The organism is Nocardia colli (genome assembly GCF_008704205.1).
In the GTDB taxonomy this organism is placed as follows: Bacteria; Actinomycetota; Actinomycetes; order Mycobacteriales; family Mycobacteriaceae; genus Nocardia; species Nocardia colli.
On record NZ_VXLC01000008.1, the window covers coordinates 56,456 to 171,798 of the forward strand.

92 protein-coding genes and 2 pseudogenes (2 of these 94 running past the window's edge) are annotated in these 115,343 nt (G+C 66.3%); 46 read left to right on the forward strand and 48 right to left on the reverse strand.

Translation table 11 applies throughout. From position 1 onward, the window contains the following. Window positions 1-440 carry the end of a LysR family transcriptional regulator gene (locus F3087_RS19255; RefSeq protein WP_150403389.1) on the forward strand. It extends 463 nt beyond the left edge of the window, so 440 of the gene's 903 nt are visible here — the last part of the coding sequence; the start codon falls outside the window, past its left edge; it ends in the stop codon at window positions 438-440. Window positions 441-587: 147 nt separating this feature from the next. On the opposite strand, the gene F3087_RS19260 is transcribed toward F3087_RS19255, so the two are convergent. Together F3087_RS19260 and F3087_RS19265 are read right to left on the reverse strand one after the other, a co-directional pair. Beyond that, window positions 588-1,457 (reverse strand): oxygenase MpaB family protein, encoded by an 870-nt coding sequence (locus F3087_RS19260; RefSeq protein ID WP_191094049.1) that lies wholly within the window; start codon window positions 1,455-1,457, stop codon window positions 588-590. 95 nt (window positions 1,458-1,552) lie between these two features. Then, on the reverse strand, window positions 1,553-2,977 hold the full coding sequence (locus F3087_RS19265; protein WP_150403391.1) for a glycosyltransferase 87 family protein: 1,425 nt from the start codon (window positions 2,975-2,977) through the stop codon (window positions 1,553-1,555). Window positions 2,978-3,333: 356 nt separating this feature from the next. Between F3087_RS19265 and F3087_RS19270 the strand changes: the two genes are divergently transcribed. Beyond that, on the forward strand, window positions 3,334-4,665 hold the full coding sequence (locus F3087_RS19270; protein WP_150403392.1) for a lipase family protein: 1,332 nt from the start codon (window positions 3,334-3,336) through the stop codon (window positions 4,663-4,665). A 16-nt stretch (window positions 4,666-4,681) separates the two neighbouring features. On the opposite strand, the gene F3087_RS19275 is transcribed toward F3087_RS19270, so the two are convergent. The 5 genes from F3087_RS19275 to pcaB all read right to left on the reverse strand — a co-directional run bounded on the left by F3087_RS19275 (window position 4,682) and on the right by pcaB (window position 9,580). Then, window positions 4,682-5,410: a TetR/AcrR family transcriptional regulator gene (locus F3087_RS19275; protein WP_150403393.1), complete on the reverse strand. Its 729-nt coding sequence runs from the start codon at window positions 5,408-5,410 to the stop codon at window positions 4,682-4,684. A 117-nt stretch (window positions 5,411-5,527) separates the two neighbouring features. Next, on the reverse strand, window positions 5,528-6,172 hold the full coding sequence (locus F3087_RS19280) for a DJ-1/PfpI family protein (RefSeq protein WP_150403394.1): 645 nt from the start codon (window positions 6,170-6,172) through the stop codon (window positions 5,528-5,530). Then, the gene (locus F3087_RS19285; RefSeq protein WP_191094050.1) at window positions 6,169-7,158 is read right to left on the reverse strand and encodes a GlxA family transcriptional regulator; all 990 of its coding nucleotides are present in this window, start codon (window positions 7,156-7,158) and stop codon (window positions 6,169-6,171) included. Before F3087_RS19285 ends, F3087_RS19280 begins: the two co-directional genes overlap by 4 nt. A gap of 70 nt (window positions 7,159-7,228) precedes the next feature. Further along, on the reverse strand, window positions 7,229-8,164 hold the full coding sequence (locus F3087_RS19290; RefSeq protein WP_150403395.1) for an alpha/beta hydrolase: 936 nt from the start codon (window positions 8,162-8,164) through the stop codon (window positions 7,229-7,231). A 66-nt stretch (window positions 8,165-8,230) separates the two neighbouring features. Then, window positions 8,231-9,580: a 3-carboxy-cis,cis-muconate cycloisomerase gene (gene pcaB, locus F3087_RS19295; protein WP_150403396.1), complete on the reverse strand. Its 1,350-nt coding sequence runs from the start codon at window positions 9,578-9,580 to the stop codon at window positions 8,231-8,233. Between the two features lie 163 nt (window positions 9,581-9,743). Here pcaB and F3087_RS19300 point away from each other — a divergent pair, with 163 nt between their 5' ends. Beyond that, on the forward strand, window positions 9,744-10,646 hold the full coding sequence (locus tag F3087_RS19300) for a LysR family transcriptional regulator (RefSeq protein ID WP_150403397.1): 903 nt from the start codon (window positions 9,744-9,746) through the stop codon (window positions 10,644-10,646). Between the two features lie 59 nt (window positions 10,647-10,705). Continuing rightward, window positions 10,706-11,173, forward strand: a complete 468-nt coding sequence (locus F3087_RS19305; protein ID WP_150403398.1) for a winged helix-turn-helix transcriptional regulator — start codon at window positions 10,706-10,708, stop codon at window positions 11,171-11,173. Between the two features lie 27 nt (window positions 11,174-11,200). Here the strand turns inward: F3087_RS19305 and F3087_RS19310 are convergent. Both F3087_RS19310 and F3087_RS19315 read right to left on the reverse strand, forming a co-directional pair. Beyond that, window positions 11,201-21,925: pseudogene (locus F3087_RS19310) on the reverse strand (amino acid adenylation domain-containing protein); the annotation flags it as partial. Between the two features lie 181 nt (window positions 21,926-22,106). Further along, entirely contained in the window at window positions 22,107-22,946 is an 840-nt protein-coding gene (locus tag F3087_RS19315) for an alpha/beta fold hydrolase (protein WP_223885199.1), read from the reverse strand. Window positions 22,947-23,083: 137 nt separating this feature from the next. Here F3087_RS19315 and F3087_RS19320 point away from each other — a divergent pair, with 137 nt between their 5' ends. After that, entirely contained in the window at window positions 23,084-23,752 is a 669-nt protein-coding gene (locus tag F3087_RS19320) for a lysophospholipid acyltransferase family protein (RefSeq protein ID WP_150403401.1), read from the forward strand. 20 nt (window positions 23,753-23,772) lie between these two features. Here the strand turns inward: F3087_RS19320 and F3087_RS46645 are convergent, their stop codons facing one another. After that, window positions 23,773-24,675 carry an HTH domain-containing protein gene (locus F3087_RS46645; protein WP_223885200.1) on the reverse strand — a complete coding sequence of 301 codons (903 nt, stop codon included), beginning with the start codon at window positions 24,673-24,675 and terminating at the stop codon, window positions 23,773-23,775. Window positions 24,676-24,799: 124 nt separating this feature from the next. Between F3087_RS46645 and F3087_RS19330 the strand changes: the two genes are divergently transcribed. Both F3087_RS19330 and dxs read left to right on the forward strand, forming a co-directional pair. Beyond that, on the forward strand, window positions 24,800-25,744 hold the full coding sequence (locus tag F3087_RS19330) for an inositol monophosphatase family protein (protein ID WP_150403402.1): 945 nt from the start codon (window positions 24,800-24,802) through the stop codon (window positions 25,742-25,744). Between the two features lie 22 nt (window positions 25,745-25,766). Next, window positions 25,767-27,689 (forward strand): 1-deoxy-D-xylulose-5-phosphate synthase, encoded by a 1,923-nt coding sequence (dxs, locus tag F3087_RS19335; protein WP_150403403.1) that lies wholly within the window; start codon window positions 25,767-25,769, stop codon window positions 27,687-27,689. Window positions 27,690-27,697: 8 nt separating this feature from the next. Here dxs and F3087_RS19340 read toward each other — a convergent pair whose 3' ends face one another. After that, window positions 27,698-34,393, reverse strand: a complete 6,696-nt coding sequence (locus F3087_RS19340; RefSeq protein ID WP_191094051.1) for a non-ribosomal peptide synthetase — start codon at window positions 34,391-34,393, stop codon at window positions 27,698-27,700. Between the two features lie 975 nt (window positions 34,394-35,368). Between F3087_RS19340 and F3087_RS19345 the strand changes: the two genes are divergently transcribed. Further along, window positions 35,369-36,388 (forward strand): alpha/beta hydrolase, encoded by a 1,020-nt coding sequence (locus F3087_RS19345; protein WP_150403405.1) that lies wholly within the window; start codon window positions 35,369-35,371, stop codon window positions 36,386-36,388. Between the two features lie 108 nt (window positions 36,389-36,496). Here F3087_RS19345 and F3087_RS19350 read toward each other — a convergent pair whose 3' ends face one another. Further along, a complete protein-coding gene (locus F3087_RS19350; RefSeq protein ID WP_150403406.1) occupies window positions 36,497-36,925 on the reverse strand; it encodes a contact-dependent growth inhibition system immunity protein in 429 nt (142 codons plus the stop codon). 125 nt (window positions 36,926-37,050) lie between these two features. Between F3087_RS19350 and F3087_RS19355 the strand changes: the two genes are divergently transcribed. Then, entirely contained in the window at window positions 37,051-37,767 is a 717-nt protein-coding gene (locus F3087_RS19355) for a polyamine aminopropyltransferase (RefSeq protein ID WP_150403407.1), read from the forward strand. Between the two features lie 3 nt (window positions 37,768-37,770). On the opposite strand, the gene F3087_RS19360 is transcribed toward F3087_RS19355, so the two are convergent. The 4 genes from F3087_RS19360 to F3087_RS19375 form a co-directional block, all read right to left on the reverse strand. Next, window positions 37,771-38,274, reverse strand: a complete 504-nt coding sequence (locus F3087_RS19360; RefSeq protein ID WP_150403408.1) for a metallophosphoesterase family protein — start codon at window positions 38,272-38,274, stop codon at window positions 37,771-37,773. Window positions 38,275-38,287: 13 nt separating this feature from the next. Further along, window positions 38,288-41,203 carry an RND family transporter gene (locus tag F3087_RS19365; protein ID WP_396897567.1) on the reverse strand — a complete coding sequence of 972 codons (2,916 nt, stop codon included), beginning with the start codon at window positions 41,201-41,203 and terminating at the stop codon, window positions 38,288-38,290. After that, the gene (locus tag F3087_RS19370) at window positions 41,200-41,613 is read right to left on the reverse strand and encodes an MmpS family transport accessory protein (RefSeq protein ID WP_150403409.1); all 414 of its coding nucleotides are present in this window, start codon (window positions 41,611-41,613) and stop codon (window positions 41,200-41,202) included. Before F3087_RS19370 ends, F3087_RS19365 begins: the two co-directional genes overlap by 4 nt. Window positions 41,614-41,754: 141 nt before the next feature. Further along, window positions 41,755-43,665: a sensor histidine kinase gene (locus tag F3087_RS19375; protein WP_223885201.1), complete on the reverse strand. Its 1,911-nt coding sequence runs from the start codon at window positions 43,663-43,665 to the stop codon at window positions 41,755-41,757. A 463-nt stretch (window positions 43,666-44,128) separates the two neighbouring features. Between F3087_RS19375 and F3087_RS19380 the strand changes: the two genes are divergently transcribed. From F3087_RS19380 to F3087_RS19400, 5 genes are all read left to right on the forward strand, one after another. Then, window positions 44,129-44,506, forward strand: coding sequence for a type II toxin-antitoxin system RelE/ParE family toxin (locus tag F3087_RS19380; protein ID WP_150403410.1), 378 nt, complete (start codon window positions 44,129-44,131; stop codon window positions 44,504-44,506). An 89-nt stretch (window positions 44,507-44,595) separates the two neighbouring features. Then, window positions 44,596-44,832: a helix-turn-helix domain-containing protein gene (locus F3087_RS19385; RefSeq protein ID WP_223885202.1), complete on the forward strand. Its 237-nt coding sequence runs from the start codon at window positions 44,596-44,598 to the stop codon at window positions 44,830-44,832. A gap of 122 nt (window positions 44,833-44,954) precedes the next feature. After that, on the forward strand, window positions 44,955-46,985 hold the full coding sequence (locus F3087_RS19390) for a M3 family metallopeptidase (protein ID WP_150403412.1): 2,031 nt from the start codon (window positions 44,955-44,957) through the stop codon (window positions 46,983-46,985). Further along, a complete protein-coding gene (locus tag F3087_RS19395; protein ID WP_150403413.1) occupies window positions 46,985-47,845 on the forward strand; it encodes an alpha/beta fold hydrolase in 861 nt (286 codons plus the stop codon). Before F3087_RS19390 ends, F3087_RS19395 begins: the two co-directional genes overlap by 1 nt. A gap of 106 nt (window positions 47,846-47,951) precedes the next feature. Beyond that, window positions 47,952-48,608, forward strand: a complete 657-nt coding sequence (locus F3087_RS19400; RefSeq protein WP_150403414.1) for a chymotrypsin family serine protease — start codon at window positions 47,952-47,954, stop codon at window positions 48,606-48,608. Between the two features lie 3 nt (window positions 48,609-48,611). On the opposite strand, the gene F3087_RS19405 is transcribed toward F3087_RS19400, so the two are convergent. Both F3087_RS19405 and F3087_RS19410 read right to left on the reverse strand, forming a co-directional pair. After that, complete coding sequence (locus F3087_RS19405) at window positions 48,612-49,208, reverse strand: TerD family protein (protein ID WP_317983930.1); 597 nt, start codon at window positions 49,206-49,208, stop codon at window positions 48,612-48,614. A 134-nt stretch (window positions 49,209-49,342) separates the two neighbouring features. After that, on the reverse strand, window positions 49,343-49,894 hold the full coding sequence (locus tag F3087_RS19410; protein ID WP_150403416.1) for a C40 family peptidase: 552 nt from the start codon (window positions 49,892-49,894) through the stop codon (window positions 49,343-49,345). A 246-nt stretch (window positions 49,895-50,140) separates the two neighbouring features. Here F3087_RS19410 and F3087_RS19415 point away from each other — a divergent pair, with 246 nt between their 5' ends. Continuing rightward, window positions 50,141-50,614: an NUDIX hydrolase gene (locus F3087_RS19415; protein ID WP_150403417.1), complete on the forward strand. Its 474-nt coding sequence runs from the start codon at window positions 50,141-50,143 to the stop codon at window positions 50,612-50,614. Window positions 50,615-50,634: 20 nt separating this feature from the next. On the opposite strand, the gene F3087_RS19420 is transcribed toward F3087_RS19415, so the two are convergent. Together F3087_RS19420 and F3087_RS19425 are read right to left on the reverse strand one after the other, a co-directional pair. After that, window positions 50,635-51,894, reverse strand: a complete 1,260-nt coding sequence (locus F3087_RS19420; protein ID WP_150403418.1) for a hypothetical protein — start codon at window positions 51,892-51,894, stop codon at window positions 50,635-50,637. Window positions 51,895-52,102: 208 nt separating this feature from the next. After that, on the reverse strand, window positions 52,103-52,282 hold the full coding sequence (locus F3087_RS19425) for an RNA polymerase sigma factor region1.1 domain-containing protein (RefSeq protein WP_150403419.1): 180 nt from the start codon (window positions 52,280-52,282) through the stop codon (window positions 52,103-52,105). Between the two features lie 327 nt (window positions 52,283-52,609). On the opposite strand from F3087_RS19425, the gene F3087_RS19430 reads away from it, so the two are divergent. Next, a complete protein-coding gene (locus F3087_RS19430; RefSeq protein ID WP_150403420.1) occupies window positions 52,610-53,839 on the forward strand; it encodes an exo-alpha-sialidase in 1,230 nt (409 codons plus the stop codon). A gap of 4 nt (window positions 53,840-53,843) precedes the next feature. Here F3087_RS19430 and F3087_RS19435 read toward each other — a convergent pair whose 3' ends face one another. Continuing rightward, window positions 53,844-55,184: a G1 family glutamic endopeptidase gene (locus F3087_RS19435; protein WP_150403421.1), complete on the reverse strand. Its 1,341-nt coding sequence runs from the start codon at window positions 55,182-55,184 to the stop codon at window positions 53,844-53,846. Window positions 55,185-55,230: 46 nt separating this feature from the next. On the opposite strand from F3087_RS19435, the gene F3087_RS19440 reads away from it, so the two are divergent. Next, entirely contained in the window at window positions 55,231-55,689 is a 459-nt protein-coding gene (locus F3087_RS19440; protein WP_150403422.1) for an aggregation-promoting factor C-terminal-like domain-containing protein, read from the forward strand. Window positions 55,690-55,694: 5 nt separating this feature from the next. Here the strand turns inward: F3087_RS19440 and F3087_RS19445 are convergent, their stop codons facing one another. The 3 genes from F3087_RS19445 to F3087_RS19455 form a co-directional block, all read right to left on the reverse strand. Continuing rightward, entirely contained in the window at window positions 55,695-56,504 is an 810-nt protein-coding gene (locus F3087_RS19445; protein WP_150403423.1) for a SigB/SigF/SigG family RNA polymerase sigma factor, read from the reverse strand. Between the two features lie 201 nt (window positions 56,505-56,705). After that, entirely contained in the window at window positions 56,706-57,479 is a 774-nt protein-coding gene (locus F3087_RS19450; RefSeq protein ID WP_150403424.1) for an SDR family NAD(P)-dependent oxidoreductase, read from the reverse strand. Continuing rightward, window positions 57,476-58,957, reverse strand: coding sequence for a cytochrome P450 (locus tag F3087_RS19455; protein WP_150403425.1), 1,482 nt, complete (start codon window positions 58,955-58,957; stop codon window positions 57,476-57,478). Before F3087_RS19455 ends, F3087_RS19450 begins: the two co-directional genes overlap by 4 nt. A 126-nt stretch (window positions 58,958-59,083) precedes the next feature. Between F3087_RS19455 and F3087_RS19460 the strand changes: the two genes are divergently transcribed. Then, a complete protein-coding gene (locus F3087_RS19460) occupies window positions 59,084-59,713 on the forward strand; it encodes a TetR/AcrR family transcriptional regulator (RefSeq protein WP_223885203.1) in 630 nt (209 codons plus the stop codon). Between the two features lie 24 nt (window positions 59,714-59,737). Then, complete coding sequence (locus tag F3087_RS19465) at window positions 59,738-60,205, forward strand: DUF4352 domain-containing protein (protein ID WP_150403426.1); 468 nt, start codon at window positions 59,738-59,740, stop codon at window positions 60,203-60,205. A 62-nt stretch (window positions 60,206-60,267) separates the two neighbouring features. Here F3087_RS19465 and F3087_RS19470 read toward each other — a convergent pair whose 3' ends face one another. From F3087_RS19470 to F3087_RS19495, 6 genes are read right to left on the reverse strand one after another with little or no spacing between them, the layout of a single operon-like run. Beyond that, on the reverse strand, window positions 60,268-61,863 hold the full coding sequence (locus F3087_RS19470; RefSeq protein WP_150403427.1) for a carboxylesterase/lipase family protein: 1,596 nt from the start codon (window positions 61,861-61,863) through the stop codon (window positions 60,268-60,270). A gap of 29 nt (window positions 61,864-61,892) precedes the next feature. Next, entirely contained in the window at window positions 61,893-62,786 is an 894-nt protein-coding gene (locus tag F3087_RS19475) for a GntR family transcriptional regulator (RefSeq protein WP_150403428.1), read from the reverse strand. Then, a complete protein-coding gene (locus F3087_RS19480) occupies window positions 62,783-64,363 on the reverse strand; it encodes a flavin-containing monooxygenase (protein WP_223885204.1) in 1,581 nt (526 codons plus the stop codon). Before F3087_RS19480 ends, F3087_RS19475 begins: the two co-directional genes overlap by 4 nt. Further along, window positions 64,360-65,247, reverse strand: a complete 888-nt coding sequence (locus F3087_RS19485) for an SDR family NAD(P)-dependent oxidoreductase (RefSeq protein ID WP_191094052.1) — start codon at window positions 65,245-65,247, stop codon at window positions 64,360-64,362. The genes F3087_RS19480 and F3087_RS19485 overlap by 4 nt, the downstream gene beginning before the upstream one ends. Continuing rightward, a complete protein-coding gene (locus F3087_RS19490) occupies window positions 65,244-66,200 on the reverse strand; it encodes an SDR family NAD(P)-dependent oxidoreductase (RefSeq protein ID WP_191094053.1) in 957 nt (318 codons plus the stop codon). The genes F3087_RS19485 and F3087_RS19490 overlap by 4 nt, the downstream gene beginning before the upstream one ends. Window positions 66,201-66,225: 25 nt before the next feature. Beyond that, window positions 66,226-67,299 (reverse strand): alpha/beta hydrolase, encoded by a 1,074-nt coding sequence (locus tag F3087_RS19495; RefSeq protein WP_150403673.1) that lies wholly within the window; start codon window positions 67,297-67,299, stop codon window positions 66,226-66,228. Window positions 67,300-67,407: 108 nt separating this feature from the next. Between F3087_RS19495 and F3087_RS19500 the strand changes: the two genes are divergently transcribed. Then, window positions 67,408-68,310: an SDR family NAD(P)-dependent oxidoreductase gene (locus tag F3087_RS19500; protein ID WP_150403431.1), complete on the forward strand. Its 903-nt coding sequence runs from the start codon at window positions 67,408-67,410 to the stop codon at window positions 68,308-68,310. A 47-nt stretch (window positions 68,311-68,357) separates the two neighbouring features. After that, a complete protein-coding gene (locus F3087_RS19505; RefSeq protein WP_150403432.1) occupies window positions 68,358-69,920 on the forward strand; it encodes a flavin-containing monooxygenase in 1,563 nt (520 codons plus the stop codon). A gap of 3 nt (window positions 69,921-69,923) precedes the next feature. Here F3087_RS19505 and F3087_RS19510 read toward each other — a convergent pair whose 3' ends face one another. Next, the gene (locus tag F3087_RS19510; RefSeq protein WP_150403433.1) at window positions 69,924-70,346 is read right to left on the reverse strand and encodes a hypothetical protein; all 423 of its coding nucleotides are present in this window, start codon (window positions 70,344-70,346) and stop codon (window positions 69,924-69,926) included. A gap of 306 nt (window positions 70,347-70,652) precedes the next feature. Between F3087_RS19510 and F3087_RS19515 the strand changes: the two genes are divergently transcribed. From F3087_RS19515 to F3087_RS19530, 4 genes are all read left to right on the forward strand, one after another. Beyond that, window positions 70,653-71,297, forward strand: a complete 645-nt coding sequence (locus tag F3087_RS19515; protein ID WP_150403434.1) for a TetR/AcrR family transcriptional regulator — start codon at window positions 70,653-70,655, stop codon at window positions 71,295-71,297. Between the two features lie 302 nt (window positions 71,298-71,599). Then, window positions 71,600-71,854 carry an STAS domain-containing protein gene (locus F3087_RS19520; RefSeq protein ID WP_223885205.1) on the forward strand — a complete coding sequence of 85 codons (255 nt, stop codon included), beginning with the start codon at window positions 71,600-71,602 and terminating at the stop codon, window positions 71,852-71,854. Continuing rightward, window positions 71,851-72,798: a sensor histidine kinase gene (locus F3087_RS19525; RefSeq protein ID WP_150403435.1), complete on the forward strand. Its 948-nt coding sequence runs from the start codon at window positions 71,851-71,853 to the stop codon at window positions 72,796-72,798. The genes F3087_RS19520 and F3087_RS19525 overlap by 4 nt, the downstream gene beginning before the upstream one ends. 47 nt (window positions 72,799-72,845) lie before the next feature. After that, window positions 72,846-73,619, forward strand: coding sequence for a cyclase family protein (locus tag F3087_RS19530; RefSeq protein ID WP_150403436.1), 774 nt, complete (start codon window positions 72,846-72,848; stop codon window positions 73,617-73,619). 25 nt (window positions 73,620-73,644) lie between these two features. Here the strand turns inward: F3087_RS19530 and F3087_RS47455 are convergent. From F3087_RS47455 to F3087_RS19545, 3 genes and pseudogenes are all read right to left on the reverse strand, one after another. Further along, a pseudogene (locus tag F3087_RS47455) lies at window positions 73,645-74,103 on the reverse strand (enoyl-CoA hydratase-related protein); the annotation flags it as partial. Then, on the reverse strand, window positions 74,104-74,712 hold the full coding sequence (locus tag F3087_RS19540) for a TetR/AcrR family transcriptional regulator (protein ID WP_150403437.1): 609 nt from the start codon (window positions 74,710-74,712) through the stop codon (window positions 74,104-74,106). Continuing rightward, window positions 74,709-76,454, reverse strand: coding sequence for an N-acyl-D-amino-acid deacylase family protein (locus F3087_RS19545; RefSeq protein ID WP_150403438.1), 1,746 nt, complete (start codon window positions 76,452-76,454; stop codon window positions 74,709-74,711). Before F3087_RS19545 ends, F3087_RS19540 begins: the two co-directional genes overlap by 4 nt. Before the next feature lie 251 nt (window positions 76,455-76,705). Here F3087_RS19545 and F3087_RS19550 point away from each other — a divergent pair, with 251 nt between their 5' ends. The 5 genes from F3087_RS19550 to F3087_RS19570 all read left to right on the forward strand — a co-directional run bounded on the left by F3087_RS19550 (window position 76,706) and on the right by F3087_RS19570 (window position 89,458). Beyond that, window positions 76,706-78,649 carry a primary-amine oxidase gene (locus F3087_RS19550; protein ID WP_150403439.1) on the forward strand — a complete coding sequence of 648 codons (1,944 nt, stop codon included), beginning with the start codon at window positions 76,706-76,708 and terminating at the stop codon, window positions 78,647-78,649. 207 nt (window positions 78,650-78,856) lie between these two features. Then, window positions 78,857-80,260, forward strand: a complete 1,404-nt coding sequence (locus tag F3087_RS19555) for an AIM24 family protein (protein WP_223885207.1) — start codon at window positions 78,857-78,859, stop codon at window positions 80,258-80,260. Window positions 80,261-80,431: 171 nt separating this feature from the next. After that, window positions 80,432-80,953 carry a L,D-transpeptidase gene (locus F3087_RS19560; protein WP_150403440.1) on the forward strand — a complete coding sequence of 174 codons (522 nt, stop codon included), beginning with the start codon at window positions 80,432-80,434 and terminating at the stop codon, window positions 80,951-80,953. 186 nt (window positions 80,954-81,139) lie between these two features. Continuing rightward, complete coding sequence (locus F3087_RS19565) at window positions 81,140-88,978, forward strand: SpvB/TcaC N-terminal domain-containing protein (protein WP_150403441.1); 7,839 nt, start codon at window positions 81,140-81,142, stop codon at window positions 88,976-88,978. A 111-nt stretch (window positions 88,979-89,089) separates the two neighbouring features. After that, window positions 89,090-89,458 (forward strand): DUF1304 domain-containing protein, encoded by a 369-nt coding sequence (locus F3087_RS19570; protein ID WP_150403442.1) that lies wholly within the window; start codon window positions 89,090-89,092, stop codon window positions 89,456-89,458. Between the two features lie 5 nt (window positions 89,459-89,463). Here F3087_RS19570 and F3087_RS19575 read toward each other — a convergent pair whose 3' ends face one another. The 3 genes from F3087_RS19575 to F3087_RS19585 form a co-directional block, all read right to left on the reverse strand. Beyond that, window positions 89,464-90,915: a family 1 glycosylhydrolase gene (locus F3087_RS19575; RefSeq protein ID WP_150403443.1), complete on the reverse strand. Its 1,452-nt coding sequence runs from the start codon at window positions 90,913-90,915 to the stop codon at window positions 89,464-89,466. A gap of 79 nt (window positions 90,916-90,994) precedes the next feature. Beyond that, window positions 90,995-91,495 (reverse strand): hypothetical protein, encoded by a 501-nt coding sequence (locus F3087_RS19580; RefSeq protein WP_150403444.1) that lies wholly within the window; start codon window positions 91,493-91,495, stop codon window positions 90,995-90,997. Beyond that, a complete protein-coding gene (locus tag F3087_RS19585; protein ID WP_150403445.1) occupies window positions 91,489-91,671 on the reverse strand; it encodes a hypothetical protein in 183 nt (60 codons plus the stop codon). The genes F3087_RS19580 and F3087_RS19585 overlap by 7 nt, the downstream gene beginning before the upstream one ends. 811 nt (window positions 91,672-92,482) lie before the next feature. Here F3087_RS19585 and F3087_RS19590 point away from each other — a divergent pair. Then, window positions 92,483-94,249, forward strand: coding sequence for a cutinase family protein (locus F3087_RS19590; protein WP_150403446.1), 1,767 nt, complete (start codon window positions 92,483-92,485; stop codon window positions 94,247-94,249). A gap of 78 nt (window positions 94,250-94,327) precedes the next feature. Here F3087_RS19590 and F3087_RS19595 read toward each other — a convergent pair whose 3' ends face one another. Then, window positions 94,328-94,753, reverse strand: coding sequence for a hypothetical protein (locus F3087_RS19595; RefSeq protein ID WP_150403447.1), 426 nt, complete (start codon window positions 94,751-94,753; stop codon window positions 94,328-94,330). A 540-nt stretch (window positions 94,754-95,293) separates the two neighbouring features. Beyond that, window positions 95,294-95,752 carry a hypothetical protein gene (locus tag F3087_RS19600; RefSeq protein ID WP_150403448.1) on the reverse strand — a complete coding sequence of 153 codons (459 nt, stop codon included), beginning with the start codon at window positions 95,750-95,752 and terminating at the stop codon, window positions 95,294-95,296. 360 nt (window positions 95,753-96,112) lie between these two features. Here F3087_RS19600 and F3087_RS19605 point away from each other — a divergent pair, with 360 nt between their 5' ends. After that, the gene (locus tag F3087_RS19605; RefSeq protein WP_150403449.1) at window positions 96,113-97,066 is read left to right on the forward strand and encodes a glycoside hydrolase family protein; all 954 of its coding nucleotides are present in this window, start codon (window positions 96,113-96,115) and stop codon (window positions 97,064-97,066) included. 22 nt (window positions 97,067-97,088) lie between these two features. On the opposite strand, the gene F3087_RS19610 is transcribed toward F3087_RS19605, so the two are convergent. Next, window positions 97,089-97,916: an SGNH/GDSL hydrolase family protein gene (locus F3087_RS19610; RefSeq protein ID WP_150403450.1), complete on the reverse strand. Its 828-nt coding sequence runs from the start codon at window positions 97,914-97,916 to the stop codon at window positions 97,089-97,091. Between the two features lie 286 nt (window positions 97,917-98,202). Beyond that, a complete protein-coding gene (locus tag F3087_RS19615) occupies window positions 98,203-99,006 on the reverse strand; it encodes a HEAT repeat domain-containing protein (protein WP_150403451.1) in 804 nt (267 codons plus the stop codon). A 160-nt stretch (window positions 99,007-99,166) separates the two neighbouring features. On the opposite strand from F3087_RS19615, the gene F3087_RS19620 reads away from it, so the two are divergent. The 7 genes from F3087_RS19620 (at window position 99,167) to F3087_RS19645 (ending at window position 104,429) form a co-directional block, all read left to right on the forward strand. Then, complete coding sequence (locus F3087_RS19620; RefSeq protein WP_150403452.1) at window positions 99,167-99,577, forward strand: nuclear transport factor 2 family protein; 411 nt, start codon at window positions 99,167-99,169, stop codon at window positions 99,575-99,577. A 90-nt stretch (window positions 99,578-99,667) separates the two neighbouring features. After that, window positions 99,668-101,110, forward strand: coding sequence for a carboxylesterase/lipase family protein (locus tag F3087_RS19625; RefSeq protein ID WP_223885208.1), 1,443 nt, complete (start codon window positions 99,668-99,670; stop codon window positions 101,108-101,110). Window positions 101,111-101,283: 173 nt separating this feature from the next. After that, window positions 101,284-101,406 (forward strand): hypothetical protein, encoded by a 123-nt coding sequence (locus F3087_RS47150; protein WP_263407220.1) that lies wholly within the window; start codon window positions 101,284-101,286, stop codon window positions 101,404-101,406. Between the two features lie 284 nt (window positions 101,407-101,690). Further along, on the forward strand, window positions 101,691-102,752 hold the full coding sequence (locus tag F3087_RS19630) for an alpha/beta hydrolase family protein (RefSeq protein ID WP_150403454.1): 1,062 nt from the start codon (window positions 101,691-101,693) through the stop codon (window positions 102,750-102,752). 82 nt (window positions 102,753-102,834) lie between these two features. Next, the gene (locus F3087_RS19635) at window positions 102,835-103,248 is read left to right on the forward strand and encodes a nuclear transport factor 2 family protein (protein ID WP_150403455.1); all 414 of its coding nucleotides are present in this window, start codon (window positions 102,835-102,837) and stop codon (window positions 103,246-103,248) included. A 158-nt stretch (window positions 103,249-103,406) separates the two neighbouring features. Continuing rightward, the gene (gene arfB, locus F3087_RS19640) at window positions 103,407-103,835 is read left to right on the forward strand and encodes an alternative ribosome rescue aminoacyl-tRNA hydrolase ArfB (RefSeq protein WP_150403456.1); all 429 of its coding nucleotides are present in this window, start codon (window positions 103,407-103,409) and stop codon (window positions 103,833-103,835) included. Window positions 103,836-103,913: 78 nt separating this feature from the next. Further along, window positions 103,914-104,429, forward strand: coding sequence for a YybH family protein (locus F3087_RS19645; protein WP_223885209.1), 516 nt, complete (start codon window positions 103,914-103,916; stop codon window positions 104,427-104,429). 14 nt (window positions 104,430-104,443) lie between these two features. Here F3087_RS19645 and F3087_RS19650 read toward each other — a convergent pair whose 3' ends face one another. Continuing rightward, the gene (locus F3087_RS19650; protein ID WP_223885210.1) at window positions 104,444-104,899 is read right to left on the reverse strand and encodes a MarR family winged helix-turn-helix transcriptional regulator; all 456 of its coding nucleotides are present in this window, start codon (window positions 104,897-104,899) and stop codon (window positions 104,444-104,446) included. Window positions 104,900-104,994: 95 nt separating this feature from the next. On the opposite strand from F3087_RS19650, the gene F3087_RS19655 reads away from it, so the two are divergent. The 5 genes from F3087_RS19655 (at window position 104,995) to F3087_RS19670 (ending at window position 108,217) form a co-directional block, all read left to right on the forward strand. Next, window positions 104,995-106,266, forward strand: coding sequence for an alpha/beta hydrolase (locus tag F3087_RS19655; protein WP_150403457.1), 1,272 nt, complete (start codon window positions 104,995-104,997; stop codon window positions 106,264-106,266). Between the two features lie 15 nt (window positions 106,267-106,281). Then, window positions 106,282-106,452 carry a hypothetical protein gene (locus F3087_RS45990; RefSeq protein ID WP_191094054.1) on the forward strand — a complete coding sequence of 57 codons (171 nt, stop codon included), beginning with the start codon at window positions 106,282-106,284 and terminating at the stop codon, window positions 106,450-106,452. 40 nt (window positions 106,453-106,492) lie between these two features. Continuing rightward, the gene (locus F3087_RS19660) at window positions 106,493-106,882 is read left to right on the forward strand and encodes a hypothetical protein (protein ID WP_150403458.1); all 390 of its coding nucleotides are present in this window, start codon (window positions 106,493-106,495) and stop codon (window positions 106,880-106,882) included. Between the two features lie 105 nt (window positions 106,883-106,987). Further along, on the forward strand, window positions 106,988-107,809 hold the full coding sequence (locus F3087_RS19665; RefSeq protein ID WP_191094055.1) for a MarR family winged helix-turn-helix transcriptional regulator: 822 nt from the start codon (window positions 106,988-106,990) through the stop codon (window positions 107,807-107,809). Window positions 107,810-107,896: 87 nt separating this feature from the next. Next, on the forward strand, window positions 107,897-108,217 hold the full coding sequence (locus tag F3087_RS19670; RefSeq protein ID WP_150403459.1) for a hypothetical protein: 321 nt from the start codon (window positions 107,897-107,899) through the stop codon (window positions 108,215-108,217). A 256-nt stretch (window positions 108,218-108,473) separates the two neighbouring features. Here F3087_RS19670 and F3087_RS19675 read toward each other — a convergent pair whose 3' ends face one another. The 4 genes from F3087_RS19675 to F3087_RS19690 form a co-directional block, all read right to left on the reverse strand. Continuing rightward, window positions 108,474-108,752, reverse strand: coding sequence for a hypothetical protein (locus F3087_RS19675; RefSeq protein ID WP_150403460.1), 279 nt, complete (start codon window positions 108,750-108,752; stop codon window positions 108,474-108,476). Between the two features lie 29 nt (window positions 108,753-108,781). Then, window positions 108,782-109,015: a hypothetical protein gene (locus tag F3087_RS19680; protein ID WP_150403461.1), complete on the reverse strand. Its 234-nt coding sequence runs from the start codon at window positions 109,013-109,015 to the stop codon at window positions 108,782-108,784. A gap of 366 nt (window positions 109,016-109,381) precedes the next feature. Beyond that, window positions 109,382-110,017, reverse strand: a complete 636-nt coding sequence (locus F3087_RS19685; protein ID WP_150403462.1) for a hypothetical protein — start codon at window positions 110,015-110,017, stop codon at window positions 109,382-109,384. Between the two features lie 229 nt (window positions 110,018-110,246). After that, entirely contained in the window at window positions 110,247-110,963 is a 717-nt protein-coding gene (locus F3087_RS19690; protein WP_150403463.1) for an alpha/beta fold hydrolase, read from the reverse strand. A 92-nt stretch (window positions 110,964-111,055) separates the two neighbouring features. Between F3087_RS19690 and F3087_RS19695 the strand changes: the two genes are divergently transcribed. Then, window positions 111,056-111,637 (forward strand): TetR/AcrR family transcriptional regulator, encoded by a 582-nt coding sequence (locus tag F3087_RS19695; protein WP_150403464.1) that lies wholly within the window; start codon window positions 111,056-111,058, stop codon window positions 111,635-111,637. Window positions 111,638-111,661: 24 nt separating this feature from the next. Here F3087_RS19695 and F3087_RS19700 read toward each other — a convergent pair whose 3' ends face one another. Together F3087_RS19700 and F3087_RS19705 are read right to left on the reverse strand one after the other, a co-directional pair. Beyond that, window positions 111,662-113,632: a S9 family peptidase gene (locus tag F3087_RS19700; RefSeq protein ID WP_150403465.1), complete on the reverse strand. Its 1,971-nt coding sequence runs from the start codon at window positions 113,630-113,632 to the stop codon at window positions 111,662-111,664. Between the two features lie 45 nt (window positions 113,633-113,677). Continuing rightward, window positions 113,678-114,889 carry an FAD-dependent monooxygenase gene (locus F3087_RS19705; protein ID WP_191094056.1) on the reverse strand — a complete coding sequence of 404 codons (1,212 nt, stop codon included), beginning with the start codon at window positions 114,887-114,889 and terminating at the stop codon, window positions 113,678-113,680. A gap of 289 nt (window positions 114,890-115,178) precedes the next feature. On the opposite strand from F3087_RS19705, the gene F3087_RS45995 reads away from it, so the two are divergent. Beyond that, window positions 115,179-115,343 carry the 5' portion of an EthD domain-containing protein gene (locus F3087_RS45995; RefSeq protein ID WP_191094057.1) on the forward strand. Its footprint extends 180 nt past the window's final position, so only the first 165 of its 345 coding nucleotides appear in the window; it begins with the start codon at window positions 115,179-115,181; its stop codon lies off the right edge, out of view.

Consider the following 115,343-nt stretch of genomic DNA (forward strand, 5'->3'; position numbering starts at 1 on the left):
GTGGCGTGCGCCGGTTCCCGCTGCGGCGGGTGCGCGCCGGAGTCCAACTGGCACAGCACCATCCGCTGGCCGAGCACCCGGAGATCGAGATCGCCGATGCGGCCGCGTATCCGCTGCGACTCCCCGACCGTACGGCCAATCCCGTGATCCACGATCAGCTGTCCGCACTGTTCCGCGACACTCGGCTCAATCCCCAATTTCACACGCCCGCAGTCTCTTACGACATGTCTCAACCGGACCTACGCGACGGACTAACCCTCGCCCCGGCCGGAGAAACCGCGCTCGCGGTCGCACCGGCCGGTCTCACGTGGCGACCGCTGCGGGGCGCACCCACCTTGACGATCCACCTGGTTCTCCCACGCGAGCAGTCACCTCTACACCGCCGCATCCGTACCGTCGCCAAATCCCTTGCACACGAACTGCACTGGCTGCCGGACTGACGCACAGCAGATCACGCGATACGGACGTCGGCGAGGCCGACCCCGTACCGCCAACGCTGCGCGGTCGCCCGGCAGGAGTCGCGCCCATACGCGCGAACTGCTGCCTCGCAGAAGTCCCAGCATTTTCTTGATATCGCCATCCGCCTCCTAGATAGGCGGGCGCGCACCGTTCTCCGTGCGCAGCGCCGCCGCGGCGAGCCCGCTGTGCCGAACCCGAGCGGGCAATGCCGCATTGACGGTGCGGATGCCGGTCCCGACCCGGTTGAGGCGTCGCTGGTCTTTGTACGTCCAGGTCAGCTCGAACGACTCCCGTGCGCTGGGCCGGAGCAGGCCGACCGCGAACAGCCGCACCAACGACCCGGCCGGCGGCCGCAGCCGATTCCAGACACGGTCGGGCAGGTGCGGTACCGGCGAGGCCGTCATGTAGTTGAGGACCAGCGATTTGAACATTGTGTGGAACACGCGGCCGGTCTGCAGCCGCTCGGCGATCATCGTTTCGTAGTACACCTCGAACTCGGCGAGGTCGGCCGGCATATGCGTCGGCCGCAGCCCCAGCACCCCACCTAGTTGGCGCCAATCCTGATACAACTGCTCCCGATCGGATTCGGGGATCGGCGCATTTATCGCCACGCGATAGCGGCACAACCCGTCGAACAAGGTTGCCAGCACCCACGCGTAAGCCTCCGGACGCAGTGCGTGGTATCGGTTCCCGTCGGCGTCGATACCTTTCATCGCCTTGTGCATCTCGAACAGTCGTTGCGATTCGTCCAGGGCGCCCTGCCCGCCGTAGATGAGCCGCCAGATCGAGTCGATGGTCCGGTTCAACCGGCCGACCAAATCGGCGCGGGGTGTCGAATGGTCGAAAACCGCCGCGGCGATGATCGGATGCGCGGTCTGCATCAGCAGACTCGCCGCACCTTGCAGGACCACGGTCCGATCGGCCGCCAACTCCCAGGCCATACACCCCGGACCGAGCGGTTCGGCGGCAATCGCGCCATGCCTCGCGACAGCGTCCATTCCTGCCTCCATCTGATCGTCGTCATCTTGCCGATCGAGCCAAGACCGATAATTCGATGGTGCGTCTCACAGTGAACACAACTGGCGACGACAATTCAACCGGCACGCGAGCAACCGGTCAGCGAGTCGGGCTGCATCTCCGTTGCCGCAATTCGCCGAGGTCGGTAACTTTCTGTTCCATTGCTCGGCATTCGACCACGGTCGGCGCAGATCACGTATACGGCGGCGGCAAGGAAAAGCAACGGGTAGCAGCCCGCGTAGTACGGCACGGCGATATTCGCCCACCAGGCCGGAAGGTCGTCCCGGGGCAGCATGAACAGCCCGATGCCGATCGGATGTGGCGCATCCGCGATCGGCGGGCGGCCCGGGTAATTCCACCACCAGCAGAAGCTGGTGAGCAGCACGGCCAGGCACGGCAACCAGCGGTATCTGGTGGCCGCGACGCACCCGTGGTGCAGCGCGAGAACGAACAGCGGTACGAACCAGACCCAGTGGTGCCCCCAGGAGAACGGTGACGCGCACGCCGAGGTCAGGCCCGCCATGGTGACCGCCAGCAGCGTCCGCTGCGACCGGTCGGCCAGCACCGCGGCGGCGAGGCCGAGGACGACGAACAGAGCGGCGACGGCGAGCCACATCCAGGTGGGCGCGACGTACACCGTCGACTCGGAATTGTGCACGGCGAAGCGGCGCACGTCGTAGAACCGCAGCAATTGTGCCAAGAACCCGTTGACCGACTGATTGGCCGGCGAATCGACCGGTCCGACCCGCGCCGAAGCGCTGAACTGTTGCCCCCAATATGTCGTGGCGTCGCCGGGCCGCACCAGGAAACCGATCGCGATTGTCGCCGCGAAGGAGCCCGTCGCGATCCAGAACGCCCGCCACTGCCGGGTGCAGGCGAGGTATATGAGAAAGAACGCGGGCGTGAGTTTGATGCCGGCCGCGATACCGACGAAGAGTCCACGCAATCGTGCGGTACGCGGGCGGGTGAGATCCCAGACCACCATCAGCACCAGGAACACGTTGATCTGTCCGAGCCAGATCGTGGACCGCACCGGCTCGAACGCGGTACACACCACCGCGAGCGCAGCCGCGAACAACCATGTACGTGGGGAATTGGGATAGCGCAGGGCGCGCAGGCAGACCATGACGAGCGCCACCAGCGCGGCCATGATCGCCGCCCACCAGAGCACTTTCATGGTCAACGGCCCGAGCACCGTCAACGTGACGAAGACCAGTGCGGCGAACGGGGTATAGGTGAATTCCATATCGAAGAAGACCGGCCCGCTGTACAGGCCCGCCCTGGCGCGAACGGCCGCGCCGCCCGCCTGATAAACGTAGAGATCCACACCATTGCCGAAAAGGCCGTAGTACGGATTCCCGAGCGGGATGGCATAGACATGCCACACGAGAACCGCGAGCGCGGCGAATATCCCGGTGCCTACCAAGGCATTCGAGACGTCGGCCGCCGATTCTCGATCGGCTACCAAAGGCTTCGTGTCCGGGAATGCTGCTGTCGTCATATAGGCGCCTTAGCTCGGTACGTCGGTGCGGAGATCAACGGTCGATCGGCGGAGCGGATTCGACGCGCGCGCTCATAGGCGGGCAACACGGTCGAAACGGACACTGGCCTGCGCGCGGCCCACGAACTGTCCGTCCAGCTATCTGAGAGCACAGTCGGTACAGCAGGTTACGCAGTGCCGTGACGATCAGAGCTCGAGACTCAACATTCCGGACCCGGACCGTGCATGTGCACAATGCCGATCGGACAATGATCAGCGGTATGCCGATAGCAAATCGCTGTCATTTGCGCTGAGCTGATTCAGGACCGCCGACCCGCATGGTCGGCGTGACCGAGCAATGATGCTGGAGGATCGAGATGGGGAAATCCGCGATGCGGCGGCTCGGCGTAACGGCGGTGTCGATGTGCCTTGCGCTGACTGCGATCGGGGCCGCCACGGCCGACCCCGGATACCCGGCGTTCCCGCCGGATCAGAATCAATTGCCGCAATTGCCGACCGAGCCCGGACTCTATGACCTGCTGCCGATTCCGGTGCCGGCCGAGGATCCCTGGTACGCCGATCCGCCGGAGCTGGAAACCTACGCGCCAGGGCAGATCGTGCGCTCCAGGGAGGTGCAGACCCGGTTGCTCGGCATTCCGTTCCCGGTCTACACCAAGCAATTGCTGTACCGCACCAACGATGTGCACGACAATCCGATCGTCACCGCGACAACCGTTGTCGTACCGGGAATTCCATGGCTGGGCAGTCCGCGGCCGGTGATCTCGTTCCAGGAGGCGATCGACTCGACCAACTCCGCCTGCAATCCGTCCTACACGATGCAGACCGGAACCATGAAAGAAGTTGCGCTCCTGCAATATTGGCTGGAGCAGGGATTCGCGATCAACATCCCCGATTTCGACGGCAAGTTCAACACGTTCAACACCTACGCCGAGGGCAAGATGGTGCTCGACAGCCTGCGCGCCATGAAGAACGATCCGGGGCTGGGATTCGCCGACTCCGGTATCGCGCTCTACGGATATTCCGGCGGCGGGTCCGGTTCCATTCGCGCGGCAGAACTGCGCGAAAGCTACGCCCCGGATGTCCGGCTGCTCGGCACCACCATCGGCGGCACCCCGGCGGATCTGGTCGGCATCGCCAAATACGCCACCCAACCCGAGCCGGGCCTGACCGGCACCAGCAACTTCACCATGTGGCTCGGCATGGCCAGCCTCGCCCGCGAATACCCCGACGTGTTCAAACCCGAGGAGCTGCTCAACGCCGAGGGCCAGCAGCTGCTGAAAGACTTCCAGGCCCGGTGCTACGCCACCATCGCGCTGTCCGGCTCGTACCGCCCGATCAGCGCCTACTATCAGCCGGGCAAGTCGATGGAGAACTCCCCGGAGATCGTCAAAGTGTTGCAGGACAACAGTCTCGGCAAGCACATCCCCGACACCCCGATCCTGTGGTGGCACGGTCTCTGGGACGAACTGATCCCGCCGTCGACCGTCATCCCCGCGATCAACTACTACTGGGAGCACGGAGCCGATCTGCGCTTCTACACCGTCCCGGTCCCGGAACACATCACCAACGCCGTGACCGGATGGTTCCCCGCGGTCGCCTGGACCAGCGCCGTCCTGCGCGGCCTGCCGCCCGGACCGAAATTCAAGGCCGACTTCCAGCCGCTACCGCCCGGATTCCCCGGCAGCTGAACCACGCGGCGACCGTTCAGTCCGCGGCAGGACCGGGCGCGAGGTTGTCGATGAGCAGACCGAGGGCGAAGTCGAAACGCTGGTGCCCGTTGCCCGAGGTCAACTCGGTCACGTACTTCCTGGTGTTCGGGAACGTGGCCTCGGGCAGGGCGCCGAAGCGGGCCGCCAGTTCCTCCGGGCTCAAAACCCAGGTCGCGTCCTCTGCCTTCTGCCGTTGCCGGACCAGGGAGTGCTCCAGGGCGTAGCCGGCGACGTAGAGCGACATGGCGTCCATACCCCAGGCCGCGGTCTGCGGCTCGATGCCCGCCGAGAGCAGGATCGCGAAAATCCCCTCGGCCACCCGCAGGGCCTCCAGGTTGGTCGGCACCATCGCGAGCGCGGCACGCGAGATGCCCGGGTACTTCAGATACTGGTCGCGCAGCTGGGCGTACACGTCGCGGATCTGCTCGCGCCACCGATCCGGATCGGGCTTCGGCAGCACGATCTGGGCGCACAGCCGGCCGACCAGCAGGTCGTCGATGTCGGCCTTGTTGACGATGTGGGCATAGAGCGAGGACGGTCCCGTGCCGAGCACGTTCGTCACGCTGCGGATCGTCAGCGCGTCGTATCCCTGCTCGGCCACGACCTGTAGCGCGGCCTCGGTGATCCGCTCGACCGTGATGGGCGGCTTACGCGCCGGCGGCGCGGCCACGGCATCAGGCTGGGCGTGCCGCGCCGCCCGGCGCTGCTTGGGGTCGCTTGCCATACCCCGACTATAGCTCGACACGATCAAAGTTCGTCATCCAGAACTTAGATCACCAAGCCGGTCAGTTGACTCCATAACACCGACCAGTGAAATCGTCTACGCGGAGCGACCTTTCGATCAGGAGGGCTGGGGTTGGGGGTGGCGGCTGGATTCGCGGAAGCGGGTGACGAGTTCGGCGGGGGCGGTGGCTGGGGAGCCCGCGTTGTACGGGGGTTGGGGGTCGTATTCGGCCATGAGTTGAATGGATTGGGCTACCTCGTCGCCGGCGATTATTCCGGCGAGGGTGAGGGCCATGTCGATGCCTGCGGAGACGCCGGCGCCGGTGACGTATTTGCCGTCGTGGACCACGCGTTCGCTGACAGCGGTCGCGCCCAATGCGGTCAGGTTGTCGAGGGCCAGCCAATGGGAGGTGGCGCGGCGGCCGGTGAGCAGTCCTGCGGCGGCGAGGATGAGGGAGCCGGTGCAGACCGATGTTGTCCAGGTGCTGGTTTCGTCGACCAATCGCAGCCACTGGTGCACGGGACCGTCCGACATATGCGCGGTCTGGCCGGGGCCGCCGGGAACGAGCACGATGTCGGGGTCGAGTACCTCGGTCAGCTCGGCGTCGACGACCAGCCGGAGGCTGCCTGCATCGTTGCGAACGGGGCCGACGGACTCCCCGACGAAGACGACCTCGGCGCCGGGCAGGCGACTGAGCACGTCATAGGGCCCGACGGCGTCCAGGGCGGTGAAACGATCGAACAGCAGGATCGCGATCTTCATGATTCTCCTAGGGACGGTACGAAACTCGGTTGGAAACGTCGCCGATATTCGGCAGGCGCGACGCCGACCACGCGCAGGAATGCGCGCCGCATCGCCTCCGTCGTGCCGTATCCGCAGTCGTCGGCGATTTCCTCGATGCTGTGATTGGTGTCCTCGAGCTGGCGACGCGCGGCCTCCAGGCGAATTCGATCCACATAACGTCCCGGGGGCATGCCCACCTCGGCCGAGAACGCCCGGGTGAACTGCCGCGGCGACAAACTCGCCCGCTGCGCGAGCGCCTCCACGGACAGGTCGGAATTCGGATGCTCGGCCACCCACTGCTGCACCTCGCGCACGGGTTCGCGCTGGGCCATCTGGGTGGCGAGCTGAACGCTGAATTGGGCCTGGCCACCGGGCCGCCGCAGAAACACCACCAGGTGCCGCGCGACGGCCAACGCCGTATCCCTGCCGAGGTGGTCCTCGACGATGGCCAACGCGAGGTCGATACCCGCGGTGACCCCGGCGGAGGTCGAAATCGCGCCGTCCTGAACGAAAATCGGCTCGGTCAGCACCTGAACGTCAGGAAAGCGCTCGGCCAGCGCGGCACAATGCGCCCAGTGCGTCGTCACCCGACGCCCCGCGAGCAGGCCCGCCTCGGCGAGCAGGAACGCACCCGTGCACACCGAGACGATCTGCCGCGCCCGCCCGGCGTTCTCCCGCACCCACGCCACCATCCGCGGGTCGTGCTGGGCACCGCCCAACCCGCCGGGGACTAACAGGACATCCGGATCCTCGACGCTGTCCAGGTCCGTGTCGGGAACGATCAGCAAACCGCTCGAGGTGCGCACCGGTTTCCCGCCGAGGCTAGCGGTAGTGATCGTGTAGGCAACTTCCTGCCCGAGCCAGGCCCGGGCGGTATTCGCCCCGGTGAACGCCTCGAGCGGCCCCGTCACGTCGAGGCTCTGCACGCCGTCGAAACAGACGATGAGCACCTTCCGAATGGCCATATCTCATCGTCGCCCCACCCCGCGATGACTGCAAGGCCAAATAACCCACCTTTTAGGACATCGAGAGGTGCTAGTTCTTCCGCAGGTACCGGTTCAGAAAGTTGATCAGCGTGCCGCGAATCTCGAATGGCGAGACCGCGCCGAGGAATACGTGATCGGCGTCGTATCCGTGCAGCTCGGTCGGCACACCCGCCGCGTCCAGCGCGGCCTGTAGCTCGAGGCTCTGCCCGAACGGGACAATGTGGTCGTGTGTGCCGTGCTGGAAGAGGGTCGGCGGATCGTCGGGGGTGACATAGCTGACCGGACTGGCATTGCGCGCGCGATCCGGGCAGGCCGAGGGTGCGCAGCCGCCGAGCAGCACGCCCTCGGGCGATGCCGCGGCATCGTGGGGCAGGCTCAACCCATCCTTGGGCGCTTGCTGATCCATCGTGAGCAGGTCCGTCGCACCGAACCAGCTGACGGCGGCCTGCACCCGGCTCGAGTACCCGGTCACCCCCTCATTGCCTTCCAACCCGGCGACGTCACCGGACGTGCCGAGCATCGCCGCCAGATGCCCACCGGCCGATTCGCCCAGGGCGGCAATCCGATCGGGGTCGAGCCCATAGGTCGCCGCATTGGCCCGCAGCCACCGCACCGACGACTTCACGTCATAGATCTGGGCAGGCCACGGAGCTTGCGTGGAGTACCGGTAGTCCACCGCGGCCACCGTGTAACCGGCCTTGGTCAAGTCCTCGAACTTGCTCGCCTGACCGAGGTCCCACGGCATCGGAACGCCGTAGTCGTCCCGCCGGCCCACCTGCCAGCCGCCACCGAATATGTAGACGACCACCGGCGCGGGCTCGGCGCCGGCCGCGGGCAAGTAGAGATCCAGCTTCAGATCCCGACCGTCGACGGACGCGTACGTGACGTTCGGAATGTCACGCGAACCCGGCGCCGCGGACGCGACCGGCCCGCTCAGCAGCACCATGACCATTGCCGCCGTCAGGCTCCATGCGGTCTTGACCATGGATCGAAACCCTTCAGTTGCCCCCGGCTGCGAGAGCTCTTGCAGCCGAGTCTCATTCGCGAATACCTATAACCGTGACTGCCAATCGCGCAGTGCGCGCCGGACGAATTCCGCCGCCGAACCGAGATAGCTTGCCGGATCGAGCAGCTCCTCGATCCGGTTGCGGTTCAAGAACTTTCCGATCGTGGAGTCCGCGGCCAGCAGCTCGGCGAGATCGCCCGACGAGGCCCGCAGGCAGCAGGCGGCGACCACATCGGTTGCCTCTTGCCTGCCCACCGCTCCCCCGGCGACCGACACCAACTCGATGGCGACATTCTCGACCACGAGCAGCCCACCCGTGCTTTCGAGGTTGTCACGCATACGAACCGGATCAACCTGAAGACGTTCCAGACATACACGCAACCAATGCACCGCCGAACCGGCACTACGCAGCAGCTCGGTGAGCGGCCGCCACTCGGCATGCCAAGCACCGGCCGCCCGCTGATGTTCGTGCCCACCCGCGGCCAGCAGGTCGGCGACCAGCCCGGGCCCCTGAGCGGCCGAGCCGGCGGCCAGGACGGCGGCGACGGGATTCTGCTTGTGCGGCATCGTCGAGGAACCGCCGCTGCCAGGCGGCCCTTGCTCGCGCACCTCGGCGATCTCGGTCTGCGCGAGCAACGTGATATCGCGAGCGATCTTCGCGACCGCCCCGCACGTCTGCCCGAGCACCCCGGCGACCTCCGCGATCCGGCTGCGCTCGGTATGCCAGGCCAACGACGGTTCGGCCAGCTCGAGCCGTCGCGCAAGCTCACTCAGCACGGGAATCCCGTTGCCACGCAAGGCCGCCAGCGTTCCGACCGCACCGCCGAACTGCACCGCGAGTCGTTCCCGGCGAACCAGATCTATCCGGTCCAGCGCCGCGATCACCCCGCCGAGCCAGCCGGCCGCGGTCAGCCCGAAGGTCACCGGCAGCGCCTGCTGGAGCAGGCTGCGTCCGACCGTCGCCGTGCCCGCGTGCTCCTCGGCCAGCTGCGCCAGCCGCGTTGCGCAGACGTGCAGGTCGGTGCGCAACGCGGCCAGCGCCCGCGCGCTCAACAGCATCGCGGCGGTATCGATGACATCCTGACTGGTCGCGCCCAGATGCACATAGGCGGCGGCCGCGGGCTCGACCCGCGCGGTCAGCGCGCGCACCAGCGGACCCGCCGGATTGCCGATCCGCACCGCGTCGGCGCCGAGCGCGGCGATATCGTAAATCTCGGCCCGGCAGCACTTTTCGATCGCGGTCGCGGCCTCCGCCGGAATAACACCCGACGCGGCCGAGGCAGCTGCCAGCGCCGCCTCGAAATCGAGCATCGCCTGCACCCAGGCCCGATCGCTGACCAACTCGGCGACGGGCCCCGCCGCCAGCACCCCGTCGAACAGCCCGCCCGTCGCCATCAGCGAACCCGCCGCAGGCGCGCCGAAAGCCCGGTTGACCAGGACAGCAGCAGGTTCATGGTGGCGTTCATTCCCGATGTGCGATGCGTGAGTGTCATCACGCTACGATCACCCACACCAGAAATCCAATAGATCTTTTGCGATCTGCGTATAGAGGAGATCTATGGGCGCCGAATTCGACCTGAACCTCATCCGGACCTTCGTCCTGCTCTACGAGACACGGAGCGTGACCGCGGCGGCCGATGTCCTCGGCGTCACCCAGCCGACGGTCAGCTACGGCCTCGGCAAGCTGCGCCGGCGGCTCGGCGACGAACTCTTCGTCCGCGGCCCCGGTGGCCTGGTGCCGAGCTCGGAAGCCGAGCGGCTCTATCCCCCGCTGCGCACCGCCATCGAACAACTCGACGTAACCATCGGCGCCGCAACCCAATTCGATGCCACGGGCCCGGTCAGCTTCTCGATCGGCCTGTCCGATCTCGGCGAGGTCAACTCGCTGCCGCTGATCCTCGCCGAGCTCGCCGTCCGCGCGCCTGCCGCGACCCTGCAGGTGCACGCGTTCGACATCGACACCGCGACAGACGAACTCACCCGCGGCCGGGTCGACGCGATCGTGGCCAGCCCCATCCTGGATTCGGTGCGGCTCAATCGAATACCGCTGTTCACCGAGGGTTACGCGGGCATGGCCGCCGCCCACCACCCCCGGTTGAGCGCCGGCACACCGACCGAGGCCGAACTGCGGGCCGAACGCTTGATTGTCGTCGACGGCACCACCGGCCACCCGGCACCCCGGCGTGCACTGAACACCCATGGGCTGGAAGGGAACATCGCGGTCCGGGTCACCCGCTTCGCCACGTTGCCGTATGTGGTGCAGGACAGCGAACTCGTCGCCATCGTCCCGCTGCGCATCGCCCGCGCGCTGGCCCGCACGCATCCCGTCCGCACCTTCGAGCTGCCCTGGCCCATCGAGCCGGCCGAGGTCGCCGCCTACACCCGCCGCACGCCGGGGCGCAGCGCCGCGCAGGCCTGGTTCCTCGACGTCATTCTCGCCGCGTTGCAGGACCTGCCCTGACGACTGTGTCGTACGCGACCAAAGTTCCCTAAGGGAACTCGAATGGCTAGACTGACTTCATGCAACGGACGAACTTCGGCGAGATGGCTTGCTCGATCGCACGCACCCTCGACATCGTCGGCGAGCCGTGGTCGCCGTTGATCCTGCGCGACGTGTGGGTCGGGTTCACCCGGTTCGAGCAGATCCAGGCCGACCTGGGTATCTCCCGCAAGGTGCTGACCGAGCGGTTGAACCATCTCGTCGAGCACGGCGTGCTGGAGCGCAAGGCCTACGACCAGCGGCCGCGCTACGAGTACGTGCTGACCGAGAAGGGCACCGAGCTGATCGATGTGCTCATGGTGATGGTCGGCTGGGGCGACAAGTGGCTCGCGGGCGCGGCCGGGCCGCCGGCGCTCTACCGCCATCACGCGTGCGGCGAGATCAGCCGGGTGGACCTGCGCTGCGCCCACTGCGGTGAGCCGATGCACGCGGGTGATGTCGACGTGCTGCCAGGTCCCGGCGCGGCGGTTCGCTCAGTGCCGATCTGACGTTCTCGGCTGATCCAGCCGCTTGCACAGGTTACGGACGGTCCGCTCGGTGAACACATCTCTGAGTTCGACTGTGGCACCGGTGGATTCCGCTATGCGGCGCGCGAGCCGGACCACCAGCAGTGAGTGCCCGCCCAGATCGAAGAACGAATCGTCGATGCCGACCTCCGCTACGCCGAGCACATCGGCAAACACGCTGCACAGCTGCTCTTCCCGGGGAGTCCTCGGCGCTCGATACGCGCCACCGGTAAAGACCGGCGCCGGTAGGGCTTTGCGGTCCACCTTGCCGGTCGGGCCCAGCGGCAACGCGTCGAGGACCACCAGCGCGGCGGGAATCATGTACTCCGGCAGGCGACTGGAGACGTACTCCCGGACCGCCGAAACATCCACTCCCGCTTCGACATCGGCCGGAACCAAGTAACCCGCCAGCTGCTGACCGGTATGACCGTCCCGAGCCACGACGACCGCCCTCGCCACCGATGGATGACCGCACAGTGCCGACTCGACTTCGCCCGGCTCGATGCGGAATCCACGTACCTTCACCTGGTCGTCGGCACGGCCGGCGAATACCAACTGTCCCTCGGCGTTCCAGCGCACCAGATCTCCGGTGCGGTACAAGCGGCCACCCGGCTCCGGCGCGAAGGGATCGGCGATGAACCGAGCCGCGGTGAGTCCGCCGCGACCCAGGTATCCGCGCGCCAAACCGGCGCCGGCCACGTACAACTCGCCCACCACGCCCCTGGGCACCGCGCGCAAGGCACGGTCGAGCACGAACACCCTCGTGTTGTCGACCGGCCGTCCGATGGGCACCGATACCGCACCGACGCCGTCAGCCACTGCCCAAGTGCTGTCCGCGCTCACCTCGGAAGATCCGTAGAAGTTCAGTAAACGGCTGTCCGGCAATACCTTCGAGAACGACTCGGCCACCGGCCCCGGCAACGGTTCACCGCTGCTGACCCACACTGCGCAGCCGGCGGCACGGCCGATTCGGTCGTCCGCCAGCATCGCCGACAACAGGCTCGGCACCAGCACGATCCGCCGGACCTGGTGCCGCTCGATCAGGGTGATCAGTTCGGCGACGTTGCGAACCTGCTCGCCGTCCGCGATCACCACGGTCCCACCGTTGGTCAGTGGACCTGCGATCTCGAACAGGGAGTCCAGGAAGCTCAATGATGTTTTCGCGCAAACAGTCTCGTTCGGCGTCCACGGAAAAACCTTGCGGTACCAAGCCAGACGATTCGTCAGGCCGGCGTGCGTACCGACAACGCCTTTCGGCGCACCGGTCGAACCCGACGTGTAGACGATGTACGCCGCGTTGCCTGGACCGACAACGGGTAGCGGCGTCTGCTCGGCATAACGCTGCGCCGCCGCCATGGCCGAGGTGTCGAGCACGGTCACCGGCCGGGAATCCGCCATCATGTACTGGATCCGGGACTCGGGGTATTCCAGATCCACCGGCAGGTATGCGGCTCCGGCTCTGAGCACGCCCAGTACGGCGATCACCATCTCCGCCGATCGCGGCAGGCACACCGCCACAACGTCTTCGGCACCGACGCCCTGCGCGATCAACCAGTGCGCCAGCTGGTCGACCCGGGCGGCGAGCTGGGCGTAGGTCAGCTCGACGGCACCGCGGATCACCGCGGTCGCGTTCGGCGTCGCGGCCGCCTGCGCGGCGAACAGCTCCGGCAAGGTCGCGTTCGGTACGGCGACGGTGGTGTCGTTCCACTCTTGCAACAGCTGCCGCTGCTCGACGGGCAGCAGTATCTCCAAGTCCGACAACGCCATTGCCGGGTCTGCGACGACGGCATCGAGCAGGCGCAGGAATCGGCCGGTAAGCAACTCGACCGTGTGCCGATCGAACAGGTCGGTCGAGTACTCGACCGTGCCCGTGTAGCCGCCCTGGTCCGCGCTCAGCTCCGTCAGCGCGAAGAACAGGTCGAACTTGGCGGTTCCCGTGCCGGCCGGCATCGGTGCGGTGTCGATGCCCGGGAAGTCGAACTCGTGAGACGTGTTGTTCTGCAACGAGAACATGACTTGGAACAACGGGTGATACGCGGTCGATCGCACCGGATTCAGCAACTCGATCAACCGCTCGAACGGCAGGTCCTGATTCTCGTAGGCGTGCAGCGCCTTTCCACGCACCTGGTCGAGGATGTCCGCGAACCGGACGCCGTCGGACACCTCGACTCGCAGTACCCAGGTGTTCACGAAGAACCCCACCAGATCGGCCAACGCCTCGTCGGTCCGGCCGGCGATCGGGCTGCCGATCGGAATATCCGCTCCCGCACCGAGTTTGTGCAACAGAACGGCGAAGGCCGATTGCAGGACCATCGACGCGGTCGCTCCCCGACTCTGCGCCAACCGCTCCACTGCCGATCGCAACTCAGTGCCGACGGCGAATTCGATCATCGCTCCTCGCGAACTCGCGACCTTCGGCCGTGGCCGATCGAACGGCAAGGTCAACTGCTCGGGGAGACTGGACAGCTCTTTGGACCAGTACTCGAACTGGAGTGATGACAAGCTCCCTGGATCCGCCGAGTCCCCCAGCAACTCCTGCTGCCACAACGCGTAGTCCGCGTACTGCACCGGCAGCATCGGCCAATCAGGTTCCTGCCCGGCGCATCTGGCCGCGTAAGCGGTGGAAAGATCGCGTGCCAACGGTCCCAGAGATCCGCCATCCGCGGCAATGTGATGGACCACCAGCACCAAGACGTGCTCATCAATACCCCCGCGGAACACACTGGCCCGCAACGGAATCTCCGCTGAAAGATCGAACGGACAACGCACTGCGGTCTCGATCGCCTCGTCCACATCCGCGATATCCGACACCGTCACCGGAACCTCGACCGCGTCGAGCACCTGCTGCACGGGCACGCCGTTCACCTCGGTGAAGACCGTCCGCAAGCTCTCATGCCTGCCCACCACGTCACCCACCGCCGACACCAGCGCCGCGACCTCGACCCGTCCGGTCAACCGCACCGCCAACGGCACGTTATACGTCGCCAACGCCCCCTCGAACCGGTCCAGGAACCACATCCGCTGCTGCGCAAACGACAGCGGAACCGCCCCCGAACCAGATCGTCCAACCAATACCGGCCGCAACGGCACCCCGATATCGAGACGAGCGGCCAACAATGCCGGAGTCGGCGCATCGAACACGGTCAGAATCGGCACCTCGATACCCATGACCACCCGAATCCGGCTGACCAGACGAGTAACCACCAGCGAGTGCCCACCCAGCTCGAAGAAGTCGTCATCGACCCCGACCCGGACCGCACCGAGAACCTCCGCGAATAGTTCGGCCAGGACCTTCTCCTGCGGTGTCGTGGGTTGGCGATAGCCCGAACGAGGCCTCTGCTGTTCCATTGCGACGGACGGCAATTGATCCAACGACTCCACCGGCGCGATCGCCATCGCCGGATCAGCCACTGCCCTCTCCAGAACACGCACGAACCGCTCGGCAAACGAACACACCGTGCCCTGATCGAACAGATCGGTCGAGTACTCGACCACACCCGCGTATCCAGGATCGCCGGAGTTCAGCTCCTCGAGCGCGAACAGCAAGTCGAACCGGGAGGTTCCGGTATAGACCGACATCGCCGACGCACTGACACCGGGGAGATCGAAGTCGTGAAACGTGTTGTTCTGCAACGTGAACATGACCTGGAACAGCGGATGGTATGCCGTCGACCGCACCGGGTTCAGTAGCTCGATCAGCCGCTCGAACGGCAGATCCTGATTCGCGTAGGCGCGCAATGCTTTTCCGCGCACCTGATCCAGCACATTCTCGAATCGAACCTGCCCCGACAAATCCACCCGCAGCACCCAGGTGTTCACGAAGAACCCCACCAGGTCGGCCAATGCCGCATCGGTCCGACCGGCGATCGGCGTCCCGATCGAAATATCCTCTCCCGCGCCGAGCTCATGTAATAGGACAGCGAACACCGTTTGCAAGACCATCGACGCGGTCGCGCCTCGGCTCCGGGCCAATCCCTCCACCGCCGAACGTAATCCGGCATCGATGGCGAACTCGACGACGTCTCCGCGGAAGCTCGACGCCTTCGGCCGCGGTCGGTCGAACGGCAGCATCGACCGATCGGGAAGACCCGCCAGCTCCTGGCGCCAATACTCGTACTGCACCGACGAAACACTTTGCGGGTCCGTCGGATCTCCGAGCAGCTTCCGCTGCCACGCGGCGTAGTCCGCGTACTGCACCGGCAATCCCGGCCAATCAGGTTGCCGCCCAGCACACCTGGCGGAGTATGCCTCCGAGAGGTCCCGAATCAACGGTCCCAACGACCCACCGTCCGCGGCAATGTGGTGAATCACGAGTACCAGTACGTGGTCATCGGCAGAGCGAAAAATATTGGCCCGCAACGGGATCTCTGCCGAGAGATCGAACGGATATCGTGCCGCACTCCGAACCGCACCATCCACATCCGCCGCATCGACCTCGGACACAGTGACCGGCACATCCACAACATCCAGCACCCGAGGCACCGGTACGCCCTCGGCCTCGGCGAAAACCGTCCGCAACGTCTGATGCCGGTCCATCACATCCCCGACCGCCGACACCAGCGCCGCGACATTCACCTGCCCGGTCAACCGCACTGCCAGCGGCACGTTGTACGTCGCGGACGGCCCGTGCGCCTGAGCCAAGAACCACATCCGTTGCTGCGCGAAGGACAACGAAACACGCACCGGATCAGCGCGCCGGATCAGGGCCGGACGGGTAGGCAAGTTCGCATCCAGCCGCGTCGCCAACTGTGCCGGAGTCGGCGCATCGAACACCGTCAGAATCGGCACCTCGATACCCATCACCACACGAATCCGGCTGACCAGCCGGGTAACCGCCAGCGAGTGCCCACCCAGCTCGAAGAAGTCGTCATCCGCGCCGGCCCGCACCACACCGAGCACTTCGGCGAACAGCTCGGTGAGCACCAACTCCGGCAACGACACCGGAGCCCGATACCCGGCCCGAGCGGCGAACCGCGGCGCAGGCAGTGCGCGCATGTCCAACTTGCCGTTGGCCGTCAACGGAAGCGCGTCGAGCACAGTAACCGTCGCCGGCACCATGTACGACGGCAACACCTCGATGAGATCGGCACGCACAGCGTCGATATCAATCGCAACGCCTGGCGCCGCAACCAGATAGGCGACGAGCTGCTCACCCAGATGATCGTCGGTACGGACCACCACGATGGCCTGCGCGACATCGTCCGAAGCGGTCAGCGCAGCTTCGATCTCACCGGGCTCGATCCGCATGCCCCGCAGCTTCACCTGGAAGTCCGTGCGGCCCAGGTACTCCAGCTCGCCGGCCACCGTCCACTTGACCCGGTCACCGGTGCGGTACATCCGTTCGCCCGGCACGAACGGATCCGCCACGAACCGATCGGCCGTCAGCTCCGCCCGCCCCACATAACCGCGCGCCAACTGTGCACCCGCCAAATACAACTCACCCGCTACACCCACCGGCACCAGGCCCAGCCCGGCATCCAATACATAGGTGCGCGTGTTGAACACCGGTCGACCGATCGGCACCGACACCACATCGGCCGCGGTCACCTCGTGGTAGGTGACATCTACAGCCGCCTCTGTCGGGCCGTAAAGGTTGTGCAATCGGGCACCGACCAGTTCCCGCAGTCGTTGGGCGGTTCCACCGGGCAGCGCCTCGCCCGACGCGAAAACATCACGCAGGCACTGACATTCGGCTGCCATCGGCTCGGCCACGAATGCCGCGAGCATCGACGGCACGAAATGCACCGTGGTGACACGCTCTTCGATGATGACCTGCGCCAGATACCGCGGATCGCGATGCCCGGCAGGCTTCGCGATCACCAGACGTGCGCCGACCGGCAACGGCCAGAACAACTCCCACACCGACACATCGAAGGTCGCCGGGGTCTTCTGCAACACCACGTCGTCGTGGCCCAGTCCATACTCCGACTGCATCCAGACGAGTCGGTTGACGATCGCGCCGTGCGAGACCGCAACACCTTTGGGCCGCCCGGTGGAGCCGGACGTGAAGATGACGTACGCGGTATTTCCGGTGCACAGTCGCCGGGGTCGATCGGCGTCGGTGAGTGGCGCAGCATCGAACGCTGACAGTTCGAGTTCGTCGATCCGCACCTGTCGCGCACGTCCGGTAGGCAAGTCGATGCCCGAGGTCAGCACGACAACCGGTCGTGCGGTGCCGAGAATGTAGTCGATGCGCCCAACCGGCTGGTCAGGATCCAACGGCACCCACCCGCCACCGGCCACCACCACCGCGTAGATGCCGACCACCAGATCGACAGAGCGAGACATCCCCACGCCTACCAACGAGTCCGGCCCCACGCCCAGCGAAATCAAGTACCGCGCAAGCCGATTCACCCGACCGGCGAACTCGCCGTAGGACAGGGTGGTCCCCTCGAACGTCACCGCCGGCGCCTGCGGCGTCCGTGCCACCTGCGCACCGAACAGCGACGCCAACGTCGCACCGCCGTCTAGGTCGCGAACGGACTCGTCCCACGCCGCGACAAGCAACGCTCGCTCACTCGGATCGAGCAGGTCGACGTCGCCGACCAGCACCGCCGGATCACTCACGACGGTTTCGAGTACGCGCAGGAACCGATCGATCAGCGTCCTGACAGTGTGCTGATCGAACAGATCTGTCGAGTACTCGACACGACCCACATAGCCGTCATCGTCTGCACCCAGTTCTTCGAGCGCAAAGAACATGTCGAACCTTGAAGTGCCGGTATCGACCTGCGTCGTGGCGGCATCCAGAAAGTCGAACTCGTGAAACATGTTGTTCTGCAACGCGAACATAACCTGGAACAGCGGATGATGCGCCGTCGACCGCACCGGATTCAGCAACTCGATCAACCGCTCGAACGGCAGATCCTGGTTCTCGTAGGCACGCAATGCCTTTCCGCGCACCTGGTCGAGGACATCGGCAAACCGGAGGCTCCGGGAGACTTCCACCCGCAGCACCCAGGTGTTCGCGAAGAACCCCACCAGATCGGCCGATGCCGCATCGGTCCGACCGGCGATCGGGCTGCCGATCGAGATGTCTGCTCCCGCACCGACCTTGTGCAGCAGGACCGCGAACGCAGACTGCAGAACCATCGATGCCGTCGCGCCCAGACTCCGCGCCAGTCGCTCCACCGCCATCCGGAGCCCGCCCTCGACGGCGAATTCGACTACCGCGCCCCGCGAACTCACCACCTTCGATGGCGGCCGATCGAACGGCAGCATCAACCGCTCGGGCACCCCGGCCAACTCCATCCGCCAGTACTCGAACTGCCGCGCCGACAGACTCCCTGAATCCGCTGGATCACCTAACAACTCCCGCTGCCACAGCGCGTAGTCCGCGTACTGCACCGGCAATGCCCGCCAATCCGGCTCCCGCCCTGCACATCTGGCTGCATAAGCGACCGACAGATCCCGCGCGAACACCGGCAGCGATCCACCATCGGTCGCGATGTGATGCATCACCACGACCAACACGCATTCATCGGCATCGCTGAACACGCTGACCCGCAATGGAATATCGACCGACAGATCGAACCGATATCGCGCCGCGGACCGCACCGCAGTATCGACATCCGCGACCTCGGACACCGCGACCGGCACCTCAATGTCCGAACTATCGAGTACCCGTTGCACCGCCGCACCCTCGACCTCGTCGAACACACTCCGCAGACTCTCGTGCCTACTCACCACATCCCGGAACGCCGCCCTGAGCGCATCGAGGTCGACACGCTCCGACAACCGCACGGCCAACGGCACGTTGTAGGTCGCCGACGCCCCATGGAGCCGATACAGGAACCACATCCGCTCCTGAGCGAACGACAGCGGAACGCGCTCCGGGCGGGCACGCGCGGTCAATGCCGCACGCGCGGGGACCCCCGCATCGAGGCGAGTCGCCAGCAAAGCCGGTGTCGGCGCATCGAATACCGTCAGGATCGGCACCTCGACCCCCATGACCGCACGGATGCGGCCGACCAGGCGCGTGGCCAGCAGCGAGTGCCCGCCCAACTCGAAGAAGTCATCGTCGGCTCCGGCCCGGTCCACGCTGAGCACTTCGGCGAACAGTTCGGCGAGAGTCCGCTCCGCCGGCGTCACTGGAGCCCGATATGCACTGCCGGAGAGGAACTCCGGGACGGGCAAGGCACGGATATCCAACTTGCCGTTGGGAGTCGACGGGAACTCATCGATCACCACTACCGTCGGCACCATGTACTCAGGCAATCGCTCCAGCAGATAGCGGCGCAGTGCCGAGGCCAACACCCGAGCACCAGGATTGCTGGCATAGCTAGACGGAGCGTGCAACGGTCCGGTCGGCAGATAGACGTCGGTCAGCGGTCGTCCGGCCACCCCACGCACGAAAACCGCGTCCATACAGCCCTTCCGGGCCGCCCAGGTAACTGCTGTCGTGTAGCCGTACTCATGGCCGAGGAGGTGCAACTCTTCGGGCAGCATCCCGGGGGAATCCGCGAGCTCACCGGTTGCGCGGGCCACTGATCGCATATCGCGGCCAATTCCCTCGTGCGGGATTTCCGTGATGCGCAGCGGTCGTGTGTAGTCCGAGAAGAGGGCCGATCGCAAGGCGGTGCGGTCAGTGAACCGGACCTCCGGCGCGTCGCCCAAAGACAAAGCGTCCGTTGGCTTCTTGCGCAACACGACGTCGTACCGATAGCACGTCAACTCGTTGACCACGTTCCCGCGCTTCAATTGGATATCGACAGCACCGATCTCGTCGACCACCCGCGCCAGCGCGGCGAAGTACTCAGGTGCCAGCAGCAACTCCTCTTCGCCCTGCATGGCTGTCCGAGCCCGCGACCGGATGAACTCCGGATCGGCGCCGCGATGCCGGGCCGCCTGCACCGCGGTCGAAAATTCTTCGAGCAACGTCCGATTACGAATGTCACCGAGGAATATCGCCCCACCCGGCGCGAGCAACTCCAGCAGTTGCCCGATCACCCGCCGCAGATAGCTTTCGCTCGGAAAGTACTGGACCACCGAGTTCAGAATGACCGTGTCGAACCGACCACGCGGTAGTCCCTGCATGTCATGCGCCGCACGCATCTCCAGGATGACGCGTCCGCCATCGCCCCACCGCTGCCGCACGTTCCGGATCGCCGCCTCGGAAACATCTGTACCCCAGTACTGTTCGCATCCGCGAGCCAGCTCGGACAGCAGCAGGCCGGAACCGACCCCGATCTCCAAGACACATCGAGGACTCAGCGCACGAATACGATCAACGGTCGCGTCCCGCCACTGCCGCATGTCCTCGATCGGTATCGGCGCACCGGTGTAGCTGTCATTCCAGCCCGCGAAGTCCGCTCCTGATTCGGCCGCGAGGCCCGAATAGACCTCGTCGTAGAGCCGATGCCAATGATCGACCATTTCGGCCTCGCCGCTGTCACCGGAATCGAAAGCCGGATCAACAGTTACGTACCCGAGCAACTGTTCGACACCCTGCCGAGCGGTCACGACGGCGCGAGTCACCGCCGGGTGCGAGGACAGTACGGCTTCTACTTCGCCGGGCTCGACTCGAATGCCACGAATCTTCACCTGAAAGTCCGTGCGCCCCAAGTACTCCAACTCGCCCCCAGCGGCCCACCGCACCCGGTCTCCAGTGCGATACATCCGCTCACCCACCACGAACGGATCAGCCACGAACCGTTCCGCGGTCAGATCCGCACGCCCCACGTAACCCCGCGCCAACTGAACACCGGCCAGATACAACTCACCCTCCCCGACCGACCGCAACCGGCTATCCAACACATAAACCCGAGTGCCGGGCACCGGCCGGCCGATCGGCACCGACACCGAATCCGCCGCACGCACTGGGTGATAGGTGACGTCCACCGCAGCCTCGGTCGGACCATACAAGTTGTGCAACCGTGCGCCAGTCGCTGAAATCAACGCTTGCGCAACCGTCCCCGGTAACACCTCACCCGAGGCGAAAACATCACGGAGAACACGACATTCACCAATCGTCGGCTCTGCCACGAACATTGCCAACATCGACGGCACGAAGTGAGCGACCGTAATCCCCTCCCCCACAATCAGATCGGTCAAATACCTCGCATCGCGATGACCTCCGGGCTCGGCCAACACAAGCCGCGCACCGGCCTGCAACGGCCAGAACAACTCCCACACCGAGACATCGAACGTCACCGGAGTCTTCTGCAACACCGCATCCCCGGCCCTCAACCGGTATTCCGCCTGCATCCACAACAACCGATTCACAATCGCCGCATGCGACACCGCCACCCCTTTCGGTCGACCGGTCGACCCGGAGGTGAACATCACGTAGGCGATATTCGACGCCCGCAACACCCCCAACCGTTCCCCTGCGGCGACCGGGTCCCCCGAAAAACCCGACACATCAACACAATCGACCTCGACACCCGCATCGAACCCGTCGCGCGACGTCGTCAATACACACACGACATCCGTAATCCCGAGCAGGTATCGACTACGCGCAACCGGCTGCTCAGGATCCAACGGCACGAACCCACCCCCGGCCGCCACCACCGCATACATACCGACCACCAGATCGATAGAACGCCCCATCGCCACCCCCACCAGCGAATCCGGTCCCACCCCCAGCGAAATCAGATACCGGGCCAGCCGATTCACCCGCCCGGCAAACTCCCCGTACGACAACGACGCCCCCGCGAACGTCACCGCCACCGCGTCCGGAGCCCGCTCCGCCGTCGCCTCGAACAACGAGACCAACGTCGCCCCACCGTCAACGCCCGACGATCCCCCGATAACAGCCCGCTCAGCAGGATCCGACATGCCGATTCCTTCCTCCGCCGTCCGCTCGGGAAGATCAGCGGGATCCTGATTGCATACTTCGCTCTGCAACCATTCATCCCTACCGCCGGCCGTGGGTGAAGCCCCGAATTCCTGCGAATATCGATCGGCGCGCGAATCAGCCGAAGAAGCGCCGCAACTCCACCGCGACCAGCTCGGGCTGCTCGTCGGTAAACGCGGCGGTATGCCCGACACCGGGCAGCATGACATAACCGGCATCCGGCAGAACGGTATGCAGCTGGTCCAGCGCGGGCTTCAAATAGCCGACGCTTTTACTGCCGCCGAGTAGCAGCGTGTCGCAACGCAGTTCGCTCACGTCTGCCCATCGGACCCCGGCATTGCGCACGATCTGCACGTCGTAGCGTCCGGTCGGCACGAGATCTCGCACCGGCATCCCGGCGCCGATGTCGAGCCGCATCATCAACGTCGTCAGCGGCCGCAACACGAACCGGGGCAACGACGCGAAGCTCCGCACGTCCGCGGTGCCCTGCAGAATGGTGGCGAACGCCGCGGCGATCCGCCCCTCGTCGAGCTCCCGCTCGAACCGCGGCGCCCAGGTCAGCGGCGAGACCCCGCCGACCGACAGCGGCGGCTCATACAACGCGAGCTTGCTGATCTGCGGCAACGCCAGCGCCGACCGCAACGCGATCACCGCCCCCGAACTGAGCCCGAACACGTACCGCGCACCGGTCTCCCGCAGCACCGCGGCCAGATCCTCGATCTCCGCCTCGATCCCGTAATCCGGCCCTACGGTGCCGCTCATGCCCCGCCCGCGCCGATCCGGCGCATACACGGTGAAGTCCTGGGCCAGCGCACGCGCGAGCCCGTCGAACATTCGCCCCGTCATCATCGCGCCATGGACCAGGATCACGCCCGGCCCCCGCCCGATCCGCCGATACCCGATCGGTGTGCCGTCACTCGACCACACCGACCCGGTCTCGAATTCTATCGATTCCACCGTATTGCTCCGCATACGACCACTGTGGTCGTCACCGATTGCACAGCCCTTGCACCGCGATGTCGCGATCGAGCGGGGCGGTCCGGCGTCGGTAACCTGAGGGTTGGAAACCGAACCGGCCGGACAGTGGGGGAACGATGAACGACGAATCCGCGCGGCGGCCGAAGGGGCTGGGTAAACGCGCGTGGGTGACGACCAAGCTGGTGCGCCGCGTACTGCGCGCACTCGCCTGGTCGAATTTCGTGCACGTCACCGTGATCGGGCGCGAGGCGGTGCCGAAGACCGGTCCGGTCATCGTGGCCAGCAATCACATCTCGATGCTGGACGCGGTCTTCCTGTGGGGCGCGCTGCGGCGACGCGCCATCGCCATCGCGATGGCCGAACTGTGGTCCTGGCCGGTGGTCGGCTGGCTGGTCCGCCGACTCGGCCAGATCCCGGTGCTCCGCCGCAACGGCGAGTCCGGCCAATCCGCGCTGACCCAGGCCGAACAGATCCTCCGGCACAACGGCGTCCTGCTCATCTACCCCGAAGGTCGCCTCGTCGCCCCCGGCGAACACGAACCCTACAAACCCGGCGTCGCGAAACTTGCTCTGGCAACGGGAGTTCCGATTATCCCCGTCGGCACCACCGGCACCGACCGTGTCCTCCCGATGCGCCGCACCCGCGGCACCGCCCCCGCCTTCGACCGCCACCAGCAAGTCACCATCCACTTCGGCACCCCCATCGACCCCGCCGACTTCGACGACCCCGAAAAACTCCTCGACCACCTCCGCCGGCAGATCGAAAACCTGCGCGTCCCGGACTGATTCGCCGAAACCCGAGTTCGCTACACCAAGTGCAGGGTTCGAGTCGTCGCGACCAAGCTCGCCCGGGAATCGCAGCCGATCAGATCGCGCAACCAGGCGACGTCGCGACGGATGGTCTTGATGCTGACGTTCAACCGCTCGGCGAGCTCTTCGTCGGTGACGCCATCGGCGACCCCGCGCAGCACGTCGAATCGCCGCGAACGATTCGGCGGCCGAGCACCGTTCGGCGCGGCGATCACGCAGTCGGTCCGGATCGTGACGCCCTCCAGATCGTGATGCAGCACGCCGATCCGACCGTTATCGATGACGACGCCGCGACTCTCTCCCTCCGGCTGCACGACCATCCGCACCTTCTGGTCCCGCAGCCAGCGCTGTATATCTCGGGTCTCGGGCGACGAGGCGTAAGCCTGATTCCAGACGCTCGTCACCGGTAGACCCTTGAGGTGGGCGTATTCGACGATCGTCCGAACCGCTCGCGAAGAGCCGAGCAAGGGGCGCGCGTGCACGAGGGTGACATTCTGTTCGGCCATCGTGACGGCGGTCTCGGTCAGCGTGGTGAAGGAATCGACGCTGACCGCCATATGCCTGGTGACCGACTGCAATGCCGTGTTGTCGACCATATGGCGCAGGGTCTCGGGCGCGATGAGCTGCGAAAGGCTGGGCACCGGTGCGTGATCGGCCATGGCGACCAGCATGAGCCTGCCCAGCGACAGCAGCGGGCTCGTCGCCCGCACCGCACCGACCGCGTCGCGAGAATCGTCGATCATCTGATGAAATCGCAAGGCTTGCAAGGCTTTATCGATGTCGGCAGGTGAGTGACCGAGCGCCGCCACGAGCGCGCCGACCGGCACCTGCCGTTCGTTGCGCACGTACCGGTACACACTCCCGACCACCGAGGTGCCCCACCCCGCTCCGGCGTCCACACGGCCAGCCTAACCAGTCCTGTCCATGATGACCACAGGTGGACGCCCGGGCGGCAAATAGTCCCAGACCGAAGACGACTCGACCGGTCGATCGTCGCGCATGGTGTCTTGAAGTGGCCGAACCTTGCTGGCCGAGTTGCATGGCCGAGATTTCGACGCCAGGCTGGTTGGTATATCGAGAAAGGTGGGGTTCTCGCACAGCGATATCCTTCCGTTTGGAACTTTCTGCACGAGTCTTGTGAATCGAGGGGCAATGACGACAACGACTACGCGGAATGTAGAACTGCTATATGCCGAACTGGCGCTCGCCGCAGCACGAAAGGGCGCAGAGGCCATCGGGGCACAGGCGCGAATACTGGATACATCCATCAAGGGATCGCGATACGACCTGGTGACCTCGGCGGACAAATCCGCCGAGCGGGCGATCGTCGACCATATCGTCGGCCACCATCCGCAGGACGCGATCATGGCCGAGGAAACCGGAGCTCGAAGCGGCTCCTCGGGCCTACGCTGGGCAATCGACCCCATCGACGGAACAACGAACTTCGTACACGGCCGACGCGATTTCGCGGTATCCGTAGGAGTCGAGTCGGATCGTGATGGCATATTCGCCGGCGCGATTGTCCGACCGGCGTACAACGATTGGGCAGCCGCGGAAAAGGGAAGGATCTATTCGAGCTCGGTACAACTGCAAGTTTCGTCGGTGCCCATCAATCGGGCCCTGGTGGCCGTCGGATTGTGCCACGATGCCGATGCCCGCGCGTACACGATTCGCACGATCATTCCCGCACTGGTGTCACATATTCAGGATTGGCGATGGGTCGGCTCGGCCGCGTGCGATCTGTTCTGCGTGGCCGAGGGCTCGCTGGACGGATACGTCGGCATCGACCTCGAGATCTGGGATACCGCCGCAGGCCAGGCGCTTGTCGAGGCCGCGGGCGGATTCACCACCACCGTGACGGCCGCCGGTATACCGATCCTCCTGGCGGGGTCCGCGGATGTCGTCGAAGGACTGCATCGGGCGATTACTTCGATCGAACATCCCGCCCAGCACGAATTGCGTCGATAGCACTCGGAAGGAGCATCCACTCATGCAGTTGTTGAGCCAGATCGATCGTCCCGACGACCTGCGGAACCTGTCGACCGGAGAACTGGAGCGCTTGGCCTCGGAGATTCGGGCCTTCCTGATCGACCACATCACCAGCACCGGCGGGCATCTCGGCCCGAACCTCGGCGTCGTCGAATTAACCCTTGCGCTGCACCGGATTTTCGACTCTCCGCAGGACAAGATCGTGTGGGATACCGGCCACCAGTGTTATGTGCACAAGATGATCACCGGCCGTCGGAGAGATTTTCCGACGCTACGCGCACAAGGTGGGCTATCCGGCTATCCGTCGCAACAGGAGTCACCCCACGACATTGTCGAAAACTCGCACGCATCAACATCCCTGGCGTATGCCGACGGCCTGTCCAAGGCGTATTCCCTATGCGGCGAAGGCGACCGGAGTGTGGTCGCGGTCATCGGCGACGGCGCACTGACCGGCGGCATGGCCTGGGAGGCGCTGAACAATATCGCCGCGTCGGATGACGCACGACGATTGATCATCGTGGTGAACGACAACGGACGGTCCTACTCACCGACGATCGGCGGACTGGCCAAACATCTGGCGGCACTCCGCACCCGGCCTACGTATGAACGCCTGCTATCGGCCGGTCGGGAACTCTTACATCAGACGCCGATCGTCGGCGGACCGATTTACGGCGCCATGCACGGCATGAAAAAGGGCCTCAAGGACGCGCTAGCGCCGCAAGCTCTATTCGAGGATTTGGGCATCAAGTATGTCGGACCGATCGACGGGCACGATGTAGCTGAGCTCGAAGAATCACTGCGGCTGGCCAAGTCCTTCGGCCGGCCGATCATCGTGCATTGCGTTACGCAGAAGGGACGTGGCTACGGTCCGGCCGAGCAGGATGACGAGGACTGCTTTCACGCGATCGGCAAGCTGGACGCCGTGAGCGGCAAGCCGAACTCATCGGCCACATCGCCGGCCTCGTGGACCTCGGCCTTCGGTGCCGAACTCGCCCGACTGGGAGCGGAGCGACCCGACATCGTCGCCATCACCGCGGCGATGCTGCATCCGGTCGGATTGACCGAGTTCGAGCAGAGCTTTCCCGAACGAACAATCGACGTCGGTATCGCCGAACAACACGCCGTGACGTCGGCGGCCGGTTTGGCGATGGGCGGCATGCACCCGGTGGTGGCGCTGTATGCGACCTTCCTCAACCGCGGCTTCGATCAGTTGCTCATGGACGTGGCTTTGCACAGGTGCGGCGTGACTTTCGTGCTCGACCGCGCGGGCATCACCGGCAGCGACGGGCCGAGTCACAACGGCATTTGGGACATGTCCCTGTTGCAGATCGTGCCCGATCTCCGGTTGGCCGCCCCGCGAGATGCCGCCACGCTGCGGGAAGCGCTGCGTGACGCCGTCGAGATCGAAGACCGACCGACCGTCGTGCGCTTTCCGAAAGGATCCATCGAGCGAGAGGTGCCGGCCCTGGACCGGCTCGACGGCATCGATATCCTCCATCGACATGCGCGCAGTGACGTCCTGATCGTCGGCGTGGGTGCGCTGGCGGGCATGTGCGTGCGTGCCGCGGAATTGCTTGCCGCCCAGGGCATCGGGGCAACGGTCATCGACCCGCGCTGGGTGAAGCCGATCCCGGAGGCTCTGCTCACCCTGGCGCTCCCCCATCGGATGATCGTCACGGTCGAGGACAACGGCCGCGTCGGCGGCGTCGGTTCCGTTGTTGCCCAAGCGCTTCGCGACGCACATCAGCACAAAACCGTGCACGTCCTCGGCATCCCGCAGCGGTTCATCGCCCAGGGATCCCGTGCCGAGATTCTCGCCGAGATCGGCCTCACCGAGACCGGGCTCTATCACTACATATCCCAGCTCCTCGAATATCCCAGGGATGTCAGCCTGTCCGCTCCCGGTGCCGCAGTCTGGCCCTGAGCATTTCGCTATTCGTTGGCGCTCCCGATGGGGGTGGGCAGGAAGCCTGACTGCATGAAGGCGCGGATGTAGGTGTCGAGGACGCTTTCGTCGATAGGTAGGCAGGTGATTGCGCTGCCGGTGAGGGCTTGGGTTGTGTTGGTGCAGTGGATGTTCGGGTTTTCGGTGCCAGCGGTGTAGTTGCTGCCGAGGAGGGCGGCGCGGACCAGGGAGTCGTCGCCGGCGAGGTAGCGGGCGCTGGCCTCGTCGGCGAGGCGGAGTTGGATGGTTTCGAGGGGTTCGGTTTCGATGGGGAGGCCGTGTTTGCGCAGGCAGGTGAAGATGTCGCGGATCGGTAGGGGTGTTCGGTTGACCAGGTGGTATGTGGTGGCGGTCGTGGGGCCGATGGAGATTTCTACGATGGCGCGGGCCACGTAGGTCACCGGTGCGAGGGAGATTGTCGCGTCGCCGACTTCGGGGGCCATGCCGAGGATCACGGCCGCTCGGATCATGTTCCAGAAGGAGTCGTCGGCGCTGTTGACGCCGGTTTGCAGGTCTCCGGAGACAAGTCCTGGGCGGTAGATGTGAGTGGGTACGCCGCGTTCGGCGGCTTGTAGGACCAGTTGCTCCGCAACCCATTTGCTGGTGATGTAGCCCTGTGCGGGTAGTTCTACGGCGGTGATTCGGGTGGTCTCGTCGACCGAGGTTCCAGTGCGGGCGGCGGAGATCACGGTGTTGATGGTGGAGACGAAGTGGACGGGTTTGATTCGTCGAGTTGTCGCCAGTCGCAACACCTCTCGGGTCCCCTCGACGTTGGCGGCGCGCAGTCGAGAGTACGGTTCGAGGTGATTGACCTGCGCGCCGTTGTGGTAGATGACGTCGATTCGTTCGGCCAGCCAGGCGTGGGAGGCGTCGGAGAGTCCTAGTGCAGGTTCGGCCAAATCCCCCGGCACGGGGATGATTCGGGCCTCGGGTATGTCGCTCCACAGTTGGTATCGCCGCAAGGTTCGGTAGATACGTTCGCGTGCCGCCTGGGTGCTTTCGGCGCGGACGAGACACCAGACGACCGCATCGGTTCGGTCGAGGAGTTCCCGCAGCAGGTAGGCGCCGACGAAGCCGGTCGCACCGGTCAACAGCACGTCACGCGTGGGGCGCTGGTAGGTCGGTGCGAGGTCGGCGGTCGAAATCTCCGGTCCGAGTACGGCATCGGCGGTGATCATCGCGAGGTTGTGCGTGGGTGCTTCCTCGCCTGCGATGCGCGCGGCGAGACTGCGCACGGTGGAGGCGCTGAACAGCGTGGCGATCGGCAGTTCGACGCCGAGGCGAGCGGCCAACGCGCGTTGCAGCGTGAGGGTGAGTAGCGAGGTGCCGCCGCGGGCGAAGAAGTCGTCGTCGGCACCGACGCGCCCGATACCGAGTACCTGCGCGAACACCGACGCGACGATCTCTTCGGTCGGCGTGGTCGGCGCACGGAACGCCACCGGCTCGAAGGTCGGCTCCGGCAATGCCTTTCGATCCAGCTTGCCGACCGGAGTCAGCGGAATCTCGTCGAGTACCACGATCGCGGTGGGCACCATGTGCCGCGGCAGGCTGCGTTCGGCGTGCTCGGTGAGCCGGTCGGTGTCAAGAGTTCGGCCGGGCGCCGGACGTACGTACGACACCAGAACCGTTTCCCCCGTGTGGGTTTCGTGGCCGAGCGTGACCGCGAAGCCGACGTCCGGGTAACCGCCGAGTACCGCGTCGATTTCGCCGAGTTCGATACGGAAGCCGCGAATCTTCACCTGGAAGTCCGAACGGCCGACGTACTTCAACTCCGGCGTGGCCGTGCCTGGCGGCGTACACCAGCGCACCAGGTCACCGGTCCGGAACATCCGGGCACCCGGCTCACCCCACGGATTCGCGATGAACCTGCCGGCAGTGAGACCGGCCCGAGCCTGGTAACCCCGAGCCAATGTCCCACCGGCCAAATACAATTCGCCGGTGGTGCCGGGAGGCACCGGGCGCAACCGCTGATCCAGCACCAGTGCGGAGACGCCACGCACCGGCCCGCCGATGGTGACCGCACGGCCCGCAGTCTGTGTGCCGAGAGTCGCGGCGATGGTGACTTCGGTCGGACCGTAGGCGTTGATGTATCGGCGGCCCGGCTGCCATTTCGCCACCAGCTCAGGCGCCGTGACATCGCCGCCGACCAGCAACGTCCCGGTCGGCACGCCGGTCGGATCGACGGTGCTCAACACCGCCGGAGTGGCGCTGCAATGCGTCACTTGCTCGTCGCGCAGTACCGAGGCGAACTCGGGCCCGCCGATCACGTCGGGCGGCAGGATGATCAGCGTCGCGCCGGCCGACAACGTACAGAGCCACTCCAACGCCGCCGGGTCGAAGCTCGGCGAGATCGAGTGCAGCAGTCGATGATGCGGCTCCAGCCCCAAGGCGTCCACGGTGTGCTCGATCAAGCCGGCCAGCCCCGCGTGGGTGACCGTGACGCCCTTCGGCACGCCCGTCGAACCCGACGTGTAGATCAGGTACGCCGGATTATGCAGGCGCAGTGGGGCAATCCGGTCCACGTCGGTGATCGGTGTCGCCGATCGGCGCGCGCAGGCCGCTTCGATGCCCGGGTGATCGAGGATCAGCCAGGTCACGTCATCGGGTAGATGATCGACATATTCGGTGGTGGTCAGGCCGATCACCGCCGACGAATCGGTCACCATGTGCCGCAGGCGGTCCACCGGATACGTCGGATCGACCGGCACATACGCACCGCCCGCCTTGGTTACCGCCAGTACCGCCGAGAGCATGTCGTAGGAGCGCGGGAAGGCCAGCGCGACAATACGTTCCGGGCCGACGCCGAGATCGATGAGAAAACGTGCCAGCTGCGACGAACACTCGTCGAGTTCGCCGTAGGTGATCGATCGACCCTGGTCGCGTACCGCTATCCGGTCCCTCCCCCACCGCAATCCTCGAAGCAGCAGCTCAGGCATCGACGCACCCGCCATCGACTCAGCGGGGTGGACCCGCGTGAGCGCGGCGTACTCGTCGTCGGCCAGCAGCGCGAGATCGCCCACCGGCAGCTGCGGCCGCGCAACGATGTCCGCCAGCAACCGCGCGAACCGGCCCGCCATCACCCGGATCGTCGCTTCGTCGAACAGGTCTCGCGCAAAGGAGAATTGCGCGGTGATGCCCGCGGCAGTCTCCTGAACTGCCAGCGAGAGGTCGAACTTCTCGATATCGGTGTCGAAATCGACTGCTGTGACCTGTAACCCGGGCAACTCGAAGGTAGCGCCCGGCAGATTCTGAAAGACGAACCCGACCTGGAACAACGGATTCCGAGCCGTCGACCGGTCCGGGTTCAGCGACTCCACCAGCCGCTCGAACGGGATATCGGCATGCTCGAACGCTTGCAGATCGACCTCGCGAGTCCGCTCGAGCAGCTCACCGAAGTTCTCCTGCCCCGCGACGCGGGTGCGCAACACCAGGGTGTTGACGAACATGCCGATCACCGCGTCGAGTTCGCTCTCGCCGCGTCCCGCCACCACCGTGCCGACGGCGATGTCGTCCGTGCCCGACCACCTGGCCAGGAGGATCGCGAAGGCGGTGTGCAGCGCCATGAACAGCGTCGCGTTGTGCGAACGGGCGATGTCCGACAGTCCACGCCGTACCTCGTCTTCGATCGAGAACCGCACGTGCCCACCGGCAAACGACCGCATCGGCGGCCGAGACCGGTCGAACGGCAGCTCCAGTTCATCGGGCAGGCCGGCGAGCGCTGTGCGCCAGTATTCGAGCTGTCGAGAGATCAGGCTGTCCGGATCCGTCTCGACGCCAAGCACTTCCCGTTGCCAGATACTGAAATCGGCGTACTGCACCGGCAGTGGTCCCCAACCAGGTTCTGCGCCAGCGGATCTCGCCGCGTACGCCGCCATCACGTCACGGGTCAGCGGTGTCATCGACCAACCATCGGCGCAGATGTGATGGGCGACGAACACCAGCACATGCTCGAGCTGCTCCCCCGTGCCAACCCTGAACAGCCTCGCGCGCAACGGGATCTCGACGGCAACATCGAATCCGGCGGAAGCGGCTTCGATGATCCGTGGCAGCAGATCGGCCTCCTCGACCGGTTCCGGCGTGAGGTCGGCCGGCCCGGCGGACAGAATCGATTGGTGGGCAACGTCGTTGTGCCGCGGATACACCGTCCGCAAGATCTCGTGCCGCGCTATCACGTCCGCGACCGCTCGGCGCAACGCCGCGACATCCAGATCGCCGGTCAGCCGCACCGCGACGGGAATGTTGTAAACCGCAGAATCCCGGTCGAATTGGTTGAGGAACCACATCCGCTGCTGCGCCATCGACAGCGGGATCCGCTCCGGCCGCGGCCCGGCGACCAAAGCCCGGCGTCGACCCGCACCGAGATGCCGCCCGACCTCGTCGGCCAACGCGGACACGGTCGGCGCGATGAACAGCAGCCGGGCCGGCACCCGGGCGTCCAATGCCGCACCGAGCCGCGCCGCGACCTGCGTGGCCAGCAGCGAATTGCCGCCCAGCGCAAAGAAGTTGTCGTCCAGGCCCGTTCGGTCCACACCGAGCACAGTCGCGAACACCTCGGCGACTGCCAGCTCGATGGCAGTCTCCGGTGTACGGAATACCGCGGTGTCGACTACCGGTGCAGGTAGCGCGTTGCGATCCAACTTGCCGTGCGCAGTAAGCGGTATCGCATCGATGACCACGAAGGCCGCCGGAACCATGTAATCGGGCAGCGCCCTGGTCATCTCGGCACGCAACGCAGCCACCTCCGGCTGCCCGACCAGATACGCGACGATCCGCTGGTCGCCGGGAACATCCGCGCGAACCACCACGGCGACTTGGCGAACCGAGTCCAGCGCGAGCAACGCGGCCTCGATCTCGCCGAGTTCGATGCGGAAACCACGCACCTTCACTTGATCATCGGCACGCCCCAGGTAGACGAGATCACCGGCGGCATTCCACGAAGCCAGATCGCCGGAGCGGTACAGGCGGGAACCATCGCCCTCGAAAGGGTTGGCCACGAACCGCGCGGCCGTCAGTCCCGCCTGCCCGAGGTAGCCGCGGGCCAATTGTGCACCCGCGAGGTAGATCTCACCGGTAACCCCGGTCGGGACGGGCTTCAACCGATCGTCCAATACCCAGATCCGCAAACCGGGGATGGCGGTGCCGACCACGCTGCGGTCGGTCGCCGAAACCCGATGGCTCGTCGCATGAACGGTCGTTTCGGTGATGCCGTACATGTTCACCAGCTGCGTCGCAGCGTGCCGCGCGCGCCAATCAGCGAGCCGGTGGAACTCGAGCGCCTCGCCACCGAACACGATGTACCGCAACGACAATGGTTCGGCACTCGCCGACGCCGCGCGGTCCGCTTCGGCCAGCTGATAGAACGCCGAGGGAGTCTGGTTGAGCACGGTAATCCGCTCGCTACGCAGCAGCTCCAGGAATTGATCGGCGGCACGGGAGGCCTCGTAGTCGACGACAACCAATGTCCCGCCGTGCAGCAGCGGCCCCCACAGCTCCCACACCGAGAAGTCGAACGCGTACGAGTGGAACATCGTCCACACGTCCCGGTGGTCGAAGCCGAACTGCGCCTGGGTATTCGCGAACAGCGTCACGACATTGCGGTGCGGAATCAGCACTCCTTTGGGCCGCCCGGTCGAGCCGGACGTGTAGATCACGTACGCGAGATTCTCCGGTCGCAGCACCGCGTTTCGGTCCGCGTCGGTGACTGGGGACGCGTCGAGATCGGATAAATCGCCGTTCACCTCGATCGAAGGCGCCGCGGTCGGCAGGGCGATCCCCGGCTCCGTCACCACACACGCGGGCGCGGCATCGGCGAGCAAGTACGCGATCCGGTCCGCCGGATACGCCGGATCGACCGGCAGGTAGCCGCCGCCCGCCTTCACCGTCGCGAGCAACGCGACCACCAGGTTCAGCGACCGCGGCAACGCCACCGCCACCATCTTCTCCGGACCGAGGCCGAGCGCGATCAGCTTGCGCGCCAACCTGTTTGCCCGGATATCCAATTCGCGGTAGGTCAGTGCCTCGGTGCCGAACTTGACCGCGGTCGCGTTCGGGTACTCGGCCACGACGTCATCGAACAATTCCGACAGCGTCATCCCGGGCTTGGGCGACCGCGGGAACAGCGTGGCGAAGAACGCGCTGAGCGGTTCCGGCAGATGGCGTCGCTGCGCGTGCTCGGCGATCGCGGCCACCGCTGCCTGAGTCACCGGTACGGCATCGAATACACCCGTCGAGCCGGCCGTGACATACGCGATGTCGTCCTCCTGGATGGGCCGCAACCGATCCTCGTACGTCACCGGATCACCCGACAGCCGGACGAGTTCGCGCCGCACATCGAGGTCATCGACCGTCAGCCACTCGATCGAGGCGCCCGGATGCCACGGCATCCCCGCCGTCAGGCCGAGCACCGGCCGCACATCCGACAGCAGGTACTCGGCACGCTCTGCCGACGCCTTCGCATCCACCACGACGAAGCCGGCCCCGGTCTTGGCCACCGCCCACATCGCCGATACCGCTCCGATCGGCGACGCGACGGCCACCGCGACCAGATCCCCCGGTCCGATCCCGCGCCCGATCAACAGCCGCGCCAATCGCGACGACACCTCGTCGAGCTCGCGGTAGCGCAGCGCCGCGCCCGGCATCGGCACGGCCACGCCGTCCGGGTCGGCCTCTGCGGCCGTCGCCAACAGCCGCGGCAGGATCGCTGCCTTGGGCCGTCGCGTATGCACTGGGCGCGTGCGCACTGGTTCGCGCATCGGCCCGGACGGGTTACCGCTCACATCCATCTCTCCCCACACAGGTGCCTTCGGCAGATTGCTGATCACTCGTCGCCATTTGTTGGTCACTTGACCAGTTCGCGACATATAGTCTTTTCAGTCGATGGCGCGACTATCGCCCCCGACCGTCGGATTCCTATCATGAACCCGACCGCATCAGCTCATATCAAGGCTTCCAATTGAAATTAGCCAATCAATAGCTCTTTCGTCGAAAGCGTACCTGAAATGGTGTGCATTCCGCAGCCGAAGGGCACCTGAGCGCCACTCGGCTTCGGCGCGTCACCAGCCTTGGTTGACAACGGGTCCGACGCCACCAGCTAACCAGGAGCTGGACAGAACTGTCGCACACGTGGGTTACATCGAATGACTCCCGGACCGGTGTCGAAAAGACCGACATGTGCGATCACGTCCAGATCCAGTTAACAGGCCATGTCCAATTCGCAAACACTTTCACTCACACATGATTGCTTACCATTTGCCATACTTCAGAATACATGACAATCTCGTGACTCAACGCACATATACCATTTGGATATGATTAGAAAACTATGATGATTCGATTACGGCGGCCATTCCACCGGCCGACAAGCTCACCTGAAGCCGGATAAGCGCCTCCCCTCGGTAATGTGACATCGGCTACTCGGCGGATCGATGTCCCCTCGACCGACTTCGCTTGCGCCCGTTAGGATTCAGGCGTCCTGGTCGGCCTCTGCGGGTCGGCCGGCGGGCACGCCGAGGCCGGATTCCGAGGTACAGTCCATCGCCGATCGGCGCTGTCATGTAACGGTTTCGCCTCGGCGGAAGACGCACTGTGTGGGATTGGGGCAGCCCGCGCGCCGGTTCGACGCACAGCCGATAAGGGAGTACTAGATAGATGCAGGTCCGATGAAGATTTCCGCACTACGCACCACCGCCGCGTTGCGGACCACCGTGATCGCACTCGCCGCCACGTTGTCCGTGAGCCTGCTCGGCGCGGCCGCCTCGGCCGAGCCGACGAAGCCGTCGGCCGTCACCTCCATCGACAAGGCGGGGCGGACCTGGCACCTCAAGGTGTACTCGGCTGCGATGAACACCGACATTCAGATCGACGTGCAGCGTCCGGCCGACGAGTCCAAGCCGGCGCCGAACCTCTACATGCTCAACGGCCTCGACGGCGGCATCGGGACCGCCAGCTGGCAGGCCCAGACCAACGCGCTGGAATGGCTGTCCGACAAGCCGGTCAACGTCATCCAGCCGATCGGCGGCCGCGGCAGCTACTACACCGACTGGCTCAAGCCCGACCCGACGCTCGGCACGAACAAGTGGAAGACGTTCTTCACCGAGGAGCTGCCCCCGCTGCTCGACAAGACGCTGCAATCCACCGGGCTCAACGCGCTGACCGGTCTGTCCACCTCCGGCACCTCGGTGCTGCAGCTGGCCGAGGCCAAGCCCGGCCTGTTCAAGACCGTCGCCGCTTACAGCGGATGTGCGCAGATCGCCGACCCCGCCGGTAAGCAGTTCGTGAAGCTGGCCACCGAGACCTGGGCCGGCGGCGACACCAAGAACATGTACGGTCCGGACAACAGCCCGCTGTGGGCCGAGAACGACCCGGTGATCAACGCGGAGAAGCTGCGCGGCACCCTGCTCTACGTCTCCAGCGGCAGCGGCATCCCCGTGCTGGACGACGTCAACTACTACCTCGGCAGCTCGCCCGGCCCGTCCGGCGCGGTCAACCTCGGCCTCGGCGTGATCATCGAGGCCGCGGTCAACGGCTGCACGAACAACCTGAAGAACCGCCTCGACTCCCTCAACATCCCGGCCACCTACCAATTCAACCCCGTAGGCACCCACTACTGGCCGTACTGGGAACAGGCCCTGCACGACTCCTGGCCTTTGCTCGCCCAGGGCATGAACCTGCAGCCCTGATCACCACTCACGTTCACGGGAGGAGTCCAACGGACTCCTCCCGTTTTCGTCTCACGACATCACCCGGAGCCGACCGCCGTGGGCCACCGGATATCGGACCGAATCGCCCTACAAGACGCCGATTTTGCGCAGTTGGTTGATCCGGGTCCAGATCTGGTTGTCGGGCGGGAAGTGGTCATCGAGATCGCCGGCTTCACGAAGCCGGTCGACGAGGGGGCCGAGTCGCGCTGCCAGGTCTGGACTTTCGGTCCAGTACTCGTCAGCGATGCACAACGTCGCGGCGAGCAGATCTCCCGGGTAGAGGTCACCTTGCGTTAAGAGGTTCTGTTCCAACAGTTTTAGCGCACAGGGCACCAGGGTTCGCATGCTTTCCTGCTGCCCGAGCAAGATCCGGAAATCCTCGGCAGTCATGGAATCGATCGACTTGCGCCTCAGCGCATGGACGGTCCGCATCAGGCGAGTCGCGTCGGCCGGCGGGTCTGACCATACGACGCCATCGATCTGCTCCAGCGTCACCCGCTTCGCATCGTGGCTCATTCTCGGTGTCCATTTCTGCTCATGACGAGCACGGAACTCGTTCCAACGGCCTGCGGACCTGCTTCCGCCACGCCGCATCGGGTATGCAGCGCAAATGGCGTCGTGCAGGGCCTATCGTCACTGCGATGAGTGCACACTTCGAGGAACTTGGTTGGCAGCAGACGGGGATGGGAGAGATCAGTTTGCGGCGGCGGTTCGAGCCTACGGCTCGGGTTGATGTTTATGAGGTCAAGCTTGGGGATGAGTATCTTATGTCGAGTTTGTTCACTGTTGCGGAGCGGGAGCTTGCTCGGTTGGGGTTGGCGCGGACCGACGGCGCAGAGTTGGATGTGGTGGTCGGTGGGCTCGGGTTGGGTTATACCGCGCAAGAAGCGTTGCAGGACACGAGGGTTCGTAATCTTACCGTGGTCGAGTACTCGGATGCGGTGATCGATTGGCACAATCGTGACTTGCTGCCTGACACTGCGGGTTTGACTGCTGACAGTCGAATTTCGCTCGTGTGCACCGACTTTTTCGCCGCGGCGGTGAGCACGGCCGGGTTCGATCCGGAAAACCCAGGCCGAACCTACGACGCGATCCTTCTCGACATCGATCACTCCCCTCGCCATGTGCTGCACCAACCACACACAGCCTTCTACACCCGAGAGGGCATGGAGGCGCTGTCCGTACACCTCACCCCGCACGGCACTTTCGCACTGTGGTCCGACGACGCGCCGGACGACCAATTCCTGTCGATCCTCGAAACCGTCTTCATCGATGTCGCCGCCGAAGAAATCCCTTTCGACAACCCGCTGACCCGCGGCCGGTCGACCAACACGATCTATCTCGCCACCCGATCCTGAATATCAGGAACGGCGCGGAAGGGCATGCAGCACAACCTCACTCAGCTGCCCAGCGGAAATACGCGCCGTCATATACGTGTGCTCGGGCTGCCTCCGCCGATCGGTCGGCGAACCCGGATTGAGCAGTCGCAATCCGCTCTCCGCGACCGTGTCCCACGGAATATGACTATGCCCGAACACCAGCACATCGGTATCCGGAAAGTCTCGCGCACACCGCTGTTCGCGCCCTTTGGCGGCTCCGGTCTCGTGCACCACCGCCAACCGCACCCCGCCCAATTCGACCCGGGCGACCTCCGGCAGCCGAGCACGCAGCGCCGGGCCGTCATTGTTTCCGTACACGCCGATCAGGCGCTTACTGCGCGCCTCGAGCCGATCGAGCAACTCCACCTCGACCCAGTCCCCCGCGTGCACGACCACATCGGCGACATCCACCTCGCCCCACAACTGCTCCGGCATATCCCGCGCACGCACGGGCACGTGCGTATCGGAGATGATCAGCAGCCGCATACCGTCCGGTGTATCACGCGGATTCGGCCGCCGAGGGTTGACGCAGCCGAAGGATATTGATCGGCCACCAGAACCAGCGACCCGCCAGCGCCGCGATGGTCGGCACGACGAACGAGCGAACGATGAGCGTGTCGAGAAAGAGCCCGATGCCGACGGTGGTGCCGATCTGCGCGATATTGTGCGCGTAACTCACCAGCATGGCGAACATCGTCACGCCGAAGACGAGTCCCGCGGTGGTGACCACCCCACCGGTATTGACCATCGACCGGATGATCCCGGTATTGATGCCGGCCGAGAGTTCTTCCTTGAATCTGCTCACCAACAGCATGTTGTAGTCCGCACCCACGGCAACCAGGAAGATGAACGACACCGGCGCCACCGACCAGTGCAACGGATTACCGATGATGTGTTGCCAGATAAGGACGGTCAGCCCCAAGGCGGAAAGATACGACAGCGCCACGGTACTGATCACGGCAACCGCCGCGACGAGACTACGCAGCAGAATCAACACCACACAGAACACGAAGGCGAACGCCGCGACCACGCTGGTGATGAAGTCTTCCCGGGCAAACGCCTCGATATTGAGCAACGTGCCACCGGGCCCGCCGACACTGACCGTGCTCCCGGCCAACGACGTACCTTTCATCGCCTGCAACGACACCGGAATGATCTTGGCGCTCAGATCCATCGCCTCCCGGCTGAACCCCTCCATCTGCGGCGTGACCACCATCCGCGTCACCTTGCCGTCCGGCGAAAAGAAGTACGGCAGAGCACTTTTGAACAGCGGACTGTCGAACGCCTGACTCGGCATGAAGAAGAACCCATTGGGATCGCCCGCGGTGAAGCCCTTGCTGACCTCGTCCAGGAACTGGGTGATCTCCGATATCTGCGGGAGCAGGATGGACAGCGTGCCCTGCAACGGCGCGAGCACGCTGTTGACCTGCGTGATGAAACTCTGTAGCCCCGCGATTTGCGCACCGAGCTGCGGAAGCGCCTGGGAGGCAGAACGAACACCACTCACGAGTCCGTCGACAGTGCTGTCGAGCTGGCCCACATCATCGAACAGCGAGAACCCGGTGACCGCGGCCTGGCACGCCCGGACATCTTGGCAATTCGGGATCGAACTCACGAATTGCCTTGCCGGCCCGGCAGTATCGCGCAGCGAGTTCAGCTTCTCGACCACCCCGCCGACGGCCGACTGCAACGCGACGGCACTGCCGTTGACCTGATCGAACCCCTGCTCCCCGGTGTCGAGCGCCCGCTGCACCCCTTTGATCGTGAGATTCAACTGGTCGATCCGCCCGGCCAACCCGGTCAGATCGTCGAGCCGCGGCGTGAGCATGCTCTTCAACTGGGTGAAACGGTTACCGATGTAGCCCGCCTGATTGGCGAGCGTGCCCTCTTCCAGGGGAGTGGTCAACGGCCGCGTAATACCTTGCACCGCACTGACTCCGGGCACCTGCAACACCGCATTGGTCAGTTTCGCGAGCGCGATCAGATCCGCGGGATTGCGCAGATCATGGTCGGCTTCGACCAGAAACATGCTGGGCGCCATGATGTTCGGCGGCAGATGACGATCGGCCGCGGCGATCCCCAGGTTGGCCGGCGAATCGCTCGGCTGAGCGATGCGCTCGTTGAAGCTGGGCCGGAAGGTCGGCAGCACAAGTATGGCGATGACCAGCACGGTGAGGCTGGCGGCGAGCACCGGCCCGGGCCAGCGCACCACCGCGGTCGCGATCCGCCGCCACCGCCGCTGCGACGACTGCGCACGCGGCTCCAGGAACCCGAGCCGGCTGCCGAGCGCCAGCAACGCGGGTCCGAGCGTCAATGCCGCTGCGAGAGTGACGCTTACGGCGATCGTGCAAGGCAACCCGGAGGTGCTGAAGATCGCGAGCCGGGTGATGGACATGCAGGCGGTCGCACCGGCCACGGTCAGCCCCGACGCCACGATGATGTGCAGAACCCCGTGCAGCGCTGTGTAATACGCCGTCTCCGGATCCTCACCCGCGCGCCGGGCCTCCTGATACCGGCCGAGCAGGAAGATGCCGTAATTCGTCCCCGCACCGAGCACGATCACCGCCAGCAATGCGGACGCGAAGATCGAGACGCCGATTACCTGATGCTCGCCGAGGTAGGCCACCACGGGCCGCGCGACCGCCAAACCCATGCCGACGGTGAGCAACGGCATCGCGACGGTGATCGGCGAACGATAGACGCAGAGCAGAACCACACCGACCAGCCCCGCGCACACGATGATGAGCAGCAACATCGAGTCGTTGATCGCGACGAGCTCGTCGTTGACCACCGCGGACGGACCCGTCAGGTGCACGGTGACGCCCGGCGGTGGCGTGGTGTCGGCGATGATGTCCCGCGCCGCCTGCGTGGATTCCATGGCCAGGGCCGTGCCCATGTTCCCGGCCAGGTTGAGCAGCACGTACGACACTTTCCCGTCGGAACTCTCGCCGGCCGGGGAGAAGTTCGGGTTGGACCACAGGTCCATCGCCGAGTTGACGTGTTTCTTGTCCTGGATCAGCCGGTCGAGCAGCGTCGTGTAGTAGCGGTGCGCGTTGTCGCCGAGCGGCACGTCACCCTCGAGCAGCACGTAGACGAAGTTGTTCGTCCCCGCCCCGCCGAAGGAGTTGCCCATCTTGACGATCGCCTGCACCGAGGAGGCCTCGTCCGGCAAGAAGGATTTGGCGTGCCCGTTGACCACTGTTTCCAGTTGCGGGACAAAGAGATTCAGCCCACCGGCGAGCAGCAACCACACCGCGATGATCGGCAGCGAGAACCTGTAGAGCAGTCGCGCCGGCCACGGACGACCCGGTGCGCGGCGGGCCGGCGTCCGGTCGAACGGCACCGAGAGTTCGCCGCGCAGCTTGACCAGCACCTCGTGGGTCCGGGCCGAGGCCCGCGTCAACCGCTCGTTCACGACACCGGCACCGAGCAGTTGACCGCGGCGAACCGACCGTTCGAGACCTGCACGTCACGGGGCTTGCCGTCGATGAGAATCCGGCACGAGACCTGGTCGGCGTCCGATTGCGCGACGACACCGGTCGACAAGGTCAGCCGGTGTGTGCGCAGCGAGGTCCGCCACGGCAGATCGGCCGAGACGTCCTTGACGTTGCCCTGATCGTCCAGATACGACAGCCGCACGGGTGTCCCGCTCGGCCCGTCGATCTCGTAGTCGACGACCTTCTCGGTCGGACGCCCGAGCACCGGGGGCGCGCTCGAATGCCCGATCGCCAGGTCCGGTATCTCACTCAGTCGCAACCGGCCGATGAATATCGCGGTCACACCCAGAACCAGGAATACAACACCGTATATCCAGGCACTCTTCATGACTTCTCCGCTATCTGTTTCGTCGTCAGCGGTATATTGCCGTGACGCACGGTAACAGACACTCTTGCGAATAGGCAATATGGCATAAGCCATATCAGGTGCAGGGCTTTGACCAGGCTTTTCGACCCGGAACCCGGCCGGTCAGCGCTGCAAACTCAACCCACCGGGCATGCGCCCATCGGCGCCGGCCGATAGCGCACTGATGGCTTGCTCACCTGCGGACTCCTCCCGATCCCGCTCTCCCGCAATGATTTCCGCGGGCAGATGCAACCGCGCGACGATCCCGCTGACCGGCGACGCATTCAACTCGACCTCGATGCCGAGCCGCCGGGCCAACCGCCCGACCACGTAGTGCCCGAGGTACCGGGTCGGCGCGACGACGAAGTCCTGCTCGCCGCGCAGCCGGGCATTGGCCTGGGCCAGCTTGTGCGCGGGCATGCCGATGCCGTGGTCGACCACGGCCAGCAGGTATCCGGTCGGCAGCATCCGGCCGTAGATCTCCACCTCGAGGTCGGGCGGGGAGAAGGCGAGTCCGTTCTCGATCAGTTCGGCGAGCATGTGCGCGAGCGCGGTGACCACCCCGCCGACGATCGCGACCTCGTCGATCCGGTGCACGACCACCGGGTGGTAGTCGTCCACCTCGGAGAGCCCCGCCCGGATCACGTCGGTGAGCGCGATCGGCTCGGCCCAGCGTCGCGGGCTGGACTCGCCGACGAGCACCAGCAGGTTCTCCGCATTGCGGCGCATGCGGGTGGCGAGATGGTCGAGTTCGAACAGGTTGGACAGGCCCTTCGGATCGAGTTCCGCACGCTCGAACTCGCTGATCAAACTGAGCTGGCGGCGGACCAGGTTCTGATTGCGGCGCGCGAGGTTGCCGAGCGACTCGACGGTGTTGCGCCGGACCTGCGCCTGTTCCGAGGCCAACGTGAACGCGGTGCTCTGCACGCCGTCCAATGCCGCTGCCAGAGCGGCGATCTCGGTGCTGGCACCGGACGCGGCATGGACCGGCTCGGGTGGCGGCGGCTGCGATTCGTCGGACGCGTGCCAGGCCGCGATGATGCCGGGCAGTCGGCGATCGGCGACGTCGCCGGCGTCGTCGGCCAGCAGGACGAGCGGGCGCACGATCGCCCGCACGCTCACGAAAACCATTGCCACCTCGCCGATTACCGCGAGCAACGCCGCGAGCAGCACGCCGCCGAGGATGAACGCGGCATGCTTGCGCAACACCTCCGCGCGCTGCCGCACATCATCGCCGATCGCCTGCTGCACTCTGCGCTGCTCATCGATGACCGCCGTCATCTGCGCCCACCAGGTCACCGGATCCACCGAACGCACCAGCGGTCCGGCGTAGGACGCGATCGCGATCTGTTCCGATTCCGTTGCCTTGGTGGCATTTTCGCTGCGCAGCGCGGCGTCGAGCAGGCGCTGCTGGCGGGCGGTGGCGTCGCGCGCGAACGCGGCGAGACCGGCCGTCTTGGCGGCGCGGATCTCCTGGAATTGCCCGTACTCGTCGGCCCGGAATTCGTCGGCGGCGAAGACGCCGTTGAGGAAGCCGCGTTCCTTGGCCGTCTGCTCCTTCGTGTCGCCCAGCGCGTACAGCGCTCGGAGCCCGTGCCGGACCTGCGAGTCCCGCGCCGAATCGAGCCCGAGGGTAAGCCGATTCAGCACGGTGATGCCGTCGGTATAGAACTGGAAGGCCACCTGCCTGCTGATCTGCCGGCCGTCGATCTGCCAGCGCGTCGTCGCCAGCGTCGCGAATCTGTCCAGCGCCGTGCGTAATTCGGCCGAACCCGGCGTATCGCCGATCCCCCCTTCGAGCGCGTTCAACGCCCGATCGGTATTCACCCGCTGATCAGCCACCGGACGCTCCAACCGAGCATCTCCGCCGAGTAGCCCGTTGCTCAGCCCGCGCTCGCGCTGCACCTCCTGCACCAGGTCCTGCACCGCCAGCGCCAGCGAAACTCCGTCCACGGTCTCACCACTCTGCCGATACGACCCGACCTCCCGGACCACGATCACGCCGAGTAGCACGGACACCAACAGCAAGGACACAACCAGAATTCGACTCAGCTGCCCTCGAATAGTGCGGGGCCGCACCATCCTGCTGCCCGCGCTCACGGGTCCCTCACCGAGCCCGGTAACGACTTCCGCTCTACCACCGAGAATTTCCGAACGCTGAGGCAATCGCACAATCTGCTCCTCTGATCGACACCGCGATCGCCCCACACAGAGCACACGGAAAGTCAGCAGCAGCCTCCGCCCACCCCCACCCCCTGTCAACGCAAAAACCGGACAAACAGGGCACTCGTTACATTTCTAAACACGCTGGTAATCAACCATTTTCGAGATGTCGACAACCTCACAGCCCCCGATCACCGACTGTGAGGTTGTCCGCCCGACCGTGGCCGCCGACGCCGTCCGCGAAACGCCGTACCCCCCGTCGGGCACCGGCTGCAATCCACTCACCAAGTACGCCGTGCACGTATATGTCGTGGACGACATATACACTGCTAAGGTGAATCCGCTGTACTCGATCGAGATCGAGCCAGAAGTGCGGGACTGGTTGGAGTTGCTGCCTGCGAAGCACTTCCTCAAAGTTGACGAATACGTCGGTCTGCTCGCCGAGCGCGCGACAACGCTCGGCGAACCGTTCGCACGTCACCTAGGCGAAGGTGTCCGTGAGCTACGACCAACCCTCGATGGCGCCGCAACCAGGATCACCTCTTGGTTCCGGTCCGATCGCACCATCGTGTTACTCACGACATTCCGCAAGACCAAAGACCGGGAGGACGCTGAAGTGAAGCGGGCCATCCAAGCACGAATGGTGTGCGAGGCTGAGCACGGCCCCGCACATGACGCATTCGTTCGCGTGATCGATAAGGGAGAGCTGTGATGACGCACAGTCGATGGACGAGGCGAAACGATCGAGAACCGGCCGAATCCGAGGCTGTCGCTGAGGTTCGGCAGGGGATCCGACTGGCGATGGCATTGGCGGAGGCCGTCTACCTACGCCGCACCGAGCTCGGATTGACCCAGACCGAACTTGCCGAACGCGCGGGACTCACCCAAGCGAAGATCTCCCGGATCGAGGGGTCCGACGCGGTCCCCACTCTCCCACTGCTCGCGAAACTCGCACGCGCGCTGGATGCTTCGCTGAACATCGCGATCGACGAGGATGACGCGCAGGTCAGTTTCACGCCGCACACCAACGCGGCGTAGCTGTCTCGAAACTCAGGCGCAGCGTTGGCGTTCGAGGATGTAGCGATTGTGCCGCAGCACCACGCACACCGCGCGGCGCAATCCCCACATCGGCAGGCGTCGATCCGGCCTAGGGTTCAGATATGACGAGCAACCCGTTCTTCGAGCGCAGCCCGCTGCCCTACCAGTTGCCCCCGTTCGCCGAGATCGGCGAGCAGCACTACGTGCCCGCGTTCGAGCGCGGCATGGCCGAGCAGCTGGCCGAGGTCGCCGCCATCACCGCCGTCGACGGCGAGCCGACCTTCGCCGACACCGTCGTCGCGCTCGAACGTTCGGGCGCGTTGCTCGCCCGGGTGTCGAACGTCTTCTTCAACATCGCGTCCGCGGACTCCAGCCCGGGTACCGACGCGATCGAGGCGGAGATGTCGCCGAAGCTGGCCGCACACCTCGACGCCATCCACCTCGATGCAGCCCTGTTCGCCAGGATCGAATCGCTGCATCGCCGCCGCGCCGAGCTGGACCTGGACGCCGAGGAACTGCGGCTGATCGAGCAGTACCACCTCCGGTTCGTCCGGGCCGGCGCCGGGCTGGATGCCGCGGGCCAGGCCCGGCTGCGTGAGCTCAATACGGAAATCGCGGCGGCGACCACCGAGTTCGGGCAGAACAACGTGGCCGCCCGGAACGCCGCGACGGTGGTGCTGGACAACGCGGACGAACTGGCCGGGCTCAGCCCGGCGGCGGTGACCGCCGCTGCCGAGAACGCCCGATCGGCAGGACGTGACGACGCCTGGGCGTTGAGTTTGCAGAACGTCTCCAACCAGCCGGTTCTGGCAGAGCTGGCGGACCGCGACGTACGACGTCGCGTGATGGCGGCCTCGCTGGAACGTGGGTTCACCAAGGACATCGACAACGGCCACCTCGCCGTCCGGATCGCCGCCCTGCGCGCCGAACGCGCCGCACTGCTCGGCTATTCCGACCACGCGGCGTACGCGGTGGCCGACCAGACCGCGCAGACCCCCGAGGCGGTGGAGGAGATGCTCGGCCGCCTCGTGCCGCCCGCGGTCGCCAACGCGGAACGCGAGGCAATCGAGCTGGCCGCGGCGATGCAGGACGAACTCCACTCCTGGGACTGGCAGTTCTGGTCCGAGCGGGTGCGCGCCGAGCGCTTCTCGGTCGACGCCGACGCATTGCGCCCCTATTTCGAGCTCGAGCGGGTACTGCGCGACGGCGTGTTCTACGCCGCCGAACTGGTCTACGGCATCACCCTGCGCGAGCGCGACGACCTGATCGGCTACCACCCGGAGGTCCGGGTCTTCGAGGTGTTCGACGCGGACGGCAGCGCGCTCGGCCTGTTCCTCGGCGACTTCTTCGCCCGCCCGTCCAAGCACGGCGGCGCTTGGATGAACGAACTGGTCCTGCAATCCACGCTGCTGGAACAGCTTCCGGTGGTGGTGAACAACCTCAATATCGGGAAGCCACCCGCCGGCGAACCAGCCCTGCTGACCTGGGACAACGTCCGGACGCTCTTCCACGAGTTCGGCCACGCGCTGCACGGCCTGTTCTCCGCTGTGCGCTACCCGTTCTTCTCCGGCACCGAGGTGCCCCGCGACTTCGTCGAGTTCCCCTCACAGGTGAACGAGATGTGGATGTCGCACCCGGAGGTGCTGGCCAACTACGCGCGCCACATCGACACCGGCGAGCAGATGCCCGCCGAGCTGGTCGAGCGGATGACCGCCGCCGAACGGTTCGGCGAAGGCTTCCGCACCGTCGAGTACCTCGGCGCGGCACTGCTGGACTGGGCGTGGCACCGGGTTCCCGGAGCAGAGTCGCTGGCCGGCGCGGACGCGGAGACGTTCGAGGAGGAGGCGCTGCGCAAGGCGGGTCTCGCGATCGAGGCGATCCCGCCGCGCTACCGGACCGGGTACTTCGCCCACATCTTCGCGGGTGGGTACGCCGCCGGCTACTACTCCTACATCTGGAGCGAGGTGCTGGACGCGGACACCGTCGACTGGTTCGACGACGGCGCCGCGTCGATCCGCGAGAAGGGCACGGCCTTCCGCCGCGAACTGCTCTCCCGCGGCGGCTCGGTGGACCCGCTGGTCGCCTTCGCATCCTTCCGCGGCCGTGCCCCCGAGATCGAGCCGCTGCTGACCAGACGAGGGCTGATCAACTGATGCAGGTGCAGGAGTGGCGCGACGGTGGGCGTCAGATGCGGACTCGGGCAGGTTCGGTGTTCGTTCGCTCCGCGCCCGGCGACGGACCCACCGTCGTGCTGCTGCACGGGTATCCGTCCAGCTCGTACGACTTCCGGGAGGTCGTCGGCCGGCTCGGTGGGCGAGCTTGGCTGGCGATCGACTTCCTCGGCTTCGGGTTGTCGGAGAAGCCGCGACCGCATCACTACAGCCTGTTCGAGCAGGCCGACATCGTCGAGGAGGTGGTCGCCGCCGCCGTGACCGGCCCGATCGTCGTGCTGGCGCATGACATGGGCACCTCCGTGACCACCGAGCTGCTCGCCCGGGACATCGACGGCTCGTTGACCTGCACCCTCGACCGCGCGGTGCTGAGCAACGGCAGCGTGATCCTGGAGAAGGCCTCGCTGCGGCCGATCCAGAAGATCCTGCGCGGCCCGCTCGGACCGGTGGCCGCACGGCTGGCCAACCGCCCTGTCTTCACTCGCGAGTTCGGGCAACTGTTTTCGAAATCACACCCGCTGACGGCAGGCGAGGTCGCAGCGCAGTGGTCACTGCTCGCGCACGCCGACGGCCATCGGATCACCCACCTGCTCACCGCCTACCTCGACGAACGAGTCACCCACGCCGACCGCTGGCACGGCGCGGTCCGGGACTGGGACAAGCCGCTCGGTTTCCTTTGGGGCACCGTGGATCCGGTCGCCACGGTGGCGGTCCTGGACGGACTGCGCGCCCTGCGCCCGGCGGCTACAGTGGTCGAACTCGCCGGGCTCGGCCATTATCCGCAGTTGGAGGACCCCGAAGCCTTCGCCACCGGCGCCCGGACGCTGCTCGACCTCGATTAGCCGCTAGGCCAATTCAATTGCGGCGTAGCCTGTTTGGAAACGCTCGACTCGGGAATCTCGCGAAAGACCCGGCCAGCCGGTGCCGGGAGTTCGATCCAGAGGAGTCATGCTCGTGTCACGAACCGCACTCGTCTTCGCCGCCGCTTCCGCCGCCGCGCTACTCGGAACGCCCTCCGCCACAGCAGATACGACGCCGACCGTCGGCGGCGGTTCCGGGATCCTGGTCGACTCACGGGTCGGGTGCACGCTGACCACCATCGGCCGCGACAATGCGCAGCGGCTGGTCGGTTTGACCGCGGGGCACTGCGGCGCGCCGGGCGCAACCGTTGTGGTGGAAGGCGATCCGGCCGGTGCGGCGGTGGGCCGGTTCGCCTACACCGACCACACCCTGGACTACGCGGTCATCGAATTCGACGAGCAGCGAGTGACTCCGGTGAATCAGGTCGGCGGCACCACCATCACCGAGATGGGCGGGCCCGCGCAGTTCCCGGCGATCGTGTGCAAGCGCGGCAGCACCAGCGGGACCAGTTGCGGCGTGGTGTGGGGCGATGTGCGCGCGACCGCCACCGAGACCTGGACCCAGATGTGCGTGATGAAGGGCGATTCCGGCGCGCCCGTGGTGATCGGCAGCACGCTGGTCGGCATGGTGAACGCCTATCTCGGCGTCGGCTGCTTCGGGCCGGAGGTCGGCACCAACATCAGCACGATCATGAACGACCTGAACGCGCGCGGCGAGGTCGGCGCCGGGTACCGGCCGCTCTGACGCCTACGCCAGGAATCGCGCCAGCTGCGGAACCGCCTCGACGACGTGATGGGCGTAGATCCCCTCGCCGATCCCGACGAAGTACCAACACTGCGGCGTACGAACGAGTTTGCCCATCGCCATCCCCGTGTGCGGGCCGCCGCTCAGCACGTAGCGGGTGACCTCGGCGCCGGACGTGGTGTCGAGCAGGCGGAAGTACGCGTTGTCGATCTGCGCGAAACTCTGCTCCGAGTAGGAGGTTACGACGAACATCACCGTCGTCACCTCCGGCGCCATGCGCGCCAGATCGACGGTGATCACCTCGTTGTCGCCGGTGCCGTCCCCCGTCGGGCTGTCGCCGCTGTGCGCGACCGATCCGTCGCGGGAGACCAGTTGCTCGTGGTAGACCGCATCGAACAGGACCTCGCCGGCGAAAAGCAATGCCGCCGAGTTCAAGTCGATCCGGCTGCCCGGGGAGACGGTGCCGTCGACATCGACCAGCAGGCTCTGATCTGACGGATCCCAGCCCAGCGAGACCGCGACGTGCTCGGGCAGGGTGCCGTCAAGATTTTGCAGCGGAAAGGACAACCGTGTCCCCTTTCTCAGGGGCGACCACGGTATCCAGCTACCGCAACGCCTATCGAACTCGAAACATGCTCGGGCTCAGCCTAGGTCGTGCCGACCAGTCTGGTATCGCCCGTTACCGGCCGCGTACCCCGCGAACAACGGATTCAATCGTCCGCTTGCCGTCGAATTCACAATCGTCGCGCGCCCGCGAACGGCATGGACGCGAGCGGCGCGAGTTCGACTCCGGTGCTTTCGGTTCCGGCGTGGATGACGGTGCCGTTGCCCGCGTAGAGGCCGGAGTGGCCGCCGCCGTAGAACGAGACGAGGTCGCCGACGCGCAGTTCGCCCGGTGCCACCGGGGTGCCTGCGGCGAGTTGTTCGCCGCTGGTGCGGGGCAGGTCGCGGCCCGCTCGCCGGTAGGCCCACTGCACCAATCCGGAGCAGTCGAAGACGTCGGGGCCGGCCGCGCCGGAGCCGTAGGGTGCGCCGAGTTTGGACCGCGCGGCGTCGAATGCGCGCTCGGCGACCGAATTCTGCATATCGGAATTGTCCGGAATAGTGACGTCGCCGGGAATTTCCACACTTCCGCTGTCGGGCGGCCCGAGCGGGCGAGCCGGAGCGGGTGCGGCGGACAGCAGCAGGGAGCTCGTCGCCGCGGTCGCGACGACCAGTATCGTCAGCGCGCGATATGCTTTTCCCTGCTCAGAGCCATGATTCCGAACTTCATCGATGGATGCCATGGTGCGTTCCTCCGACCTCCGTCGGCGCGATGCGAACAGCGCACCGAACCTTGAATGGATTTCGAGAACACCGGGTGTTGTGTGATTCCATCGGATCCGCAAGCCATGTTCCGGCACATTCCAGCGAACAGCAAGCGCGACACGCGACCTATAACGAAATAATCACTGAGCGAATTTCTGTGCAATCACACGCAAATCTCTAAGCGATCTCCACCGTCGGTCCTGGTAGACGGAATACTGTCGGCCATGGCAACTCCCGATTTCATCCGAATCATCCGGGCCGACGCGGGCCCGCAGCTGCTGTGGCTTCCGGGCGTGAGCGCCGTGGTCTTCGATGACGAGGGCAGGCTGCTACTCGGCCGGCGTGCGGACAGCGGCAAGTGGGCGATCACCGCCGGGATGCCGGAGCCCGGGGAGCAGCCTGCGGCGTGCGCGGTGCGAGAGGTGTTCGAGGAGACCGCCGTTCGCTGCGTCGCCGAGCGCATCGTGCTGGTCCGGGCGATGCCTGCGCACACCTATCCGAACGGCGACATCTGCCAGTTCATGGACATCACCTTCCGCTGCCGGGCGGTCGGCGGTGCGGCGCGGGTGAACGACGACGAATCGTTGGAGGTGGCGTGGTTCGAGCTGTCCGCGCTGCCGGATCTGCCCGAGCACGATCTGCTGCGGCTCGAGCGCGCGCTGTCCGATGAGCCGACCTGGTTCGAGCCCGCGCCCTGAACCGCTTGCGGGACCGGCCGTTACGGCTGTTCGCAGGCCGTGACGGACCCTCGTGACCCCTGTCCCTTGATGGTGCAGGTGTTCTTTCCCGCGTTGCCGTCGACCAGATTGTTGTTGACGTCGATGGTGATGACGTCGTCGTCGTTGCCGCCGAAGATGCTGCCGTTGTTGGCGATCGCGGTGATGGTGTCCTTGCCGGAGCCCGCGTTGGGGTCGGCGCCGCTGGCGAAGTCGCTGCCGTCGCCGAGCACCACGGAATCGGCCGTGCCGACGGTGCCGACGTCGATCTTGTCGTCGCCGTTGCCGCCGATCACGGTGGCGGCGCGGGAGTTTCCGTCCTTGTTGAGCGAGGCCGCCGACAGCACGTCGTTGCCGTCGCCACCGAAAACGCTGGCGCCGAGGTACATGTCGGCGGCCTTGATGGTGTCGTTGCCGTCGTCGCCCCACAGCGCGGCGCCCGAGCCGCCGAGCTTGCCGCCGGTGATGGTGTCGTCGCCGGGGCCGCCGTGCACCCAGCCGCCGGTCATCTCGTCCACCGTGATGGTGTCGCCGCCCGCGTCCGGGATGGGCGCGAAGGCGTCGCCGTAGATGTCGGCCGCGCCGACGGTTCGATGGATCGCGATCGTGTCCTTGCCGCCGCCGCCGAACACGGCGTCGGGCGCGTCCGGCGCGGTGGCGCTCGGCGGGCGTTCGCCCTGGCTGACCGTGTCGATGGTGATGGTGTCGTCGCCCTCGTCGCCGGACACCCGGCCGCCGTGCGCGCCGGCCGTGGTCTCCGGCTTGGCCGGGTCGGGCTGGAAGAGGTAGCCGAGGCTGCCGACCTTGATCACGTCATTGCCCGGACCGCCGACGACCGCGCCGTGGCGACCGACATTGCCGCCGGGACCTTTCGGGATCGCCGCGTCGCAGGCGGCCGGACGGTCCTGCCCGCCGACCGTGATCTCGTCATCTCCCGGACCGCCGTCGAGGACACCACCGTTGACGTCATTGGCGCCGATCCCGTCCGCCGGGCAGATGAACCGGCCGACATTGCGCGCGGAGATCTTGTCCTTGCCCGCGCCACCGAGCACCACCGCGCCCTCGAGCACGTCGCCTTCGATCACGATCGTGTCGTCGCCGTCCCCCGTGTCGATCACCGACTTGTCCCCGAGGTTGTCGGTGCAGGTGATGGTGTCGTTGCCCGGCGTCACCGTCCCGGTGCACCCCGCGGGCAACCCGTCGGCCCGCGCGGGACCGGCCGCCAGGAGCATTCCCGCCAGCAACGCCGAAACCCCCAGCATCGAACGTGTTCCGCGCGCGCGAACGACCACAGTTCATCCCTCCGTCTCACCGACAACCGGCCCGGCCGACACCACCGCCATTGCGTATTCGAACCTGCGCGGCATCCGGATCGGCCGTACCCGCACTTTGATTCGTGCGGATGGGAAATGAGGGAGGGCAATTCCGTGGCAACCGTGTGCCAGAAATCTGCAGAGAACTGGTCGAGCTTCAGTCCACGGGGTCCGTCTCGTAGACGGGGATGCCCCTGGCGTCCAGCATCTGGATGATGCCGACGAACTGATCGCGATCTCCGACGGCCTCCGGAACGTATTCGTTGATCTCGGCGTGGGTGATGTACTTCTGCTCGTGACCGAGGGTGATCAGTTCCTTGATTCCAGCATGGGGCATTCGGTGATCTCCAGGTCTCAGGTAGCCGTACTGCGGTCGGCCCAGGGACGCCAACGCTATCAGCGCCGCGCAGGTGATCGCTGAAATATCGGCGGAATCTTAGGGTTTCGGCGATGGCACGCCAGCACGCCCGATCGATTCGGCCCGCTCCGGCAACCGCTGCTTCGCGCTGCGGCGGCCACAGCGGACACGGCACGCGATTGCCCATTCAGGTCGACCGTCGCCGACGCGAGATTCGGTACGATTTCCCTGATCTCCGCTCAGGAACGTCGAGTTTTCTCCGTGAATTTCTGCGAGCCATCGTTGTTCGACTCGAGGGAGTATCAGGTGCGCCGGGTTGCTGTGTTGCTCACGATTATCGGAGTCGGCCTGGGCTGGCCATCGGCCGGTGCGGAACCGCCGATACCGGCCCCGGCCCGTCAACTGCTGTATCCCGAGAGCAGTTTCTATCCGCGGCTGATCCGGCTCGAACACAACGGGGCGGCCAACGGGACCATCGTGGCGAGCGTGAATACGCTGAATCAAACCGGCGCGATCATGGCGAGTATCGACGGCGGCAAGACTTTTCAGCAGCGCGGGATGATTACCGATTCAATGTCCAAGAAGAGCAATCAGCTGTGCTGTTCGGCGCTGTTCGAACTGCCGACCGCGCTCGGCACGATGCCGGCCGGCACGCTGCTGTGGGCCGACACGGTGTTCTCCGATGTGCTCGATGTCGTGCTGCGGCATGTCGAACAACGACTATGGGCGAGCCGGGATCAGGGTGTGCACTGGGAATTCGTGTCCAGCATCGCGACGTCCAACAGCCTGTTCAGCTTCACCGATTGGGGGCCGCTGCTACCCAGCGCGTGGGAGCCGAGCCTGTCGATGTCGGCGGACGGGCAACTCGTCGCCTTCTACTCCGACGAGACCGACAGCCGTGACCACAGCCAGAAATTGGTGCAGGTCCGCTCCCCCGACGGCGTGCACTGGGTCAACCAGACCGAGACCGTGGTCAGCGACGTGAAATACGTCCGGCCCGGCATGGCCAACGCCATCAGATTGCCGGACGGTTCCTACTTCCTGAGTTACGAGATCTGCAATACCGACAAGGTGCATCAGTGTCTCGCCTATTTCCGGAGATCGACGGACGGTTGGAATTACGGCGATCCGCGCTTCCTCGGCACGATGGTGCGCACCGGAACCGACGGCGGCTACACCCAGCACGCGCCCTACCCGGCCTGGAGTCCCGGGCCCGGGCCGAACGGCACCATTCTGCTGTCCGGTCAGATGGTGTCGAGCGTGGACGGCACGGTGACGCCGAGTACCGGGCGGACCATCCTGGCCAACGACGCTCTGGGCGAAGGTAGTTGGTATGAGATGGCCGCGCCGATCGTCATCGACGGCGTCACCGACGCGCCCTGCAAGAACTACAGTTCGGCGCTGCTGCCCGCGCCGGACGGAAAGTCGGTCATCGAGGCCGCGACCGATCTCGACAGCAAGGGCGTCTGCCGCGCGTATTACGCCTCCGGTCCATTGACCGGCCCGCCCTCGCTGCCCGCACCCGCGGCGAAGTAGCGGCCTATTTGGCGATGGTGAAGCTGGTGCCGCCCTGGGCAATCGGCCCGGGGTGTAGCTCGCCATTGGTCGCGCCGATCGAGTAGCTCACCGGCTTGAACGCCGACAACGGCTTGCCGTCGACCTTCACATTGGTGAACACGACCGGGCTGAATCCCGGCAGGGCACTGTTGAGCTGGCCCTCGACGATGACCTCCGCGGTCTGCGCCGGAGCGTCGGACTGCGCGACCGTGGTCCGGGTCCAATTCTGCGTCACGTTCGCCACCGTCATGGTGTAGGCGTGCCCGTCGAAGGTGACCGAGGCCTGCATCTTGTCGCCGGGCGCCGAGGTCACGTCCGGATAGATCACCGGATTCGCCGGATACGCCTCCCACAACGCCATCCGATACGTCTGCTGCGCGCACATCGCGGCGCCGGGCGCGGACCCGGTGCCGACGGCCGCGCACGCGCCGGAAGCAGCATTGCCCATATCCCTGTTCACGCCCTCGGCCGCTCGGATCGCATTGCGGAACCACGCGGGATTGTTGGCTACGGTCGCGCTGGCCAGATTCACGATCGCCAGGCCGGGCAGCGAGGCCAGCGCGCCCGCCGCGCTCACGCAAATCGCCTCGGAACCGGTCTGCATCAACGGCAGGGCCTGCTTCCCGTTGACCAGCGTCCCGTTCAGGCCGACCCACGGCACGACCCGTTGAATTACGCCGGTATCGGAGCAGGCGACTTCGGGCTCGACCCATTCCGCGGAAATACTCTTGAAATTGCCGGTGACGACATAACCCGCCCAGTTGGTGCCGCGAATGCGCGGCGGCGTCGTCTCTTTCTCGCCCTGCGCTTCCGTTTTCGCGTTCGGCGGCGGCTTCGGCGCGGGCGTTCCATCGGCGGTTGCCACAGACGGCGAAACCAGCACTGCCACGATCGCCCCCACCACCGACGCGGCGAGACGGCTTCGAATTCGCGTCCGACCCGGGGTAGTCATCATGAACAGGGACAATAGCTGAAAAGCATCACTGCCGTGCGCCGCCGCGCGGCAGTGTTTTCGCAGGTAGTGGCTGGTTTCAAACGAAGCCGGACGTGGCTGACCTGCACCACTTGAAGATCGGCCGACCCGGCGTGTCGCCGTGTCCGCACCCGCCGGTCGCGCGACGACACGCCGGACGTACGCGTTTTCGTGACGCACGGGATCGCGGACTCGCAATTCCACCGGACGCATGCCGATAAAGCGCGGGTGCTTGCCGAACCCGAGCGGATCTACGGGTTGTACCCGTGTGCGGCAATTGTATTCATTTGGCGGACACTCCGGGGCAGCTGCGCGGCAACACCCGTTACTAGTGATTTGCTGAATTGGCACTACCGGCTTCGAGATTCACCTATGGATACGAAAGGACCGAATCGAGATGCGGTACTTCATTCCTACCCTCGCAGCGGCCGCCTGTGCCCTATTCCTCTTCGCCGCCCCGGCGCACGCCGTCGCCACCGACTGCGCGGCCCCCGACGCACCGCCGATTTGCGCGACGCCGTCCAGCAGCTGGAAAACCCAGCCGGCCGGTTCGGTCCTCTCCATGCCGCGCGCCGCGGTCAAGGCGGTGGCGATGACGCTGGTGCCGCCGCATCATTTCTGGGCGTTCGACAACATCATCACCCGGGAAAGCGGCTGGAATGTCTTCGCCGTCAATCCGGAAAGCGGCGCCTACGGTCTCGGCCAGGCGCTGCCGCCGGAAAAGATGGGCACGCACGGCGCCGACTGGCCGTTCAACCCGGTGACGCAGATCCGCTGGACCTACGACTACATGAACAAGCGCTACGGCAGCCCGATCGCCGCCTGGGACTTCTGGCAGGCGCACCACTGGTACTGACCGGCTCAGTCGTGTAACACCTTCTCGCGCAACGAGTCCAGAGCCTTGGACAGAATCCGCGAGACCTGCATCTGGGATACGCCGAGGTGCTCGGCGATCTGGGTTTGCCGCTTACCCTCGAAGAACCGCATGAACACCACCTCGCGCTCACGTTCGGGCAACCCGGCGACCAATTGCTGTACCGCGAGCGTGTTCTCGATCGTCTGATAGTCCGGCACCTCGACGTTGAGCGCGTCCAGCAGCGCGGCGCCCGCGCCCGCGCCTTCGGACGCCACGTCGATCGATGAGGTCCGATAACTGTTGTGCGCGATCATCGCCTCGGTGACGTCGGCGAGGTCGACGCCGAGTTCGGCCGCGATCTCGCTCGCGCGGGGCATCCGGCCGAGCCGTTGGAAAAGCACGTCGATCGCGCCCCCGACGCTGAGCTGAATATCCTTGAGCCGCCGTGGTACTCGCACCGCCCAGGCATGGTCGCGGAAATGGCGGCGGACCTCGCCCATGATGGTCGGCACCGCGAACGCGACGAAGGACGCGCCATAACCGGGGTCATAGCGGCCGACCGCGGCCACCAGACCGACCCTGGCGGTCTGCAACAGGTCATCGAAGTTCTCGCCGCGGCCGGCGTACCTGTGCGCGATGTGCTCGGCCAGTGGCAGTGACCGGGTGATCAGGTCCAGGCGCAAAGCCGTCCGGCGCGGATCGTCCGCGGCCAGTGCGGCGAGCTCGGCGAACAACGGTTCCAGGGTGGTGTAGTCCTCGGTGCCGCGATTGGCGCGGGGTGCTCGGGCGCGGGTGAGGGTCGACGTTTCGGTCACGGTGCTGCCTCGGATCCAGCTGAAGTCGACGATGGTCGCCGGACCCGCGCAACCACGGTGTCGAGTTCGGCCGTCGCGGCCGGGACCAGCGCTCGAATCGGCCGTTCTTCGAGTACACGCCGTCCAGAGCGTCGTGTCAACAGTGTATGTCTACGGCATATATCTACGCTGGTGGCGTCGAGCGGATCGCCGTCAAGGACGTCATACGCGCGCGACCAGATCCACGACCGGACCGGGTAGCGCTCGCATCATCTGATAGGCGAGTCGCACCTCGAAACCCGAGGAGACCAGTCCGCGATTGTGCGCGACGGCGGCGACCACCGACTTGGCGACGACGTCCGGATCGTGGCTGTAGCCGAAGGCCTTGGCGATCCAGTCCTGTTCGGCAATCGCGCTGCCGCGCAACCGGCTTCGAGTGTGGATGCCGGTATTGATCACGCCGGGGCAGATCACGCTCACCCCGACCCTGTGCGCCGCCCAATCAGCGCGCAGGCACCGCGACAACATGATCACCGCCGACTTGGAGGCGCAGTACGTCGCCATCCGCCGGTTCGGCAAATAGCCTGCGCCGGAAGCGATATTGACCACGTGCCCGTGCCTGCGCGCCACCATGCCTGCCCCGAAAATGTGGCAGCAGTTGACCACACCGTCGAGGTTGATCGAGCGCAGCCAGGCCCAGTCGTCGAGGGTGGTCTCGAGGAACGGTCCGCCCACGCCGACGCCGGCATTGTTGACCAGGATGTCCACCGGGCCGATCTGGTCGGCGAGTTCGGCAACCGCCGCGGGATCGGCCACATTGCAGCGAAAAGCCGAGCCGCGGCAGGCAGTTGCGGTGTCCTTAGCGGCGGACTCGTCTATATCGACAGCGACGACGCCGGCACCGAGGGCGGCGTAGCGGAGTGCGGTCGCCGCGCCGATCCCCCGGCCCGCGCCGGTGATCACGACGACCGCTCCGCGCGGGTCGATCCGCGTCATGACTGCGCCTCGCTAGCGCTCGGCTCCGTCATGCCCCGGGCGGTCACTGACCGTATCTCCCTGCGCCTGGCGATCATTCGCAGTCCGTCGCGCGGCCGCAGGGTCAGCGTCGCCTCCGGCGCCACGGGATGACCGGGCACCAGATCGAAGACGAACTTCTGACTCATGATCGCCGTGATCAGCACCGACTCCATCACCGCGAAACTCGAACCGATGCAGATCCGCTTGCCGCCGCCGAACGGCAGATACGCCGAACGCGCCCGGTCGCGCCCCGCACCCGGCAGGAAGCGCGCGGGATCGAATTCCTCAGGGTTGGGCCACCATCGGGCGTCATGGTGGATGTGGTGGGTCGGGATGATGACGGTGGTGCCCTTGCGAATGTGATGCCCGTCGATCACGTCGTCCTCGATCGCCACCCGCGGAATCGCCCACGCCGGGGAGAAATAGCGCATCGCCTCCTGGAAACATGCTGCGGTCCACGGCAATCGGGGCAGATCCGCCGCTGTCGGCCGCCTACCCTCCAGCACGGTGTCGACTTCGGCGAGCAAACGCGTTCTGGCGTCCGGGTTCAACGCGAGCAGGTACCACATCCAGGACAGCGCGTTCGCCGTCGTCTCGTGTCCGGCGAGCATGAAGGTGAGGGCCTCGTTGCGGACTCGCCGCACCGGCAGACCACCCTCGTCGTCGGACGCGTTCAGCAGGTGGTTGAGCAGATCCGGGCTGTCCGTCGGGTGCGCCCGCCGCTCGTCGACCACCTCCCACACCGCCTTGTCGAGGATCTGCGCGACCCGCTGAATCCGCCGGAACGGCGGCGGCAACGGGATAGGCGTCAGCGCCACCGCGGCGACGGCCCGCCAGACCCGCTTCGGCGGCGCGGCCACGATGAACAGCCGTTCCAGCCGCTCGGCGAAGCGCAGGCCGTCGGTGACCAGGTGCGACATGCCCGCCGCGATGCGCCCGAACTGCTGCCCGAACAGGGCGTTGCCGACGACGTTCAGCGTGAGCTCGACCATCTCCCCGACCATGTCGACCTCGACCCGCCCGGATTGCGCATCGATGCCGGCGACGGTGGCGTCGATCGGCTCGATCATCAGATCGATCAGCCCGTGCAGATGCCGCTTGGCGAACATCGGGGTGAGCATCGTCCGATGGCGCTGCCAGGATTCGTCCTCGTCGGTGAACAGGCTGACCCCGAGCAGCGCACGCAGCAGCTCGTATTCGAACGACTTGTGGTACTTGAGCCGGCCGGCGTGCAGCACGTGATCCACATAGCCGGGATTGGTGAACGCGACGAAACGCCTTGTCCCGGCACGGAATCGAAGGATGTCGTGCCCCTTCGTCCGGCCGACCATCCCGCCTTCGTAGTCCAGGCCGATGGTCAGCGCCTCGATGGTCGCCACCAGCGTGCTGGTGTGCCCGGCGGGTTTCGGCCGCGGGTCGGTGCGCGCGGGGTCGGGGTCGTACGTGGTGGTAGCCATCGAGTCTCCTGTTCGAAGCAGACGACGAGCGAACCGAGGCTCCACCCCACTTTGGTGTCGCATGACACCACTGTCCGCGCGTGCCACCAGTTTGTGGTCGGCCGCCTCGGTTGTCAATATGGAAACGTGGCACGAGCAGGAACCTGGGGCGGGCGCACCGCCGAGCAACGCCGCGCCGAACGGCGTGAGCGCATGGTCGGCGCGGCCATCGACCTCTGGCGCGAGCAGGGCTGGACCGGGGTGACGATGCGGGCGGTCTGCGCGAGCGCCGCCCTCAACGACCGCTACTTCTACGAGGAGTTCACCGACCGCGACGGGCTGCTGGTCGCGGCCTGGGAGAACGTGCGCGACGACATGCTGTCCCGGCTCACCGTCGCCTTCGCCGAGAACATCGATCGGACACCGCAGGAGATCGCGCGCATCGCCGCCGAGGTGGTGGTCACTCGGATGACCGAAGACCCCGAGTACGCGCGCATCCTGCTGATGCACCACGGCGGCAGCCCCGCGCTGGAACAGTGCCGCAGCTCGGCCCTGCAACTGACCGCCGGGCTGGTTATCGCTGCGGCGCAACCGTTTCTGCGGCCGGATGCCGACCAGGTCGGGCTGCGCATGGACGCCATCGTCGGCGTCGGCGGCTTCGTCGAACTGATCAGCGCGTGGCAGACGGGCGCCATCGATTGTGACGGCCAGGAGATCGTCGATCAAACCGTCCGGATAGCAACCACTTTCGGTGAGCGTTATCTGGCCGCGCCGTGACGCCGCTCGCTCTACGCTGAGTCGGTGCGCCGGCTACTCCCGCTCTTGCTGTTATCCGTTGCCGCGTGCGGCGCCGAACCGGCCACGGCCCCACCGCCGCCCGCGACGACCACCGCCGCGTACGTCCGCACGCCGCTGGACTGCACCAAGCTGACGATCACCGCGCTGACCGTCGAGCCCGGCATCGGCTACATCTTCGGCACGCACGCCGAGTGGCTGCCCAAGGGCCAGTACATCCGCATTCGGGTGGCAATCACCAACACCGACAACACTTTCCACACCACCCGCCCCACCGACTATCAGCTCGACGACGCCGCCGATCGCCCGCATCCGACCAGCGTGGACGCGATGGAGATCAAGCGCCAGCCCGGTGAACTCACCATCGGCGCGGGGAACCGGGTGGAAATGGATCTCTGGTACGACATCCCGGCCGACACCGCGCCGAAACTGCTCCGCGACAGCACCTGCACCACCACCATCCCGCTCCCCTAGCCACCGAGCGGGACAGGACCGCGCCGAATCACGAGTAGCCGCACCGTCATGTCCCGGTCGGATCAGGGCGTGGGGATGCCGGACCAGAGGTCGCAGTGGTGGGTGCGGGCGAGGTCGGTGGTCGTGCTCTTGTCCGGTTCGAGGACCAGCGCCTGGTTGCCGGTGTGGCGGGGCCAGTCGGGCAGGCCGCGGGAGTTGGGGTCGCCGGTCCGGACGAAGGCGGCCCAGTAGCGGATCATCTTGTCGGACAGGTCTTTTTGCGCCGGGGTCGCGGGCGCCGGGATCTGGTCGAGGTCGAACAGGTAGGGCAGTTCGAAGGCATGCGCCGCGCCGAGCGGGAACGGGGGCGGGTTCGGCAGGCCGAGGATGGGCAGCGGCGCGGCGTTCGCGTCGGCGAATTCGTAGGAGTAGACCGGGGCGGTGCGAACCAGCGATTTCGCCATGTCGGCGGCCGGGCAGACGAAGATGTGGTCGGTCATCACCGCCGCCCAGGCCAGCGACGGTTGCGGGTAGTCCGCCAGCGGGTACTGCGCGGCCACGGCATCGGCGTGCGCGCCGAACATCTTCAGCCGCTCGGGATATTGCTCGGCGGTAATCGGCTGCATGACCACGAAATTGGTGAACTCGTCGTGGTTCGCGCCGATCAGCACCGGCACCTTCGCAGCCTTGCCGGCGCGGAAGGCGACGACCGGGTCCTCCGGCAGCAAGGGCTGCCCGAAGATCGGCCCGGGCAGACCGACGCCGGCCTCCCCGGTGTACTGCAACATCTTCTCGGTGAGCTTCGTGGCGGGCACGGCGCGCAGGCACTGCGCGACCGCGGCATCGGTCCCCGGACAGCCGAGCGCCGCCGCGTACTCCTCGCTCCGCGCGACCGCGGTCTGCCGATCGACCTGCAATTCGCACGGCCCGCTCTCCAGAATCGCGCCCTGGAACAGCCTTTCGGACCCGGGCGAGACCAGGTGATCGCACACCGACATCGCGCCCGCCGACTCACCCGCGATGGTCACCTTCGCCGGATCGCCGCCGAACGCGGCGATGTTGTCGTGCACCCAGCGCAGCGCCGCCTGCTGATCCAGTAGCCCGAAATTGCCGACCTGCCCGTCCGCGTTCGCCACCGCCGGATGCCCGAGGAACCCGAGCGCGCCCAGCCGGTAGTTGATCGTCACCACCAGCATGTCGCCGGCGCGCACCAATTGCGCGGGGTTGTACTCGCTTCCGGTGCCCGCGGCGAACGCGCCGCCGTGAATCCACACCATCACCGGTCGCCGCTGCGGGGCGGTGCCCTTCGGCGTCCACACATTCAAGAACAGGCAGTCCTCGCTACCGGCCAAACCGCCGGGAGCCCCGGATTGCAGGCACTTCTCCCCCGGCTTGGTCGCATCCCGCTCCTGCGACCACGGGGCCGGTGCCATCGGCGGTTTCCACCGCAGCTCTCCCGTCGGCGCGGCCGCGTACGGAATCCCGGAGAACGAGCGCGTATTCCCCGCCAGCTTCCCCCGCACCGGTCCCGACTGCGTCCGCACGACCACCGGATCGTTCGACTGCGTCCGGCTGTCGTCACTGCACGCGGTCACCGCGCCGAATGCCACGACCACCGCGACGACCAGCACCCCGACCCGCGATCCGCGTGCACGCCACCAGGACTTGTCGGACTTCATCGCGGAGCCTCTCTGTCTGGTGCAGGCGCTCAGGGCTCGTCCGGCGCCCCCGGGTCGGCGGGCTTCGCGCCGATGAGCTCGCTGAACGTCTGCACGACTTGATCGTGGTATTCGCGGATCAGGATCTCGATCATGTCGGATTCGGGGAGTTCGATCTCGGTTTTCGACTCCCATAGTTCCAGGAGCTGCCGGCACAGGACCACGTGACCGGCGGGTTCCACCGGATCGTAAAAGGCTTGGCCTGCTTCGGGAATGGAAATCAGCATCTCGCCGACGGTGTTGAACAGGCTCAGATAACCCGGCTTGCCGAGCGCGGCGAAGACGCAGCGCAGCATGTGCAGCTCGGCGGCCATGATGTCGGCCAGTTCGGATTTCTCATCCCCGACCAGCAATTCGAGGCGGCCGAGGGCGTGCACCGCGCGCGACATGTCGTAGCGGCGGGGATCGGCGGCTATCGCGTGCAGGGCCTGCATGACCAGCATGTGGTCGACGTCGATGATGTCGGCGAAGATCCGGGCGGCGCGATCCGGCACCCGATGGGCGAAGCGGAACATGAAACGCCAGGTGTCGATGCCGCCGTAGAGCTGGATGTCGCGCACCAGATAGCCGAGGCCGCGGCGCGCCTCGACGAAGCCGAGCGCGGCCAGCCGGCCGAGGGCGCTGTTGGCGGTCGGCGTGCTGACGCCGAACTCGGCGGCCACCTGACGCACCGACGGCAGCAGCTCACCGGGCTGGTAGCTGCCCGCCGCGACGCGGTAGGCGAGCTGCTCGGTGATGTCGTCGACGATCGTTGGTGTTGCCACGCCGGGATTCTTCCAGGACTCCGGTCTGGGCTGCGCCACCTGGGCGTCGACGGACGGGCCGGCGGGCGATGTCGTCGCACCGCCGGCCGGCCGCGTCGTGATCACCGTCGGATCGCTCATGCTCCCGATACGAGTCGACGGTCGGCGGACACCTGCTGCTTCTCGTAGCGATAGTCGTCCAGCGGGAACTTGCGGTTGCCGCGCCGGGCCTCGAAGAAGCCGGACGGACGCAGATAGGTGCTGTCGCCCTGGGAGTTCCGGTAGTAGGTCGGCACGTGCGCGTTGAGCTCGTTGAAGTAGAACCGCACCGCCGCGGCCCGCTGGAGGGTGCGCGCGTGGTAGGCGTCGTGCGCCTCCTGCCGTACCTCCACGACGACCGCGTTGCGGCGCAGGCCCTCCTTGATCGCCCGCACGGCGTGGTCGGCCGTCATCTCGACGAAGGCGTGCCAGCCGCTACCGGTCCACGAGTACGGTCCGACCAGGGTCCACCGGTTCGGCAGGCCCGGCACCGAAACGCTCTGGTAGGCCTGCATGCCGTGCTCGGTGTAGAACTTGCCGAGGTCGAATCCGTTGCGCCCCACGATGGTTCCCGGCCGGTAGGTCTCCGGATCGGAGAACACCTCGTAACCCGTGGCGAGCACGATCATGTCGAACCTGTGCTCGACGCCGTCACGGGTCTTGATGCCGCGCGCGGTGATCTTCTCGATCGGGTCGGTGGTCAGGGTGACGTTGTCGCGGTTGAACGCCTTGAGGTAGCCGTTGGACATGGTCGGGCGTTTGGCGACGACACCGAAGTTCGGCGCGAGCTGCTCCTGAGTGGCCGGGTCGTCGATGATCCGGTTCAGGTAGCGGCGGTAGGCGGCGATGGTCCACCGGTCGAACGCGGTCACGGTCGGGCGCACCACGCGCATCGGCGCCGCGACGGCGGCCCGCAGCACTAGGTCGGCGACCACCAGCACACCGCCGTGCACGACCGCCTGCAACCCGGGCACGCCCAGCACGCGCTTGCCCGCAGGCGGCATGGCGAAGTCGGGCTTGGGCAGCGACCACACCGGAGTCCGCTGGAAGACACCGAGTTCGGCGACCTCGGGCGCGATCGACGGAATGATCTGCACCGCACTGGCGCCCGTGCCGATGATGCCGACCTTCTTGCCGGTGTGGTCGTAGTCGTGGTCCCAGCTGGACGGGCGCTGGATCTTGCCCTTGAACGACTTCCAGCCCGCGATGCCCGGATCTTCCTTGGGCCGGACGAAGGCGCCGACCGCGCTGATCAGGAACCGGGTGGTGATGATCGTCCCGTCGGCGGTGTGCAGCTTCCAGTAGTTGCCGGTGTCGTCCCACTCTTCGCGCAGGACGTTCGTGTTGAACCGCAGGTGCGGGTAGAGGCCGAACTTGCGGGCCACGCCCATGTGGTACCGCTTCACCTCCGCACCGTAGGGAAACACCCGGCTCCAGTCGGAGTTGCGGGCGAACGAGTACTGGTAGGCGATGGCCGGAATGTCCACGCCCAGACCGGGATAGGTGTTTTCCTGCCAGCTGCCGCCGACCTCGTCGGCGCGTTCGATGATGACGAAATCGCGGACGCCGGCCTGCTTCAGTTTCACGCCGGCCGCGAGTCCGCCCGGCCCCGCGCCGATTACGGCGACCTGGTGATCGGGGGTGCTGACCTCGTCCGGCAGCGGAGTCGAAAAGTTCACGGTCGTTGTCTTTCTCGTAGCTGGGTGGGTACGGATGCGAGCAGGGTGCGCCCGACGCGTTCGAGTTCGGGTCCGGTCGCCACCCGCATCACCGCGCGGTGGGCGGTCGGCGACAGGCGGGACAGGTAGTAGGACAGCCAGGCCTCGAGCCGAATGGGCTTGATCGCCTGGTTCTTTCGGATCGCGGTGGCGATGTGGCGACCGGCCTTGTCCGGATCCATGGCGATCAGGGCCATGGCCCGGGCGACGACCTCCTTGGTGGTGTCGGCCTCGCCGTCGGTGAGCGTCGCCATCGATGCGGTGTCGGCGAGATGGGTGGCGATCAGGCCGGGACAGACCGCGGTGACCCCGATCCTGTGCTGCGCGAGTTCGGCGCGGAGGCAGTCGCTGAAGTGTTTGACGGCGTATTTGGAGACGCAGTACGGCGTGCCGAGCCGGTAGGGCGCGAAGGCGCCCATGGACGCGATGTTGACCAGGTGCCCGCCGCGGCCGCGTTCGACCATCTGCGCGCCGAAGATGCGGCAGCCGTGGATCATTGCCATCAGGTTGATGTCGATGATCCGGTGCAGGTCGTCGAGCGGGATGTCCAGGAACGGACCGCCGACGAGGATGCCCGCATTGTTCACCACCACGTCCGGCACGCCGTGCTCGGCGCGGATCTGCTCGGCGAACGCGGTCAACGCCACGGTGTCGGCCACATCCAGGCGATAGGCGACGGCCTTTCCACCACTCGACTCGATGATGGACACGGTCTCGTCGGCGCCCGCACGATCGAGGTCGGCGACGATTACCGTCGCACCCTGTGCGGCAAGCGCTTTCGCGGTCCCGCGACCGATGCCGCTGCCCGCACCCGTCACGACGGCGACCCCTGGCTCGAGGTTCACCGCGCCGCCTCGATCTGGGTCACGGGGTTGTCCGGGTTGTCGACCCCCTTGCCGGTGCGGAACGGCACCCGATCCGCGAGGCGATCGACGCGATCGAGGAATCCGTATTCCCCTATGGCGGTGTGGATATCGGGCTTGGCCACCGCGGTCATCATCGCGCGCACCGGGCCGGGGAACCAGCGCGCGAGCGGGTACGAGATCCGGGCCTCGAGTCGAATGGGCTCGACCGCCACATTGCGGCGAATGGCCCGCACGATGATGCGGCCCGCCTTGTCCGGATGCATGCCCAGCAGCGCTTGGCCTTTGAGCATCGTCTTGCGCGTGGTCGAGGACTGCTGCTCGTCCAGCACGGCCGACATGCGCGCGGTGGCCGAGAGATTGGTGGCGATCAGGCCGGGACAGACCGCGGTGACCCCGATCCGGTGCGATGCCAGCTCGGCCCGCAGGCATTCGCTGAAGTGCTTCACCGCGTACTTGCTGATGCTGTAGGGCGCGGTATACGGGGCGGCGGCGAACGCCGCCATGGACGCGACGTTGACCAGATGCCCGCCGCGGCCGCGCTCCACCATCTGCGCGCCGAAGATGCGGCAGCCGTGGATCATCGCCATCAGATTGATGTCGATGATGCGGCGCAGGTCCGCCGGCGGCACGTCCAGGAACGGCCCGCCGACCAGGATGCCCGCGTTGTTGACCACCACGTCGGGCACGCCGTAATCGCTGCGGACCTGCTTGCCGAATTCCTCCAGCGCGGCGGTGTCGGCGACGTCGAGCCGATACGCCGCCGCCAGGCCGCCGAGCCGGCGGATCTCCTCGGCCGCGTCCTGCGCGGTATCGAGATTGATATCGGCGACAACGACTTCCGCGCCGACCGCCGCGAGCGCTTTGGCGGTGCCGCGGCCGATGCCGCTGCCCGCGCCGGTGACCACCGCGATGCCGGGATGGAAGGGTTTCATGTTCGTCCTCGATTCGACGGAAGGGTCAGGCGGCCCGGGTGCGGCGGGCGAACCGGCGCCGGGCCGGAACACGCTGCACCGCACCGTGGATGGTGCGCTGGTTGAACGCGCCGATCTCGCCGATCGCCTGCCTGGCATCCGGCAACAGGTCGGCGGCGGCGTGGAAGACGTGAATTGCCTTGTCCCATATCTGCATCGTGCAGGGCACGCCGGCCTCGGCGCAGCGCTCGGCGAGCGCCTCGGCATCCGGCAGCAGCACCTCGGTGGAGCCGACCTGGATGAATACCGGTGGCAGGCCGGTGAAATGGTGGTTCACCGGGCTCAGCTGCGGGTCGAGCGCACCGTCCACCCACATGCCCAGCCGGGCCGGAAGGGCCAGTGCGGCCGAGCTGAGCATCGGATCGAGCCGATCGTTGGGATGCGCGTCCCGGCGGGACCGGTCGTAATCGGCCCACGGCGCGATCGCCACGATCGCGGCGGGCATGGGCAAGCCGCGCTCGCGGGCGGCCAGCGCCAGACCGAACGTCAGTCCGCCACCGGCCGAATCGCCCGCGAAGATGACGCGTTCGGGTGGAAAGCCTTGCGCGAGTAGCCATTCGTAGGACTCGACGCAGTCCTGGATGGTGTCGGCGAGGCGCCCTTTCGGCAGTTGCCGATAGTCGACGTTGAATACCGGCATGCCGCTGGCCCGGCCGATCCGCGCGACCAGGCGACGATGCGAGTTCAGCCCGCACGCGACCAGCCCGCCGCCGTGGAAGTAGAGGATCGCGCTGTCCTTGACCTCCGTCGGATTCGGGGTGTCGCGATGCCATACCCACTCCGCCCGGAACCGCTCGAAAAGCGTTGACCGGGTGCGTGTTCCGCGCGGCGGGAGCAGCGGCGCGGCCAGCGGGTCGAGCAGGTTGCTGACGTGGAAGTTGCGCGCGTCGCGGAACGGAATCCCGCGGCTCGCGAGGGCCACGATGGCGTTCATCCCCATCCGCAAGGTCGCGTAGGACAGGGGATGCGCGATACGCAGCGCGAGGCTCGCGCGGCGCGGCAGTTCGATCGTCACAGTCGAAGCAGGGGGCCGGGCCAGTGTGCGTGGCGTGGTCGGCATGTGCGTCTCCTTCTTCCCGGCGGCATTGCCGTTGTCTACACTGTGTAACACAGTGTAGGTTGTCTGGGACAGTAGCACGAGGGAGTGCTCAGCGGAACTGAGGTAGAGATGACCGAGTTCAACGACAAACTGGTGATCGTGACCGGCGCGGGCAGCGGAATCGGCCGGGAGACCGCCATTCGATTCGCGAAAGCCGGTGCGCGAGTGGTCGTCAGCGATGTCAACAAGGACACCGCACACGCCACCGCGGAGGCGATCGGCCGACACGCCTACCCGTACGCGGTCGACGTCTCAGACGATTCGGCCATGACCGCCTTCGCCGCCGAAGTACATGAAGCGCACGGCGACCCGTCCGTGCTGGTCAACAATGCCGGCTACACCACGGCCGGTCCGTTCCTCGGGCACAGCGTCGAGGACTGGGACCGGATCATGGGCGTGAACTTCTGGGGCGTGGTGCACGGCAGCCGCCTGTTCGGGCGGCAGATGCTCGACGCGGGCCACGGCGGGCGGATACTGAACGTGACCTCACCGGCGGCGGTGCTGCCGATTCCGCTCAGCACCGCGTACTGCACGAGCAAGGCGGCCGCGCAGATGCTCACCGAATGCTTGCGCTTGGAGTTCGCCGGCACCGGCGTCGGCGTCACGGCGGTGCTGCCCGCGTTCATCAACACCGGGTTCTATCCGAACGCGCAGATCGTCGGTCTCGACGAAGAGCAGGGCGTCCGCGGCCGGAACATCTCGGTGCTGGCCGCCGGTCTGGTGGCGCGCAGCCCGGAGACGGTGGCGCGCAATATCGTTCGCATCGCCGGTCGCAATCCCGCGATCGCGCCGACCCCGTTCGAGGCGCGGGTCGCCTGCGCGGCGGGCCGGGTTTCCCCCGCGGGCGCGCGCCTCGCCGCCCGGTTCATGGACATCGAAGGACTGCTGGGCACGGCCGAGCGATTCGTCCCCGACGCGATCCTGCGTCGCCTCGACGCCGCGGCCGCCCGCGCTGTCGCAGCTCGCGACTAGCAACGAGTTCGACTGTCCCATCCCCTGTTTCGAGGAAGTAGATCGATATGCCGAACAGCTCTGGCGAACCGACCCCGGACCACGAGGTGCTCATCATCGGGGCCGGTTTCGGCGGCGTCGCCACCGCGATCGAACTGCGCCGGGCCGGAATTCACGATTTCCTGCTGATCGAGAAGCACGACGGCATCGGCGGCACCTGGCACATCAACACCTATCCCGGTCTGGCCGTGGATATTCCGGCGATCTTCTACAGTCTGTCCCGCATGCCGTTCACCACGTCGAGCCGGTTCTTTCCGCCGGGTCACGAGATCAAGCAGTACATCGAGGGCGTTGTCGACGCCTATGGCCTGCGCCCGAAGATCCGACTGAACACCCGGGTCACCGCGGCCAGGTGGGACGAGGAAGCTCATCTGTGGCGCGGCACGCTCGACAACGGTGAGGAGCTGACCGCCCGATTCGTCGTCGGCGCGCTGGGAATTCTCGAAGAGCCGAAACTGCCGGACATCCCCGGCGTGCAGACCTTCGCGGGTAAATCGGTGCACACCGCCCGCTGGGACCACGACTACGACTACGCGGGCAAGCGCATAGCGGTCATCGGCACGGGCGCGACGGCGCTGCAACTGATTCCGGAGCTGGCGAAGATCGCCGGCCATCTCACCGTGTTCCAGCGCACCCCGATCTGGTTGGCGCCCAAGCCCGACTTCCGCATCGACTGGGGGCTCGACCGGTTCCTCGGCCGGGTCACCCCGGTGCGCAAGGCGATCCGGGCGGGCATCGCCGCCGGCATCGATGTCGGGCTGGTCGGCGGCCTGCTGTCGATGCGCCGGATGCCGCAGTTCATGCCCTACCTCACCCGCGCGGGCGGGGCGCTGTACCGGGCCTGGCTGCGCGATCCGGAACTGGCCGAAAAGCTCACGCCCACCTATGCGCCGGGCTGCAAGCGGCCGTCGATGTCCAACGACTACTTCAAGACTTTCAAGCAGAAGGACCGCGTCGCGCTGATCACCGAGAAGATCGAACGGATCACCGAATCCGGGGTGATCACCGCCGACGGCGTCGAGCACGAGATCGATGTGCTGGTGTGCGCCACCGGTTTCCGGGTGTGCGAGCGCGGGTTCTCCCCTGTTTTCAGCGTTTACGGCGAATCCGGCGAAGAACTCGGCGACTACTGGCACGAGCACAACTACCACGCCTACCAGGGAGTCAGCGTGGCCAACTGGCCCAACCTGTTCCTGGTCGGCTGCGGGCCGAACACGATCATCCCCAGCTCGATCCTGGTCACCATCGAGAACAACGCGGCCCACGCGCGCCGGGCCATCGTCGAAGCCCGGAAGCGAAACGCGACCAAGGTCGACGTCACCAAACAGGCCTACGACGATTTCGCCGAATTCTGCCTGCGCCGCACCGAGGGATCGATGTGGGTCACCGAACCCTGCGCCGGCTCCAACACCTACTACGTCAATTACCAAGGCCAGCTGGCCATCCGGCCCACCACCGGAATGAACCAGTGGTGGGGCAACCGGCACTTCCCGTTCCGCGATTACACCTTCAGCACGCGCCTGCCGCGCCCGGTCGCCGCTGCGCTGCCGGAGGCGGTCGCCGTCTCCTGAGCGTCAGGAAGCGCTGCCGGTGGACGGGCGCGACCGCCGCCATTCGCAGCGGTCGTGGTCGGCGTCGGGACGGTCCGCGCCGTTGCGAGCACAGCCCTCGGCGGTGTAGCCGTCCCGGTCGTAGCCGGATCTGTCGTAACCCCACCGGTTGTAGCCGAAGCGGTTGTAGCCGAATCGGTCGTAACCGAAGACGTCGTAGCCGTCCGCCCCGTAGCGATCATCGCCGGGACGATCATGGCCGGGGCGATGGTGCGGACCGGTGGCGAGCGTGCCGTCCGGGTTTGTGCAGCCGACCTCGGACGGCGTGTGGCACGGGATGGCGGACGCCGCCGGAATGATGACCGCGGCGGGCGCCAAGGCCAGAGTCGCGGCGACCACGGTCCGTACCAGGACCCGTCTGGCCCCACCGGAAAGCACACTGTTCATCCATCGACCTCTTGTCCACCGGGAACGCGCACATCGCGTTCGAAAATTGCGAAAACCCTTCCCGCCGGAAGTTTTTCCGGTCACAGGCGGGTTTCTAATGCATTGGCTTGCAGTGGTTTTCAGTTCGCCAGCGCTATACGTTGAAAATATCCGAAACGAATCTGTCTCCGCCTCAGGGGAATCCCCCATTTCGTCATCCGTCGGTGGACGTACTCTTCCCGATGAATCGCGCGGCCAGCACACCGTTTTGCCCTCCGTCCGCTATTGCGACCGATCGGTCGGACTTATTGCGATAGGATGATCCACATGACGAACAGGCACCCCGCCGACGGGCGCCGAGCACGCGGCGACCGGTCCAGAACGGCGGTCCTCGACGCGGTGGTCTCGATGGCCTCCGTCGCGGGACTCGGCGCGCTGAGCATGGGTCAGGTCGCCGCCGAGGCAGGGGTGAGCAAGTCCGGGCTGTTCTCGCTCTGGCGGGACAAGGAAGAGCTGCAACTGGCGGCCATCGACCGCGCCCGCGCGCAGTGGGCCGAGCGGGTGGTCGCGCCCGCGCTCGCGGCCCCGGCCGGCGTGCCCCAGCTGTGGGCGCTGCACGAATCGCGCCTGGCGTTCTATACCGACCTGGTGCTGCCCGGCGGCTGCTTCTTCGTGGCCATCCAGCACGAGTTCGACGACCAGCCCGGCGCGGTGCACGACCGGCTCGTCGCTCTGGCCACCGAGTGGGATGCGTTCGTGCACTCCATCATTCGCACCGCGCTCGACACCGGCCAGCTGCGCCCGGACACCGACCCCGGCGTCCTCGCCTTCGAACTCGACGCCCTCGGCTACGCCGCCGTCAGCCGCGCCCGCCTGCTCGAGCACGACGCCACCTTCGCTCAAGCGCGGGCAGCCATGCTCGGACGACTGCGGGCCTACAGCACCGATCCGTCGATCCTCCCCCGATCCTGATCTCCAGACCGCCGACTGCGTCCGCCTGGAACTGATGGGTCGGCCCGGGCCTGGCGCTTCACCTGAGCGGCAGCGCGGACGACTATCTGCGCAGTCTGCGGACACTCGGGTAGCCGCTCGATCGATGCGCCACCGCGAGGGCGTATGTTCGAGAGGTAATTTCCCTGCCGCGAATAGGCAGAAGGGGTGGTGCGAGGGTGCAGGCCGAGCCAGCGAGACCCGCCGATCGGGTTCCCGTCATAGCGCCGGATTCGACCAGGTTGCATACGTTTTCGACCAGTAGACCGCCGGGTCTGCGCTGCGTGGGTCAGGTCGACCTCGCCACGCATGACGCGTGGGAAACCGCACTCGCCGAACTACCCGTGGCTCCGGACATCCATTTGGAGTTGTCCGAGCTCACATTCATCGACACGCACGGCACCCTGATACTGGTAGAAGCCACGAATCAGGCGGCGAAGGGGCGCCGGGTCGTGCTGCACAACCCGCCCGTGACGCTGGTCCGCATCCTGGAGCTGTTCTGGCCGTCGCTCCCGACAATCGAGGTAGACCGCGCATGACCGTCACCACCGCCGGACCACCCGCCGCCGATCCCTTCTCGCACCCGGCGCTGTTCTACAGCAACACCGAGGAGTACCTGGCGGGCACTGTCGGGTTCATCCGCAAGGGCTTGGCCAACGACGAACCGGTCGCGGTCTCGGTCCCCGGACCGAACCTGGAGCTGATCCGCGCCGAGCTCGGCGCCGACGCCGACGCGGTCCGGCTGATGGACATGACCGTCGAAGGCCGCAATCCCGGTCGCATCATTCCGGGTGTGCTGCGCGCGTTCGCCGACACCCACCCGACCGGCCGGGTGCGGATCATCGGCGAACCGATCTGGGCCGGGCGTTCCGCGACGGAGTATCCGGCGTGCGTCCAGCACGAGGCGCTGATCAATGCCGCGTTCACCGGTCGCGAGGTCACCATCCTGTGCCCGTACGACACCGAACGCCTCGACCCGACCGTCCTGGTAGACGCGCACACGACCCATCCGACGCTGATCGACAGCGACGGCGAACGCCCGAGCGGCGCGTACGATCCCGACCGCATCTTCGCCTCCTACAACAAGCCCCTGGCGCCGCCGCCGGCGATCGCGCAGGTGCTCGCCTTCGATGCCGGCACGCTCACCGAGGCCAGGCACCGCGCGGGCGAGTTCGGCAAGCGGGCGGGCATGCTCGACGACCGCGTCATCGATCTGGAACTGGTCATCGCGGAAACCATCACCAATTCGGTGGTGCACGGCGGCGGCCGCGGCTCGCTGGCGCTCTGGCTCGAAGGCAGGCAACTGCGCGCGCAGGTCCGCGATGCCGGCCACATCACCAATCCCCTCGCGGGCCGGCTCCCCCCGCAGCCGTTCCAATTCGGCGGCCGCGGACTGCTTTTGGTGAACCACCTCTCCGACCTGGTCCGCATCCACACCGGCGTGCACGGCACCACCATCCAGATGGATCTGCGCCTGGCCTGAGTGGCCGAAGCCGGGCGTGGCACGCGACGGTCGTGCTACGAAACATCATGACCACGTTCGTAGATATCTCCGTCCCGCTGCGATCCGGCATCACCTCCGACCCGCCGGGCCTGCGCCCGGAGATCGAATACCTGGACCACAACGACACCGTGGCCGACATGCTCGCCATGTTCCCCGGCGCCGGACCCGAAGTCCTGCCCGACGGCGAAGGCTGGGCCCTGGAATGGATCCGGCTGACCACCCACTGCGGCACCCACCTGGACGCGCCGTACCACTACGCCTCCACCATGGACAACGGGCAGCGCGCGATCACCATCGACGAGGTGCCGCTGGAGTGGTGTTTCCAGCCCGGCGTGAAGCTGGACTTCCGCGCCCTGCCCGACGGATACGTGGCGACCCCCGACGATGTCGATGCCGAACTGGCCCGGATCGGGCACACGCTCAGCCCGCTGGAGATCGTCATCATCAACACCAGCGCGGGCACCCGCTACGGCGAGGACGACTACCTCACCCGCGGCTGCGGCATGGGCCGGGACGCGACATTGCACCTACTCCGGCAAGGCATTCGAGTCACCGGCACCGACGCGTGGAGCTGGGACGCGCCGTTCGGTTACACCGCGCGCCGGTTCGCCGAGACCGGGGACGGCTCGATCATCTGGGAAGGACATAAGGCGGGGCGCGATATCGGCTACTGCCACCTGGAGAAGCTGCACAACCTGGAAGCGTTGCCCGCCACCGGATTCCGGATCTCCTGCTTCCCGCACAAGATCCACGCCGCGTCCGCGGGGTGGACCAGGGCGGTGGCGATCATCGAGGACTGACCGCTCGAAAAGCCTTCCGGCGCTGTCACTTACCGGTGAAGTTCGTCTTCCGCCGCTCGAGGAACGACTGAATGCCCTCCGCGCCGTCGGCCGTCGCGAAGAGCTTGGTGACGTCGCCCACGAGATGTTCGGCCGCGGCGGCGTTGCCTTCGTCGCGGGCGCGGTGCGCGGAGGCGAGGATGGTGCGCACACCCAATGGCGCTGAGTCCTAGGCGATTTCGGTGGCCAGGGCGCGTGCCGCGGCGAGCGCCGTCGCGGCATCCGGGGTGATCTGCTGGATCAGGCCGATGCGGTGAGCCTCGGCGGCGTCGAACTCGGCGCCGGTGAGGACCCAGCGCATCGCGTTGCCCCAGCCCGCTTCCCGCCAGAACCGCAGGGTCGCGCCGCCGAACGGATAGATGCCGCGCCGGACCTCCAGCTGACTGAACCGGGTGCCCTCGGCGGCGATCCGGACGTCGGCGGCCAGCAGCAGCTCGATGCCGATTCAGCTCTCCGCCATCAGCCGTTCGAGCAGGCCGGCCGCGTACTCGATCCGCGCATCCTCCAGTTCGGGCCTCGGATAGGTGGAACGGAAGATCGCCTCGCCGTCGAACATGTGCACCACCGAGGTGGCCAGCAGTCGGGCCACCTCGACCGGGAGAGCTGGGGTCAGTGCCGCCACCGCGACCCGCTCGACGTCGTCGAGCAGCGCGGTCGCCACCGGGGCGAGCCTGGCCCGCAGTTCCGGCTCGGTGCGCGCGGCGACCAGCAGCTCGAACCAGACCGTGTTGGTCTCCTGCCGGATCTGATTGCGGGCCCGATGCAGGATATGGGTCATGTTCAGCGGCTCATCGGTGTTGTCGCGGGCGCGAATATTCTCGAACGCGAGCATGTGCCTGCGGCCGACCTCTTCGGCGGCGGCCACCACCAGATCGGTGCGCGAGTCGAAGTGCCGGAAGATGCCCCCCTTGGATACCCCGGCCCGGCGGCTGATCTCGCCGAGCGAGGCATTGTGATAGCCGACCTCGGAGATGGCCTCGATGGTGGCCTCGACGAGCTTGCCGATGGTGGCGGCGCGGCGCTGGGCTTGGGTTCGGCGCGGTGGCGCGGTCACCGCACCTGGGACCGGAGGAAACGCCCGGTGCGGTCGGTGCCGAGGATCGGCGCGGGCGTGCCGTCGCCGAAGACGTACCTGCCGCCGATGAAGACGGCCGAGACCGCCCCGTCATTGCGATTCACCATGCGAGACAGGTTGTCATACTGCGCGACGGTGCTCTCGGCGTAGGCGTCCAGCGAGGCGTCCAGGTGCGCCGGATCGATGATCACCAGGTCCGCGCGATCACCCTCGCGCAGGTGCCCGGCGTCGATGCCGTACCAGTCGGCGAGCTCGCCGGTGAGCCGGTGCACCGCGCGCTCCAGCGAGATGAACGGCTGCCCGGACTGCTCGGCGTCGTGCGCGCGGCGCAGGAAGCGCAGCCCGAAGTTGTAGAACGCCATGTTCCGCAGGTGCGCGCCCGCGTCCGAAAAGCCCAGCTGTACACCGGGATCCGCGCCCAGTTTGGTCAGGAACTTGGGCCGGTGATTGGAAATCGTGGTGCGCCAGCGCAGTTTGGTGCCGTGCGCGACCACCAGATCGAGGAACGCGTCCACCGGATGCACGCCGCCGCGATCGAGGCCGACCTGTCCGAACGTCTTGCCGATCACCGAATCATCCGGGCAGGCAACGATTTCGGCGTCGAAGAAGTCGCGGTGCCAGACCCGCAGCCCGAACTTGGTGTCGTAGTCCTTGCGGAACTGCCGCCGGTACGCCTCGTCCTGCATCAGGGCGTCGCGCTCGACCTGATCGGCGAGGTGCAGCGCCGCGGCGCCGGAGCCGAACTCCTCGAAGATCACCAGGTCGATGCCGTCGGCGTACACCTCGAACGGCACCGGCAGGTGCTGCCAGCGGAAGTCGCCGCCGAGCGCGTTCAATGCGCGGGCGATCGGGCCCATGATGTAGACCAGCGCCGGGTTGGCCTTGATGTCGGCGGCCGAGAGCAACGTGGTCTTCAAGCGTTTGCGGAAGATGCCCAGGCTGCTCAGCGTCATCGCGGCGATGCTGCGCACCGAGGCGATGTCCGGACCGGCCTGCAACACCCGGCGTCGCCGGCGCAGAATCGCGTTGAGCCGCCGCCGTTCCCGCGCCTTGGCATAGGTCGACGGCAGGGTGCGCGAGCGGCAGGTGTCGCCGTCGATCTTGTCGAAAAGCAACTGCTGCTGCGACATTCCGACGAAGCCGGCGTCGAGCGCCTCGGTCAGTGCCGTTTCCATCGCCGCCTGCTCGGCCGCGGTGGGCCGGACCTCCTTGCGGGTGGCGCGATCGAGCCCCATCTGTGCGGTCCGGATGTCCGAATGACCGAGCATCGCGGCGATATTCGGGCCGAGCGGCAGTTCCTCGAGCGCCGTGATGTATTCGCGCGCCGACCGCCAGGTCTTGGTCTCCTCGATGGTATCGATGACGTGCTTGCGCGGGATCGCCTCGACCCGGCCGAACAGGTCGCCCGCGTCGGTCGGCCCGACGTGCACGGTCGAGAGCGAGCACGAGCCGAGCAGCACCGTGGTGATGCCGTGGCGCACCGACTCGGCGAGCGCGGGCGTCTTCAGCACCTCGATGTCGTAGTGCGTGTGGATGTCCACCATGCCGGGGACCACCCACTTGCCCGCGGCGTCGATGACGTTCGGGCAGTCCGTCTCGTCGAGCGGCTGCGCCGATACCGCGACGACGCGATCGCCGCGCAGTCCGAGGTGACGGGTCGCGGAGGCCGAACCGGTGCCGTCGAACCAGCGGCCGGCCTTGATGATCGTGTCGTAGCTCACTCACACATTGCAACCGATCGGTTGCTAACCGTCAAGGATGAGTTCTCACAACCCTCCGCGGACGGCGGCGAGCAATGATTTGCTGTCGCGTTACTAATGGCCTGCCGAGCGGCAATCGGTATCGGTCATCCTCGTTCGATCAGTGGACTTGAAATGGTCAATGGCGTGATTCGACTCAATTGTCCGAATAGTTGCTGAATAGAATGAGTGGACGCAGCCCTTGTTTCCCACACATCGAGAGGGAGGGGCCCATGCCCACACTGATCCCGGGACGTGCCGATCATCCGCTCGCCCTGCCGACCGAGGCGGAAATCACCGAGGTGCGCGCCGTAGTCGACGCGGCCGGGTTGATCGCGCCGACGACGCGTTTCGTGTATGTCGGATTGGACGAGCCGGACAAGTACGAGATCTACCCGTGGTCCGGGACGTTGGATCGCCGGTTCCGGGTGCTGCTGCACGATATCGATCGGCCGAACGCCGTCGACGTGATCGTGTCGCTCGGTAGCAAGGCTGTGCTGTCCCAGCGCACGCTGGATGCGGTCGTGGACGGTCAACTGCCCGTGCTCGACGAGGAGTTCGAGCTGGTCGAGGCGGTGTTGTCGGGCAATCCGGAATGGTCGGCCGCGCTGGCGGCCCGTGGGCTGGATGTCGCGGACGTGCGGGTCGCGCCGCTGTCGGCAGGCGTGTTCGACTACGCGGGCGAAGCAGGCCGCCGGATCCTGCGCGGCCTGGCATTCCATCAACAGCACGCGAAGGACCATCCGTGGGCGCATCCGATCGATGGTCTCGTCGCTTTCGTCGACGTCATGGCCCGCGAGGTGTTGCGGGTGATCGACACGGGGCCGGTCGCGGTGCCGCAGGAGTCCGGGAACTTCGATGATCCGGCCGTCACCGGCCCGCCGCGCACCACGCAGAAGCCGATCGAGATCACGCAGCCGCAGGGGCCGAGCTTCACCGTGCACGGAAACCTGGTCGAGTGGGAAAAGTGGTCGGTGCGGGTCGGTTTCGATGCCCGCGAGGGACTTGTCCTGCACCAGATCGGTTTTCAGGACGGCGGCCGGGTACGCCCGATCATCCATCGGGCGTCCATCGCGGAAATGGTTGTGCCCTATGCCGATCCGTCGCCGATCCGCTCCTGGCAGAACTATTTCGACACCGGCGAGTATCTCGTCGGGCGCTACGCCAACGCGCTCGAGCTCGGTTGCGATTGCCTCGGTGACATCACCTATTTCGACGCGGTCATCGCCGACGAGGCGGGCAATCCCCGCGTGCTGCACAACGCGATCTGTATGCACGAGGAAGACTTCGGCGTGCTGTGGAAGCACACCGACCTCTGGACCGGGTCGCGCGAGGTGCGCAGGCAACGCCGCCTGGTGATCTCGTTCTTCACCACGGTGGGCAATTACGATTACGGCTTCTTCTGGTACCTGTACCTAGACGGCACCATCGGCTTCGAGGTCAAGGCGACCGGAATCGTCTTCACCGCAGCGTATCCCGGCCCCGATCACCCGTTCTCCACGCAGGTCGCGCCCGGCCTCGGCGCGCCCTACCACCAGCACCTGTTCAGCGCACGACTCGACATGATGGTCGACGGGCACCACAACCGCGTCGAGGAAGTGGACAGCGCCCGCGTACCGATCGGCCCGGACAACCCGCACGGCAACGCTTTCACCCGCCAACGGACCGCGCTGACCCGCGAATCGGAGGCGCAGCGGCTCGCGGACAACCGCGTCGGCCGCGTCTGGCACATCAGTAACCCAGAGGTGCACAACCGACTCGGCCTACCCGTCTCGTACGTGCTGCATCCAGAAGGCAAGGAAGCGCTGCTCGCCGCCGACGAATCACCGATCGCCAAGCGAGCCGCCTTCGCCACGAAAACCCTCTGGGTGACCCACTTCGATCCCGCACAGCGTTACGCCGCAGGCGATTTCGTGAACCAGCACCCTGGCGGCGCAGGCCTCCCGGAGTACGTCGCCGGCGATCGATCACTCGACAACGAAGACCTGGTCGTCTGGCATACCTTCGGCCTCACCCACTTTCCGCGCCCGGAGGACTGGCCGATCATGCCGGTCGACTACACCGGCTTCGTCCTGAAGCCGGCCGGCTTCTTCGACCGCAACCCCACCCTGGATGTCCCGCGCACCGGCGCCGGCCACGCATCGACCGGTTGCTGCCATGGAACTCCCGACGATTGAACCGCTCATTTGCCGGTGCCCGTGGTCGCGGCGACCTTCGCCCTCTCGTCGCCGGCGCCCGCATCCGCCGGGCAACCGCCGCCGTCAGCTAACGATTCGGCGTGGCGTGCGCCCGACTCGGTAGCGCACGGACCCGTCTCGGGACACACTTGACGGCGTGAATCGCATGCCATACGGCCCGATCGCCGACAACCGGGCAGGTCAACGGTGACCGCCCTCGCTCGCGGCGAGAACCGGCCCGCACCCGCCGACCGGATGACGGTCACCGTCACCTGCTCGGCCGGAGTCGATGTCTCCGCGCTGCTGCTCGGCGCGGACGGCCGCGTCCGGACCGACGCCGACTTCGTGTTCTTCAACCAGCCGGTCGGTCCCGGCGTCACCTACCGGCACGGCAGCGGCCGTGGCGACATGGTCGACGTGCAGACCAGCGCGCTACCCGCGAACGTGGACAAGGTCGTGGTCACCGCCAGCCTCGACGGCAGCGGACCGCCGACCTTCGCCGCCGCGGGCACGCTGCTCGCGACGATCGGATCCGATTCGGGGGCACTGACTTTCCCGATGGACGGGCTCACCACCGAAACCGCCGTGGTGTGCGTGGAGATCTATCGTCGCGGCGGCGCCTGGAAGGTGCGCGCGGTCGGGCAGGGTTACGACAACGGGCTGGCCGGTATCGCCACGGCGTTCGGCGTGAACATCGACGACGAGCCCGCGGCGCCCGCACCGCCGCCGAATCCGCCTGCTGCCCCTCCGGTTTCGGCACCGAACTACCCACCACCGGCCGCACCGAACTACCCGCCGCCGCCCCCGCCGGCATATCAGCCGGCCCCCGCCTATTCACCACCCGCGCCATCACCTCAGCAAGGAGCACTGCCGATGCAGAGCGATCTGTTCAACCCCAGCCACGCCGAAGTCAACGGCGTCGGCATCCAGAAGCAGGGCGGCAAGATGATCAAGGTCGCCGTCAACGGCGAGGTCATGGCCCGGGCCGGTTCGATGGTCGCCTACCAGGGCGACATGCAGTTCAAGGCGCTCGGCTCCGGCGGCATCGGCCGCGCGATCACCCAGCGGCTCACCGGCGAGGGCGTGCCGCTGATGAACGTCTCCGGCCGCGGCGACCTGTTCCTCGCCGACAGCGCCGCCGACGTGCACATCATCGATCTCGACGGCAGCGACGGCCTCACCATCAACGGCTCCAACGTGCTCGCCTTCGACACCAGCCTGTCCTACCGGGTCGCCCGGGTGCAGGGCGCGGCCGGCGTCGCCAGCAATGCCGGGTTGTTCAACTGCGTGTTCACCGGGCGTGGCCGGATCGCCATCACCACGCACGGCTCGCCGGTGGTGTTGCAGGTCGATCAGCCGACCTACGCCGACCCGCAGGCGGCGGTGGCGTGGTCGTCGAGCCTGCAAACCGGGATCAAGCGCAACGACTCCTTCGGCCTCGGCCGGCTCATCGGCCGCAGCACCGGCGAGGGTCTCACGCTGGCCTTTTCTGGGCGCGGCTTCGTCATCGTGCAGCCCTCGGAGTTGCCGCCCGGCGGACTCATCGGCGGCACCGGCGGCGGCCAGCAGGCCGGGCAGAGTGGCGGCGCATTGGGCGGTCTGTTCGGTTAAGGCAACAGTTCGGATTGTGAAACATCTGCGCGCCGCGATTGACCCGGCGCGCAAGGTCCGCGATGATCCCTATCACCTCGGATCCTCCAGTTTCTTGCGACGAGGTACTCCTATCACTCTGGCATTTCGGCACGCAGCGTGGCGGCAAGGCGAAGAGAGGCCTGAAATTTGATGAGCAGCAAGCGTTTTAGAAATTGGTCGGCAAGAGTCGCGGTACTCGCCGGAGTCGCGACCGCCGGATTCGCAATGACGGCAACCGCACAGGCCGAACCGCTATGGCCGGGCGGACCGGACATTCCCGGCGTGCCTGCGATCATTCAGCCGCCGCCGCCCGCACCGGTGTACGCACCGTGCACCGCGGCGAAGACGCGCGCCTGCATGCGGCTGTCGACCAAGGAAATGTGGCTGATGGAGGACGGCAAGACCATCTATGGTCCGAAGCCGATCGAAATCGGCCGGCCGGGATACGAGTCGCATGTCGGTGTCTTCGACGTCGACTTCAAGCGCGAACATTTCTGGAGCACAATGCACAACGCGCCGATGGAATGGGCCGTCTTCTTCGACGGTGATATCGCCACCCACATCGGTCCGCTGGATTCGAACTCGCACGGCTGCATTCGGATGAACCCCGATGCCGCCGAGGCCACGTATCGCCATCTCGAGCCGGGCGACATCGTGGAAGTCGTGGAATGAACGTCTGACTCCACATTTTTCGCATAAACGGGGTGCCCTGCACGGGCATCCCGTTTTTGTTTGCCTGAGCCCCCGCCGAGCGCACCGATCCGGTCAGCGAACCGGAAGGTTCCGGCGCAGGCGACCGGCTCCCCAGAATTGCGGCCAGGGCTGCTGAGGTAGCCATGGGCGACGGAGGGTAGCGGAATGCCAGACGACTTCGGGCAGGGCAAGCAGGGTGCTGAACGGACCGATGCGAGCCAACCGGGTAGCGGTGGACCGACGGCGCCCACCATCGCCCTGCCGAAGGGGGGCGGGGCGATCAAGGGGATCGGTGAGAAGTTCGCCGCGAATCCGGTGACCGGGACCGGGTCGTTGAGCGTGCCGATCAGTGTCAGTCCTGGTCGTGGTGGGTTCGGTCCGCAGTTGGCGTTGGGGTACGACTCGGGGGCCGGGAACGGGCCGTTCGGGTTGGGGTGGAGTCTGGGGCTGCCGTCGATCACCCGGAAGACCGACAAGGGGCTGCCGAAGTATGACGATGCCGGTGAGTCGGATGTGTTCATCCTGTCCGGGGCGGAGGATCTGGCACCGGTTCTTGTTGAGCAGCAAGGGAATTGGGTTCGCGAAGAACTGCCCGTCCGCACTGTCGGCGGGACCGGCTATCGCGTTCAGCGGTACCGTCCGCGCGTCGAGGGGTTGTTCGCCCGCATCGAGCGGTGGACGAATCTCACTGACGCACAAGACATCAGCTGGCGTTCCATCTCCCGGGATAACGTCACGACCTGGTACGGTCGCGACGCGCGATCACGGATCGCCGATCCCGCGAATCCGGAGCACATCTTCAGCTGGTTGATCTGCCTCAGTTACGACGACAAAGGCAACGTCGTCAGCTACGAGTACAAGGCCGAGAACGGCGAGCTGATTGCCGACAAGGCCAATGAACTCCAGCGCGAACGCCGAGCCAACCGGTACCCGAAGCGAATTCGCTACGGAAACCACACGCCCTACTTCCCCACCCTCGACCCGGTAGCCACGTGGCCCGCGCCGCCCGCCGACGACCAGTGGTACTTCGAGCTCGTCTTCGATTACGGCGAACACGATCTCGCGCGTCCGCTGCCCGCGGATGGACCGGGATGGGGTAATCGGCCGGACCCGTTTTCGGCTTACCGTTCCGGTTTCGAGGTGCGCACGCATCGACTGTGCCGACGCGCCTTGATGTTTCACCACTTTCCGGGGGAAGACGGCGTCGGCGCGGACTGCCTCGTCCGGTCCACCGACTTCGGTTACGCCCACGATCTCGACCCGGCGAACGAGCGCAATCCGATTCACGCCGAACTCACCTCGGTCACTCAGCGCGGATACCGACGGATAGCCGGCGGATACCGCAGCAGGGCATTGCCACCCGTCGAATTCGGCTACAGCGAAGCCCAGATCCAGGGCGAGGTTCGCGAGCTCGACCGAGATAGTCTGGCAGGCTTGCCGATCGGCCTGGACGGTACCGGATACCAGTGGGTCGACCTCGACGGTGATGGTGTCGCCGGCATCCTCACCGAGCAGGGCGGCGGCTGGTTCTACAAGCGAAACCTGAGTCCCGCCAACACAGTTGGTCACGGATCCGCCCGCCTCGGCGCACCCGAGCTGGTCGCCCCGATGCCCGCGGCCGCGTTGGCGACCGGCGCCCGATTCGTCGACCTGGCGGGCGACGGGCAGCCCGACGTCGTCCGGTTCGACGGACCTGATCCAGGGTTCTACGAACGCGACGACTCGAGCTGGTCGCCGTTCGCGCCGTTCGGCCAACTGCCCAACCAGGATTGGCGCGACCCGAACCTGCGCTTCGTCGACCTGGACGGTGACGGGCTCACCGATCTGCTGATCTCCGAACAGGACGCCTTCCTCTGGTATCCGTCCCTCGGCGAGCAAGGCTTCGGCCCGGAACAGCGCGTCGCTACCGGACGCGACGAAAATCGCGGCCCGGCAATAATTTTTGCCGACAGCGAGCAGACCGTTCAGCTGGCCGACATGAGCGGCGACGGCCTCACCGATCTGGTCCGGATCCGCAACGGCGAGGTCTGCTACTGGCCGAACCTCGGCTACGGGCACTTCGGGCGGAAGATCACCATGGACAACGCGCCGTGGTTCGACCACCCCGATCAGTTCGACAGCCAGCGCGTCCTGATCGCCGACATCGACGGTTCCGGCACCACCGACCTCATCTATCTGCACGCCGACGGAGTCCGCGTCTACCTCAACCACTCCGGCAACAGCTGGGGAAACCCGGTGACCTCGGCCGTCTTTCCGCCGGTCGCCGAACCGATTCGAGTACAGGCGCTCGACCTGCTCGGCAACGGCACCGCCTGCCTGGTGTGGTCCTCACCCCTCGCCGGCGACGCGCACTCCCCGCTGTGCTACCTCGACCTGATGGGCGGCCAGAAGCCGCACCTGCTCGTCACGGTCAAGAACAACCTCGGCGCCGAAACCGAGATCGGCTACACCCCGTCGACCGCGTTCTACCTCGCCGACCAACTGGCCGGAAAGCCTTGGGCGACAAAGCTTCCCTTCCCGGTCCACGTCGTCGACCACGTCACCGTCCGCGACCGCTGGCGCAACACCACCTTCACCAGCACCTACAGCTACCACCACGGCTACTTCGACGGACCCGAACGAGAGTTCCGCGGTTTCGGCCGCGTAGAGCAGATCGACACCGAGGACTACGGGACGTTCGGCGACGCGAACACCAACAGCCCGTACGTAACTCAGGATCATCGGCTCCATCAGCCACCGGTCAAGACGGTCACCTGGTTCCACACCGGTGCGCGGATCGACAGTCCTCAGGCATTGCATCAGTTCGAGCGGGAGTACTTTCCGCACTGGTTCGAAGATCTCCAACCGGGCACGCAGGTGCTCGGCACCTTCCGCGAGCGTGCCGTCCCGGAGCTGGATCTCGATGCGCTCGACCTGACCGCCGACGAGCTGCGCGAGGCACTACGAGCCTGCCGAGGGACGCCGCTGCGCCAAGAGGTCTACGAGTTGGATGTCGACGCACTGGCCAACGGGCGTCAGCACCCGGTCCGGCTCTTCTCTACGAGCTCACGTGGCTGCCATCTCCGCCTGGTGCAGCCGCGGAAGGGTAACCGGCATGCGGTGTTCCATGCGACAGAGAGCGAGGCGATCAACTACCACTACGAACTCGACCTCCGCCCGGCGACCGTGGTGCCCGACCCCCGAATCGGCCATACGCTGAATCTGCGCGTCGACGAGTACGGCAACGTTCTGCAGTCGGTGACGGTCGGATATCCACGCCGGCAAGCGAAGCCGCTCGACGATCCGCTGCTGCCGGCCGGTGTCGAATCCTTGGTTTCCGCCATACAAGGCGGACTACACCTCGCCTACACCGAAACCCGTCACACCGGTGACGCGATCGTCGAACCGGATCGCTACCGGCTTCGGCTTCCCTGCGAGACCAGCACTTTCGAGTTGACCGGAATCGCGCCGAGCACCGGAGACTACTTCGGTCTCGATCAGTTGCGCGGACTCGAGCTCAGCGACAACTACCCGGGTGCCGGAACTCCGGTCGAAACAATCCCGTACCAGCAATTTCCGGACGGCACGCAGCCGCAGCGGCGGCTGATCGAGCAAACGCGGTCGCTGTTCTTCGCGGACGCACTGGATCGCCCGTTGCCGTTCGGCACGCTGAATACCCATGCATTGCCTTACGAGATCTACACGCTGGCGTTGACGGACACTCTGCTGACTGCCATCTTCGGCGCGAGGTTGACGCCGGAAGTCAGTGTGGCACTGGGCGATGGGGCGGTCAGCGGCTATCTGAGCGGGCCCGGACTCGTGCAGCGCTTGGGTGCGGACACCGCAGGCCAGTATTGGCGCTGCTCCGGCATCGCCGGCTACCAGCCGGACGCAGCCCAGCACTTCTATCTACCCGAACGCTATACCGATCCGTTCGGCAATATCACTGTGCTGGAATACGACTCGCGCGATCTTTTCCTCCGCACGAGCACCGACCCCGTCGGGAACCGCACCGAGACCGTCGCTTTCGACTTCCGTGTGCTGGCACCGAGCTCGGTCCAGGACATCAACGGCAACCGGTCTCAGCTGAGGTTCGATGTACTCGGCATGCCGACCGTACTGGCTCTGAGCGGCAAGCAGGGCGAGGGTGACTCTCTCGCCGAGTTCACCTCCACCGCAACGGATCCGGAGCTTTCCGACCTGATCGCGCTCTTCGTGACCGACGACTATCGGCCGGCGACCGCGCAGGCGCTACTCGGGAACGCCACCACCCGAGACCTGTATTACCTCGGCGAGACGATTCAGAACGGCAGCATCGTCTGGGGCGCCCATCCCCCGTGCGCGGCCGGAATCATGCGGGAACAGCACGCATCCGAAGCCCAGGCCAGCCCGGTCCAGGTGAACTTCGCCTACTCGGACGGCAGCGGATCTGTGCTCGTCAAGAAGGTCCAGGCCGAGCCGGAGTCGCCCGGCGGGGCGCTTCGCTGGGTGGCGAGCGGCAAGACGATCCTGAACAACAAAGGCAAGCCGGTCAAACAGTACGAGCCCTATTTCAGCCCGCCCGCGGTCGGTCACCGCTTCGAGGAGCCGAGCGAAATCGGCGTCACCCCAGTGCATTTCTACGATGCGCTGGGACGCCGCATGCGCACCGAAGCGCCCGACGGCAGCGTCGATCGAGTCGACTTCTCGCCGTGGCAGATCACGGCCCACGATCCCAACGACACCGTGCTCGACTCGGGCAATGCGTGGTACGCCCGGATGAGCACGTCAGCGATAGCGGCCGAACGGCGCGCGGCACAGCTCGCCGCCGCACACGCGGGCACTCCCACACTCACCCTGCTCGACAGTCTCGAACGCGCGGTGCTGACGATCGCACACAACCGGACGGACGGCGTCGACGAAAAGCAGGTCACCTTCACCAAACTCGACGCCGAGGGCAAGCCGCTGTGGATTCAGGATGCCCGCGGCAACCGGGTGACGCAGTACGTCACCCCACCGCTGCCCGGCGGCGTCCACCCGTTCGACGACCCGCAGAACCTCGCCCCCTATGGCGTCACCCCCTGCTACGACGTCTCCGGCCTGCTGCTGTTCCAGCACAGCATGGACGCGGGCGATCGCTGGCTGCTCAACGACGCGGCCGGAAAACCTTGGTACAGCTGGAACAGTCGTGGCTTTCGAACGCGGACGACCTATGACGCGCTGCACCGGCAGGTCGGCGTATTCGTCTCCGCCACCGGTGATTCGACGTTGAGCGGCGAGCCACGTGACCCGGCCCGGCCACCGGACAGCGAGGTGCTCGTCGAACGAAGTGTGTACGGCGAGGCGCATCCGGAGGCGGGCAACAATTTGCGCGGCAGGACCTTCCAGATCTATGACGGGTCCGGTGCGACCACCACCGAGCGCTACGATTTCAAGGGAAATCCGCTCACCACCGGTCGCCGTTTCGCTCGGGACTATCAGGACACCCCGGACTGGTCCGCACTCGCGGATCTGACCGATCTGAACCGAATCGCCGCTGCCGCAGCACCATTGCTGGAGACCGCGCCAGCACTGACGACGCAGACTCGCTATGACGCGCTCAACCGTCCGACCACCGTGACCGCGCCGGATGCCAGCGTCTACCGCGCCACCTTCAACGAGGCCAACCTGCTAGAGCGCGTCGACGTGAACTTGCGTGGCGCCGCGACGCCGACCGCGTTCGTCACCGATATCGATTACAACGCAAAGGGACAACGCCTCCGAATCGACTACGGAAATGGCGCGACCACCACATACACCTACGACCCCTTCGTGTTCCGGCTGACGAAGCTGCGCACCACCCGCCCCGCCGACCCGGACGCGACCGCCTCGCTGTTGTTCGAGAACGCGACTGTCGTTCAGGACATCGGCTACGTCTACGATCCGGTCGGCAACATCACTCGCATCGAGGACTCGGCCCTGGCGACCACCGTGCAAGCCAGTGCCACCAGCGATTACGTGTACGACGCGCTCTACCGGCTGATCGGCGCCACCGGTCGCGAGCACGGTGGACAGACCGACTTCGCGCTGACACCGAACGACAGCAATCGCCGTGACTTCCCCTTCACCGGCGCCCGCATCCATCCGAATGATCTGCAAGGCCTGCGCGACTATGTCGAGCGCTACCGCTACGACGCCGTCGGCAACGTCATGCAGTTCGCTCACCACGCCGGCGGCAATGTCGACCAGCCCGGCCAAACCCGGTGGCAGCGCCGATACCAGTACGCACTCGACAGCAACCGGCTGCTCGCCACCAGCCAGCCCGGCGACCCGGACGGTCTGCCCGACTACGCCACGACCGGCGGTTACAGCTCCCGGTACGGCTACGACGTGCACGGCGAGATCACCTCGATGTCGCACCTGCCGCTGATGCGCTGGAACCATCGCGGCCAGCTCGGTGCCACCGCGCAACAGGTGGTGCACAGCGGAATGCCCGAAACCACCTACTACGTCTACGATTCCACCGGCCAGCGGGTCCGGAAGGTCACCGAGACGTCGACCGGGGCACTGAAGAATCAGCGAATTTACCTGGGCGGCTTCGAAATCTACCGCGAGCATCGTGGCGGTGCCGTCACGCTGGAGCGCGAGACGCTGCATGTCATGGACGATCAGCGCCGCGTCGCCGTCGTCGAAACCTCGACCGCGCCGAACACCGACGCGCGCATCCGCTTTCAACTCGGAAACCATCTCGGCTCGGCCAGTGTGGAACTCGACGGAGCCGGCGCCCTGGTCAGTTTCGAGGAATATCACCCCTACGGCAGCACCGCCTTCCAAACCGGCCGCAGCGCCGCCGAAGTCGGCCTGAAGCGCTACCGCTACACCGGCAAGGAACGCGACGACGAGACCGGCATGAGCTATCACACCGCCCGCTACTACCTGCCGTGGCTCGGTAGGTGGGCCGGCGCAGACCCGGTGGGTATCGAGGCGGGCGTCAATCTCTATGCGTACTCCCGTCTTTCGCCCGTGCGCTTCATCGATCCACACGGAACTCAGGAACAGCCGGTCGATCCCGCGAAGCTGACCAGGGACCAGGTGGCCGATATCTGGACGAAGTCGAAGAACCTCGACGACTTCCGCTTCCGGCTCAACCTGGGACCGGTGAACGACGCCACGCTCAACAGCTATCTCATGCAGAAGGGAATCCTGCCGCAACCAGAGGTAGATAAGTCGGCGCCGGCGATCTGGCCCGCGAGCGGCCCACCGACCCGGGTCGAGCGCGAGATCGTGGTGCGCCCCTTCGACAATCCGGTGGCCAAGACCCGCTTCAAGAAGTTCGCGACGCCGGAGGAAGCGGTCGAGTACGAGAACCGGGCGCAGTCGGTCGAGCACTACAAGGCCAGCGTTGCGGCATTGGGCGGCATCGCCTCGATCGGGGCCGCACGGGCCGCGAACCAAGACGTCGGCGCGGTCGCTCTGGACACCAGGTCAACCGCTTGGGGTGCGCCCGTCGATACGGCGCCGATTCCAGCACCCAGCCCGGCCGGCCCGTCGGCCGGGTCAGCGCCGGTGTCGCCCGCCGGTAGTCCGGCCGCACCCGCCGGGCCGCCCGCTCCGTCCGGACCGCCACCCGAAGAATTCGCGAGCATCGTCAAACGGCTGCAAACACAGGTCTCGCAAACCACAGAGAGCCTCAAGCCGTTCCAGGAATCCCGCACCGTGCCGTACACCTTGCAGGTCTCCGCGGCGACCGGACAGGTCGACGGGAAACCGGCAACGCTGATCACGCTGAGCAATCCCACCGCGCACGACCTGTTCGCGCGCGGCGTGCTGCAACTCCCCGCGGGGACGGCACTGGGCCCGCGTCCGGTTCTCTGGAAATCGAAGCTGCCCATCGGTGCGCACGTCGAGCGGTCATCCGTCGGCGGATTGGAGGAACAGGGAGCCCGCGGCGGTTTCGTGACCACCTCCGGCAACGCCTGCTTCGACTGCAGCAAGGCGTGGATGGAAGGGAAGTTCCCGACCTGGGTTCACCTGAAATGGAGCGACTACTCGGGACAGTGGGATTAGCCGTCGGCCCGCCCGTTGCGCGCGTCCGCACTCGGACCGGGCAGTTTTCGGTCATCCTGTGACCAGTAATCCGGGCGGGTCCCGGCCGGTACGCGAGGAAGTGAGTCGATCGTGCGAGTGGTAGCCGAGGTTCTGGTCGGGTTGGTGGCGGCGGTGCACGTCTACATCGTGGTGATGGAGATGTTCCTGTGGACGACGCCGCGGGTGCGGGCCGCGTTCGGCAGCACGGTGGAATTCGCCGAGCAGACCAAGGTTCTCGCGGCGAACCAGGGGCTTTACAACGGGTTTCTGGCGGCGGGGCTGATCTGGGGGATCATCGCGTCGGATCCGGTCGGATTCGCGGCGATGATCTTCTTCACCGCCTGCGTCGTGGTCGCGGGAATCTACGGTGCGGCCACGGCCAGCCGCCGCATCCTGTTCGTGCAGGCGCTGCCGGGTGCGGTGGCGCTGATCGCGGTGCTGGTGGCGGGCAGCCAGTAGCCGGGCTACGGGACGTTGAGGTCGGTGCAGCCGGGCGTCGGGTCGACGACCTGGCAACCGGCCGGGGGGCGCGTGGGCCGGTAGTCGGGCGCGACGCCGCCCGCTGCGATGGTGTCGGTGTAGGTGGTGACGGCCTTCGTGGCGTGCCGCTCCAGGCTGGGATCGTCGCGCACGTTCACGCTGTAGAGGCCGAATCGTGGGCTGTAGCTGCCCCATTCGTAGTTGTCGGTGATGCTCCAGTAGTTGTAGCCGATGATGTTCATGCCGTCGGCCTTGGCGCGCTGCAACCAGTAGACGGTGTCGCGCAGATGGTCGCTGCGGTTGTAGTTTCCGGTTCCCGGGACGTTGTCGTCGTCGGAGGTGGCGTTCTCGGTGGGCATGCCGTTCTCCACGACGAACAGCGGCTTACCCGGGGCCAAGCGCGAATACCGTTGCAGCGCATAGTAGATGCCCTCGGTGCGGATCGGCAGGTTCCACATGCCCGGCGAACCGACGGCCGCGATGGACCGGACGGTGGCGGGCGGGCTGGACGCGGGCGGCTCGTAGGCGAAGTAGTAGTCGACGCCGATGTAGTCGAGCCGGTCCCGGATCTTGTCGAACAGCGGGCCGTTCACCTGATCGTCGATGCCGGCGACGTAGCCGATATTGCTGGTCACCTGGGCATCGGGGCGCTTCTGGTGGATGTAGTCGTAGATCTGGTTGTGCGCGTCGGCGACCTTGTCTTCCATCCGCGCCTGATCGGTCGCGTTGTTGCGCACCTCGTGCATGATGTAGGCGACCGGCTCGTTGATGGTGACCCACAACGGATTCCGGGCGGCGTAGCGGTCGACCACCTTGCGCATATTGGTCAGCCAGGCGTCCACCATCTCGGGGTTGTCCCACCCGGTATCCGGTGTGTCCGAATGCTTCCCATGGAACGCGCCGTCGTAGGCCCAGCCCGGGTACACCCAGTGGTCGAGGGTGAGCATCGGCCGCATGCCCGAACTGACGATCTTCGCGATCACCTTGTCGTAGAAGCGGAATCCGTCGGCGTCCCACTCCAGCCGGCTCGTGGGTTGCAGCCGCGCCCACTCGATACCGATCCGGAACACCTTGACCCCCAGCGACTTCGCCAGGTCGATGTCACTGGCGTACCGGTCGTAGAAGTCGATCGAGCTGCGGTACTTGTCGAACTCCGGATGATGCTCGATGTAGCGCACCCAATTGCTGTCCGGCGCATCGTTGTCCGGTGACACCCGGTTGCGCGAACCCGAGTTGATCGACCCCAGGTCGGGCGTGCCGTCCACCGGCGCGCGCCCCTCGGATTGAAACCCCGAAGCCGCCACTCCCCACAGGAACCCGGGCCCCAGCGCACCCCCCGCCACCGGCTCCGGCGGAGCGGCAACACTCACACCCGGCACCAGCAGCGCGGCCATCGAAACCGCGAGCGCGCCCGCGCCCCGCCTCCATCTGCGCATAAACCGAGAACTTAACCGACTAATTGCTGAACCCCCGGTAACCCCGGGTCATCACGGCGAGTGCGGAGCCTTCTGACCGCTAGTTGACGGACAGGTGCTGGCCGATTCGGGGGATGGTCGCGAGCGGTGGGGCGCTGTAGGCGCGGTTGCTGGCGCCGGCGGCGGCTTCCTCGGCGGCCGCCGCGGCGTCGGCGATCGTGACGTCGTCCGGAGCGAAGGCGGCGGCCTTGGCGGCGGTGAGCGCGGTCGCGGCGGCGTCCTGCACGGTGATCGCCGTGTCGACGGCGGCAACGGTGTAGAAGGTGGCCTTGATGGCGTGGTTGGCCGCCACATAGGCGTGCCATGCGGCGTCGCGGGTGGTGTCGGCGGCGGCGACGGCACGGGCGGCGCCGTGGGCGCGCGCGACATGGTCGACGGCCTTCTCCCGGTTCACCGCTCGCTTCGCGGCGGCGCTGGCGCGGCTCGCCGCACTACTCGCCCTGGCGTGCGCCTGTGCGAGCAACTCCCTGGACGCGTCGAGTTCCAGCAGCGCGGTGGCCCGAGCACTGCCCGGTAGCAACGGAATAACCTTGCCTACCAACGGAATCCGCCGACCTGATCGAGTCGCTCGCCGTCGTCGTCCGCGTCGAGCCAGTCCGCTCCGGCCGTCTCGGGTCCACGCTCGGACTTCCAGAACGCGATGGAATCCGTTCCGGCGCAATAGATGACGACCGCCAGCACAGCCAGAGCGGCCAGTTCCTTCGACAGACGCGACACAGCAAACCTCCTCGATCATCGATCGTGTGCCGGAGCAGAGCCGGCGGATGCGTTCACACAGGATGCGCTTTACACAGGACGCGGGAGCGCACACTTCCGATCGCCCGAATGCGATTCGGAGTCAACGGAAATGTGCACGCCGCCTAGCCCAGAATACCGAAGGTAAGAATCCCGACGAGGTTCTCCGTTACCGCGAGCACGCTGTTCACTAAACCGAAGAGACCACTCAACATGACTTGCTCCTGTGATACGCCATTGACGGATCGGTGCCATTTGTCGAACGTGAGCACGAGCTGGATCGCCGAGGAAGGCTAGCGCACCTGTCCCCAAAAGGACAAAACACCTGCGCCGCGCCGCCGTTCCGGCCGCCGCACCCGCCCGCTCAGGCATTGCCCCAGCTCACAGCACAATTAAAAACTGGTCCGAAACTTCTTCCATCCGAACGTACCTGGGTTACGAAGACACTATCGACGCCTGCCACTGACGGTTCCCGGCATGGTCAGCGTTGGACGCCCACCCGGGTTGTTCCAGCCGCCTGGAGTTTTCGCCACGGAGCACCACCGACATTTCAGACTCGGCGTCGGAATTACCGCACGAAGACTGACCAGACGGCTCGTCATCAGATGAAAACGAAAGGGAGAACATGATTGCACCGCTCCTGACCGCCGTTGTTACCGCCCTCACCTCGGGACTCACCAGCGTCGTGACCGCGCTGCTCGGCGGCTGATTCGACACGGTCCGGGGTGGCGGCGAAGCCCACCCCGGACCGGCGGACGCCGGAGACTCTGCCGACCAGAACCAGCCTCAGGCCATGCGAATCGACACGAAGGTGGGGACGTTGCGTCGAATGCTGTTCTCCAGAACAGGTATTCGGAGACTAGGAACACTCGTCGCAGGCACGACCTTCGCCATGAACGCGGGCATCGGCCTGGGCGCGGCAGTCCCCGCGACCGGCCAATCAGTCCGCTGCCCAGCGCTTTACGCCATCGGCGTACCCGGCACCGGTGAGTCGGCGCCCGATGCCGACCCGTCCAGCGACCACGGCATGCTCGCGGCGATCTTCCTGCCCATGCTGGCTGCCGAACCGAACCGGACCGACCGCGCGTATGTCCCGTACGAGGCGGGCTTCGGCGGTGCCGTGCCGGGCGGCGCCGTCCCGTATTCGACCTCGGTGACCGGTGGCCTGCAGCAGTTGCGCTCGATGGCCCAATCCGTCGTAGACCGTTGCGAGAACACTCGTTTGGCGGTCGTCGGGTACTCCCAAGGCGCACACATCGCCTCCCTGTTCGCCCAGGAGATCGGTCGCGGCCGGTCCACCGTCCCCGCCGATCGAGTGGCCGGCGTCGCCTTGCTCGCCGACCCCACCCGCTACCCCGGCGCGTCGTTGTTCCCCGGCGCCGCAGGCAAACTCGCACCCGACCCGCCGCCGGGCACCATCGCGGACGGGCTCGCCGGTCTACAGGCCCAGCCCGCTTCCGCACCGGGCGGCGGCATCGGACCGCTGCGCGACCTGGCCCCCGACTTCGGCGCGCTCACCGGTCGCGTCGCATCGTTCTGCATCGACGGCGACCTAGCCTGCGATTCCCCGACGAACGCCCCGATCCTGCACATGATCACCAACATCGCCGGACAGGCCCTGCTGCCGCTGGACGACCCGCTGACCGCGCTGTCCTCGATCACCGACGCGCTGGCCGCCACCGTCAACAAAACCACCACCGACGTCGTCGACAAGGACCTGCACGGCCTCTCCCCCGGCAGCCTTGTCCTCTCCCGGGACAAGTCGCTCAGCCAGCGCCTCGCCGAAGCCTCCGATCCTCGTTCGCTGATCGACGACCCGACCGCGCAGTCGGCGATGCTGCGGCTCGCCACCATCACGCTCAACACGCTGACCAGCATTGTCGGCGTGGTCCTGAGCCCCGAGGAGGTCTGCCAGATCGGGGCCATGGGCGCGAAGGATCCGCTCGCCGGGCTGGCCACCCTGGCCGCCAAGATGTTCGCCTCGATGCCGAGGCGCTCGTCTGCGCCGCGGTTCACCCAGGTGCTCACCCAGGCGTTCGACGCGATCGGCGATCTGGTCAGTGACAATGCCGAACTCGTCGACAGTCAGGTCTGGTCCAAGTATCAGGACGCGGTGACCCGGCACGGGGCCTACGCGGTCACCACGGTCGCCGCGGGCCGTCCCTCGGTGCAATTCGTCGCGGAGTGGTTCACCGCACTGTCCCGTGCGCTGCCTGCGGAGCCGAAACCGGTTGTCGCCCAATCGCCGGACAGTGTGCTGGCGTCCATGCCCGGCCATGAGGCACAGGCGCCCGCCGCCGGCAGCGCTGCCAAGGCGCCTCCCGCACAGCGGACTTCGCCGAAGACCAAGGATTCGACGACCGAGGTAGGCATCCGGGTGGACCCGGCCGATCCGTCCCGTGGTCGTATCCGAACGGAATCCGCCGCGGCGAAGGCCGAACGACTCGAAACCGGTCGCCACATCATTTGGGCGCTGCTGCTGGCGGAATGCGTCGGCCTGCTCTATATCGGACGCCGGCGGATCGTCCGAATCGGTTCGGACATAGACTTTCTCGGCTGAATCAGCAGACAGGTCCGTCGCTTATCGGTGCGATGCGCGGACCTGCCTGCTGCCGAATCAATCAGTAAGGCGCGGAGATCAACGGATCGGCTTCGCCTTGGGCGTGCTTTCGGCGCCGGGCTGCGGTCCGAGGAAAAGATCGAGCCACTCATCCGAGGTCTTGCCGAGCGGTCCCATTTCGGCGCCACCGTGCGGCGGACGGAGGAAATCGCGCAATGCGGAATTGAGCGCCGCGGCCGCTTCCTTATCGGCGGCGGTCGGCTCCTTCGGGGCCTCTTCCGCGCTCTTTTCCTTCTTGCCCTTCTCGGCCTTCTTGTCGCTCTTCGGCGTGACGACGCCGAACAGGTCGGTGTCCTGCGCGTCCGACCCGGTGGCGTCTACCTGCTGCGTCGGCGCCGTTTCGCTGGACGACGGCGCGGCATGGGCAGCGCCCGCGGCGACGGCGAGTGTCGCCGCGACGGCGAGCAGACCGGTCACCGCGACGGTCGCGGTTTTGTGAAACATAAGTAACCCCTTGTCGTATCGAAGGCGGTACATGTGGCCGACGACTGACAGACACGAGTCGGCACTACGGCATATTCGGATCCGCGGCGGGTCTGGATCGGAGAATTCGGTGCGAATTTTCGCTGCGACCGATGAATTGCCCGACGATGCGAGCCCCTGCCGGAAATACCCGCCGCCGAATACACGAACGATGAGGCCCGGGGATCTCCCGGACCTCATCGGACTGTGTACAGCGATAGTGAGCCGCAGGGGCGACCACGACTCACTCTGCGGAGCTGCCCCGAATCTCTCGGGACTCCACCAGATTACATAGCCGATCGCTATCCCGTGGCGATTCCGGATGGAATGATCTGCTGACCGCGTGGCACGGCATAAACGCAATCTTGCATTCCGCAAAAAGTGACACGCCGGTGTGCAAAATATTCGGCACACATCGGCAACAGGACGCCCGCCGATCCCGAATCACGGTTACCTCGCCGCTTAAGACGCCCTGCATGATTCGTGGCCGACGTTGCGCGCGGGTCTCGGGATCCGACGGCGCTATGCCTCGTGTGGGTCGTGGCCGGCGAGGGCGTTGTAGGCGTCGCAGGCGGCGATCAGGGTTTCGCGGGTGGCGGCTTGGCGGGCGGGTTCGCTGCTGGTGACGCTGCGCCAGTCGACCCAGGCGGCGGCGAGGCGGTCGACGGCCTTGCCGAGGCCGTCGACGTCCGGCGCCGCGTCGGCGATGCCGTCGATCAGGTATCGGCGCAGGGTGCGGGCCGCGCGTTCGATGCCGGGGGCGTTGACCGCGCGCACACCGGGCGCGGTCTGTTCGATGGCGGCGCGGTGGCGGTGGATCCACTCGTCGACGGCGGCGAGCAGGCAGGCGGCGCGGAGGATCGAGGCAGCCGGATGTCGTTCCGGGACAACGTCATGCATCGCGTCCAGGAGTTCGCGAGCGGTCGGGAGGGCAGGCAGGGCGCGCGCTCCGAGGGACGGTTGACCGGCGGGCTCGGGCATTGTTCCGACTCCAATATTCGGCGTTCGGCAAACGAGCTGATGCATGTGGCGGGCCCGGCTCGCGACCGGAGTGCGGCCTGCCGGGCAGATCCTGGTACCTGACTAGAGAGTCGCAGGTGCGGCGGCGGGTTGTCTTGGGCTGAACACCAAGTTCGGCTCCGTAACTTGTTCCGCTGCACAGCCATTCGCCCCGGTCGAGCCGCCGGGCTCAAGGTGTGTGCCCAGGCGGGGGCTTGCGGCCGGTCACGGCGGGATATCGCACGCCACCGCAGGCGACTCGATGCCGAGCCCCACCTGCGGCGTGTCGACCTGTACGTATAGCAATCCGCTCTGGATAATTCGACTGTGGCATCGGTACCGATGAGTCGCAGGTCCGCGCTGGCGCTGGCGGCAGGTTTGCCCCTCAGCCTGCTGGCGGTCCGGCATGCCGCGGCCGCCGGGCCGGCGATGCGGTACACCATGACGGCGTTCACGAACGACAGTGAATCCGCCTTGTACGTCTACGAATCCGACGACGCGATCAACTTCCGGCCGCTGGTCGGCCCGCGGCCACACGGCAGCCCGGCCTACCGGCCGCCAGGCGGATTGCTTCGCGATCCCAGCGTCTTCCGGCACGTCGACGGCGTCTACTACCTCACCTACACCACCGGGTGGGAGGGCCAGACGATCGGTTTCGCGAGCAGCACCGACCGGATCAACTGGAATCATCTGTACGACTTCCCGATCCAGGTGGACGGCCTGAACGTGACGTCGAGCTGGGCGCCGGAGTGGCTGGTCGACGCGCAGGGCCGGGTCAATGTCATCGTGTCGCTGTCCGACGGCTGCCGGTTCACGCCGCACCTCATGACCACGGGCGCCCCGGCGTTGCAGTCGGCGTGGAGCCGGCTCACCCCGCTGGCCGGGCTCGGCGCCCCCCTCGGCTACCAGGCGCCCGTCGACCGCCCCACCTGCGACCGCTTCGGGTACGGCTACATCGACACCACTGTCGTCCCGGTCAACGGCACCTACTACGCGTTCATCAAGAACGAAACCAGCAAATTCATCGAACTCGCCATCGCGCGCGATCCGCTCGGTCCGTATCTTTTTGTCCCACTCGCGGATCCGAACAAATGGGGCTCTCCACGGGAAGGTCAATGCGTCATCCCCCTGCCCGACGGCGGCTGGCGAATCTTCTTCGACGACTACGACGAAAACAATCCCAGATATTTCTACAGCGACAGCCACGACAACTTCCGAAGCTGGACAACCCCGGCCGAACTACCCGAGTTGTCCGGCTTCGTCCGCCATTTCACCGTCCTGCCGGAAATCCTTTAACTTCGGCGGAATTCATGCGCGATCACTCGTCGGTGGATTGGCTCGATCGCCCGGTCGCCGCGTTCAGTGTGGGCAGGTAACCGCGCGCGTGCCCGTCTTTGTCGGGGTGATAGGACTCGACCGGGTCGCCGAGGTCGAGTTGGTTGATCCACGGATCCCGGCCGCAGATTCCGTGTCCGGCGAAACGGGAGCGCGGGTCGGCGAAGGTGAATCCGGCGGCCTGCGCGCGGGCGGCGGTGACCTTGTCGAGTTCGTCGGCGCCGCGGTTGAGCGAGTCGCGCTTGTGCAGGCTGAAGCTCAGCGGGCACACGTCGCGCTCGAAGAGCCGGGGGTAGCCCACGACGACGACCTTGGCCTTGGGCGCCTTGGCCTTGATGTCCTGGTAGAGACCGTCCAAGCGGCCGGGCAGCGTGCGGTTGACGTAGTCGATGCCCTTGTTCACCGCGGCGTCGCAACTGGTGTCACTGGCCGGGAAAACGCACGAGCGCAGAATGTCGGAGAAACCGGCGTCGTTGCCGCCGGCGGTGATGCTGACCAGACCGATCTTGTCGCTCAGCGCCGCCAATTGGCCACTGCGCACGTCCTGCGTCGTCGCGCCGCTGCATGCCTTGAAGGCGAACGAACCGACGGTGTGCGACGCCGCCCATAGCGCGGGGTAGGCGGCGTCGCTCCGGCGGCAGGAACCGCTGTCGGGCCGGTATTCACCGATGCCGGTGCCCGAGGAATAGGAGTCGCCGAGTGCGACATAGTCGATGGGTGCGGGAGCGGGTGCGGCAACGGCGACTGCGGCGGGCAGCAAGCCGGTCACGAGTACGGCAAAGGTCGCCTGCAAAGCACGGGCGCGAATCATGATTTGCTCCAAGGAGAGGTACAGCAGCGGCGCGAAAGTCGGTGAAACACTGCCGTCGAGCAGTATCGGTTACGTGCAGTGCCAGCAACAATGCAACGATACGAACTCTTTCCGCTCGAACCCGAAATCCGTTGCTCCCCAACGCCTGACATGCGGCAACAGGCAACTGGGGAAATGCACTCCCCGGCGCGGCAATCGACCGCCGGCCCGGCTGGTCGTCCGCGGCCAGGGCGGCATCCCGGAAACGGCGGACTGCCTGATCGCCCGGTTGCGAGAAAGGTAGCGTTCAGGATTCGCGAGCCGCGATCGCGGCTTGGATTCGACGGAGCGTGCGGAGCCCCTTCTTCGCCGCGACGCTCACCATGCCGTCGAAAACCGTTGAGCCCCGGTCGTTTGCCATCAGTCGTTCCAAGGTCGGCACAGCACGATCGTCGCCGGTGGAACCGAGCGCGACGGCCGCCCAGTAACGCTGGTCGGGGTCGTCGCTGTCGGCCGCGGCGATCAGCCTCGGGAGGATGTCCGGGGCGAATCTGGCCAGGGCGCTGGCGATGTAGCCGATGCGGTAGTACTGGCGGTGCTCGAATTCGTGCCAGAGTGCCGCCAGGGCAGCATCGCCGCCGATCATGCCGAGCGCCTCGGCGGCGCGTTCGCGCATTCCGCCGATCGAGTCCCGCAGCAGCGGTGTGAGATCCGAGACGACCGATTCGTCGCCGAGCGAGCCCAGCGCGATCACCGCTTGCTCGCGCGCCATCTCCTGCGCGTGGTCCAGCAGCGCGACCAGGCCGGGCACCGCCTCGCGGAAGCCGAGCGCCGCGCAGCCCATCGCGGCCCAGGCCTGGCAGTTGTACCGGGTATCGGCGAGTGACGCGAGCAGCGGTTCCTTCAGGGTGTCGTCACCGAAGATCGCCGCCCGGTTCAGCGCACGGCTGTAGAGCGACCGGTGATAGTCGGGATAGTCGCGGACGAGCGCGCACAGAACTTCCTTGGCGGATGCGTCGCCGTCGGCCGCCCGCACGAACAGGAGCCGCAGGTTTTCCTCGCGGGTGTCGAGATCACCGTCTTTGAGGAGTCGCGCATCAGCTGGTTTCACCGCCCAACGGTACCTGGCGACGATCCCCTCTCCTGACCACGTTTCGGGTGGTCAGCGCACGGCAACCCGGGGCGCTTACCTCCGAGGTAATCGACACGGTGCCCGGCGCCCTGCGAAGGTCGTGCGGTACGCAGCACGGCTAAGCCCGCAGGAGGACGAAGTGAGCACCGCAGACGCCACCCGAACCACCGTCGACGCCTTTTTCGCCGCCCGCGCCGACGGCGACACCGCGGCCATCACCGCATTGTTCGCTGACGAGGTCGACTGGTTGCTCGCCGAGAACCCGGTGGTGCCGTGGATCAGGCCGCGCCGGACCGCGGCCGAATGTGCCGCCCAGTTCGACGAACTCATGGCGCATGTGGTTCCGGAGGATGCCCGGGCCAGCATCGATACCTACCTGGTCGACGGCACGGACGCCGTCGTCTTCGGGCACCTGTCCGGGACCGTGCGCGCCACCGGCAAGTCGTTCGAGGGACCCTTCGCCTTGCGCCTGACCGTCGAGGACGGTCGGATCACCCGGCATCACCTGTATGAGAACAGTGTCTCCATCGCCGAGGCCTGCACTCGGTGACCTGACGGCGGCGATCTCCGGCCGAAACCCTGTGGCAGGCTCGGACGACCGTCCTCGGCCGGGGACTGCGCGGATACGAAAGGGGTGTCGGTGAAGACCGTGAACACAGCGGCAGGACGGCTCCGCGGTGACCACACCGACGGGGTCGCCCGCTTCCGCGGAATCCCCTACGCCGCAGGTCCGATCGGCGCACTCAGGTTCGCGCCCCCGGCGCCTGCCGAACGCTGGACGGGGACCAGGAACGCCACCGGTTTCGGCCCTACCGCACCCCAGCCGGTCTTGCACCCCGCGAACGCGAACCTGGCACCGCTGACCGGGCCCGGCTGGGTCAGCGGAGACGGCGATTACCTCAATCTCAACGTCTGGACACCTGACCCCGGCACGAGTGGGCTGCCGGTGCTGGTCTATCTCCACGGCGGCGGGTTCATGATCGGTTCGGGCGCCGCCCCTGCTTTCGACGGCACCGCGTTCGCGCGCGACGGCGTCGTCCTGGTCACCATCAACTACCGGCTCGGGGCGGAGGGTTTTCTCGCGCTGTCCGGTGGGACCACGAACCTCGGGTTGCGCGATCAGATCGCGGCGCTGCATTGGGTTCACGACAACATCGCTGGGTTCGGCGGGAACCCGGACAACGTCACCGTTTTCGGCGAATCGGCCGGCGGCACCTCGGTCGCGTTGCTGCTGCACTCCCCGCTCGCGGCTGGACTGTTCCGGCGCGCGATCGTCGCGAGCGGACACGACGAGATGGCTCGCGGGCTCGAGCTCACCGAAGAACTCACGAAGGCATTGGCCGCCCGGCTCGGCAGCGCCCCGACAGCAGAGGCGTTCCGCGAATTCACCGCCGCCGACCTGTTGCGCGCGCAGGCGGCTTTGTTCAGAAACCAACCCCGCCCAGACCTGCGCGACGCCAACGGTATCGACCCGGGCCACCGTCGCGCGCTGTTCCTCCCCACCACCGGTGACGACGTTCTGCCCGACCCGGTCGGAGTCCCGAGCAGACACGGCGTCGACCTGTTGATCGGTACGACGCTCGAGGAAGCCAACCTCGGTTTGGGCGCCGAGCAGTTCGCCGCGTTCGACGCGCAAGCCGCCGTAGCCGAGCTGGCCGCCACTTACCCCGATGCCGAAGCACTGCTGAAACGACACGGCCTCCACGACCGCGCCGTCACCCCCGCGCACGCACTCACCGCCGCCTACACCGACCTGATGTTCCGATCACCGAGCCGGCGCACCGCACGCCGCCACCCAGGTCCCACCTACGTCTACGAATTCGCTTGGCAATCACCACTTTACGGTGCCGCACACGCCCTCGACGTCCCCTTCGTCTTCGCCACCACCTATTCCTGCCGCGACCTCATCGGCGACGCCGCCCCCGACGCCCTCACCCAGGCGATGCATCAAACCTGGATCGACTTCGCCACGCATGGAGATCCCGGCTGGCCTGCCTACGACGACACCCGACAAGTCATGCGGTTCGACGTCGCCTCCCACCTCGGCAAAGACACCGCTCCCGACGACAGCGGGTACTCCTGAGCCCTTCGACCCGCCCCTCGAAGTAGTGGGTGGCCGCGGCCCGCACTGGTCGAGACAATGGCGTTGATCGGCGGGAGGGATCACAGGTGATGGGCACTCGGATCGGCCAGAAGTCCATACAGGACGTCGAGACGGTCGAGATCGTGGTCGCGGTGTAGCGGCGCCTCGCCAAGGTGCTGCCGGGGCAGCAGCGCAATCTCGCGAATACCTTGCGGCACTCGGCCAGGGCCCTGATCGCGCAGGGACGGCTGGCGGACGCGTTGGCCGCGGTCGAGGAATCGGCGGCAGTGGCCTGATCGCCGTCCGGCACCGCCAGCGTCACGTCCGGGCCAACGGCCGCGAAGCCTGCGTCGTCCCCGCGATGGGGCATGCGGCGGCAGCCATGGATGTCCTGGCCCGAATCGGTATCCAAGCCCGAAATGACAACGGCGAGTTGTACTTCCGGCTGCCGGACTGACCACGAGCCACCGCGGCGGACGCGGTTCGGCATACCGGGGTAGATCTCCGGGTCTTCCCGGATCCGCAGATCATTGCCCGCGCCTACAGTCCGTGCATGAACCGGGATGGCTGAGGGGTAGACATGAGTTTCATTGTTGGCCGTGGTGGGTTTGCCATTGTGGCGGCGCTACTGTCGGCCGTCGTGGCGGGATGTACAGCGACGATGAATACCTCGGACGAGGCCTATCACTCGACAGACGTGACGATCAGAAATGATGCCGTCACCATCGGCGGCACTCTGACCATCCCGGACAAGGGCGGCCCGTTTCCCGCGGTGGTTCTGGTGCCCGGCGGCGGGAAGCAGAACCGGGACGAGGAGTTTGCCGGGCACAAGCCATTTCTCGTGCTGGCCGACACATTGACCAAGGCTGGTTATGCCGTGCTGCGGACTGATGACCGTGGGGTCGGCGCGACGACCGGCGACAAAGACGACGCCACCTACGAGGATCTGGTGTCAGACATTCTTGCGCAGATCTCCTACCTGCGTGAACGACCGGAAATCGATCGCACGCGCATCGGACTACTCGGGCACAGCCAGGGTGGATCCTTGGCGCCGCTGGTCGCCGAAAAAGCACCGGACAAGGTGGCATTCGCTGTGCTCATGGCGGGGCCGGCGCAGACCGGATGCGGAATCAACAAGCATCAAATGCGGGTTCAGCTTCAGGCAACCGGGACGACCTCCCCCGATCGCCTGGCCGCCAGTGATGATTCCGTCCAAACCGAGTGCGACCTACTTCGCGCCGGCAATTTCGACGAAGCGCGAAGAAATGCGCGAGCGGCGAACCGGCAGCTTCCGGAAGCCGAGCAGGCCCGCGACGAAGACATCGACAAGGCGATCAACGCGCAATACGCGGCGCTGTCGACTTACGACCCGACGTCTGCATTGCGATCGCTGAAGGTCCCTGCTCTTGCGCTCTTCGGAACGAAGGACGTGCAGGTCGACGCCGCGGCCAATGAACCATTGATGCGAAACCTGCTGGCAGACAACCCGAAGGCAACGGTGCACACCTTCGAGGGGGCGAATCACCTTATGCAACAGGCGATCACCGGTATGCCGGACGAGTACGCGACAATCGAGACGACTATCGATCCGAAGGTACTCGACTATCTAACGACCTGGTTGAACCGGATGACGCAGAGCTGACTCGCGTCCAGCCTTGACTGTGCCGCTGCGGCCGGGTGTCTTCTACCACCTGCTCCATGAGACGCGACAGCAGGAGGACACCATGACCACCGCAACCCATCCGGCACGTACCGCCAGCCAGGCCTTGCATGCCGCGGTCCGGGCACACGACAAGGATGCCTGGCTGGAGATGTTCGCCGCGGACGCCATCGTCGAAGACCCGGTCGGCCCTTCGGATTTCGATCCGGAAGGCAAGGGCCACCGCGGTCGTGCCGCCATCGCGGCGTTCTGGGACAACGCCATCGCACCCAACGAGTCGATCGAGTTCCTGTTCGAGGACTCCTTTGCCTGCGGGAACGAAGTCGCCTACACCGGCAAGGTCCGCAGCCACAACGGCGGCCAGGTGATCGATGCCGAGGGTGTATTCATCTATCAGGTCGACGAGGCGGGGAAGATCCGCGCCGTGCGCGCCTTCTGGGAATTCGAGCGCACTATGCGAACCATGCGACCTGCCTGACTGGTATCGAGATTTCCCGACCGGTTTTTGACCAGCACGCGGTGACGGAAACGCGGCCGACAAGGTGATCGCTATGGTGAACAGCGAGGTCACCATTCGGTCGAACTAGTCCGACGTGGCCTGGTCGACTCTCTGAGCGGAAAGAGCGGCGCCGGACCATGGCGGAGGACCTGATCGTGTCTCGGACGCTGGTGATACCCGCGTCCGAGTTGCGCGAGCGGTTCTCCCGGTCGTCCGGTCCGGGAGGGCAGCACGTCAACACCACCGACAGCCGGGTGGAGCTGTCGTTCGATCTCGCCAACTCGCCCTCGGTGCCGGAGTGGCTGCGCACCCGGATGCTCGAACGGCTGGCCACCCGCCTGGTCAACGGGGTGCTCACGATCGCCGCGTCGGAGCAACGCGCGCAGTTGCAGAACCGCGCGGCCGCCCGCGAACGCCTGGCCTCGTTACTGCGGGACGCCGCTGCTGCCCCGCCGCCCGTGCGCCGCCCCACCAAGCCCTCGCGCGGCGCAAAGGAACGTCGAATCTCCGCGAAGAAGCGGCGTGGGGTCACCAAACGCAACCGCCGCGCCTCCCCCGACGACTGAGGCGATATGGGTAGGTGCTCCGGTACCAGGAGGCGCGCGGCCTGGTAGCCCGGCTGGTCGCCTGCCGATCATCGACGGATGACGAGTAGCACAGCGAATGATGCAGAAATCCAGGCTCGGATGGAAACCGTGGCGGAGGGCCATGTTCGGTGGCTGTGGGGGTGGGACCGCAAGCAGGGCGATCCGCCGTTCGACCTCCGTGCGGTCCAGGGCGAGTTCTACGACTGGGAAGCCGAGGATCTCCTGCTCTACGACGACGCAGACCCCGAGCACCGCGTGGCGCGCAGTGCCGAGGAATATCGGTCGCTGTGGGAGCCGGTCTTCGACCAGCTGGTGGCGGCGGACCATCGTCTCGCCGACGGTCCGCACGTGCTGGTGTCCGGAGATCTCGCCGTCTCCCGATTGGTCTTCGTCGCGCGGCTGATATCCGCCGACGGCACCGAAACCGGCTTGCGCGCAACAAGTTCGCTGACCTGGAGATGCGACGCCAACGGCTGGCGGATCGTATGGGACCACACCTCATCGGTCACCGTGGATGGGAAAACCCTTGCTGCCCTGATGGACTCGTTGCCAGGTCCAGATCGCGAGGTGTGAGTGGGCAGGCCGCATCACAGTCGGTCGAAGACCGCGATCAATCGGTCGAGGACCGCGGTAGCGGACCGCAGCGCGGCGATGTCCTGGTCCGCGAGTTCTGCTTGCAGGGCAGCGGACATCGCCGCCATACGTTCGCGGCTGCGGGCGCGTCCGGCATCGGTGAGTGAGACGAGCACCGAGCGCTTGTCGCCCGCGACTCGCTCCCGGGTGACATAGCCCGCGGCGACGAGGCCGTTGATCAGTTGAGTGGTTGCGGCGCCGGTGGTTTCGGTCCCGGCGGCCAGTTGGCTGATGGTGCGGGAGCCTTGCTCGAGGAGCACGCGCAGGGCCCGAGCATGGGTCAGGGACAGCGCCTCCGGCGACCTGGTCGCGCGGCCGCGCAGCCGGGAGTCCGCCGCGCTGAGCCGGTACGTCATGCGAGCGAGCTGGTCCAGCGCGGCCGCGCGGTTCTGACCGGACTGTTCGGGCACGGTATGTCTCCTATCGCGGATTTGGGGTTGACACGAGCATAACCTAAGTACTTAATAAGTAAGTACTTAGCTAAATCGGAGAGAGGACTCCCGACATGACCACACGCTCCACAGGCCAGAGCTGGGCTCTGGATATCGCGCTGGCCCTGGGCGGCTTCGACGCCCTGCATCCGCAGGCCAAGGGCACCATGGAACAGCTCGGCCACGACCACACCGACTTCGACAAGGTCTTCGACCTGGTGCAGAGCGGGGCGATGCTGCCGAAGGCCTGGGCTACCGTCGCCGCCCAAGCCGAGCAGCGCGCAGCCCATCACGAACGAAATGGCTTCGCGCGCACCGCCGCCGATCTCTACATTCGCGCCGGGGTGATGTGGGGCCGGGCGCAGTACTCGATTTTCGACGCCGCCGACCCGCGCAAACTCGCTTTCCGGGAACGCGCCAACCACTGCGTCGAGCGGCTGAGCGAGTTGCGCGGCGGGCTGGTCCGGCGTGTGGCGCTCGACTTCGAGGGCGCGCAGATCTTCGCATTGCTGCACCTGCCGGCGGGCCCGGTGCGCAACGCGCCGGCGGTGATACTCGGCCCCGGCATGGACATGATCAAAGAGGACTACCTCTACGCCGCCGAGCGGTACTACACCTCGCGCGGCGTGGTCGCGCTGTCCATCGAAGGCCCGGGACAGGGCGAGACCCGCGCCAACGGGCTCACCGTGGATCTCACGAACTACGAACGCGCGGTAGGTCGTTACCTCGACTACCTGGCCGAACTGCCCGAAGTGGATCCGCAGCGGATCGGCATGTTCGGGATCAGCATGAGCGGCTACTGGGGTTCACGCGCGGCCGCCGCGGATCCACGGCTGGCGGCGCTCGCCGCCTTCGAGGCGCCCACCGGCGACTTCCACACCATCTTCGAGCGCGCCCAGCCGACCTTCAAAAACAACTACATGTACATGGCCGGCTACGCCGACGAGGTCGCGTTCGACCGGGACCTGACGGCCCGCATGCCGCTGGGTGATCTGGCCGGCGACATCACCTGCCCGGTGCTGTACGGCATCGGCGAATTCGACGAGTTGACCCCGCTCGAGCAGGCCCTCGCCAACTACGAACTCGTGCGCGCGCCCAAGGAGATTCGCGTCTACGAAGGTGAGTTCCATCCACTCGGCGGAGTCGCAGCCGAGATATTCCGCTTCGGCGCAGAATGGCTCGAACGGGCCCTGTCCGGCGAATTCGCGACCCCGGGCCGAGACGTCCGGCACTACGTACACCGCGACGGCCGAACCACCGACGGCACCGCCGACCCCCAATGGTGGTCAGGCACAGTCCCCACCGCCATCGCGCAACTGCGCACCGGACAGCGGGCCCGGAGTTGACGGTCGGGTTGGCACTTGGCCACTAGTTCCAACGCGACGGGTCGGTTCACCGAAGCCGCCGAACTCTTCGAAAACCTGTACCAGAGCATCACATTGGCGGTCGGCTCCGATCACCCGCTGGCCGGCGAGGTCCGCGACAGCCTCGCCGCTGCCCGGCGAGCGATCGAATCCGACCGTCAGCTCTGACGGGCGGGTTCGAGCCGAAGCAGGGCTTTAGTATCGGTACATGGGCGACGGCGTCGGAGACGATCCACTGGTCGACGGTATGAACATCTCGCTGTGGTACCGGCGAGACTTCCACATCACCGATGCATCGCGTCTGCTTGCTGCCGCTCGGCGTGCGTATCTCGACCTCCATCCCGATGCCAGCCCGCTCGAGGCGGAGCAACAGGTGAGTTGCGCTGCTGAAGCGCTCTTCACGATCCTCGAGCAGACCGGCCTGTTGAGTGACGATGTCGACGAGCGCCTTGACGGGTACGAAGCCGACGGTCTCGATCTCGGCGGCCGGAAGGTGAAGGTTGTCCTCGACGAACCTTGGCCGTTGAGCCGCGATCCCCGGGGAAATTGCCTTCGGGGAGACGTGTTCGCATTGCCCACTACCGAAGACGACGCTTGACGGGAGCGGGATCGAGCGGAATTGTCGGATCCGGGCCGCGTGGTTCGTAGCTATGGTGAACGGCCGCGCATGAGGGTGCGGTCACGATCATGGGAGATGCCGACGATGCCGCACTCACAGGACAAGATCCACCGGATGTTCGAGCTCGTCGAGCCGATCGCCACCATCACCTTCTCCGAAGTGGTGAACGACGCGTTTCTAGCGCTCGGTATGCGCAACTATTGGGACGGATATTTCGCGGGGCGGGCCGCACCGTTGGGGTCGGCACCGGCGGAGGTGGTGCACGCGGTTTTCTACAACTTCGCCGACGGTGAGGTGGCCCGCCACATTCCCTGGGTCTGGGGCAAGGTCACCCCGCAGGAGGCGATTGCCGTGCGCGAACGAGCCAGCGCCGACGCCTTGCGACAGCAGATCGGGGAGCTCGCCGAGTCTGCCGATCTGGTGCGGGTCGCCGAGCTCGCGACCCGAGCAGCGCTCAGCGCGCCGACCGAGGGGCGAGCGCTCTATGCCGGACTTCGCGCGGTCGACGTGCCCGAGGAGCCGGTGGCCAGACTCTGGCATGCGGCCACGCTGCTGCGGGAGTTCCGCGGCGACGGCCACAATGCTGCTCTCCTCGCGCACGGCATCAGCGGCACCGAGGCCCATGTCCTCATGGCGCTCGCTCTCGGGATGAGGGCGGAGAAGTTCGGCCGGATCCATCACTTGCCCCAGGCACAGTTGGCTGCCGTCGTTGACGGGCTGCGCGAGCGCGGCCTGGTGGATGCCGCGGGCGGGTTCACCGATGCCGGTCGGGAAATCAAGCAGCAGATCGAGACTCGCACCGACGAATTGGCGGCGCCGGCCTACGACGTACTCAGCGCGGACGAACTCGACGAGCTGATCGCAGGGCTCGAGCCGATCGCGGCCGCCGCGGGCGAGGACGACTGAGCGGCGGCTGTGCCCTCGCGAAATAGGCCGGGTGAATTATCCACCGCGTCGCCAGAACAGCTGAGCGACACGAAAGATGGAGCGGGCGTGGCGATCTGCTTCGAATTGGTGGTCAATTTCGGCGACAACATCGATGCCGCACGATCAGCGCTGCTCACTCGCGCTGTCCCCAAGCCCACAACATTGACCGCTGGAGATCGTCGCATCCCGTTGCACACACCCTTGCTCCGAACCGAGGGGCCTTACATCGAGCTGTCGGTAGTGCCGGTTGCTGTCGGCCACGGAGTCGCGCTGGACGGCGCTCTCCCCCGATTCCCCCTTACTGCAACGGAATTCACCGAACTCGGAAACCAGCTGTATCAATTGCTCGCCACGTTCGATGGGTACATCGCCGCCCGAGTCGGCTGAGACCCGGAGGACATGGTCGACCCCGATGTGCTCAAACGCGAGTACATGGACGAGTTGCGAGACGGGGCAGTCGACGGGCGCGTCGCCGGGCCGGTCGACCGGCGCGGTGGTATCCGGATGCCGCACGTTCGAGCCAAATGGTGCCCCAGACGGGAGTCGAACCCGTTACGGGCCGCTTTAGAGGCGGCTGCTCGGCCGTCGAGCTTCTGGGGCTTGATGGGGTGGCCGGCGCGACCGGCCACCTCATGATGACCGATCAGGCTGCGTCCGGATCGTCGATCCGGTCCCGCAATTCGGCGTTCGCGATCGCGGTCCTGGCGGCTCGGTATTCGTCGGCCGTCAGGGATCGCCCGAGCTGGTCGAGCGTCCGCAGCACGAAACGTTGCGTGACGACGCGGCGGTTCAGCACGTCGAGCGCAGCGGCCTGCCGCCAAACCTTGCGCTGCAGCCAGCGTGTGGCCGTAGGCAGGTCCCCGGCGAGCTGGGCGCGCAGCGCGTCCCGCTCGGCGGTGAGCTCGACGAGTTGGGCGCGCAAGTCGCTCAGCTAAGTGTCGTTGGAAATAGTCATGTTTTCACCTCCCCTCGTTCGGTGAGGGCGAGAGGGAGGTGAGTGACCAGCGGGCGGGCGGCCGGTTCGAATGCGGCGGCCGTCAGCGCACCGTCGAGATCGGGCTCGTGGACTCTGACCAGCCGATGGCCGGCAGCGGCGACATCGGTGCACAGCCAACCGAGAGACAGCTCGTCAGCTGCGGTAAGTACCACCAACACATTGGAGGTGGCGTGCCAGTCGGCGACCATGTCGGGATACGCGATGGCAAAGTCGAGCGCGGCGTGTGTCGCCTGCGCGACCTGTGTCCCCGGTGGAAGATCAGCACGGGTAATCAGGTAGAGGCGGAGAGGAACCTAAAACTGTGACACGAGATCAATGATAGTCCAGCAGGGCTAGCGACGCGAGTGTGTTTTTGTTCCGACGAGAGCGTGGTCGACAGATGTTCCGCCATCGAGGGCTGCGCGGCTGCGAGCTCGGCTGTGCCACAGTGAATCACGAGTTCATGACAGGTAGACAGATGTCGACGCTCGCGAGAAGAGCTGCAAGGCATTGCCGTTCGCGGCGCAACGCGCATACCGGCAGCGGCGCGCGGAAAGTATTGGGGCGCTGCCCGTTCAGCTCTCGGCAATGACCGCCGCATCCACATACCGGGGATCGCGGGCGATCGCCGCGAAACTCGACTTACCTTCGGCGCCAACCGATTCCTCCACCTCCGACAATCGGACAAGCAAATCGAAGTAGCTCGCCTCGGCCGCTCGTAGCTCCGCGATCGCCCCCGTGAGATCGATGTCGGCAGCGAACTGCGCCCCGTCGACACCTACCGACAGCGTCGCCAACCATCCGCTCGAATCGGCTGCGAACATCGATCCGCTGGTCTCGGCCCAGAACAACACCAGGCTCGTCGCGGAGCTCAACCGCCCGGCCGCGGCGAGCATCACCAGCGCGGTATAGATGTTCGACTCGCAGAACCCGAAGTGCATCAGATACGCCTCGAGCGCGCCCTCCCGATACCTCAGGACGTAGGTCAGCCCACCGGTATCGTCCCCGAAACAGTCGGCGAAATACTCCCGAGGCGTAACCCCCTCCTCGGCCTGTCGCCAATCCGGCGCCTTCCCGTCCCAGAACCACCCGTCGAACATCGCACCGGGATTCCCGATGACCTCCGGTCCCGGCGCGGGCGTCTCCAACCACTGCTCGAATGCCTCCCGCCCCATGGGAATTCGAGCAGCAACCACAAACGTATCCGACACAACCGGCTCCTCATCGGTCTCGATGGCGCCCACCATCCCGGGCCCACGCGCCATCCTAAGATCCCCCCGTCCCGGCACGGTCGTCCGATCGAAATTCCCACCCGCACAACGGAGGTGCCTACAAAGACTCAGCTGGACACCGATGAGTTCGACCGACGCGGCCGGTCATATCCAGCAACAACAAACCTTCGGAAAGGCACCACGATGACCGATTCTGCCGCAAGGCCGATCAGGCAGCAGACCGGGTTTGGCAGGCAGCGGCCACATCGAGGATCAGTCGGGCGAAGGTGCGGGGCTGGGCGAGGGGGAAGTAGTGGCCGGCTCGGGGGATGACGAGTAGGCGGCCTTGGGTGCACGCGTTCAGGGATCGGCGCTCGCCGAGGCGGAAGTGATCGCGGGCGCCGTTGACCAGCCAGACCGGGCCCGGGTATTTGCCGAGGTCGGCGGTCAGGTCGAAATCTCGCAGGGCGGCAACAACATCGGGGATCACCTCGGTGGCGATTCCGCCGCGTCCGATGTCATGCGCCACCCGCGTCGGCAGAACTTTCTCGAAGATCCGGCCGCTGATTCGTTCACCGCCGTCGGCGCGACCCGATAATCCCTTGTGCAGCAGCGTGAATGGCGTCGCGAGCCCTCGACTGGGCGGGCAGCTGGCGCCCGCGACGACCAATCCCGCGACTCGCTCGGGGTCGGCAGCGGCGGCCGCGGTGCTGACGAATCCGCCCAGGGAATGCCCCACCAGAACGGCTCGCCCACCGGCCCGATCGATGCCTTCGTGCACGGCGTCGACCGCGGCGGCCAAGGTGAAGCGTTCACCGCGGCGCGTGCCGTGCCCGGGCAGATCGACCGTCGCCACCGGACGTTCGGCGGCGACGTGTTCGGCGACCGCGGGCCAGCAGGCTCCGCTGAGTCGAATGCCATGCACGAGAACGATCGGGAGTGTCATGCCCTACCTCCAAAATACAACGCAACGTTGCGTTGCAATCTAGCGTCGGACTCCCATCAATGCAACGCAACGTTGCGTAGTACTCTCAGGGCGTGGATGGATCGAATCAGCGAACCGGCAACGGGCCGCGACGAGCGCAGGAGATCTTCGCGGCAACCTTGAGCCTGCTGTCCGCGCAGGGCTACGACGGCCTGACCATGGAGTCGGTCGCCGCGCGATCCGGCGTCAACAAGACCACCCTGTATCGCTGGTGGCCCGCGAAGGACGCGCTGCTGGCCGCCGCGTTGGCGGACTCCGATCTGCTGAGCTTCGACGTTCCGGATACCGGGACGCTGCGCGGCGACCTGCTGGAGATCGCGGCGGCCATCCACCGACTGCTCACCGATGAGACGACCGCGCCGATCGCCACCGCGGTACTCGCGGCCGCCCCGAACCGCCCACAGCTGGCCGCGATCGGACGTTCCTTCTTCGCCGGCCGGCTGGAGCGGGAACAACCGATGTTCGAGCGGGCCGTCGAGCGCGGCGAACTGGCCCGATCAGCTGATCCCGCAACGATTATGGACGCGCTGGCCGGTGCGATCTGGTTCCGCATGCTGCTGCGCGGCGAACCCACATCGTCCGAAGACCTGCCCGGCATCATTGACATCATTCTGCCGGGCATCGAATCCCGTTGACCCCGAATGTTTTACACGACCCGGCTAGGCAAGGTTCTCCACCACGACCGGCTCGATGCCTTCGGATGCCGGCAGCGTGAACCCGAATACCTGCCCGTAGAAACTCAGTTCGGCGTCCAGTGCCCGGCGGATGTTCTCCGCGCGGCGGAACCCGTGCTGCTCACCCTCGAAGACCAGGAACGCCACCGGGATTCGCCGCGCACGCAACGCCTCGACGATCATCTCCGACTGATTGAGCGGCACCACCGGGTCGTCGCTGCCCTGCAACACGATCAGCGGCTTGCGCAGCCGATCGACGTGATGGATCGGCGACCGTTCACGATAGATGTCGCGCCTGGCCGGGTATTCGCCGATCAAACCGTCGAGGTATCGACTCTCGAACTTGTGCGTATCGGCGGCGAGCGCCTCGAGGTCGGCGACGCCGAAATGGTCTGCGCCGGCAGCGAATGGGGTGTCGGTCCGGGCGAGTGCGGCGAGCGTGGTGTAGCCGCCGGCCGAACCGCCGCGGATGGCCAGCCGTTGCGCGTCGACCCGGTTCTGCTCGCCGAGCCAGGCGGCCGCGGCGATGCAGTCGGCTACGTCCACGACTCCCCAAGCACCCTTGAGCAGCTCGCGATAAGCGCGGCCGAATCCGGTTGAACCGCCATAGTTTACGTCGACCACCGCGAATCCTCGGCTGGTCCAGTACTGGGTCTGAAGCGACAGCATCGGCAGCGCGGAACTGGTCGGGCCGCCGTGAATCATCACCAGCAGCGGTGGCAGTTCCCCTGCGGGGCCGCGGTAATCGTTGCTCGCGGGCGGATAGAACAGCGCGTGCGCGGTCCGTGGCGCGCCGGAGTCGTCCACCGAGGGAAAGGAAATCGCCTCGGGGACCGAAAACGAGGCCGGGTCGAGACCGAGATCCCGCGGCGCGCGAATGCTCTCGAATTTTGCTGCGCCGGAAGCGAATTCGATCCGGTACACGCCGAGTTCGGTCGCGGGAGTGGCGGCCACCACGACGACGGCGTCCGCACCGACACGCTCGATCGCGGTGATCGCGGAGAACGGCAGGTCCAGATCGGCCACCGACCCATCCGGCCGGCGCAATCCGAAGCCGTCATAACCGTCCCGCCAACGGGCGAAGACGATGCTGCCGTCTTCGAGCACGGCGTAGCGCGACGACCCTAATTGCCAAGCGGGCATACCGATCTCGGCGTCCAGCTCGATCACCGGGGCGACCGTCCCGTCGGACGTCCAGCGGTAGAGATTCCACCATCCGCTGCGATCGGAGAGGAACAACAGTGAACCGTCGGACTGCCAGCGCGGTTCCATCACCGACTCCCCCGGCCCGCCCGCGACGACGGTGTCGGCGCCGGTCGCGAGATCGCGCACCCGCAGAACGGTGTCGTCCCACGGCATGGACGGGTGATCCCACGAGACCAGCGCGAGCGAACCGCCATCTGGACTCAACCGCGGCGCGGCGACGAAATCCGGTCCGCTCACCAGGATTTCCGGCTGCGACGCACGGTCCGCGGACAGCCGCACGATCTCGTTGCGCACATCGATCGCGCCGCGCCCGTCGGCCGGATGGCTTTCGCGGACAGCCACGAGGAATGTGCCGTCCCGGGAGACCTCACCATCGGCGAACCGTTCCCCGCGGGGCCCGGCCGGAACCGGGCTCAGCGGCACCGGCACACCACCGGATTCGAGCCGGTACAACCGCTGATCAGCCCAGTTGGTGAACCACAGCACCCCGTCGCGCACCCACCAGGCCGCGCCGCCGTATTCGTGCACCGCGGTGCGCGCGTTCATGCCGTCCGGCAGCAGATCGGTGACCGTGCCGTCGGCACCGCGCCGCACGATTTGGGTCCGGCCGCCCTCGCTGGGACGCCCCTCCGACCAGTAGACATCGGCGCCGTCGACGCGCACCTCCCACAGCCGAACCGCCGCCGTGACGACGAATTCGGAGGTGATCGAGGTCGGCCAGGATCCGAAGGGCAACTCTGTAACTGTCACCGGCCCAGGCTAACCGGCCGTCCGCTCGATCCGCCGCGTCCGAGACTAGGAGGTGACCGGCGCTCCGATCGAGGGGCCGGAATCCGGCACCCCGGCGTAGTCGGGCAGCTCGACGCCGTTGATCGCCCGATCGATCAGCTCGAAGTCCCATTCGACCTCGGGCTCGGCGCCCGGCTCGGGCTTCGGCGCGGGATTGGTGAGGCTGTGCGCGTGCAACCGGCCGATCTCCTGGTTGGCCTCGACGAACGGACGCATCCGCGCTTCGTAGGCGGCGAACCCGGCCTCGACGTCCCATCCGGCGGCGGCCAGCTCGCCGGCCAGCAGGTAGGCGCCGACCAGGGCCAGCCCGGTGCCCTGCCCGGACATCGGCGACGAGCTGAACGCCGCGTCGCCGAACAGCCCGACCCGTACGCTCGACCAGCGGTCCATCACGACCTGCGCGACCTGGTCGAGGTAGAAATCCGGGGTGCCCCCCAGGTGCGCGAGGATGTCCTTGGTCAACCAGCCGAAGTCGCCCATCCGCTCGCGCAGCAGCCGCTTCTGAGCCTCGATGTCGCGGTAGTCGACGTCGAAATCGGCCGAGGGGAAGGAGAACATGGCCATCGCCCGGGTGGCGTCCTGGATGGGCCGCAGCATGGCGGAGCGCCCGGAATCCTGGTAGTCGAGCAGCCAGCGGTCCAGCCCGAACTCGTTGGGCACGCTGTAGAAGGCCAGCACCAGCCCGAGGTGGCGGACGTACTGCTCGCGCGGCCCGAAGACCATCGAGCGCAGCGCCGAGTGCAACCCGTCCGCCCCGATCACCAGGTCGAAGCGCCGGCGGTCGCCGCCTTCGAAGGTGACGTCGACGCCGTCCGCGTCCTGGGTGAGCTCGGTGATCCGGTCGCCGAAAAGGTATTCGACGCCGTCGCGGGTGTCGTCGTAGAGCACCTGGGCCAGGTCCCCGCGCAGGATCTCGATATCGGCGATGTATCCGTCGCCGCCGTCGTCCTCCACACGGAAGGTCTCCAGCACGTTTCCATCGGCATCCACCGTGTGCGCGCCTGCGGTATCGGTGCAGGCCGCGCGAATCGTCGCGTCCAGCCCCATCCGCCGGATGACCTCCTTGGTCACCCCGCGCGCGTCCACCGCCTGCCCGCCGGGACGCAGCTCGGGAGCGCGCTCGACCACGGTGACCTCGGCTCCGCGCCGGTGCAGCCAGTGGGCCAGCGCGGGCCCGGCGATGCTCGCACCCGCCACCAAGACTTTGATCCCGCTCATCGCCAGACCTGCTCACCCGTGGTGCCGGCGAGCGAGACCTCAAGTCTCAGAATCAGCTTCCGCATGTCAGTGCCTCCGTGTGCTGTCGGTGTATCCAGCTGTATCGACGGCGGACCCACCCGAATTTCATCGGTGCGGCCGAGATCGGGCGAAATGCCCGGAACTAGACCATGCCCGTGCCGACCACCCTAACTTGCCCGAACAAGAGATTTCACTTGCCTGGGCAAGTAATACTGGTCTACCTTATGACTTGCCCAGGCAAGTCAATCTCGACCACGAGGAGTCTTCAATGATCAAGCTCAGCATCTTCCTGACCCGGCGGTCTGACCTCACCCACGAGGAGTTCGTGCACTACTGGACGCAGAAGCACACCCCGCTGATCGCGAGTCTGCCCGGCGGCGAGGTCCCGGTCCGGCGCTACGTCCAGCTCTTACCCACCGACGACGCGATCCCC

Excerpts from the sequence above, each read along its gene's own strand:
- F3087_RS19260 (WP_191094049.1), bottom strand. The coding sequence starts at position 1,457 with ATGGACGCTGTCGCGAGGCATGGCGCGATTGCCGCCGAACCGCTCGGT.
- F3087_RS19265 (WP_150403391.1), bottom strand. The coding sequence starts at position 2,977 with ATGACGACAGCAGCATTCCCGGACACGAAGCCTTTGGTAGCCGATCGA.
- F3087_RS19270 (WP_150403392.1), top strand. The coding sequence starts at position 3,334 with ATGGGGAAATCCGCGATGCGGCGGCTCGGCGTAACGGCGGTGTCGATG.
- F3087_RS19275 (WP_150403393.1), bottom strand. The coding sequence starts at position 5,410 with ATGGCAAGCGACCCCAAGCAGCGCCGGGCGGCGCGGCACGCCCAGCCT.
- F3087_RS19280 (WP_150403394.1), bottom strand. The coding sequence starts at position 6,172 with ATGAAGATCGCGATCCTGCTGTTCGATCGTTTCACCGCCCTGGACGCC.
- F3087_RS19285 (WP_191094050.1), bottom strand. The coding sequence starts at position 7,158 with ATGGCCATTCGGAAGGTGCTCATCGTCTGTTTCGACGGCGTGCAGAGC.
- F3087_RS19290 (WP_150403395.1), bottom strand. The coding sequence starts at position 8,164 with ATGGTCAAGACCGCATGGAGCCTGACGGCGGCAATGGTCATGGTGCTG.
- pcaB (WP_150403396.1), bottom strand. The coding sequence starts at position 9,580 with ATGGCGACGGGCGGGCTGTTCGACGGGGTGCTGGCGGCGGGGCCCGTC.
- F3087_RS19300 (WP_150403397.1), top strand. The coding sequence starts at position 9,744 with ATGGGCGCCGAATTCGACCTGAACCTCATCCGGACCTTCGTCCTGCTC.
- F3087_RS19305 (WP_150403398.1), top strand. The coding sequence starts at position 10,706 with ATGCAACGGACGAACTTCGGCGAGATGGCTTGCTCGATCGCACGCACC.
- F3087_RS19320 (WP_150403401.1), top strand. The coding sequence starts at position 23,084 with ATGAACGACGAATCCGCGCGGCGGCCGAAGGGGCTGGGTAAACGCGCG.
- dxs (WP_150403403.1), top strand. The coding sequence starts at position 25,767 with ATGCAGTTGTTGAGCCAGATCGATCGTCCCGACGACCTGCGGAACCTG.
- F3087_RS19345 (WP_150403405.1), top strand. The coding sequence starts at position 35,369 with ATGAAGATTTCCGCACTACGCACCACCGCCGCGTTGCGGACCACCGTG.
- F3087_RS19350 (WP_150403406.1), bottom strand. The coding sequence starts at position 36,925 with ATGAGCCACGATGCGAAGCGGGTGACGCTGGAGCAGATCGATGGCGTC.
- F3087_RS19355 (WP_150403407.1), top strand. The coding sequence starts at position 37,051 with ATGAGTGCACACTTCGAGGAACTTGGTTGGCAGCAGACGGGGATGGGA.
- F3087_RS19360 (WP_150403408.1), bottom strand. The coding sequence starts at position 38,274 with ATGCGGCTGCTGATCATCTCCGATACGCACGTGCCCGTGCGTGCGCGG.
- F3087_RS19370 (WP_150403409.1), bottom strand. The coding sequence starts at position 41,613 with ATGAAGAGTGCCTGGATATACGGTGTTGTATTCCTGGTTCTGGGTGTG.
- F3087_RS19385 (WP_223885202.1), top strand. The coding sequence starts at position 44,596 with ATGGCATTGGCGGAGGCCGTCTACCTACGCCGCACCGAGCTCGGATTG.
- F3087_RS19390 (WP_150403412.1), top strand. The coding sequence starts at position 44,955 with ATGACGAGCAACCCGTTCTTCGAGCGCAGCCCGCTGCCCTACCAGTTG.
- F3087_RS19395 (WP_150403413.1), top strand. The coding sequence starts at position 46,985 with ATGCAGGTGCAGGAGTGGCGCGACGGTGGGCGTCAGATGCGGACTCGG.
- F3087_RS19400 (WP_150403414.1), top strand. The coding sequence starts at position 47,952 with ATGCTCGTGTCACGAACCGCACTCGTCTTCGCCGCCGCTTCCGCCGCC.
- F3087_RS19410 (WP_150403416.1), bottom strand. The coding sequence starts at position 49,894 with ATGGCATCCATCGATGAAGTTCGGAATCATGGCTCTGAGCAGGGAAAA.
- F3087_RS19415 (WP_150403417.1), top strand. The coding sequence starts at position 50,141 with ATGGCAACTCCCGATTTCATCCGAATCATCCGGGCCGACGCGGGCCCG.
- F3087_RS19420 (WP_150403418.1), bottom strand. The coding sequence starts at position 51,894 with ATGCTGGGGGTTTCGGCGTTGCTGGCGGGAATGCTCCTGGCGGCCGGT.
- F3087_RS19425 (WP_150403419.1), bottom strand. The coding sequence starts at position 52,282 with ATGCCCCATGCTGGAATCAAGGAACTGATCACCCTCGGTCACGAGCAG.
- F3087_RS19440 (WP_150403422.1), top strand. The coding sequence starts at position 55,231 with ATGCGGTACTTCATTCCTACCCTCGCAGCGGCCGCCTGTGCCCTATTC.
- F3087_RS19450 (WP_150403424.1), bottom strand. The coding sequence starts at position 57,479 with ATGACGCGGATCGACCCGCGCGGAGCGGTCGTCGTGATCACCGGCGCG.
- F3087_RS19455 (WP_150403425.1), bottom strand. The coding sequence starts at position 58,957 with ATGGCTACCACCACGTACGACCCCGACCCCGCGCGCACCGACCCGCGG.
- F3087_RS19470 (WP_150403427.1), bottom strand. The coding sequence starts at position 61,863 with ATGAAGTCCGACAAGTCCTGGTGGCGTGCACGCGGATCGCGGGTCGGG.
- F3087_RS19475 (WP_150403428.1), bottom strand. The coding sequence starts at position 62,786 with ATGAGCGATCCGACGGTGATCACGACGCGGCCGGCCGGCGGTGCGACG.
- F3087_RS19490 (WP_191094053.1), bottom strand. The coding sequence starts at position 66,200 with ATGAAACCCTTCCATCCCGGCATCGCGGTGGTCACCGGCGCGGGCAGC.
- F3087_RS19495 (WP_150403673.1), bottom strand. The coding sequence starts at position 67,299 with ATGCCGACCACGCCACGCACACTGGCCCGGCCCCCTGCTTCGACTGTG.
- F3087_RS19500 (WP_150403431.1), top strand. The coding sequence starts at position 67,408 with ATGACCGAGTTCAACGACAAACTGGTGATCGTGACCGGCGCGGGCAGC.
- F3087_RS19505 (WP_150403432.1), top strand. The coding sequence starts at position 68,358 with ATGCCGAACAGCTCTGGCGAACCGACCCCGGACCACGAGGTGCTCATC.
- F3087_RS19510 (WP_150403433.1), bottom strand. The coding sequence starts at position 70,346 with ATGAACAGTGTGCTTTCCGGTGGGGCCAGACGGGTCCTGGTACGGACC.
- F3087_RS19515 (WP_150403434.1), top strand. The coding sequence starts at position 70,653 with ATGACGAACAGGCACCCCGCCGACGGGCGCCGAGCACGCGGCGACCGG.
- F3087_RS19525 (WP_150403435.1), top strand. The coding sequence starts at position 71,851 with ATGACCGTCACCACCGCCGGACCACCCGCCGCCGATCCCTTCTCGCAC.
- F3087_RS19530 (WP_150403436.1), top strand. The coding sequence starts at position 72,846 with ATGACCACGTTCGTAGATATCTCCGTCCCGCTGCGATCCGGCATCACC.
- F3087_RS19550 (WP_150403439.1), top strand. The coding sequence starts at position 76,706 with ATGCCCACACTGATCCCGGGACGTGCCGATCATCCGCTCGCCCTGCCG.
- F3087_RS19560 (WP_150403440.1), top strand. The coding sequence starts at position 80,432 with ATGAGCAGCAAGCGTTTTAGAAATTGGTCGGCAAGAGTCGCGGTACTC.
- F3087_RS19565 (WP_150403441.1), top strand. The coding sequence starts at position 81,140 with ATGCCAGACGACTTCGGGCAGGGCAAGCAGGGTGCTGAACGGACCGAT.
- F3087_RS19575 (WP_150403443.1), bottom strand. The coding sequence starts at position 90,915 with ATGCGCAGATGGAGGCGGGGCGCGGGCGCGCTCGCGGTTTCGATGGCC.
- F3087_RS19590 (WP_150403446.1), top strand. The coding sequence starts at position 92,483 with ATGCGAATCGACACGAAGGTGGGGACGTTGCGTCGAATGCTGTTCTCC.
- F3087_RS19595 (WP_150403447.1), bottom strand. The coding sequence starts at position 94,753 with ATGTTTCACAAAACCGCGACCGTCGCGGTGACCGGTCTGCTCGCCGTC.
- F3087_RS19600 (WP_150403448.1), bottom strand. The coding sequence starts at position 95,752 with ATGCCCGAGCCCGCCGGTCAACCGTCCCTCGGAGCGCGCGCCCTGCCT.
- F3087_RS19605 (WP_150403449.1), top strand. The coding sequence starts at position 96,113 with ATGAGTCGCAGGTCCGCGCTGGCGCTGGCGGCAGGTTTGCCCCTCAGC.
- F3087_RS19610 (WP_150403450.1), bottom strand. The coding sequence starts at position 97,916 with ATGATTCGCGCCCGTGCTTTGCAGGCGACCTTTGCCGTACTCGTGACC.
- F3087_RS19630 (WP_150403454.1), top strand. The coding sequence starts at position 101,691 with ATGAGTTTCATTGTTGGCCGTGGTGGGTTTGCCATTGTGGCGGCGCTA.
- F3087_RS19635 (WP_150403455.1), top strand. The coding sequence starts at position 102,835 with ATGACCACCGCAACCCATCCGGCACGTACCGCCAGCCAGGCCTTGCAT.
- arfB (WP_150403456.1), top strand. The coding sequence starts at position 103,407 with ATGGCGGAGGACCTGATCGTGTCTCGGACGCTGGTGATACCCGCGTCC.
- F3087_RS19645 (WP_223885209.1), top strand. The coding sequence starts at position 103,914 with ATGACGAGTAGCACAGCGAATGATGCAGAAATCCAGGCTCGGATGGAA.
- F3087_RS19655 (WP_150403457.1), top strand. The coding sequence starts at position 104,995 with ATGACCACACGCTCCACAGGCCAGAGCTGGGCTCTGGATATCGCGCTG.
- F3087_RS19660 (WP_150403458.1), top strand. The coding sequence starts at position 106,493 with ATGGGCGACGGCGTCGGAGACGATCCACTGGTCGACGGTATGAACATC.
- F3087_RS19665 (WP_191094055.1), top strand. The coding sequence starts at position 106,988 with ATGCCGCACTCACAGGACAAGATCCACCGGATGTTCGAGCTCGTCGAG.
- F3087_RS19680 (WP_150403461.1), bottom strand. The coding sequence starts at position 109,015 with ATGGTCGCCGACTGGCACGCCACCTCCAATGTGTTGGTGGTACTTACC.
- F3087_RS19690 (WP_150403463.1), bottom strand. The coding sequence starts at position 110,963 with ATGACACTCCCGATCGTTCTCGTGCATGGCATTCGACTCAGCGGAGCC.
- F3087_RS19705 (WP_191094056.1), bottom strand. The coding sequence starts at position 114,889 with ATGAGCGGGATCAAAGTCTTGGTGGCGGGTGCGAGCATCGCCGGGCCC.